This is a genomic window from Exiguobacterium sp. KKBO11, assembly GCF_001644945.1.
Lineage (GTDB): Bacteria > Bacillota > Bacilli > Exiguobacteriales > Exiguobacteriaceae > Exiguobacterium_A > Exiguobacterium_A abrahamii.
Genome location: NZ_LUCU01000011.1, coordinates 980,417 through 1,095,759, shown reverse-complemented (window position 1 = coordinate 1,095,759; position 115,343 = coordinate 980,417). Strand labels below are relative to the sequence as shown.

Sequence of the window (115,343 nt, the reverse complement as noted above, 5' to 3'; positions counted from 1 at the left end):
TTCCCAAGTACGTGCGCCAAAACGTTCAACCGTCCACGGTGTGCCATTCCGATATTGATCGTCTCCGACCCATTCGAGATGAGGTGTCCGACGATCGTGTCGAGCAATGGCACCATCGCGTCAAGTCCTTCAATCGAGAAGCGTTTTTGACCGACATATGTTTTGTGCAAGTATTTTTCGAAGAGGTCCGTTTCAGCTAAGCGTTTGAACAACTGTTTCTTTTGTTCAGCGTCTAGCGTCGCCGTCAAAGCACCTTGCTCGATTTTCTGTCGGAGCCATTTCTTTTCATCGAGATCGTCGACATGCTGGAACTCAACTGCGGCTGCTCCCGTGTACTGCGCTTTTAAATGTTCGATGCCTTCAAACGCGTCCTGTACACCAGTTGGTGGTTCAGGACAGACGAGTGAGACTGGCATTTTTCGAAGATCTGCCTCTGTCAATCCGTACTGACTCAATTCGAATAATCCTGTTTCTCGCGGATGGTCCTTCAGCGGATAGATATCCGCCGCAAGATGTCCTTTTGCACGAATTTGTTCCGCTAAACGATTCGCCGCAAGATATTTTTCGAAATCTCCTGTCTCGACTTGCATCGGTACGACTGGTTCCGTCACGGGTGCACCATGCTCTTCGAAATAAGCACGTGTCTCCTCATCAACGGATGTCTTGTCTTCTAAAAAACGCTCGTACAATTCAATGATGTAGCCAAGGTTTGGTCCATAGAATGCTTGTTGATCTTGCTCGTGGCCTGCCATGTACGGTTCCCCCCGTTTCTATATTTCTCCCCACACATCCAGTGGATACTCGATGTGTTTCCAGCCCTCTACCTGTTAGCGCTTTCAAAAGGAATTGCATGAATAAAACGCTGAACGTCATGAGAAGGAATGATCGTGTCATTCTTCCATGAAAGTGCCTTCGTTACTATATTACTACTCTTTTCCTGTGTGTGCATTTCGAATTCCCAAATTCTCACGCTTAAATGTATAAGTTTTTCTTATGAGCGCTTAGCCAGTTATTTATGATTCGTTAAAAAACCGGCGTATCCGAATTTAGATACGCCGGTTTCATCATAAGACTTTACTAAGGAACGATTGCGTCCGTTCGTGTTGTGGAGAATCAAACAATGCTTGTGGTACGTTCTCTTCGACGATATAGCCACCATCCATGAATAAGACGCGATCTCCGACCTCACGAGCAAATCCCATCTCATGGGTCACGACGACCATCGTCATGCCTTCAAGGGCAAGTTGTTTCATGACGGCAAGCACGTCACCGACCATTTCCGGGTCGAGCGCTGACGTCGGCTCATCAAATAACATGATTTTCGGATTCATTGCAAGCGCGCGGGCAATTGCGACCCGCTGTTTTTGCCCCCCAGATAATTCACCTGGATAATTATCCGCTTTTTCACGTAATCCGACTTTATCGAGTAGTTCAAGTGCCCGCTGTTTCGCCTGTTCTTTATCCGATTTACGCACTTTGATCGGTGCAAGCGTGACGTTTTCTAGCACGGTCTTATGCGGGAAGAGATTAAAATGTTGAAAGACCATCCCGACTTCTTCCCGGACCTTGTTGATATCGACCTTTGGACTCGTAATATCGAAATCATCGACGATGACGGTACCACCTGTAATCTCTTCCAATCGATTCAAACAGCGTAAAAACGTACTTTTCCCAGATCCCGACGGACCGATGACACAAACGACTTCTTTTTCGGCAATCGAGACGTTGATGTCTTTTAAGACTTCATTCGAACCGAATGATTTCTTTAGATTCTTTACTTCTATGATACTCATCGTAATGTAAACCTCCGTTCCAAGAACTTCGCCACTAAGGACAAGAGATAAATGATGACGAAGTACATCAATCCGACGACGGACCAGACGATGAATGGTTCAAACGTCGTTGACTGCTGCACTTGACCTTGTTGTGTCAAGTCAGCGATCCCGATAATCGACAACAACGATGTATCTTTTAAGCTGATGATCGATTGGTTCGTAATCGTTGGTAACATCCGCCGGAATGCTTGCGGTAAGATGATCTGTACCATCGTTTGACGCCCTGTCATCCCGAGTGAACGCGCAGCTTCTGTTTGTCCTTTATCAATCGACTGGATACCAGCTCGAATGATCTCCGCAAAATAAGCACCGGCATTGATTGCGACCGTCAGTATCCCTGCATACATCCGGTCCATCGATAACCATTCGAGCGAATTGAGTCCAAAATAGATGAAGAATAACTGAACGATGAACGGCGTTCCGCGAATGACATCGATATAGACGATCGCGATCCCGTTTAAGATTTTTGATGGTGATAACCGCATCAATGCGACGACTAAGCCAATCAGAAAGCCGACGATGACCGCGATGATGAAAATATACAATGTGACTTGAAGCCCTTCCAAGAAAAATGGAAATGCGGTTTTGACCACTTCCATTGGCTATCCCACTCCCTTATCGCCTTGCGACTTATTTCAGATACGTGTCAACGATTTTATCGTATTCACCGTTTTCTTTCAGATTCGCAAGCCCTTTGTTGATTTTCTTCATCAGATCCTCGTTCTCACCTTTTAAGACAGCAATTCCGTAGTTGTCCCCGTTGAGACGGTCTCCGACAAGTTTTAATCCAAGGTTTTGTTGTTTGTTGGCATATGAGATGACAGGATAATCTTCAATCAAAGCAGCAGCGTTACCGTTCTTCACTTCTTGGAACATCGCTGGACTGTCATTGAACTGTGTGACCGTGAATCCCAGTTTGTCTGCGTTATCCGTTGCATATTTCGCACCCGTCGTTCCCTTTTTGACGGCTACTTTTTTCCCTTTTAAATCGTTGACGGATTTAATACCATTCTCATCTTCTTTGACGACTAGAATAAGACCAGCTTTGAAGTATGGATCCGAGAATGTGACGACTTTCTTCCGTTCTGGCGTAATACTCATACCAGCAATGGCAACGTCCAATTGATTTGCTTGAAGTGCCGGAATGATGCCGCTAAAGTCCATCGCTTCAAATTGAATCTTGAAGTTCTGATCCTTCGCGATTGCTTTCATGAGATCGATGTCGATTCCTTTGTACGTATCCCCGTCTTTATATTCGAATGGTGGATACGTGACGTCAATGCCGACCTTGTACGTCTTTCCTTCAGACGACTCTTCTTCTTTCGAACCGATGCTACATGCACCAAGTACGAGAACACAGCTCATCAAGAGCGCTAGCAAGATACTCCCTTTTTTCATGTTTGTTTCCCCTCTCCTATGTGTTAAAGATTGTCTACTTCACTTAGTACTTTCCCTGAAGAGTACCCTCTTTAAAACGTATTTTACCAGAAAAATTCTAAAAAGATAAATATTTCTGAATTTTTATTCGTTGTAATCGTTTTCTATTCAGCAACAAAAAAGAAGGCAACCCCTTGCTGGGATTGCCTCCTTCAATCATTTATGCCGCCGAGAGGACTTGAACCTCCACGGTGTTGCCACCACTAGATTCTGAGTCTAGCGCGTCTACCAGTTCCGCCACGACGACGTTGATTTATGATATTAATATAGCGGGTAACGAACTGAGTTGTCAATCATTTCGCAAGATGTTGCGAACGAACTTCTCGACGACATCATCATACAATGCCGGATCCTCAAAATAGGCCATCGCGTGAGCGGCATTTGGAATGACGACGAGCTCTTTTTCCGTTGGACAAGCTTCATACAGCTCATATACCATGTCTGTCGGTACAAACGTATCCGCCCCACCATGGATGAACAAAATCGGTACCTGTGCTTTTTTGACTTGTTTCAACGATGATGCTTCACGGAACGTATAACCTGCCTTTAGCTTCGTCAATACGCTCGTCATGCCTAAGAACGGAAAGTGTGGTAGTCGGTACATCCGCTTCATCTGATACGCAAGGACAGCATTGACGGACGTATAGGCACAATCAGAAATGATCCCTTTGATTTGTGGTGGGAGTTGTTCGCCACTCGTCATCAATACGGTCGCCCCTCCCATCGACACCCCATGCAAGAACAGTTTCGCATCCTGTCCGATCCGTTCAATCAGATAGTTCGACCAACTGAGACAATCTTCCCGATCATGCCATCCGAATCCGATATAGTGACCGTCACTCATTCCGTGTCCACGATTATCGGGCATCATGATATGGAAACCGGCCTGATGGTACAGATAGGCGAATCCGGCTAAATCCGTTCCGACGCCTCCGTACCCGTGCACGAGAATGACGATCCGATCTGACGGAACAGGTGACGGAAGAAAATGCCCGCGTAACGTTAAACCGTCTTTCGCTTCAATCTCGATCCGCTCAAGCGGTTGCTCCTTGATCCACGTCTGACCAGGTTGCATCAATCGGACCATCTCGTCACTTAAATCTCGATTATTCGATAAGAATGGCTTTGGATTCGTGGCGATTGCCATCTCATAAAAATAATAACTCGCTGCTACTAATCCGGATCCGATGACTCCGATTCCAATTTTTGTTCTGCGACGCATCTGCCCCACTCCTTCTTTCCGTTATAGCTCGATCTTTAGTTGAGCAGCATGGTCATCCTCTTCATCCTGCAAGACTTGTTGACGTAATCGTTGTTCTTGTTGCTGACGCCGGTAGGCAAATTCTTGGACGAGCTCTGTACCCGTGAATCCATCTTCTACGAGTTCGCTCAATAATTCCGTTTCTGTCTCGACGACCTCCCCCGGACGTCGCATGACGAGAACATCTCCGACTTGTGCAATCAGCAATTCATCTTCTAGACGAAGTGCATCGTAAAATGGTTCAGGTAACGTCATTCGACGTGTCTCCGGATTGATATGGACGCGTTTATAAACGCCTAATGCTTGAAACTTACGACGTGCCATTGCGTGCTCTCCTTTTTAGTTGAACGTAAGATCGATTCGTGAATCTTTCCCTTGAATACGAACCGTCCCCGTCGCTCCATTGATTAACGTCAACTGTGGCGGTTGATGACCGATGTCAAGATCATATAAGACTGGTAAGCCCGTCTCATCCGCGAGATATTGATATACGTCTAGCCATGTCAGGTCTTCTATAATCCTTGCAGACGTACGGCCAAATAAAAAGCCAGCCGCATGGTCGAACCACCCAGCATACGCCATTTGTCGCAGCGTCCGGTGTACCTCTGCAGAATTCGCTTCAGACACCTCAAAGTACCAGAGTATCGGTTCTCCGTTGATCTCTTCACGCTGGAAACGCTGCACATCTCCATACGGTGTCCCAATCAGATGGCGAATCGTCTCCAGACACCCACCAAGTAACCGTCCAGTCACTTCTGTTCGCTCATCAAGTGCTTTCCATTCCGTCGCTTCCGTTAGCTGAAATAACGAACCTGTTGGACGTTCTTCATCAGTCCACTCGGGTTGATAACGATCGGAAGCCCATTGTGTGACGGTTCCTCCAGTTGGCGTCGCGAGCACCCGTCGCCAGGCACTTGTCGTCTCGTCCCATTCTTCACTCCGAAGCTCAACGAAATTCGGACCATGTGCTGTCGCGATTCCCGTCTGAAGCGTCAGACTGAGCAATAACGTACTGATATCAGAATAGCCAAGCAACCATTTTGTTTGGTAAGTAGCTAGCGTCAACTCGGGTAAAAGATCAATGGCGCGTTCCCCGCCAAATGGCGGGATGACGGTATCAATCGTCTCATCCGTCATCATGTGATTCAATTCTTCGGCGCGTTGTTTGACCGGTGCACTCTCAGCAAGTTGATGCGACCAAATCGTTTCGCCTAAACGGACGTTCATTTGCCGTGCTTGTACCTGTTCAACTGCTTGTTCGACCCATTCCTGTTGCTGTTCACGTAATCCGGAGGAGGGCGCCGTCACTCCGATCGTTTGACCTGTCCAACCTAAAAATGGATATTTCATGGTGACCCCCTATAATGTCATAGTGTGAAACTATCTTCTCGTCAAAATATGAGTTCATTATACCGTTCTTATGCCGCATTACCAACTTTTATCCTGTTCGAACGTTGTGATACGAACAAAAAACACGATTCCGTACAAGCGACCTGAATGAACAAGTCGCATCGACGAAACCGTGTTTGATTCCTTTATTAGCTTGATGCTGATAGTTCAGCGTATTCCTCTTGCGTGAACGCACGGGAGCGTGTCAAAAAACGTTTCCCTTCGACACCTTCAAGAGAGAACATTCCGCCTCGACCATCCACGACATCAATGATGAGTTGCGTATGTTTCCAGTACTCATATTGATCTTCATGAATATAAAACGGACAACCACCGATCTCTCCCAGTTTTTTATCCTGATCTCCTAGGAATAGATCACCCTGCGCAAAACACATCGGGGAACTGCCATCGCAACAACCACCAGATTGATGAAACATCAACGGACCGTGTTTTTCTCTCAACTGGTCGATTAACTCTAGACAAGCTGCTGTCGCCTGAACACGTTCCACCATTTGCATCCACGTCCTTTCCGACTTAGAAGAAACCGAGTTTATTCGGGTTGTAACTAACGAGTAGGTTTTTCGTCCGTTGGTAATGGTTGAGCATCATCTTATGGTTTTCACGTCCGATCCCTGACATTTTGTAACCACCAAACGCCGCGTGAGCTGGATATTGGTGATAACAGTTCGTCCAGACGCGTCCTGCTTCGATCGCACGCCCAAACCGATAAGCACGGTTCATATCACGTGTCCAGACGCCCGCACCAAGACCATATAACGTATCATTCGCAATTTCGAGTGCTTCTTCTTCCGTCTTGAATGTCGTGACCGATAGAACCGGTCCGAAAATTTCTTCTTGGAAGATTCTCATCTTATTGTGTCCTTTGAAGATCGTTGGTTGGATGTAATATCCTTCTGCGAGATCCCCTTCGAGCATGTTGCGCTCTCCACCGATGAGACATTCTGCGCCTTCTGACTTACCGATTTCAAGATATGAAAGAATTTTCTCCATCTGCTCGTTCGAAGCTTGAGCACCCATCATGACGTCCGAATCAAGGGGATTTCCGATCTTGATGGCTTTGACGCGCTCAAGAACACGTTCCATGAACGGTTCGTAAATCGATTCTTGAATCAAGGCACGCGACGGACACGTACAGACTTCTCCTTGGTTCAACGCGAACATCAGTAATCCTTCGATTGCTTTATCGAAGAAAGCATCATCTGCCTGCATGATATCCTCAAAGAAGATATTCGGTGATTTCCCACCGAGTTCGAGTGTGACTGGAATCAAATTTTGTGATGCGTACTGCATGATCAAACGTCCTGTCGTCGTCTCACCCGTAAAGGCGATTTTTGCGATTCGTTTGCTTGAAGCGAGCGGTTTCCCTGCTTCAAGACCAAAACCGTTGACGATGTTAAGAACACCCGGTGGGAGTAAATCCTCAATGAGCTCAACGAGTACCATGATGCTCGCTGGTGTTTGTTCTGCTGGTTTTAAGACGACGCAGTTCCCTGCCGCGAGTGCTGGCGCTAGTTTCCAGACAGCCATCAGGAGTGGGAAGTTCCATGGAATGATTTGACCAACGACGCCAAGTGGCTCATGGAAGTGATACGCGACCGTATCTTGATCGAGTTCGCCGACCGAACCTTCTTGGGCACGGATGACGCCGGCGAAATAACGGAAGTGATCGATTGCGAGCGGTAGATCGGCGTTGAGTGTCTCACGGACCGCTTTCCCGTTCTCAAGTGTCTCTGCATAAGCGAGCATCTCAAGGTTTTCTTCCATCCGATTCGCGATTTTATTTAAAATGTTTGAGCGTTCCGTTACAGACGTTTTCCCCCATGCTTCTTTTGCCGCGTGTGCTGCGTCAAGAGCCAGTTCGATATCTTCCTTACCGGAACGAGCGACTTGGCACAATACTTTACCAGTGACAGGTGTGACATTATCAAAATATTCTCCCCCGACAGGTGCAGTCCACTTTCCGTTGATGTAATTTTCATACCGTTCCTTGTACTGTACTTTTGACCCTTGCTTGTTCGGAATGTCATAAATCATGCATTATTTCCTCCCTCAACTAAAATGGTCAAGCAGTGAGACGGATGCTTGTATGCGCTTACATTTTAATATAGGCTAAAACAGCCCCCTCGATACCATCGTACCAAAATTATATGAAAAGTCAAAAAATTCCGGTAACTATTTATGATTTTTTTCGAGAAAAAAACATCTCCATTTTCGGGAGATGTTTTGCCGGTCAAGACCGTGTCGGGTCAATTCCGTCTTCTTGGTCAGACGGTGTATCGGAACTACCGAAATCACTTACTTTCGAGAATCCATCCGTATCACCGTCGATGTCTTTCCCGCGGGCTGTGACAGATGGATCCAGTACGTCTTCTTCGCTTGGTCGCGAATTCGGGTCGTTCTCGTTTTGTTCTGCTTCTTCTTTTGCATGCTCGATGCATAATAACGTTTCCGGAATGATATCAAGACGTTCAATCTCAATCTCTTTTCCACAGACCTTACAAATGCCATACGTTCCGTCCTCGATCGCTTTTAGGGCACGGTCCACATCCGAGAGCATATCCTCTTGCATGTCCGTGATTGCTTGATCGCGTTCCCGCAAGAACAATTCATCGCCGGAATCGGCAGGATGATTATCGTAACTCGACAATTCACCTTCATCGTAGTCGGTATCGCGTTGTTCGATGTTTGATGTCGTCTTTTCTTTTTCCTTTAATAACCGTTGCTTGAATTCTTCCGTCTGTTGTTTAGATAACATGATTGTTCGACTCCCCTTCGTTAGAACCTCTGTTAAGAATGTAGCCTATTCGAAGAAGAGTTAAACCATCACGAACACTTATAAGAACGAATTGATCCATGAAGATCACAGATGACCGTCATGCATTCATTCCCATCGTTAAAACAAATCTGATGTGATCGTCCGTTCTTGGATGTCGTGATGTCATCAATCCACAGTTGCGAAGCATCTGCCGAAGACAGCATCGCAATTTTGTCACGAATCATGAATAAATCAAACGGTAACAGATTCAAGGATTGAATCGTCAAACCATGTTTACGGAAGAGTGGATCAAGCTGATATTGCGAAAGACTATACAAACACTTCTCGGCCCCACCAATCAACAACTGAATCGAATGGGAGGGCTCATGACTATCGATGCGCTCCTTGTGCAGGATGATTCGTCCTCGAACACCAGACTCATTGAAAATTCGTTGCGTATCCTCTTGTGAAAGGCGTGGTCCACCTTCCTTCACCTTTAAGACGATGTGGGCGAATTCAGCAAAATCAGGTTTCCCGATTTCAAGAGCCGGGATATGACGGACTTCTTCGCGTTCAATGATTTCAATCAAGTCACGCTCGACTTGGACACTGACCGTATCTGTCGAAAAGACACGGACGTCGATCACGAATTGATCAAGTACCGCATTTACTTCGATCGTGTACGTCAAATCAAGGTTTTTTTCTTGTTCAACCAATAGTCGATTCAAGATGAGTTGATGCAATAAATGGACTGGCGTACGCGAAGAAAATTGACTCGAATAAATCAAATGTTTTGGTCCGGTTCCTTTTGTAGTTTTTGGTCGTGCTCCGTTTAATCTATATACGTTCACTTTATAATTCAACATATGATCACCTTCTCTTACCTGAAAAATCGGAATAGAGATGTTCCGTTCATATAGCGTACAATGTATTTTAATCGCTAAATATTCGTTTTCGAATATTCCAAATTTAATATACAAATTGTAATCAAATTGTGATAGAAGAATTTCAAAAACTGATCATTTCGATGAGGACGTCGCATTTAATTCGATATACAAAAACACCTTTCACATCCCGTGAAAGGTGTTGAGAACACTTATTCTTAAGCAATCGAATTGACTTGGTGTTGCATCGCTTCATAATGTTCGATGATTCGAGATCCAAGTGGATCCGTTGCCGATAATTGTAAATACGCGTTTAGCGCATCTTCGATTCCATGTTTCGTAATATATGCATTTAATTCTGAAGATTCTGAATCATTTGGATCGAAATAGGTTAGAGCTGCTGCGATCCCACGCGCTAATCCATCTGCTTCGATGCCACGCTCCATCAATTCCTTTGCTGGTTTGACGAGTCGGTCACTTGGACTCAGTTTACGAATCGGTGAACGAGCGACACGTATGATTTCATCATGAATCCGCGGGTTTTCAAAGCGTTTCATATTCTTTTGGATATACGCACTATGATCGACCGGATTAAAGCCGTACTTTTCAAGTAATAGCCATCCTGTTTCGTAAAGTGCTGTCTGGACACCACGACGGATGCGTGGATCCGTTAGACTTTCAGCGATCGTCTCTTTATGGAATAGTGCTCCGAGATAAGAAGCGATCGCATGTCCCGTGTTGACGGTGAACAGCTTCCGCTCGATGAACGGTTCGATGTTCTCGACATAGGTGACACCTTCGATCCGTGGATAGGCTTCCGGTAGTCCAGTCGTCTCAATCACCCATTCAAAGAATTCTTCCACTTCGACGTACAACGGGTCTTCGTGATGTTGAAGGGGTACGATCCGGTCAACCGCTGCATTCGGGAAATACCAGTTTTCCGCTACGGGGTGATGTTTCGACACCTCTGCTTGCAAGTGTTTTGACCCACCGATCATGTTCTCACACGCAATGACGTAGACAGGTGTCCGTTGATCACGTTGACGTAATCCTTCAGCGATCAAAGGAGCTACTTTCGACAACAAGCTCGGACCGACAGCTGTCGTAATCACGTCTGCATCGCGAATCGCTGCAATGACTTGATCCGGTTCAGACAAACTATTGAGCGCCGTTACGCCGTCGACCCGTTCACGTCCCCCTTGTTCAGAGGCATAACCGACCTCATAGGTATGGCGTGCTTTTAATGCATCGACGACCGTCGTATTGACATCTACGAAACAGACTTCGTAACCCGTCTTGACAAGTTGTAAGCCGATGAAACCACGTCCGATGTTACCGGCACCAAAATGGATGGCTTTCATGGTTACACCTCCGCTGTCAATAAGGCGATGATCTCTTCTTTTGATGTCGCTGCCACGATACGCTCGACGTTCTCCTCATCGGAGCAAATGACCGCGATATTCGAGAGCAACTCGAGATGTTCGTCCCCGACGCCAGCGATACCGATGACGAGTCGTGCTTGTTCCGTTCCGAACGTTACGCCTTGCGGTACTTGTAGAATCGATAGTCCTGTTTTCTTGACTTGTGATTTAGCCGACTCTGTTCCGTGGGGAATTGCGACATGATTACCGATATAGACCGTTGATAAAGCGTGACGCTCTTGCATTGAATCGATATAACCCGCTTCGACATATCCATGATCGACGAGGAGTTGACCGGCAGCCGTAATGGCTGCCGTCTCGTCTGCGAATTGTTGGTCCAGTAATACAAGTTCCGGTGAAAGGTTCATTGTCGTTGTCATGTTTATTCCTCCTTGAATATCTCTATCTTTATTTTTAAGAAATCTTATTTCTTGCTGTTTCGATCTCATGAACGAGTTGATCATAATATCCGGCATTTAAGAAATTATCGACTGATCGGTGTTCTGCCGTTGGTACCTGTTCCTTCGCCCGCTCCGTCAAATCACGATGCGTGATGATCAGTTCGGCGTTTGGCGGCAATTGACTGATCGACGTATTCGTTACCTTGATCGGTAAGCCCGCTTTATTGATCTTATTGCGAAGGACGGATGCTCCCATCGCACTCGATCCCATACCAGCGTCACAAGCGAAGATGATATGTTCGACTTCCGCAAGTGGTTTGGCATCAGCTGAAACGAGTGTCGAGGCAATCGATTGTTTTCCTTTCATCGCACTGACGTTCGCGCTTGCTTCTTCAAGGGATGTCTCTTTTGCTTTGCTTGTCTTCAGCAGAACAGTTGAGACAACGAAGGTCACAGATGCTGAAACAAGGACACCGGCGATCAATCCGACGTAAGAACCGCGGGATGCCATTGCAAGAACCGCAATGATACTACCTGGTGAAGCAGGTGCAACTAAACCGACATCAAATAGGACGAATGTGAGGATCCCACTCATACCACCTGCGATCATCGCAAGCAATAAGACCGGCTTCATCAAGACATACGGGAAGTAAATTTCGTGAATCCCACCGATGAACTGAATGAACGCGGCACCCGGTGCTGTTTTCTTTGCTGCACCAGAACCGAAGAACGAGTAAGCGAGTAACAATCCGAGACCCGGACCGGGGTTAGCTTCGAGTAAGAACAGAACTGATTTGCCCGCCTCGTTTACTTGATCGAGACCCAGTGGGCTTAAGATGCCGTGGTTGATGGCGTTGTTCAAGAATAAAATTTTCGCTGGTTCGATGAACAAACTCGCTAATGGTAGCAAGTGTGCACTGACGATCGCACCAACTGCTGCAGCCATGATGTCGTCAAGACCTGTCATGAGTGGTCCGAATACTTTGAATCCACCGAGCATCAACAAACCACCGATGATTCCGACCGAGAAATTGTTGACGAGCATTTCGAGACCTGGTTTGATTTTTCCTTCGATCAACTGATCGAACTTTTTGATGACGTATCCGCCAAGTGGTCCCATGATCATGGCACCGAGGAACATCGGAATCTCTGTTCCGACGATGACCCCCATCGTCGCGAGCGTCCCGACGACGCCCCCTCTGACGTCATGCATTAATTTTCCGCCTGTGTATCCGATCAGCAACGGTAAAAGATAGGTGATTGTCGGACCGACGAGTTCACCGAGTTCCTTATTTGGTGCCCATCCAGTTGGGATGAACAGTGCCGTGATGATCCCCCAGGCGATGAATGCACCGATGTTCGGCATGACCATACCGCTTAAAAAGCTTCCGAACCGTTGAACTTGTACACGGATGCCCCGTGCTCCATTTTGAGCTGTCGCCATTGCGTTAGCCTCCATTTCGTGTATGAGTTGATAAGATGATTGCTTTGCTATGACCTTATTGTAAGAGTACTGCAAGCGCTTACTCAATCTTTCCTAGTTCAGTCTTTGTCCAAGAAGTTGGACAGACTGAAAAGAAGCCTGCTTGACGTGAAAAAATCCCTGTCACTTCAGGAATGGAGTGACAGGGATTTTTCAAGTGTGACCTAGGAATTGATCAATGACCGTTCGAAACGTTCGATTCAAAAGCAGACGAATCGTCTGTTCCTCCCCGAACTCGAATTGATCCATTTGTTCGGGACTCTCGATGATCGCAGCACTGATCGAACTGAGTAATTCAAGCAGTTCGTTCGAGGTCTCTTCCGGTGCGACCAAGACGAGGAGCCGTTCGACGGATTGTAACTGTTGATCCATTCCGAGCAAGTCGATCGGTTCAGGCAATTCAAAGATGAGGAATCCCCCTCGTTGAATCGTCGCATCGCGTCCGTGAAACAGCGCAAGCCGCGTTCCCGGAATACCAAGACCTGACATCTCATGACGACGTAGCAATTGTCCAGAGAGCGAAACAGCTGACTTCGCCAATCCTTGCTCGACCATGCGTGTACTGATCTCAAACAAGAGCGATTCAATCCCATCGCCCACGCGCTCTAACCGTTCCATTCGGAATCCGTCCGATACTTGAATGGACGATGCAACGAGCCGATGCAATTGTTCAAGATCGAGCCATTCCGTTTTCGTCTTTCGCGGTGCCGGTTGAAAGGATTTAGGCAAGGCGAGAATTAATTTCCGGATCCGTTCGACCTCATCCTGAGGAAGCAACGGGTTGACGAGAAGATGTGGTGGGCGAATATCAGGCAACGGCACAGTCGACAAAACGAAGTCGTACGAGTCGATTGGTAACCGTTCGATGCCAAACAGGGACGAGTTATCGATGTGCTCGAGTTCAGCGAATTCTTGCCGTAACCGGTTCATCAATAACTTCGAAGAACCGAGTCCAGCAGAGCAAACGACTAGAACACGATATGGTAGTTTAGGTGTCGGTTTACTCAGGACAGCTCCGAAATGCATGACCCAAAATGCTAAATCTACGTCTTCAAATGTCGCATCGGTGAAGATAGACAGCGCTGCTTGTTTGACCGCATCGAACAAGCGCGGATATTCCCGTTCGATTTGTTTGATGACATAGGACGGATTGACGCTATTTTGACGTGTGTACGATTGAATATGCGAGACGAGTCCGCGTTCTAGCGCATGATCCTTCGTAAAGTTCGTTCCATATAGTAAGGAGACATGCTCAATCAATCGTTTTACACGAAGGCGCGTGACGAGTTCTTCCGTATCTCCTGCGTCCGATTGAAAGAAAGCACGCAATTCTTCTGATAACCATTGGCGTTCAGCAATCGACAACGTGTCAGGTAAACGCTCTTCGACGCGTTCCACCCATTTGAGGATTTCGACCGGATACGCTTTTAACTCGTAACGCATCGGAAACTGATCTTTGCGTAACGCTTGTAAAGCTAAGCTGAGTGTCGCACGCATGATTTGTCGGTCATTGAGACGCCCTTCTTTCGTCAATGGTGCTATGACCGCGTACGCTTGATTGATCATCTCAAGCCAGGATGTTCGATTCATGCGTAACAGATGAGGTAATTGCCCAGCGTCGCCTTGTAACAAGCGATAGAAAGCAAGAACATCCCATTGCGTAAAGATCAATGAAATCAGTAAACGGCGTTTGTTGATTTCTTCGCCGATGACTTCGGCACCAATACCTTTTTTTCGCTTGATTTCAAGGTCATATTGTAGAAACCATTCATCAATCCGCTCTAAATCCTGGCTAACCGTGCTCGGAGCCACATACATCGCATGGGCGATTGCCTGTAATTTGACCATCCCTTCTTCTTGTAGTAGCCGATACGCTAACTCGACTTGGCGATCTTCAGCGTTCGGTAATTGTTTATGTGACAACAAGAGTTGGTCCCGTAATGCATGTTTGGCTTCGTCTGTTCCTTCAATTAAGAGACCTCTGCCGCGGACATATGTCAAACGCAAGTCATGATCTTCTAAAGATTGGGCAAGACGATCGCGTTCACGTTGAATCGTTCGTTCCGATGTCTCGAGTGTTTCCGCGATCTCTTGTATTTGAACAGGTTCTTCGCGTGATAAGAGGAAAAATAAGATATCATGTTCCCGTGGTGTAAATTCAGTCATGCAGCCTCACTCTTTTCTGCCAAGATTCGAGGATGACATCATATGCAGTCGGATCAAGAACCCGATCGACTGGATGCACCGAACAATGTGTTTTCCATACGTGTCGATGGACGAGTTGCGTTTCTCCGACGATAAAAGATGCCTGATCAGGTAGTTCTGCGATCCGACATGTCTTAACGTCTGTCGTAATACCGCATTCAAGTAAGCGCTTTCTTAAAATCGTAGCACCCATGACACTACTCGCCATTCCACTCTCGCATACGAAATAGATGATTTCTGAATTCATCTGTCATACCTCCTCTTCATTTTATAAGAATAGCAGAAATATTTTCGGTGTTTCACCTTGAAACAAAATCAATAGTTATTTTTGAACTGGCAGCTTTCTATGCCAAACACAAAAAAGCCTGGATTTCTGATGATGTCAGAAATCCAGGCTATGTGATTTAGCCTGTTTGTTGCATTGCTTTTAAATATTGTCCGACGGCTTCCGCTACTTCACGACCTTCGCGAATCGCCCAGACGATCAATGATTGACCCCGTCTTGCGTCACCTGCGGCAAATACGCCTGGCCGGTTCGTCGCGTAACGCGTCGTCTTGATTTTCCCTCGTTCCGAGGCGACCGCTAAATGTTCGAGTACATTCTCTTCGACACCACTGAATCCGATGGCGATCCAGACTTGATCGACCGGGAAGTAACGATCGCTCCCTTCGATCTCCTCGAAGATCACTGCTCCCGATTCATTTTTTGTTTTCGTTGTCTGAATCGTCCAGACACCCGTGACTTGACCCGATTCACTTGTTGTGAATCGCTTGATCGCGATCAAGTATTCACGAGGATCCCGACCGAATTGTTGAAACGCTTCTGCGTACCCATAATCGATGGAGTAGAGTGACGGTGTATCCGGCCACATGTTTCCTGTTGCACGCGTCGTACCCGGTTGTTCATGTTTACCGAATTGGACGACGGAGCGACAACGTTGACGGAGTGCTGTTGCCACACAGTCCGCTCCGGTGTCGCCTCCACCGATGACGAGAATATCTTTATCTTTTGCGTCATGATCAGCAGACAACGGTTCTTGCGAGAGCACGTGACGTGTCACCCCTGTCAAATAATCCATCGCATAACCGACTCCACGCGTTGGCGCTTCCGTTAATTTGCGCGGTTCCGTCGCGCCGACACATAAGATCACCGCGTCATACTCCGCTTCAAGTGTCTCGAGAGTGATATCTGCACCGATCGTGACGTTCGTCCGGAAGTGGATCCCTTCTGCTTCAAGTAAATCAACACGGCGCTGTACGACCTCTTTATCAAGTTTCATGGCTGGTATACCGTATGTGAGTAATCCGCCAATCCGATCTTCCCGCTCGTAGACCGTCACTTGGTGACCGGCTTGATTCAGCTGATCGGCAGCCGCAAGACCGGCAGGACCAGATCCAACGATGGCAATCGAACGTGTCGATCGTATTGCTGGAATTCGGGGCACGACCCATCCTTTTTCAAAGCCGATGTCGATGATCGTCCGTTCGATATCTTTGATCGCGACCGCAGGTTCATGAATCGACAACGTACACGATCCTTCACATGGCGCTGGGCAGACACGACCCGTGAATTCTGGGAAATTGTTCGTCTCAAGAAGGCGATCGAGTGCCTCTTGAAAACGTCCTTCTTCTACGAGCAAGTTCCATTCTGGAATCAAGTTATAGACTGGACAACCAATCTTCACTTGATCAAATACTTCCCCTACATGGCAAAACGGGGTGCCACAATCCATACATCGACTTGCTTGTTGACTCGCTTCCGCTTCCGTCAAAGCCGTCTTATATTCCTTAAAGTCACCCACCCGTTCGCTTGGATGTCGTTCCGTCCCACCCGAACGAGCAACTGTCATGAATTGATCGCGTCGTTTCATCGTACCCCTCCTGTTCTGCGCCCTAGATGTGTCTCAAATGCGAGCAACATCGCTTCTTCGGTGTTGTGTCCTTGTTTTGCGAAATCAGCCATCAACGTCGTCACTTTCTCATACGTCGAAGGAATGACGCGGATGAACGAATGAATGACATGATCCCAGTTCGCTAGAATCGCATCGCCCTGCTCACTACCGGTCCGTGCAACGTGACGTTCGATGAACGTCTTCAGTCGAGCAATCTCTTCGACATGCGTGACGGGTCCCGTCAAAACGAGTTCGCGGTTGACGCGCTGTAAAAATTGCTCAGGATGACGCGGCAAGACATAGGCGACACCACCTGACATACCGGCAGCAAAGTTTTTTCCGACATCGCCAAGGACGACAACGGATCCACCGGTCATATACTCGAGTCCATGGTTGCCGATTCCTTCGACGACAGCGACTGCTCCACTGTTTCGAACCGCAAATCGCTCACCTGCCTGACCGTTGACATAGAGTTCTCCACTCGTCGCCCCGTAAAGTGCGACGTTACCAATGATCGACTGATCGGACGAGACGAACGAAATCGAACGTGGAGGATGAACGGCGATGATACCTCCGGACAATCCTTTCCCGACGTAATCATTCGCTTCTCCCGTGACATCAAGCGTTACTCCGCGTGGTAAATACGCGCCTAAACTTTGTCCGGCAGATCCATTCAGTTCGAGTTTCAATCGATCCGTCGGCAGACCAAGTGCCCCAAACCGTCTTGTCAGCATGGCACCGGTCTGTGTTCCAATCGCACGGTCTGTATTTTGAATCATTAAACGTAGTGTCTGAGGCTGACTGAAATCTGCCGCCTCCAAATACGGCGATATTTCACGAGCGTCAAAGGAACGCTCGACATGATGCTGTTGTTGTTCAGCCGGACCGTGTGTCACATGGACGAGGAGACGCGAAAAATCAAGACTCTTCGCTTTCCAATGCGTCCGTTGTCGCTCCGATGGTTCGAGTAAATCCGTACGCCCTACGAGATCTTGCAGCCGTCTTACACCGAGTTTCGCTAAATGTTCTCGTACTTCCTCAGCAATGAACGTCATGAAATGGACGACGTCATCGGCAGATCCCGTGAATTTCTTACGGAGCTCCGGATCTTGCGTCGCGACACCAACAGGACACGTATCGAGATGACAAGCACGCATCATGATACATCCGACGGCGATGAGCGGAGCTGTCGCAAACCCATACTCATTCGCTCCGAGCATCGCGGCGAGGATGACGTCGCGACCAGTCAATAGCTTTCCGTCGGTTTCAAGGACGACACGCTCGCGCAACCCGTTTAATGTCAACGTTTGATGCGTCTCAGCAAGACCAAGTTCCCATGGCAGTCCGGCATGTTGAATACTCGTCTTCGGCGAGGCACCTGTGCCGCCGTCATGACCACTGATGACGATAACATCGGCAAGTCCCTTCGCAACTCCAGCCGCGATCGTCCCAACGCCACCTTTGGCGACAAGTTTGACGCTAATCCGGGCTTGATCGTTCGCACGTTTTAAGTCATGAATTAACTGGGCCAAATCTTCAATCGAATAGATATCATGGTGTGGAGGTGGGGAAATCAATCCAACACCCGGTGTCGATGCACGCACCCGTGCAATCCACGGATAGACTTTTTCACCAGGCAATTGACCGCCTTCACCGGGTTTCGCACCTTGTGCCACTTTGATTTGTAATTCGTCCGCGTGAACGAGGTAATGACTCGTCACCCCAAAACGACCAGAGGCGATCTGTTTGATTCGGCTCATCCGGAAGTCACCATTTTCATCCCGTTCGTATCGTTCCTCCTCTTCACCGCCTTCACCACTATTACTCTTACCACCTAATCGGTTCATCGCAATCGCAAGCGTCTCGTGTGCTTCTTTTGATAACGATCCGTAGGACATCGCACCCGTCTTGAAGTATTTGACGATTTCGCTGACAGGCTCGACTTCCTCGATCGGGATCGCCGTCGTCTCCTTGAACGTCAACAGATGTCGTAGCACCGTTGCCGGTTCCTCCTGAATGCGTTGAGCGTACTTTTGATAAAGCCGGTAATCATTCGTACGGCATGCGTGTTGTAACAAATGAATCGTTGCTGGGTTAAAGGCATGATGTTCTCCCGCTTGACGGTACCGGAAGACACTACCGGACTCTAAATGAATCCGTTCATCTGCAATCTGTTGTGCTCGTCGGACTTCTTCTTCCATCAGTTCAAGCGTCATCCCGCTCAATTGAGAGACCGTACCCGTGAAATGCTGCTCGATGACGGAACGATCGATTCCGACCGCTTCAAAGATTTGCGCACCACAGTAGCTGAAGACCGTCGAAATGCCCATCTTCGACATGACTTTGACGACGCCTTCCGTGACTGCTTTTTGGTAACGTTTGTCTACATCCGTAAAACGATCCCCTACCGCTTCTTCAAGCGTCGCATATGCCAGGTACGGATAAATCGCATCCGCACCGTATCCGATCAACGTCGCGACATGGTGGACTTCACGAATCTCTCCCCCTTCAACGATCAAGCTGAGATTTGTACGTAATCCCTTACGGATCAGCGCATGATGAATCGCACTCGTCACTAAGAGGATTGGCATCGGCAAGGTGCCGGGGCGTACGAGACGATCCGATAACGTCAATAATTCATACCCGTTTTGTGCGGCGGTCACAGCCTCATCAACGATCATGTCGAGTGCTACTGCAAGCGAGTCGGTGAACGTCGTCGAAATCGTTTTTTGCTTAAGCCCACTTTGTTTAAGCGCATGGGATTCGTCTGGTCGCAGAATCGGGGTCTCTAAGCGAACACGACGACAGTTCGCGCGGTTCGGCGTCAGCAGTTCCCCTTGTCGACCAAGCCATGTCAGCGTCGAGGTGACGATCTCTTCGCGTAACGCGTCAATTGGTGGATTCGTGACTTGTGCGAACAGTTGCTTGAAATATCGGAACAAGGATTGAGGGCGTTCACTTAAGACCGCTAGCGGTATATCCGTCCCCATCGCACCTAAAGGATCCTTTTGTTCTTCGACGAGCGGGATCAAGTATTGATCGATATCTTCACGCGTATATCCGAAGTGTCGTTGTTTCGTTCCAAGTTCAACGAGTGTTTCCTTGAAGTCGTTACTTGAAAGGGAAACGACTTCTTGCGCGAGCCACTCCGCGTAGGGATGACGTGTCGCTAGCTCCCGTTTAATCTCTTCGTCTGCGATCAACTGACCGGACGCAAAGTCGAGTAAAAGCAGTTCACCCGGTGCTAATCGTTTTTTGTACAGGATGTCTTGTTCACGAAGAGGGAGTACTCCTGCTTCTGACGACAACATGAAGTGACCATCGCGTAACAATACATATCGCGCTGGACGTAAACCGTTTCGGTCAAGCGTCGCACCGATCTGTTTTCCGTTCGTAAAGACGATTGCAGACGGACCATCCCATGGCTCCATCATGCTACTGTGGTACTCATAATACGCGCGCTTCGCTGGTCTGATCTCAGCATGTTCGAATGGTTCCGGTACGAGCATCAGTGCTGTCTCAGCGAGTGAGAGTCCGGACAGATGAAGAAACTCAAACGCATTATCAAGCATCGACGAATCGCTACCTGTCTCATCTAGAATCGGTAACACTTCCTCTGCCCGATTACCATATGTCGTCTCAGCAAGTCGACGTTCTCGACCGCGCATCGCACGAATATTTCCTTGCAACGTATTGATTTCGCCGTTGTGAATCAAATAACGGTTCGGATGGGCACGTTTCCAACTTGGGAACGTATTCGTACTAAAACGCGAATGCACAATACCAAATCCTGATTGATAACGTTCGTCTCGTAAGTCATCGAAGTACGCACGCAATTGATCCGTCGTCACGAGTCCCTTATAAACGATTGTTTCACTCGAGCTACTCAGGACGTATTGTTCAAGACCGAGTTGCTCCGATTCACGTTCAAATGCGCGACGAATCAAAAAGAGTGTTCGTTCAAATGTCAATCCTTCCATCGCCTTTGCACCAATGAAACATTGACGAATGACTGGCTCAGTGCGGCGGGCACCCGACCCAAGCACTTCCGACTGGACGGGTACGGTACGCCATCCTAAGACGTCTTGTCCTTCCGTCAAAATGATTGACTCTAACGTTCGTTCGAGTCGCACCCGTTCTCGTTCCTCACGTGGTAAGAACATCATGAAAACGCCATAATCCCCTTTTTTAGGGAAGGAAATGTGACGAACCGTTTCACGAAATAAACGATCTGGTAATTGCGTTAAAATACCCGCCCCGTCTCCGGTCTTCGCATCGCTTCCTTGTCCACCACGGTGTTCCATTTGACAAAGCATGGCCAATGCATGTTCAACGATTTCATGACTCGCTCGTCCTGTTTGATGTGCGTAAACCCCGATCCCGCACGCATCATGTTCCATACGAGGGTCGTATAATCCCTGCTGTTCAGGGTATTGATGAAATGTCATAGTAGCACTCTCCTTGCCTTCTTAATTTTCTGTATATTCAGTTAAATTATACTTTACACCCTTTTATGTTTATTCGCTACTATGCATAATCTTCATTTTATTTAACCTTCGAAGGTAGAATTACCATATATCAACATTGATAACGCTTACATAAACTTGGATATTCATTCAATATTTTTTTTGGTTGAATTCTACACTTTGTGCGCGTATTACTTTGCCCGAACATATGATTCCGTGGTATTTTTAACTATGAAAAGAGTTATTGATCATGGAAATAAAGAGAGGAATAATACGATGAAAAAAACAATGCAATTTACGGGTCTCTTGATCGCAGGAAGCTCGATTTTATTAAGCGCATGTGGTCAGCAAGAGGAGAAGGCAACCGCATATGATAAGATTCAAAAAGAAGGAACGATCGTCGTCGCGACGGCTGGTACACTTTTTCCGACATCTTATCATGAAGAGAAAAACAATAAGTTGACTGGATTTGATGTCGAAGTCGTCAAAGAAGTAGCAAAACGTCTTGATTTGAAAGTGAAATTCAAAGAGATGTCATTCGATGGTATGTTGACAAGTGTTAATACGGGTCAAGTTGATCTTGCCGCTAACGACATTACGATCACCGATGATCGTAAAGAAAAATTCGCGTTCTCAAAACCATATAAATATACGTATGGTACGGCAATCGTCCGTAAAAGTGATTTGTCAGGCATCAAGTCTCTTGAAGACTTAAAAGGGAAAAAAGCTGCCGGAGAAGCTACAACGACGTATATGCAAATCGCTAAAAAATTCGGTGCAAAAGAAGTCACGTACGATAACGCGACGAACGATCAGTATCTACGCGATGTCTCAAATGGTCGAACAGACGTTATCTTGAATGATTACTACTTGCAAACACTCGCTGTCGATTTCTTCAAGGACTTCGATATTACGATTCATCCTGATATCGCTTATAATCCAAGTCAGGTTGGTTTAATCATGGATTTAGATAACAAGGAACTTCAATCCAACATTAACGAACAACTCGATAAAATGAAGGAAGATGGCACATTAAAGGAAATTTCGAAGCAATTCTATGCCGGAAAAGATGTCTCCCAAATGCCTGACGTCAAAACGACGATCGTCGATGTGAATTAACGATGTCTTCGATTGATTGGCGGTCCGTCTTCAATCCAGAATTGGCGGTCGAATCGTTTCCTTATATTTTGAGTGGACTGGGGCAGACGCTATGGATTTCCTTGCTCAGTATGGCCATTGGTCTCGGAATCGGGTTAATCCTTGCCCTTTGCCGTCTGTCTCACCTTCGACTTTTACGCATCGGAGCTAGCGCTTATATCTCGTTTATGCGTGGTGTTCCGATTCTCGTGTTGCTGTTCATGTTGTATTTCGGACTGCCGGTCATCAATATTCAACTTGACGCGTTAACAGCAGCCATCACCGGTTTTAGTTTGAACAGTGCTGCGTACATGGCGGAGATCATTCGCTCCTCCTTGTTATCGATTGATCGTGGACAAGAAGAGGCGGCAGCGTCACTCGGTTTATCTAGGTATCGGACGTTTGTCGGCATCATTTTGCCACAAGCGATCCGGATTGCCATCCCACCACTCTCAAACGTTCTGCTTGATCTAGTTAAAGCTTCATCGCTTGCTGCCATGATTACAGTTCCTGAGATTTTTCAAAAGGCAAAAATCGTCGGTGGGCGCGAATTCGATTATATGACCGTCTATTTTGTCGTTGCGTTCATTTACTGGGGAATCTGTTCCTGTATCGCAGTCATTCAAGAGGTTCTCGAACGTCGTTTTGCGCGGTATCTGTGATTCATTTATATACAGTTATACAAACAGGCGATGGACATGGTCCATCGCCTGTTTACTTTCTTTTTTTGATATACCATGTCGTCAACCTTCTCGATATATCGTCAAAAAGTGTTCTAATTGTCTTGGTTGTAATGGGCGATGGAAGAGATATCCTTGCAACGTATGACATCCCAATCGCTCGAGCAATACCGCCTCTTCTTCTAATTCAATCCCTTCAGCTACAATTGTCATATCTAATCGCTTTCCTAACTGAATGATCGTCTCGATCATTGCTCGTTTCTTCTCTGAATGAATGGCTTCTTGAACGATTTCTTTTGGAATCTTCAATTGATCGAACGGTAACTCCACTAACGATTGCATCGATGAGAATCCCGTTCCGAAGTCATCGAGCGCAATCCGGATCCCGTATAAATGAAGTGCGTTTAATGTCTCGATGATTTGCTCTGTTCCTTCAATGAAGATGTGTTCTGTCATCTCGATTTCGAGTAATGACGGAGGGAAGCCAGACTGTTTTAAGATCCCCAATACGCGATCCATAAAATCAGATTGACGTAATTCCCACGGTGAGACATTCACGGAAATCGTTAACGGCTCCTTTCCCTCTTCCAACCATGCTTTTCCTTGGAAACAAGCTTGACGCATGACCCAAACGCCTAATGTCTCAATGAAACGTGTCCGCTCCGCAAGTGGAATGAACTCATTTGGCGGAACGAGACCATATTCCGGATGATTCCAACGAATCAATGCTTCGACTCCTGTAATTTGACGCGTTTTTGCATTGACCTGAGGTTGAAATAAAATAAAAAAGTCGCGATCCAGCTCTGCATCGTATAAGTCGCGTGTTAATTGAAGCGCCCGTTTTCGTTCATTTTGTGTCGCTAAATCTGTAATTGCATACGTATTTTTCCGATTGGATTTAGCAGTGAACAAGGCAATCTCCGCATCATTAATGACATGGTCCGTCGTTTCGTCATTTACATAGGAAACACCGATACTTGCAGTGACGTTAATCTGTTTAAAGTCAATTTGAACGCGCTCTGATACACTCGATAAAATATCGTCACAAAGGCTTCGTGCATCGTAATGGTTTGGAGCATGCAGTAAAAAAGCACTTCCGCTCGCTTTCGCAATCGTACAATCCGGAAAGCGATTCATTAACCGACGACCAATGATGTGCAAAGTGCGGTCACCTGTCCGGTAACCAAAAGCATCATTGACGGTTTTAAAATCATCCAGATCAACAAGACAAATCATGTCGCCTTCTCGTTTTTTCTTGTCCACTTCTATGACAAAAGAAGAACGGTTCGACAAACCTGTCACAGTATCCGTAAATGCTTGTTCTTGTAAACGTGCTAAGTAGTCAATATTACGTTCAAGACGGGTGACGTATTGATTATGGATCAATAAACTGATGATCGTCGCAATTAAGATAAGTCCAATTCGTGCGATATGATCAGATGCAAACATCGTAACGTTTTCTAATGAAGGGGTTTGATACCAGATATAGAGTAAGGAGATCGTCGTGATGCTCGTTGCGTATAACAACATCGTCCGGTTAATAACAACGAGAGACGCTAAAATAAAAAGTAGTGCGCATGCCCAAACGGACTGAACACCTCGATCAATGAATGGATAATAAATATAAGGAATCAATAAAAAAATACTCGACATCATATGTGGCTTCAATCGATCCGACAATGTACTTTTACCGATGAAATATTGCACGATTCCAGCACTTGCAATGACGATTGCTCGCACCCAATCGTCTCCATCTAAACCGGAGCGACTGAATATATTCGCCACGATGTATAAAACGGCACCACAACTCGTCAACACAAAAATGATCATCCCGAACAACTGATAATTTGCTCGAATTTCTCGATGATATTGCAGACTATTGGAAGAACGTCGCTGTGTATTCACCGCCATCCCCTCTTTCTAGTTCCTGTCGTTTATTTTCCTTATCAGAACCAAAATAAAACCTGAATTTTCTAAAAATAATAAAATATTGGGAAGTCATGATTTTAAGTAGAATGGGAATAGAGAGGTATAGAAAGGAGTAATGATTATGTCACATTTACTATTCATCGAAGCGAACGATAGCACACATCAAAAAAAAGGCATTAGCTCTGAATTGAACGATGCCTTTTTGAACGCGTATCGTGAAACACATCCGGATGATACAGTTACGGTTTTAAATTTATTTGAAGAACGTCTTCCCTTCTTCGATTTGAAACTGGCGAGCGCGGCAGGTCGCCTCTTTAAAGGCGAGGAATTAACTGGAGAGGATGCGACACATGCACAGCGACTTCAGGAGTATTTAAACGGTTTCTTAGATGCCGATAAGGTCGTCTTCTCATTTCCGATGTGGAACTTGACGGTTCCGGCACCGCTGCACAATTATATGGATTATCTTGCTCAAGCTGGTCAAACATTTCGTTATACGGCCGAAGGTTCGATTGGACTTGTTGAAGACAAACAAGTCCTGTTGATTCATTCACGCGGTGGTGATTATTCGACAAAAGAGAAAGCATCGAGTGAGCACGCTGTTCGCTACATGCTCGATCTATTAGCATTCTTTGGAATTGATGATGTATCGACTGTCATTCTCGAAGGACATCAGCAATACCCGGAACGTGCCTCTGAATTAATCGAACAAGCACTGCAAGAGTGCCGACAATTCGGTCGTAAGTTTTAAGTGGGGAAGAATCTTCGCTGATACTAAAAGTGACCTAAGAAATGACCATCTTCTATTTGAAGACTCTCTTAAATACCTTGTCCGGTTATTTTTAGACCGACAAGGTATTTTTTGGCATCGATAAGCATATTTATAATTAAAGTACAAACAATAAATACTGTTCTTTCATACGAAGAATCATCTTTTTCCGAACGTCGTGTTCAAATGCATGAAACAGTGCATAGGCGACTGAGTACTGTTTTTGGAGTGTTGTATCTTTCTCACCTAGATGTTCATTATAATGAGCGAGTTGATAATAAAAATGACCGAAGAGAAATGTATGATTATGCATCAAGCATAACTCATATCCTTTTTTTGCGATGACAATACTTTCCTCAGACTTCCCTTGGTACTCAAGGATTTGAGAATGATTGAAGTAAATTTTCAATAGCGAATTTAGATGGATAGTGGACTGAAGAACTTCGATTTCATTTTCTAATTCCTGATACACGGATTCCGTTAAATGAAATAAGTCTTGCTCTGAATACATATTCGCAATCGCCATTTTGATTCGAATGAACAATTGAATGGACTGAGACCAGACTTCTTTTTCAATCAACAAGTTGCTGAGTAGGCTTGCCGCTGACCGAAAATCGATTCGATTTTGCTTTAGGTCAATGATCGTCTTGATGTAGCTTTTTAAAATGTCGATTTCGACAATGCTATCCTTTTCTTGCTGGTGAATTCGCTCTAACGCCTCTTTGTATTTCTCTTCTCGAAGCAAATCGGATAAGAATCGATCTAGTTGAAAGAACTTTTCCTCATCGGTATGTTCTTGAAACAACAAAGAGATGGGAACTTGCAACCTTACAGCAAGTTGTTGTAATAAATCAACAGTCGGAGAATTTAAGCCGTTTTCAATTTTACTAATTTCAGCTTGACTACATAAATCAGCACATAGTTCTTTTTGAGAATACCCCTTTTGAACACGAAATCGTTTTAAGTTTTCTCCAATTGGATTAGCATTAACCATTTTATCAAATCCTCCAAATATCTTAAAACGTCACATTGTGTTTTGAATCATGCTTCGTGTTTAACGGTAGACTCAAAAGTAAACAATAAATAATCTTTCTTTAAGTCAACGACTAATTGTTTCGTCGTTTGAAATTCAAATGCGTGTAACAATGTATAAGCTATCGTATATGTCTTTTGAAATAAAGCGTTACCGACAGCTTCTTGATAATTTCCTAATTGAAAATAAAAATGCCCTAACAGAAAAGTCTGTTGAGAATCTAAGCATAAATTAATTCCTTTTTGAATAAACACGTTCGCTTCTTCAAATAAATCTTGATATAAAAGAATTTGAGCATGATTAAAATAGATTTTTATCAAAGAAGTAATATATTGGGAAGTTTTAAGTTGCTCTAATAGCGTTTCAATATCGGAATAAGTACCTGTAGTTAAATGATATAACTCATGTTCAGCATATATATTTGCAATTGCCGTTTTAATCCGAATGAATAACGAAATGGATTCGTTCCAAACATCATACTCATTTAAAAGATTACTTAATAAGGACGTGGCTGTTCTAAAATCAAATCTATTTTGTTTCATCTCCACGATGATCTGAAAGTAAGCACTTAATATGATTAAATTCATATTCTCTTTGTGATCATACTTTGAAATGAATTGTGTGACTTGATCAAAATTCTCTTCTCGAAGTTGATCTGAAATAAATTTATCAAAAAAATCTATTTCTTCATTAGCTTGAGGATTCTCGAATAAAAGTGCAATCGGACTATTTAAACGAGCGGCAATTTTTTGCAATAATTCTACGGTTGGTGAATTTAAGCCGTTCTCGATTTTACTAATCTCAGCTTGACTACAAATACCCTCACATAGTGCTTGTTGAGTCAATTGCTTTTCGATACGCAATTGTTTGATTTTTTCACCGATTGATGAAGTTAAATCATCCATCTTTATCTTTCCTCACTCACTTTCATCTACAGGAAATAGCAATAGATCTGATAAATGTGTTTCAAGAATTTTTCGGTATGCGTGATTATTCGTCGCAGTGAAAAATGAGTAAGCAATTGTATACGCTTCTTTAATACTTTTCTCGGAAGCGTTTAACGCTTCTAAAAAGAAGCCCTTTTGATAATAAAAGTGACCAATGTATGTTAAATCTTCTAGCTCTTTGGTTTCTTTTATCGCGTGTTCAACTTCTTTTAACCCTTCCTCGAATCGCTTTAACCGATATAAGTTACGTAAGTAATTATATATGATTTTCATTTTAATTTTTTTATACTCGCGTGTACGGTAAGGTAGTTTTAATAGCGCTTCATAAATTTGATGAGAATGCGTGTAATCATCATGATTCGTATATAAAACAGCAATTGCCATCTGAATTCTGGTGTAGAGAAGAAATGACTTTTCAACTAAACTTTCTTCAATGACTAATTTTAATAACGCAGAAATACATGTTCTAAAATCGATGTTTCCTTTTTCATGTAATAACAGCTTTTGATGATATCGAATTAACACTTGAATTTCAAATTCAGTATTTGCTTTTGCATATTCTTCTAAATCCTTCTCCATAGCTGAGTAAGTTTTCTCTCTCATATGGCGCAACATTCTTTGGTCAATTTCATTTAATTTTTGTGAGACGATCTCATCTTCAAAAAACAATGAAATCGGGATGCGTAGTCTTCGACAAATCTGCTGTAACAAATCAATCGTTGGGGAATTTCGACCATTTTCGATTTTACTGATTTCAGCCTGACTACAAATTCCTTCACAAAGTGCTTTTTGTGTCATTCCTTGTTTTTTTCGTTCTTGCTTGATCTTATCACCAACAGAATGAATGACTGGATGCATAGAGGTCACTCCTCAAATCAAAAATATCGAACTCATGAAAAAAGTCTTCCGTTTCAAGTATATATCACTTGAGACGGAAGACGTGTCTATGCTTCCGGCGAGAATCGAACTCGCACTGCAGCATTACCATTGCTGAGGTCTGCCATTAACCTACGGAAGCTTGCAAAACCTGATTCTAGTATAACTTATAAAAAAAGACAAAACAAGAAGTCGATGCTTTTCAGCTCAACTTCTTGTCACTAATTTACAATGTAGTTTTCGTTAGCGAGTTATCATAGACGACTAAAACTGAATAATGTTCATCCGCTTTAGACGCAACGAATGTTGAAAATTTTAATGTAATGATGGCGTTCGATCCGACCCCATTATTTTCAAAAAATTCATTTAGTCTCTCCTCTAACTCCTCAGGCGATCGCCCGACGACTACTTTAGAATGCAACATGATCATCACTCCGTTTCGTTATGGTAGGTTCGAGTTTAGTAATTACCTGATCGTATAAATGTTAAACCTTTATTTTTTTCGACTTGCCCCACACTCTCTCTATCCGCTATGGTGAAATGGAGTCATTCAACTATTGAAGAACAGGAGTGAAGTCTGATGGAACAAATCAATTTTGATGAAACGATCGAGAAACGAAATACAGGATCCGTCAAGTGGGACGGGCTCCCTTCGCTATATGGATCAGATGAGCTAATTCCGATGTGGGTCGCCGACATGGACGTCCGTCCACCACACCATTTGACAGAACGATTGACTAGACGTGCTGCTACAGGTCATTTCGGTTACTCGATGTTTGAAGACGAAGCAAAACGAGCGATTCAACAATGGTTTCAAAAGCGATATGACGTCACAATCACTACTGATACCATTCTCTACTCGAGCGGTGTCGTTCCAGGACTTGCGCATACCGTCCTCGCATTGACTGAACCGAGTGATGAAATCATCATCCAGACACCGGTCTATCCTCCATTTCATCAAATCATTCAGTCTAATCAACGACAACTCATTGAAAATCCGCTTCTTTTAGACGGTGAGACGTATCAGACAGACTTTCCACTTCTCGAACGGCAAATGCGAACAGCACGTATGATGATTCTCTGTAGCCCGCATAATCCAAGTGGTAAGGTCTATCCGAGAGAAGAATTACAACAAATCGTCGAACTCGCGAAGCAACATGATGTTTATCTTGTATCCGATGAGATTCATGCGGACCTCGTCTATACAGGTTCCATGCACACGCCTATTCTCGGTTTGGATTATGAAAAACTCATTTTAGTGAGTGCCCCATCCAAAACGTTCAATATTCCGGGTCTATATGCGTCTTATTTGATCGTACCTGACATCTCGATTCGTCAACAGATCGAGCGTATCCAGCAACGTCATTTCGTTCATCCGAATGCATTGGCTTCGACTGCGATTTCGGCAGCGTATGGTGATGCTATGAGTGAACAATGGCTCTCACAATTACTTAAGTATTTAGAAGGAAATCGTGACCATGCCATCCGTCGGATTCGCCAAGAGATGCCAAAATTAGACGTTGTCATTCCAGAAGCAACTTTCCTGTTGTGGATCGACTTCAAAGCACTCGAACTAGATAGTAAAACACGATCAGATTGGCTCGTCAAGGAGGTAAAAATCGCTTTAACGCATGGTTCTTCGTTCGGGTCTGGTGGAGAAACATTTGAACGTTTAAATATCGGCTGTCCTCGTGCACAATTAAATCAGGCATTAGACCGTTTAAGCACCGCATATCAACGGTTTTGGACCAATTAATAAAACATAAATGATCCTAATTTATTGGGATCATTTATGTTTTATTTAATTATTCAGAATATTTCTAATTGATGAACTTCAACAGGGACTAAAACCGTCCCAATCCCTTAAGGCACTAGGCGTGGCGGCACTTTTCATGAAAATGAAGTGACTTGCAAAGTCGTTTTATCCCCTGTAAGGTGGGGAACATATCATTTGGCGAACAAGTCAATACATGCTTGATCGCTGAAAAAACTATTGCATTTGGAGGATTTAACTTTATGACGCAAGAATGGATTTCGATCATCCTGTATCTTGTTCTCATGTTGGCAATCGGTTATTTTGCCTACAAACGAACGACGAATACAGAAGATTACATGTTAGGCGGACGCGATCTCGGTCCAGGTGTCACAGCACTCTCTGCTGGTGCATCGGATATGAGTGGATGGATGCTCATGGGACTTCCCGGCGCCATGTATGCAACAGGTGTATCAGCCCTTTGGCTCGCACTCGGTTTATTGATTGGATGTTACGTAAACTATATCGTACTCGCACCACGTTTCCGTCTCTATACAGAAATGGCAAACGACTCAATTACGATCCCTGATTTCTTAGAGAATCGCTTTGAAGACAAATCACGCGTGCTTCGTACCGTATCAGCACTCGTTATCATCATCTTCTTCACATTTTACACATCAGCTGGAATCGTATCTGGCGGAAAATTATTCGTCAGCTCATTCGGATTTGATTACCACTATGGTATGCTCTTGACGATTGCGGTCGTAATCGCCTACACACTTTTCGGCGGTTTTCTCGCAGTTAGTTGGACCGATTTCGTCCAGGGCTGTATCATGTTCGTCGCACTCGTTCTCGTACCGATCGTCGCATTGACAGACGTTGGTGGAATCGATGGTGCGTACAATTACGCTGAAAACTTAGATCCTACACTGTTTGATCCACTTAAAGGAACGACGATTCTTGGAATCATTGGATTCCTTGCCTGGGGACTTGGATACTTCGGTCAACCCCATATCATCGTCCGCTTTATGGCGATTCGTTCCGTTAAAGATTTAAAAAGTGCCCGTCGCATCGGGATTGGTTGGATGTTCGTCTCTATCATCGGTGCGATGATGACTGGTCTTGTCGGAATCGCTTATTTCGAAGGACAAGGCAATGGACTCGGTGACCCGGAAACAGTCTTCATCCGTTTCTCGGATGTACTATTCCACCCGTATATCACAGGATTCTTAATGGCTGCGATTCTTGCAGCGATCATGTCGACGATTTCATCACAATTGCTCGTTACTTCGAGTGCGTTGACAGAAGATTTTTATAAGACGTTCTTGAAAAAAGACGCATCGGATAAAGAACTCGTCCTGACAGGTCGAATTGCCGTTCTTGTCGTTGCCGTCATCGCAAGTATTCTCGCGTGGAATCCGTCAGCGACGATTCTTGCACTAGTCGGTTATGCATGGGCTGGATTCGGTTCTGCCTTTGGTCCGATCATCTTGCTTTCTCTCTACTGGAAACGGATGACGAAACAAGGTGCACTGGCTGGTATTATCTCAGGTGCCTTGACTGTCATCATCTGGGTTCAACTCGGACTTAGTACGACGCTTTATGAAATGGTACCTGGATTCTTCACAAGCTTGATCTTTACGGTCGTTGTCAGCTTGATGACGAAACAACCTGTCAATGCCGTTCAGGAAACGTTTGAAGAGATGGAAGACGAATTAAAAGACGCAGTTCAATAATCAGCGAATAGCAAGTAAGACCTCTGCCGATGTTTCGGCAGAGGTCTTTTTTGACTTACAGTTCAATCACGCCATAATGCAACTTCGACGTCTTCCGCTTTGTTCGTTCGAACCCAAACTGTTCAAACAAGGGACTCTCATAATGTGCTTTTAAAACGATGCGCTGACGTGCCACACGCTTCGCCTCTACCATCGCTTCCTCGGATAAAGCTTCATAATTCGCAAGCGTCCGTAAAGCGTCGAGATGCGTCGATTCTTCGACGGTCTGTTCGAACATAGGATCAAAGTAGATGACATCAAAGGAATCATCCGGACATTCTTTCAAATAGGTGAGATGGTGTTTGACTTTCACTTCAATTCGTCGCATCGCTTGATTAATCGGTTCGTAGGATTCTTCCCACCGTTTTAATCCGTTCTTGACGACAAACGCTGTCTCAATGCGGCTTTCTAAGCCGGTGATACGCCCCCGCTCTCCGATGGCATGACTCATGACGATGGCATCTGCTCCAAGACCAAGTGTGCAGTCAAGCACACACATCCCTTCCGATAAGCGTCCGATCGCAACGAGAGGGTCGCCTCCTCCTGCATCAATTTGTTTGATGCGAAACACCGCACTTGAAGGATGGAAAAAGAACGATGTCGCCTCGCCTAGTGGATATAAATCAAGCCGTTGTTTATCGACGACAAGCACCGGTAATCCTGTCTCCTGTTGCAAGTGTTCTATGCTTTTTTTCTGGCGTTCGACGTAGATAAAATGTATCGTCTTATCCGCTAACAACTGCTTTACACGATGATGCACGTCGTCAGTCGGACGAAGACATGTCGTCAGTCCAATGGTTGGTCTCATAATGCGTTCCTCCATAAAAAAATAAGCTAGCCGGAGCTAGCTCATTTCTTTTTCTTCAATAATCCTTCGATATCTTCAATCAATGCTTTTTTCGAAATCAGGTCTTCTTGCTTTTCCTGTTCGACTTTTGCATCGACCGTCGTCCGCTTCATGAGTGCCTGAAGCGTCTCATCGATGCTTGACTTCAAATGATCGCGGTCTTCTTTATTAAGGGAAAGATCATGTTGAACTTCATCCCCTTGTTCATCTAATTGGCGTAAGCGTTCCGTCAATTGTTTCGCTTCACGATTCAAGTCCGAATACAATCGTTCGATTTGCTCTAGACGCAATTTGATTCCGTCACGTTCTGTGAACACGTTTTCCAGCCCCTTCCAGTATGCAGTTGTCTACATCATTACTTTACCATATTCCGAGGTAATTAAAACAATCACAAGATGATTACAGAATGACTTTTTTTAGATTTCTTCCTGCGAATCGATTCCAGTTAATTTTTGCAATTGCACAGAGGGTATCGCTATAATGTAAACGAAGCATCAATTGGGATGAGGGAGGATTTTGTGATGGAATTGAGACGTCGAACATTACGTCATGTCGATCAAGCTGAGTACGATCATTTCTTGAAGTATGGCGAGCAAGCATATGGACTGACTCCGCAAGAAATCAAAGGGTATGACCATGAGCTTGGAGAAGAGCGGGCTTTTGATTCCGTCGAGCACAGTTATCCTGAAGATTATTACTTTGATATCGTTGAAGCGGATACGATCGTGGGGCGGGTTTTGCTCTTAAAAATGGGTCACTACTTCCAACTCGACTTCATGGTGTTTGATCCCTATACGCGTCGGGGTCTAGCTACTCAAGCAGTTGCTGAAGCATTGACGTATTCTGGGGTACTAGATCGTCACGAAGTACGTGCGCGTGTCCTTGAACAATCACCGCACGCTTCGTTTGCAAAACGCATTTTAGAAGCGAATGATTTTACATCGACAGAGAACTATTACGTCAAAGGAAGACGTCGTCGATACTCGCTGCAACGAATGGGCTAAAGACCGTCCGAAAGACCATGAAACTCATGGTCTTTTTTAATGCCCTCATCGCTTCATCACCTTTGACAGTTGATCGATTTCAGCGTACAATTTTCATTTGTATGAACAGAAAGGAGTACATCTCATGAACGAATGGTTATGGATCCCTTCCATTTTCTTAACGATGGGATTATTGATTTTCAGTTATTATTTATTTGGTAAGACAGGATTGTTGATGTGGATTGCCATCGCAACAATCATTGCAAACATCCAAGTTACACAAACCGTCGATATTTTTGGTTTCGTCTTCACGTTAGGGAACGTCGTGTATGGCAGTTGTTATCTAGCGACAGATATTCTCAATGAAAAATACGGAAAACAGGTCGCTCGTAAAGGCGTCTATATGGGGTTCTTCTCCCTGATCACGACGACCGTTCTCATGCAGTTCAGTCTCTTGTATACACCACTTGCTGATAAGGCTGCACTCGAAACATCCGATTCCTTGCATTTATTGTTTGGACTCTTACCATGGATTGCTGTTGGTAGTCTTGCCGCTTATCTCGTCTCGCAACTATTCGATGTCTTTATCTATTCAAAGATCCGTCAGAAGACAGGCGACCGTAAGCTTTGGTTACGGACAACAGGGTCAACCGTATTAAGTCAATTGCTTGATACGTTGACGTTTTGTGCGATTGCCTTTCACGATATGCCCTTCTCCATCTGGTGGCAAATCTTCATTACGACGTATCTCGCGAAATTCGTTGTCGCTTGGTTCGCGACACCATTCATGTATTTAGCAAAACGTATCCACCCAACGAAACAATCGACAGACGCTGCTGCATGACCTAAAAAAAACTAGAAGACTTGACGAAATTGTCGGATAATGGGAGTGGAGGTGCCTACATGAAAATCAAACGGAATGAACCATTTCGATATACGCTGAAAAAACCAATAACAGGTGAATTTCATTTATTGAAAAATAACCAGCGTACTCCCAATGGACTGATGAAAATTCATAATATCTCACCGAACGGACTAGCAATCAGCACAGAACTAAAACTTCCACTTCACAAATCAATGAAAATCGTTGTTGAGTTCTCATTGATCGAGGGTCAAGAACCTTTATGCATCGAAGGTCAGTTATTGCATGAGAAGCCAGTGGGTCCCGAGAGACTGTATGGCATCCGCCTCAATCCGTCAACGACTGATCGCGATACGATCATCGCTCAGGTTAAACAAGTTGCTCAATTGGAACGATAATTTATAAGAAAATGATGCGTCTCACGCAACTTCTATAGGAAACAGCGCATTTATGCGCTTCAGAGACAAACAAGACCCGCTTTCCTGCTTGAATGAAGCAGGAAACCGGGTCTTGTGTCTCGCCTGAGGAAGCGGCGTGAAAAGGCGCGTCATTCTTTTTTTGAGTCAGCTCTCTGTTTTATGCCTAGATGAATTAACCTTCAAACGTACGGAAGACGACTGCTTCATAAGGTCGAAGCGTGAGTTCGTCGGTAACAACGGACCCATCATAGTTTCCGATGACCCGGTCTGACGTATCATGCGTAGACGGAATATTCACATCATGATCCGCAAACGAACAGTAGACATACCAGGTCTCCCCTTCAAGCGTTCGTGAGTAGGCGTATACTTCTGGATGATCTTCGAGTAAGAGTTCATAGCGACCATAGACGACGAGCTCATGGTCATGTCGTAGACGAATCAACTGTTGATAGTAATAAAAGATGGATTGCTCATCTGCAAGCGCCTGTTCGACGTTGATTTCCGGATAGTTCGGATTGACCTTCAACCATGGTGTTCCCGTTGAGAAACCAGCGTTTTCCGACGCATCCCACTGCATCGGTGTCCGCGCATTGTCGCGTCCTTTGATATGGATGGAACGTAGTAGTTCAGCCGGTGATGCCCCTTGTTCCGTACGTTCTTTCCACATGTTCCGAATTTCGATATCTTCATAGTCCGCGATGTCTTCAAAAGCGACGTTCGTCATGCCGATTTCCTCGCCTTGATAGATATATGGCGTCCCTTTTAACAAATGCAATAATGTAGCAAGCATTTTAGCTGACTCGACGCGGTACGTCGTGTCATTTCCGAATCGACTGACGACGCGGGGTTGATCGTGGTTGTTCCAATAGAGCGAGTTCCAGCCCGTCTCATGTAAGGCCGTCTGCCATTTGGTGAAGTTTTGCTTGAGTTTAAGTAAATCAAACGGAATGACGTCCCATTTCCCATTCGGACCTGAATCGAGATCCATATGTTCGAACGTAAAGACCATGTTGACCTCTTTACGTGCCGGATCCGTGTAAAGAATGGCATCATCCGTCGTCGCTCCTGGCATCTCACCGACTGTCAGGACATCGTATTTACCGAAGGAAGCTTCGTTCATCTCGTGTAAAAATTCATGGACACGTGGTCCATTGATATAATGTTCTCCACCATCTCCATACAGTGCTCCTGGATGGACCGTCGCATCTGGTAAGCCGGGTGTCTTCGAAATCAAGTTGATGACATCCATTCGGAAACCATCAATCCCTCGATCCAACCAACGACGAATCATCCCGTACACATCGTGACGCATCTGCTCATTTTCCCAGTTCAAGTCAGGCTGCTTCTTCGAGAATAAGTGTAAGTAATACTCATTCGTTGTTTCATCATATTCCCAGGCAGGTCCAGAGAAAATCGATCCCCAGTTGTTTGGTAGCGAACCGTCTGGATTTGCCGGGCGCCACATATAATAATCCCGATATGGATTGTCCTTGCTTTGACGCGACTCCGCGAACCACTGATGTTCATCTGACGAATGATTGATGACTAGGTCCATGACGATTTTGATATCTCGTGCATGTGCCTCATCTAGAAGACGATCAAAATCATCCATCGTCCCGAATTCCTTCATGATGGCTTCATAATCACGGATATCATAGCCATTATCATCGTTCGGTGAATCATAGACAGGACTTAGCCAAATGACGTCGATACCAAGCGTCTTCAAATAATCCAACTTCTCGATGATTCCGTTCAAGTCACCGATTCCATCCCCATTCGAATCATTATAACTACGTGGGTAAATTTGATAAACGACACTATCATGCCACCATTTACGTTCCATCCTCAACACTCTCCTCTTTTATGTACGTAACGTGCTACATATTGAGCAAACGATTGCATCAATTTGTAAAAGCGCTTTCAATTATCACAACGTCATCTTAACATGTCCATGAGAGGTGCTCAAGCAAGAACCTTAACATATTTGATATCATGAAATATGAAATACAGGTGTTTACTACATCTAAGATGATGGGAAAGAAAGGTATGAGAAAGGAGTGTGGACAAATGTATCGTCGATATTTGCTCTTCCTTGTCTGGGCGATTGCTATTGTCTTCATCTTATTATTTGGAAATAATCGTGTCTTCCCAGAAGGTTTCTTGATTTCGTTTTTACGTTTCGACCAAAGTCAATTTGATACATCCGCGTTAAGTTTATTTGCCTTACTCGGTATTTATCCGTTCGCATTCTTTTTACTATTTCTAGATGAGAAACGATTCATGCGACCCGGACCGCTCGTCGCAAGTATTGGATCCTTCTTCTTAGGTGCCTTCGTGTTGATGCCTTATGTCGCTCTCGCTATTCCTAGGAAAACGTTTCTTCCTTTTCGTCGTCGCGGGTGGATTCCGACCGTCGTCGCCTTACTTAGCGTCGTGACGACATTATTGCTTTGGATTGCTCTTGCTCGATCTGATTGGAGTATATTCCGCATCTACTTTGAGACCAATCAATTCGTTCGAACGATGACCGTCGATTTGTTATTATTCTACATTCTGCAAGTCTATCTGCTCCGGCGCATTCGTGTTCGGAATGCACAATCATTAGAGTGGCAAGACGTGATTCCGCTCTTTGGCTTATTTCGTTATCTATTCGCAAGACATTTACCGACATCCTCAAAATCTTAATTTATGGTACAATGAAATTTGGATTTTTCGAAAAGGAGATGTCATCCGATGGAACAATATCATGCACTTTGCGAACACATTTTGGAACACGGAACAAAAAAGGAAGACCGGACGGGAACGGGAACACTCAGCGTGTTTGGTCACCAAATGCGCTTCTCCCTTCAAGATGGTTTTCCTCTCATTACGACGAAAAAGTTACATATGAAGTCGATCATCCATGAGTTGATTTGGTTCATCTCGGGTGATACGAATATTCGTTATCTACAGGAAAATGGTGTGCGAATTTGGAACGAATGGGCCGATGAGAACGGAGATCTAGGTCCTGTTTACGGGGCACAATGGCGCTCTTTTCCACGTCCAGATGGCACGACGGTCGATCAGCTGGCACAAGTCATTGAACAGATCAAAACGAATCCGGATTCTCGTCGTTTGATCGTCAGTGCTTGGAATCCTGGACAAGTCGATGAGATGGCTTTACCGCCCTGTCATCTCTTGTTCCAATTTTATGTCGCTGACGGAAAACTATCATGCCAATTGTATCAACGTTCAGCTGATGTTTTCTTAGGCGTACCATTCAATATTGCATCTTATGCGTTACTGACACATATGATTGCTCATGTGTGTGGACTTGAAGTCGGAGACTTCGTTCATACGCTCGGTGACGCTCATATCTATTCGAACCATGTGGAACAAGTCAATCTTCAGTTGACGCGTACCCCGAAAAAATTACCGACGCTGCGCTTCGCTCGAACAGTCGATCGTATCGAAGACTTCCGCTTCGAAGACATCATTATTGAAGGCTATGATCCTGATCCGCACATTAAAGGTGTGGTAGCCGTATGATCACACATATCGTAGCGTATACGAAAAATCATGTCATTGGTCGTGACAATGCGATGCCTTGGCATCTTCCAGCTGATTTGGCTCACTTCAAGCGTACGACGATTGGCAAACCGATCATCATGGGACGAAAGACGTTCGAATCCATCGGACGACCGTTGCCCGGTCGAGAGAACATCGTCATTACGCGCGATCAGACGTTTGCAGCCGAAGGTGTAACGGTATGGCATGATCTATCTGCTTTACAACCATACGTCGATTCAGAAGAAGAAGTCTTTTTGATTGGTGGTGGAGAGTTGTTTGCTCAAACGCTTCCTCTTGCTCGCCGCCTGTATGTCACTGAAATTGATACGGTTCTTTCTGGAGATGTACATTATCCCGAAATCCCATCTTCATTTCAGATTACTTCCGAAACACATTATGATGCGGTCGAGGGAAACGATTATCCGTTCATCATTCGTCGATATGATCAGTAACTAAAAAACAGCCACATTGCTCCGTATGACGGACAAATGTGGCTGTTTTTTTTAAGGAATTTGCATGATCCATTCAGCAATCCATTCCTCCATATCAGAATCGAACTGTGAGGTCATGATATAGTCTGTCGCACCGCATGATAGCGCATTGGCTAAACGATCGTCTTCTTGATTTGTCACGATCAAAACATCAATGATCGATTCCCGTTGTTGTCTCCACTCCTCTAATCGTACAAAGTTCTCGCTTGCTAACTGATCGAGTGAAAGAATCGCCAATTGTATTGGCGACGTCCGTTGATCGTCTAGCGAAATCACCTCAATATGGTATTTCGGATGATCCGGCATATCAAGCGTATGTACCTGTTTAAGGAATCCTTGCTCGACACGGATATAGACCGGTATTTTTTCGATCGATATCGCTGTTGAGTAGGACACCACTTGATTACGGCCGTTACGTTTCGCTTGATACAGAGCTTCATCTGCCTCTGCTGTTGCTTGCGCCAGGGATGTGTGGAGATCAAAAGCAAAGGAGAGACCAATCGAAACTGTTACTTTTAATCCGTTCGCAAAAATATGGCGCTCGACACGCTCGCGAATTTTATTCATACTCGCAACTGCTTGCGGTACTGTTTCTGCTGAAAACAATAAGATGAATTCCTCACCACCGAAACGAATGAATTCATCATCGAGACGAGCGGCTTGTTGAACGACGGTAGCTAGTTCGGAGAGGACCAAATCCCCTGTTGGATGTCCATGTAAATCATTGATCCGCTTAAAATGATCGATATCAAAAATCGCTAACCCAAATGTCCGCTGTTCACGTTCGAGACGTGCTACGCGACGATCATAGGCACTTTGGAGGTATTTCCGGTTATAAGCTCCCGTCAGTTCATCGACTAAGATCGTCGAAGATACGACCCTTAATTTTCGTAATAGTCTCGCTAGACGAACATGTCGTTCTTCATTCGTCACTGTCTCATCCCAGTAGTCATCAGCTCCCATCTCATAGCTGACTTGACGAATGTCAGACCGGTTCGGACCTACGATGATGACGGGAACGAATGCTGACTCCATTTGTTTGATCAGTTTTTGAGTCAACTCTAAGGATTCCGCGATAGATGCATGGTCGATGATGACAGCATCCATAGCAATATCATGTGATATCGACAACGTGTCTTCCACCGAACTGAAGAATCGTGACATATAGCGCTCCTGTTCGAGCGATTTCTTCCATTTAATATTCTCAAGAAAACGTCTTGTCACAGTGACGACCAATTCTTTTCGAATCCGATTGGCGCGTGAGCGTTCAGACAACTGATCGACGATTGGCCGCAGTAATTCTTTAACGATCGGCTGAGTGATGACCGCATTCATTTGTTCCCACGTCGCTTTTTCCCGACTCACTTGATCGGCAAGTCCTTTAAACAGTTCCTCTCTCCCGAGCCCTTCAAGCCAGCTTGCTAATGCGAGTAATTCTGTCCGTGGCACGGTCGGCATCCGAAGTAACGTCTCCACCATGATGATCGTCTGTTGCAGTTGTTTTTCTATCTGTTTTCGACTCCGTTCCATCCAATCCCCTCTCTTTCCATACATCCGAAGAACCGTCCTCGGATAAAGAGAAAGCGAGGGAATTCCCCCGCTTTTTCAACTCACGCTTTTAAGTTCGGACGGACCATATCTGCTGGTACGATCCATTGATCATATTGTTCTTCTGTTAGTAGACCAGTCGCAAGTGCTGCTTCTTTTAAGGTTGACCCGGATTGATGCGCTGCTTTTGCAATTTTCGCCGCATTCTCATATCCAATGTGCGGGTTGAGTGCAGTGACAAGCATCAACGAACGTTCGACGTTCTCAGCGATGACGGATTGTTCTGGTTCAATTCCGATCGCACAGTGGTCATTGAACGAATGCAAGGCGTCTGTCAGTAAACGAACTGATTGTATGAAGTTATACATAATGACCGGCTTGAAGACGTTTAGTTCGAAGTTTCCTTGACTTGCAGCAAAACCAATCGTCGCATCGTTTCCAAGGACTTGTGCAGCGACCATCGTCAACGCTTCACTTTGAGTCGGATTGACTTTCCCAGGCATGATTGAGCTTCCCGGCTCATTTTCTGGAATCGTGATTTCGCCGATCCCTGCTCGTGGACCTGATGCGAGCCAGCGAACGTCGTTTGCGATCTTCATCGCGTCCATCGCTAACGCTTTGACCGCACCATGCGTAAAGACGAGTTGATCGTGGCTTGTTAGGGCGTGGAATTTGTTTTCCGCACTCGTGAATTCATATCCCGTTTCTTCACTCATCTTTTGCGCAGCCAAATCACCGAAGTCCGGATGTGCGTTGATGCCCGTTCCAACAGCCGTACCGCCGATTGCTAATTCCGTTAACGGATCAAGCGTCCGTTCGATCATTTGCTTCGAAAGTGCAAGCATCCGGACCCAACCGCTGATTTCTTGACCGAGTGTGATCGGTGTAGCATCTTGCAAGTGTGTCCGTCCGATCTTGACGATATCTGCAAACGCGTTCGCTTTTTCGTCAAGTGTCGCATGCAAAGCATCGATTGCTGGGAATAGTGATTCCAACAAGACTGTCTTCGCCGCTAAATGCATCGCTGTCGGATATGTATCATTTGAACTTTGTGATTTGTTGACGTCATCATTCGGATGAATCGTCGTCTCACTGCCTTGTTCTTTCAACTTGCGTGTCGCGACCCGAGCGATCACTTCGTTGACGTTCATATTTGACTGTGTACCTGAACCCGTTTGCCAAACGACAAGCGGAAACTCATCATCGAATTTCCCCGCGATGATCTCGTCACATACTTCAGCGATGACACCTGCTTTTTCTGCCTCAAGCACGCCCAAGTCGCGGTTCGCAAGCGCCGCTCCTTTTTTCAGGACTGCAAAGGCACGAATGACTTCAATCGGCATTTTTTCCGTTCCGATCTTAAAGTTTTCTAGACTACGTTGTGTTTGTGCGCCCCATTCCTGCGCTTCTGGTACACGAATTTCCCCCATCGTGTCACGTTCTACACGGTATTCCATAAACAAATTCCCCCTTTTGATTATTTCTCTTTTAGTTTAACGCAAAAGTAGACAGAATGGGAATGAGAGAGACAGTTTTGGGGAATAGTTTATTATCGAAAAAGGAGTGAAGATTTCATGTGGTTGATTAACTTAACGATTGTACTGCTTTTGATTTTAGCAAACGGTATTTTTGCGATGACCGAACTCGCTTTGCTTTCCTCAAAACGGTCGAAATTAGAGAAAGCAGCGAATGATGGCAAAAAGTCAGCCCATGTTGCGTTAGAGTTACTTGATCGACCAACCGATCTGTTATCGACTGTTCAAGTCGGCATCACGTTAATCGGCATCGTCAATGGTGCCTTTGGTGGTGCCGCTCTCTCAGGACCGGTCATCAAGTGGCTTGCTCAATTCGCGTGGCTCGCCCCTTATGCCAGTACGATCGGCTATATTCTCGTCGTAACGATCATCACCTATATTTCACTCGTCATCGGTGAACTCGTTCCTAAGCGTGTCGCCCTTGTCAGTCCAGAACGGGTCACGATGTGGCTTGCCCCACCGATGCGTTTTTTCTCGATTGTGCTTCGACCATTCATTTGGGTTCTAAGTAAGTCGACGAGTTCCATCTTCCGTTTGATTGGTCTGGATCGACTGCAAACAGAAGACGAGACGGAAGATGAAGTCCGGCAATTACTGATTCGTGGTACGCAAGAGGGAACCTTCAATCGGTCTGAAGCGGAGCAAGTCTCTCGTGTGTTTGATTTTCATGATTTGTACGCGTACGAACTGATGGAGCCGCGTACCGTTACCGAATGGATTGACTTAGCGGATGACTCCGATACGATCTTACAAGAGCTCCGGCAAGCGCGACATCGAAACTTACCGGTTGGTCATGGTGACTTGGATCACTTCGTCGGTTTCATCGATGCGAAAGAGGTGCTATCAACGGAACGACCTGTTCAAGAACTTGAACGACTGATTCAATCACCACTGATCGTTCCCCGTCAATTAAAAGCAACCGTCTTGCTTGAACGGATGCGCAAAGAGACGGTATCAATCGCATTTGTTCTCGATGAATACGGTGGTTTCCTCGGCATGATCACCTTATTCGACATCCTCGAAGCATTCGTTGGCGAAATTTCAAGCGTTGAGGAAGAACCGGAACTCGTCATGCGAAAGGATGGCTCATTCCTAGCGGATGGTCTATTGCACATCGATGATTTAAAGCGGACGCTCGGTTATACAGAAGACTTACCCGGTGAACAGTTGAACGCCTATCATACGGTTGCTGGTTTGATTCTATATACGTTAGGTGATGTCCCCTCCCGTGGGAGTACTGTCGAAATTGGACCGTACCGGTTTGAAGTCGTTGATTTAGACGGACGACGCGTCGACCAAATTCTGATCGAGCGAATCGAACATGAACAAACACCCCTACCGTGAGGATAGGGGTGTTTGTCGTCAATCATGCTTCGTATAATCGTAACGCCTCTCGTGCGACACGATCTGCTTTGTTCTCCGACCGTGGAATCCACTTCACGAAAGCGAGTGGTAAGAGTTGATAACGCGCAAAGGCAGGATCAAAAATCGTCTGCGTTCGTTTGTTCTTGACGAATTCGCGTTCGACTGCGAGTGCAACGGCTTCTGAATCCGTCCGAAACGAAATGACGCTCTCGCCTTGTGCAATCAGTTCGTGCGCCCACTCGACGGCTTTCGCAAAAGCAATAAATTCTGCTTCATGATTATTGATCGCTTGAATTTGATACATTTTTTCCGTGACTTCGCCCTCGGAATTTTTACTGAAAAGCCCAACCGCCGCTTCATCATTTGAAGGACGGACCGTACCGTCAAAATAAAGTTCAACCATGTTCAATTGCCGCCTCGATTCCTTTTCGTATCGCTTGTTCATCTAGCCCTTTCCCAATGAAGACAAGCGTCGTCTTTGGTTGTTCGCTAAATGGTTCTCTGATTGCTGTGCCATAAATCATGCCAGTACCTTGTAAAATGACCTTTCGATCCGTATCTGCAAAATGAATGATTCCTTTATAGCGATAGAGATCTTCCGCATACGCTTCTAACACCTCACGTAGGACCATTCCAAATCGATTTCGGTTCAAGGGTCGTTCCTCGACAATCGTCAATGCCGTGAAATCCTCAACCGATTGATGAATCTGATCCGTTTGTTGACTGAGTCGTACTTGCTCTTCTTTTGGAAAATGGAACGTTTCAAACAGTCGGTCCGATTCAAGTTGAGCCTGTTCCGTTTCAATGATAGCTGCAGAAGGATTTCGTTCGCGAAGTAAAGCGGACAACGTTTCGCGCTTTGACTCGTCGATCAAATCCATTTTATTCAAGATCAGGACGTCAGCAAAGCCGATTTGTTTCACATTTTCTTGGAACGTCAGTTGACGTTCCAAGTGATACGCATCGATGACCGTAACGACACTTGAAATCTGATAGGACTGTTCAACAGCCGGCTCAAAGTAGAATGTCTGTAGAATCGGCCCTGGATCAGCAACGCCTGTCGTCTCAATCAATAATCGATCAAACGATAACTCCCCATCTCGACGGCGTTTTGCGATCCGTAGCAACGCATCCCGTAAATCACCGCGAATCGAACAACAAATGCAACCATTCGTCAATTCGATCATCTCTTCGTCACTTCGTTCAATCAATGCTTCATCAATATGAACAGAACCTACTTCATTGACGAGCAAGGCAAACTTTTCTGTCGGTTGAGAAACGAGATGATTGAGTAGCGTAGTTTTACCGGCACCTAAAAAACCAGTAATGACGGTCGTACGTATTTTGTCTTGCATGATTTCACTCCTTAGCGTCCTTGTTGCTGACGCCATTTTTCTTTTCGTGCATCGAGTAGATCAATCGCATGAAGATACCAAGCATCTGTCGTTTGCGGCGTAACACTTGATCCCCACTCGCGTTTACCATGGTGTGATAATACCATATGCATGAGACGGTGATAAACAGCACGAGGTAATCGGATATCTTCTTCTCGAAGTGTTTGTTCGAGAACAAAACAACCATACGGCATATGACCCATCAATACACCGTCCGGATCAAGCGCAATACCCGCCAGTTCTTCCTCTTCTTCTGTTACGTGCAACAGTCTTGAAAAACGATCTGTCGATGCACCCGCATGCGTATACTCCCATAGCTTTCCGATGTCGTGCAATAAAATACCGAGCAACAACTCATTCGGATTCGGTCGTTGATCTAACAGAGCAATCCCTTTTGCCGCTTGATAGAGGGCATCAAAACTGTCATCCCAAGAAAATTGACGTATCTCTCGTTCAGCTGCTTGGAAGAGTTCATTTTTATGATCGGCTTCTGCTTCTTGAATACATTTGAGTAGCGTCAAGTATGGTTGTTCACTATCACAAATTCCTCGACCAATCGTCATCATACAAGCAGTATGTTTCAGCAACCCACCGATATAGGCATGGTGATGAAACAGCGCAGCCGGTCGTGTTGAAAAATCCGCCCAGTACTGTCGCAGAATCGAGAGCGCGATTTCTTGGTAAGGAGAATCAAGTTGACCGACTAGTCCAAGCAACTGATCACGATACGTTTCAAGCGATTCATCTGCTGGTAATTGTGGTAGAAACTGCGTCGGTGAGGCGTCATGAATCGGAGTGACGCGCTGAACGGTCAATGACTTGTTTCCGGATTGCGGCGGATATTCCTCTACCTTTGCCTCGACCCGAACGATTCGTGTTTCGAGATATGGACGAAGTGCTTCTTCTGCCGTTCCTTGATTGATCCACTGTTTCCCCTTACAAGATCCAGCGGGCGAATTGAACGTGAACTGCAGCCACTCTCGTCCGGTTTGACCTGTGCGGATTTCACCCGAGGCAACGAGTAACACTTCTTCGATTCGTTCACCCGAAACAAGCGTCTCTATCGAAAGTCCAATCGGTTGATTCGATTGATGGATGGAAAAAGTATCATTTCCATAAGAAGGCATCGTCACTTCCGGAAGTGCTTTGAATAATTGAATCACGTCATCTCACTCCTTTTTCTTCACTCATATCATAGCAGACACGATTTCATCACGACTACTAGTAAACAGATATTGTAAGCGTTTTCTAAATGAATTATGATGAAACTGGAAGTCCATTTTATGCTTAAGGAGGAGAAACGATGATTCGACCACTTACTCAACTATACAGTGAAGCTGTTGGCACACTCGATCAATGGACGGTATCCGAAATCGTGACCCGCGATCAAATTCGGCAAGCTGTCCAGTTGTACGATCCATATCAAATGCATACGTCGTATGCTTTGGAACATTTGTTGATTCATGAATTGCGTGAGGCTTGTCATTATGTCCAAGAACAAGGGCTAACGTTGGCTGATGCGCAAACAGAGCTTCTCATCCTCTCTGCTTTCCAAAGTGATGCCGGCTATCAAGCAGAGGAAATTCAAGATATGTCTCCCACTGCAATCAAACGGCACTTATCTTCGCTAGACGCCGCCTTCAACCGACTATTACATCAACTATTCTTACATCAATCGCAACCAGACATCCTCTGTCAGCGATTCATGACGATCCTTTCAGGTGCGGTCGCCACAAAATGTGCAATCCGTGCTAAACGCCTCAAGGAAGCGACACTTGTTCATCCATAAAAAAAATCCTGACTCATGTGAGTCAGGATTTTTCATTCAACGACCTGGCATTCCAGCTCCTTGATTGGTTTTGTATGAAAATGCGGCGTTCCGCTTCGTCATATTCTATAGTCATCATGCCAAACTATTCAAGGTCTGTCAATTCTTTTCTAAAAAAAAGTGGACCGATTTTCGATTGAAAATCAGTCCGAATGGAAGAGTGAATAATTACCATGGCAATGCTTGATTTCATCATACAATGCAATGGAAGCGTTTACAACCCCTTTTCGTTAAATTTTTTCAAGAAAATATTCGTTTGCGAGTGGCAAGTGGATGACTTCGATTCCACTTTGTCGCATGAGATTCAATCCGTCCCCATATTCATAACCTGTCGAATAAACGACACGATCTATTTTAGAAGCGATGAGCGCTAAACTACACGCATGACACGGACTATGTGTGACATAAGCTGTTGCATGACGAGCGCTCGTCGAATCAGCTGCTAGCTTACCGAGCGCGTTGATTTCAGCATGAATCTCATGTTGCTTCGACCATTCATGGTGTTCTTCCTGATTTTCGCACCGATAAAAGAGAATCCCGTTTCGTTCAATCAATTCTTCAACAATCGGGTGGTCAGGACGCGATGTATAGAGAATACCATCTTGCTTTAAGTAAATTTCGTTGCAATTCACATGCTGACTAGGTGTTCCGTTTATTCCAATTGAAATCGGCTTTTCATCTTTGACGATGACACAGGCAACGGATTTTGAGGCACATTTTGAATGACGGTCTGCCATCATCCGTGCGAATAATAACCATGTCGTATCCCATTTCAACTGCTTCTCTTCATTATTCATTCAAACTCTCCTTTCATGAAGGAAAGGAACACGAAATGTCGTGTTCCTTAGTATGGTCGATTCGGTAATTCTCTGCTTTTTGAGGCGACTTCGATGACTTTTTGTTTCAATTCATTCTCCATTCGCTCTAGTTCATGCTCTGCGTCGCGGCGCTTTTGTTTTCCTTCTTGTTGAATGCGTAATGTCTCATCCAGTGTCTCGATCAAGTTTTGGTGCGCCACTTTTAACGATTCAACGGATACGATACCTTTTTCGTTTTCTTCCGCAATTTCAATCGACGATTCCTTCAGCAACTTCGAATTTTGCTCAAGTAACTGGTTCGTCGTATTGGTGACATCCTTCTGCATTTCAAGCGCTGCTTTTTGACGCGACAGACTCAAAGATAGGACAACTTGGTTCTTCCAAAGTGGAATCGTATTGACGACTGCTGATTCAATTTTTTCCGCTAGAATTTGGTTATTTTGTTGAATGACACGAATTTGCGGTGCCATCTGCAAGCTAATCGTTCGGGATAATTTTAAATCATGGATTTTCTTTTCAAAACGATCCGTCAATTGAATCAAGTCATTCAATTCCTGTAACTTCGTTTGATCCCGCGATACCTCGACTTCCGTTCGTAACGGTTCGATTTCATGTTGACGAACGTGAGCGATTTTCGTCTCGCCAGCTGCAATATAGACGTTTAATTCTTCGAAATAACGCTTGTTCTTTTGATACATTTGATCGAGTAACGTGATGTCCTTCATCAATCCAAATTTTGATCGATCAAGATTGTGTACGACTTCTTCGAGATAAGCGCTCATTTTCTCGTATTGCAAGAAATACGTTTCCGCTTTTTTCTTCGCCCGACCGATGACCGGCACGTTCGACCAGAAGCTCTTTTTTTCTTGAAGCGTATCTGGATCCATTTGGCGGACACGCTGCATTAAGTCACTCAGCAATTTCCCTGCTTCCCCGCCGTCCTTCATCTTCACCTCACTTAAGACTTGATCAGAGAATTGTGATAGTTCACGCTGGACTGGCGCCCCGAATTGCATGACGGCATCCGTTTTTTGTAGATCGATCACCTGCAGTAGACGTTCAATCTTTTGTCGTTGTTCTGCCGGAACATCCGAAGGAATCATTTCTTCGACAGGGCGAGCCGGCATTTTGGGCGGTGTCTCCGCTACGTTTAAGTCGACCGACGGATCAGAAATTGTCGGTTGATCTTGCTCATCAGGCCATTGTTGCCATGTATCTTTATCAGAATGGGTCATGTCGGTAACTCTCCTCCTGTTTTCGTTGTTCAGTCTCTTGCGTCAACACCTTTTCAATCGTCAAGAGTTCCCGTTCTAAATCAACGGTATCCCCTTCAAGCAACAAGGTTTGTTGTTGCTTTAATTTTTGTCCAATCATTTTCAAGTTCGAAATCAATTGATTTTTCGTATCCAATTGAACTTGAGCGCCACGGCGTTCCAAATCGGCATATTTTTCTGAAATCGACAATAAGGAATCCAGATAGAACGTAAAGAAGTCCCGAACTTTTTTGACGTCGCGTGGACTTTCATATAACTCCTCGAACAAGACATGTGCTTCCCGTGAGACGATCCGCATCTCACTTCTGATTTCACCATCTCGAATCGAGGGAACGATTTGATCGTACGTCTGGATTTTTGTGAATCCTTCTTCGATCGTCCGTTGCAATACTTGAAGTTCTAAATCATCCGTCTCTTCAAATCGGCGTGTCGCCCGTTCCGGTTTTAAAATGACACTTCCGACGAACTCATCTTCGTCATCAAGTAGTAATTTCTTTTTCACATTTTTCCGCTTGATTTCGGTCGATTTCCGTTCTGTCCGATATCGTCGACCTGGTTTTGTTCGATAACCGCTCCAAATGAACCACAAACCAAGAGCGATGAAGATTCCCGAGAAGTTGAACGTATCGGCCAATTGTAGAAATACGAACATCATACCGATGGAACCAAATATCCACCATGAAGACTTCATGTCATCCCCTCTTCCTTCGTACTGATTCTTCTATCAGGTTTACGTGTCTTTATTTTAACATTACGTAACGTCTAACAAAAAGTTTCCCGTTTTTCCGAAATGTTACGCCTCGTGTATTTATATTTCAACATACTTTTAAAAATATCGCATCAGACCGAAGAATGAACTATCCGTTCTTTCTTTCGCATGATTCTTTTGACAACAAATAAGGTAGTCGACAAAATTGTCGACTACCTTAAAAAAGTGATCAATTATCCGAATAATGGCCATACAAGGATGATCAAAATCGCGATCGGACTCAAGTAACAAACACTCACACGCCACACAGGTACGATTTTTTTCATGAATGGACTCGTCACGAGTTCCTGTTCGACAAGAGTACGATCGAGCTTGTACCCAGCAAAAATCGAAATCAGTAAAGCACCAATCGGCATTAAAATATTCGAGACAAGGAAATCAACGCTGTCAAAGAACGTTTTCCCCATGAATTGAGCATCACTCAACATCCCGAACGAGAGTGCGGACGGAATTCCGACGATCGCAATCGCAAGTGTCGCAAGCCATGTCGTCCGCTTTTTATCACGCGATGTCGCATTCTCCTTACGATCCGTTAATGAAGCAACAACGACCTCAAGCATAGCGATCGATGACGTGATCGATGCGAAAGCAAATAGAAGGAAGAACAGTGTCAAGAACAACGAGCCAAACTGGATCTGACTGAAAACAGTCGGCAATACGATGAAAAGCAATGCCGGTCCTTCTGCAGGGTCAAGACCCGAAGCAAAAACAGCTGGGAAAATCGCGAATCCAGCTAATAATGAGACGGCGACATTCATCGCGACGATCCATGCGGCGGAACGATTAATCTCGCCACGTTCCTTCATGTAGGAAGCATACGTCAGCATCGCCGATACACCGAGCGATAAGGAGAAGAACGCTTGGCCAAGCGCACTCAGGACAGAAGTTCGGTTGAGGACCGAAAAATCAGGCTGTATGAAGAATTTAACACCTTCCATTGCACCATCAAGTGTCAATGATCGAACGACAAGGATGATGAAGCACACGAATAATAATGGCATCATGATTTTACTCATTTTTTCAATACCGGATTGAACACCACGTAAGACGATCCAACATGTCAAAGCGAGGAAAATCAATTGCCCTGAAATGACATATAACGGTGAGGCGGAAATCGTTCCGAACAATTCACCAAGCGCACCACTGTCCATCGTCGTCAGGCGACCTGTGAAACCAAGAATGGTATAAATCAAGACCCATCCTCCGATGACGCTGTAGAAAGAAAGCAACAAGAAACAAGCGATGACACCAAGTACACCAATGAATGTGAACTTCTTATGACCAAGTGCCGAGAACGCTTGAAGTGCTGTTTTTCCACTCGTACGACCGATTAAAAACTCGGCAATTAAAACGGGCAGTCCAAGTAATAAGGTAAACACGAGGAACAAGAGTAAAAACGCGCCTCCTCCGTTCGTTCCAGTCGTGTACGGGAATTTCCAGATGGCCCCCAGACCAATGGCGGATCCCGCTGCTGCTAAAATAAATCCAACTTTTGAAGCCCATGCGTTTCCTTTCATGGTGCTCCACCTCCTTTTCAAAATACTTTTTCATTGTACAGAAAGAATCATTGAAAGTCATCCTTTATCAAATATTTTCTTTAAAGCGTCAAAGCATAACCGCATATATGTACTGAAAGATAAAAAAGAAGGTCGTTTTTTATGACGACCTTCTTTTCATTCATTACTTTATATTATTGTGTGCCTCCATACATGCGCAGATACTCCGGCAATACTTTAACTGTAACCGGCGTATGGATGGCTTTCTCACCATCTGTATCGATGACTTTTGCGTCTTTTGTTTTCAACTGAAACCCACTCGTCAAGATATGTGTAAAGGAAGGATCATTGGCAAGACCAATTTTTTGAAGGATCACATCTCGAATGGTTGTCAAGTTTACTTCATCGACGATCACTAAATCAAGTTTGCCGTCATTATAGGCTCCATCTGATAAGTTCGTCTCGATTCCACCGAGCGATTCTCCGTTTGCTGCAAGAATGAGAACCGCTTCGCCGGTCATGTGACGGCCTTCATCTAAAATCAGTTCATATTCGAAGGGTTGTGCTTCTAGACTTGAGCGAATCGTCGATAGATAATATCCCATCTTCCCGAGGCGTGCTTTTTCTTCTGTATCGATGCCAATCGATGCCTCTGCGACAAGACCGACACCAAGGAAATTCAAGAAATAGCTATTTTCGACTTGTCCGAGATCGACCTGAACAACGTGTTGCATCGCGATCGCTTCTGCAGCAAGCCGAGGAGCCATCGGTAAGCCAAGCGTTCGAGCGAAGTCGTTACAGGTCCCTCCAGGAATGATACCGAGTATCGGGCGATCATCCAGTTTTGCGACCCCGTTGATTGTCTCGAACACCGTTCCATCTCCACCGATGACGACGACCGCATCAAATGCGGACGAATCTTCCGCAAATTGCATCGCATCTCCAGCTTGCTTTGTATTCTTGATGACGATTTCATCGAATAATGTACTTAATGGTTCGATGACTTCTCCAAGTAACCCGGTGCCGTTCGTCCCAGCTGTCGGGTTACTGATCAGTAAAAGTTTCATTGAATGACGCCTTCCTTCTTCAGGTAATCACGAGCGACCTCATTCGCCGTCTTTCCGCCGTATGCGACAGCTTCATTCATTTTTGACATCTCTTCATCTGAAATTTTACCTGACAATTGCTCAAGTGCTTGTTTTACTTCTGGATACTCCTCGATCGTCTCTTGTCGCAGAAGAGGAGCTCCTTCATATGGAGGGAATAGTTGCTGATCGTCTTTTAAGACGACCATGTCGTATTTCGCAATCTCCGGATCTGTCGAGTAAGCATCAATGACATCGATCTCACCTGACTCAATTGCTTTATAGCGCAATTTTGGTTCCATCGTGACGACTTTCTGGAAATTAACATCATATTTATCTTGAATCCCTTTATACCCATCCTGTCGATCCTTAAATTCTAACGTGAATCCAGCTGTCAACTGATTCGCGACCTGTTTTAAATCAGAGATCGTCTTCAAATCGTAACGGTCTGCTAATTTCTTTGGAACAGCTACAGCATAGGTATTGTTATAGTTCATCGGTGGTAGCAAGGCTAAATCTTGTTTTTCAAGACCGGCTTTTGCCTGTTCATACACTTCTTTTGCATCATTCGACTTCGGTTTTTCATTCGTCAAACTAGCGAGCACCGTTCCTGTAAACTCTGGATACGCATCAATATCACCTGATTCGAGTGCCTTATAGACGAAGGTCGTCTTCCCGAAGTTCGGTTTGACTTGTACCGTCAAATCCGTTTCATCTTCAATGACAATCTTATACATGTTCATTAAAATTTCCGGTTCTACACCTAGTTTTCCAGCGACGACGAGATCTGGTCGTTCACTACGACCGAAGGCAAAAGGTGCGACGACGATCGCAACCATTAAGACAACTGCCGTTACGAGACGTGCTGTTTGTCGTTTACGAGTCGCTACTTCCGTTTGACGTAATAAGCCATCAAATAAAAGCGCGAGCAGTGCTGCCGGAATCGCACCGAGCAATAATAGATAGTTATCGTTACGGTCAATCCCGAGGAGAATGATCGAGCCTAATCCTCCAGCACCAATCAAGGCAGCAATCGTCGCTGTACCAATGATCAGTACCATCGCGGTCCGAATCCCGGCCATCATGACAGGTAAAGCTAGTGGGAGCTCGACTTTCCAAAGGCTCTGCATCGGAGTCATCCCACATGCGCGTGCCGCTTCCTTAATTGAAGGATCGACTTCGGCAAGCCCTGTATAAGTGTTTCGAACGATCGGTAATAAAGAATACAAGACAAGTGCAATGATCGACGGTACTGTACCAATCCCGACAAGTGGTATCATCAAACCGAGTAATGCGAGTGATGGAATCGTTTGGATGACTGAGGTCACACCAATCGACCACTCACTCAGACGTTTGTTACGTGATAAGTAAATCCCAAGCGGAATAGCGATTACACAGGCAATGAGCAAGGAGATAACAGATAATTGGATATGTTCGATCAACGCTTGAAGCAATTCAGTCTTCCGGTCTTGATACGTTTCGATCAATCCATTCATTCGACACTCCCCCTGACTTGACGCATGAATTCTTGAACGAACGGATCGTTACTTGCTAATACCTCTTCCTTTGTACCTATGAAAGCAATCTCTCCAGCGTTCATCAGACAGATACGACTGCCTAGTTTCAACGCTTCGTTCATATCGTGCGTGACGAACAAAATTGTTTTACCAAGCTCTTCGTTTAGATGCAACAAATCATTTTGTAGTTGTTCACGTGAAATGGGATCAAGCGCAGAAAATGGTTCGTCCATCAAGATGACGTCTTGTTCTGCTGCGAGTGCCCGCATAACCCCAACACGTTGTTGTTGTCCACCAGAGAGTTCACTTGGATATTTTTTCTTAAGTGAGGTATTTAACCCAGTCAACCGAAATAATTCATCGACCCGTTGTACTACTTTCTCCTTATTCCACTTCAATAACTCAGGCACGACGCTGACGTTCTCCTCAATCGTCATATGTGGAAAGAGGGCAATCTGTTGTAAGACATAGCCAATTCGCCGACGGAGTTCATGTTCATTGATCGACATGATCGGTTCACCATCGATCCAAATTTGTCCTTCCGTTGATCAATCAATCGATTGACCATTTTCATCGTCGTTGTTTTACCGCACCCTGAAGGGCCAATCAAACAAAAAATCTCGCCTTGTTCAACCGTAAAGTTCACGTGTTGCACTGCCTTTGTTCCGTCTGCATACGTTTTGCCGACATCCTTGAATTCAATCACGAACCATCCCTCGTTTCCCGGTTTATTATCTTTGTAAAATTCCCCTTTCTTAGACATTCTAAAACCTATTCCGTTCACTCTTTCCCCTGTTTTCTAAATCCAACATCGAACAGATCGTTATTATATTCTTCATCAAAACAAAAAAGACGATGGAAACTATCCATCGCCTAACCATATACGTCTCTTATTCGAACGTCACCGTGACTTGACGGCGACCCCATTCTAAAGCTTCTTGTTTTGAACCGACAAGAAGATCCATGATTTTCCCGCGAATCGCACCACCTGTATCAAGCGCAATCGCATCGCCGAAACCTTCTACATGTACCTTAGTTCCAAGCGGTACGACCGATGGATCGACAGCAACGATGCGACGTCCTTCGTATGTAATCGTATTCGTGACGTCATAACCCGATGCCGTTAAGGCACGACCATTATACAAACGGCTTCCATTGTTTTCTGGATTCGTCGTATATGCTGTCGTCTCAAATGTTTCCGTACGTTTTGTGGAACGGTCAGCGTTTGCTTGTGTTCGACTTTGTTTCTTTACCTGTTGTGCTTCCTTTTTGGCTTCTTGTGCTGCTTTTGCTTTTTGCTCTGCTTTTGCTTTTTGCTTAGCCAAGGCTTTTAGACGCGCTTGTTTTTTCGCCTCTGCTTGTTCACGCTTTTCTTGAGCAGCTTGGCGTTTCATCTCTAATGGATTTTGTACGATCGTCTTCTCCGTACCGATCCCGATTTGTGCTGCCGATGCTTCATGATGCGGCAAAAGAATAAATATGAATCCCGTTAAACAAAGGGATAAAAGGAATGATGTTCGTTTCATGTTGATGCCAACCTTTCTCGCCGTTTTACGACCCGCACAACGTATCATGGTGACAAATAGTTTGAAAAGCGAACACTATAAATTGAAATATATCTGTCAAAAAGTAACGAAATGGTTACACGCTTACAAAAAACGCTCTCAATCGTTGTGTATCAACGTTTTTATATTTTGTAACCGTTCTGTTACGAATTAGTCTTTGTTACTCTTTTGTAATAAATGTATCTTTTCGATGTTTTCAGTCATTTTGTCCAATTCTTCAAAAATTAAAAGAATGTATGATTTCATTATTATTCAGTTCACTGGATGAACATAAAAAAGCACACCAATTATATGGTGTGCTTTCATACATTATTTTGTTTTACGTTCTAACAATTCAATCTCTGACTTTAATAAGACTTGTTTTTCGAACTCTAAGCCGAGTGCCTCAAAGTTTTTCGTGTGGGATACATCACCAACGACCGTATTTGTCAATACAGCCGTTACTTCTGCTACCCAGCCTTCTTTCGTTTTTACCATATCTCCAACGATATAATCGAATAACTCTTCTGTTTCTTCCATTTGACTCATCTCCTGACACGTTCAATTACAGTTAATCATATAAAATAACGACCGAAAAAGCTAGTCACGCGTCAATTGAGCCAAGAACTGGCGCAAGATTTTAGCGGTTAATCCCCAAATCAGATAATCCCCGTGCTCATAAAAATGCTCCGTGACTGTATACGTACGATCCAGGTATGCTTCTCGATTCGCCATGCGTTCGGTCGGCACTTCCTTACCAGGGCGAATCCGCCACTCCATATCTCCTTTAATCGGCTTCGAAGTCATTAATTCCGTTAATGACACGAGAAACACATGATCGACTTCGGCCGGAGAAGGATTAAAGTCTGTCGCATGGAGAATGCCAAGATACGGGTAAATGATCGACCGGTTCGGTGTCACGAGTGGTTCTAGCGTTCCAATCACTTCGATCTCAGAAGCACTGACATTTAATTCTTCGACCGTTTCACGGATAGCCGCTGCTTTCGGTAATTCACCGCCATCGATCCGACCACCCGGAAAAGCGATTTCACCTGGTTGCGAACGTAATGTCTTGGCTCGTACTTGAAATAACAAATAGACTTCGCCATCCTGCTCAACTAACGGAACGAGTACGGCTGCCGCATGACGAGGTAAACGTTCTTCAGAATCTACGTAATGCTTTCGGATATCGGCTAAGTTCACCTGTTTCATCGCCCTTCTTGTGCAACGTGTTGGTACGCCTCTTCCAGATGGCGCATACGGACGATGAGATCCGCATTCTTAGCAATCCGGTCCGATAAAATCGATCCTGCTACCGTCTTGTAATAGGCGTTTAAGGCATGTCGTTTCGTCAGATGTGCCTCGTTCTGACGGATGTATTCCTTAAAATTCGCAATCAATCGTTCTGTCGTAAAAAGTTGTTCGTTCACAAGTTTCATCCTTTCACACGTCAAGCGTGTCATCAATAGTTTAATGGTAACGAGTTTTGGCTAAGATGTAAATTAAGGGGGGTTATCCGTGAATAAAAAATTAGATGTCCTCATTATCGGTGCCGGACCAACCGGTTTAACACTCGCACTCGCACTCTCGCGCTATGGATTATCCTTTCGCATCGTCGAACGTGCAAGCGGACCATCCGTCGTCTCAAAAGCGATTGGGATTCAAGCGCGTTCTCTGGAGTTGTTCGCAAGGCTTGGTGTTGCAGAAGACTTGATGGAGAATGCGATTAAAATCAATCAAGGAAACCTCTATGTCAATGGCGCATGGCAGGCAAAACTTGATTTTACGGATTTGAACACACCCTTTCCGTTCGTCACGCTGTTACCTCAAAGTGAGACGGAACGGATTCTTGAAGCACGACTCGCCACATATGGACACGTAGTCGAGCGCGAAACAGAATTAACAGGGTTTGCTCAATTTCCAACGTTCGTTACTGCATCCTTACAACATAAAGGAGAAACAGAGACGGTCGATGCTTCCTTCATTATCGGAGCAGATGGCGCGAACAGCTTCGTCCGTCGAGAGCTCGGACTCCCATTCAGTGGAAAGTCGTTCAAAGAATCGTGGGCACTGGCTGACATCGAGGTCGACTGGCCGCTCTCTTCTGAGGAGGTTCATATCTTCTTCTCTGATCATGGCGTCATCGAGTCTTTCCCACTTCAGTCGAACTTGTTCCGGATTACCGGCAATCTAACGAGCGGACCTGTTCCGACCGACCATAAAGCGATTGACGATTTTTTACAAAATCGAGCCAAAGTACCGTTTGAGCTCAAAAAAGTCCATTGGTATTCCATGTTTCGCGTCCATAACCGGATTATCGAGAAATTCGGACACCACCGGATTTATTTGATCGGGGATGCAGCACACATCAATTCACCCGTCGGTGGTCAAGGAATGAATACCGGAATTGCTGATGCGATGAACCTCGCTTGGAAACTATGGTGTGTCCATCAGTTTAAGGCGAGTTTTCCGTTACTTGATTCTTATAGCGTCGAACGTCGAGAAGCGGCACAAGGGATCTTACGATCAACCAATCTTGCGACGGAACTTTTGCAAATCAATATTCCTTTTTTATTGCCCTTGCAGGAAAAAGTCATTCGAAATAGTCTCAAGATCGCACCCTTACATCATTTCGTGACGAACCGAATTGCACAGCTTAACAGCCACTACCCAGCGAGTTCGACCTTCGTCACACAAGGACACTTTAGTCCATTGACACCAAAACCAGGTGAACCGATGCCTTACAGTGAAGTCGTTCACCCGCGGACGAAAAAGAACGAACTATTGTTACGTCGTGCCGATCGGAATTTCTTATTACTACTGTTCTTACCAAAAAATGCAACCGATGATCTTCTTGAGCCATTCAAGGAACTCGCCTATACCTATCCCGATCTATTTGAGACAGTACCGATCCATCAATCCCTTAAAGAGGATGGTGTCGTCGATCAAGGCGGTGAACTGGCACGACGCTTTGGCATCAAGCAATCCGGATTATATTTAATTCGCCCTGACGGTTATATCGCGTATCGCCAACAAGGTTTGAAAAGTAAATCGTTCGCCCGCTATGTTGAACGTTTACTTTATGCGCGTTAACTCGGTATGATAGTAAATGAGGTGAAGGCAAAGATGGATATACAGCTAGTTCGAACGGTTTTAATCATTCTTTTAGTCATTGCATTTCTCGTCATCGTCAGCAGACGAACGAAGGAAAACCTTCGATGGTCACTAATCGGGGAAGCATTTGGTGAAAAAGGAGAAGATTTATTAAAGGACGCTGCGCGACTCGAAGCAGCTGACTTAGAGATTCGAGTCGAACGCGGCGTCAAAACTTCGTTTTTATTCCGACGTTTCAGTAAAGACTTGGATGATCGCGTAGCGGTGTATGTCTTGAAAGAAGACTTGGATCAAGCTGAAGACATTCTTGCGTCTCGACCAAGACGATGAATTCAAACGAAAAGGCAGTGAAGCGAGCGCTTCACTGCCTTTGTTCATTCCTGTTGCTGCGCGAGATAAAACGCAACTTGTTTTCGTTCTTGCTCTTGAACAGGGGAGGATTTCTTTGAGACGATGAACGCCCGCACATCTTTAAAGCTGTGCCCCGTCGGGAATTTAATTCGTTCCGTCCGCATCTGTGGTGCATTCGGAAAAAGTGTAATGCCATGAATCGGAATGATGATCCCTTGTTCTTTTAGCGTTTTTCGAACCGCTTGAACGATTTGTTTCGACTGATGGATGGGATGAGGTGCAAACACTTTTCTTCCATGCTCAGAATCCATGACATGACAAGATTCCTCCGTCATCCATTCTACGACCGCATCGTTTTGTAACACGAGGAACAATCCTTTTGGTCCGATCAGCGCAAAAGGAATGACAATCGTGTCAGAAAGACGAATCCGATCAAACAACATCCAATCAAAACGACAAACATGACGGATTTCATTACAGAGTGCATCCGTCTCACTCGTCGTCGTACTCACTTGTTTACTTGCAAAAAAACGACGGCGCGGTGGTTCAGGAACAGAAGCAGTCATGACTTGTAACATGGTTCATCATCCTTTGTAGTATGTATTATTAGTTATCTTAACACCGTTTTCGTTCAGAAGACGATTCTTTCAAAAAGAAGGAAATAAAAAAGACACTTCTGATCTGACAGAAATGTCTTTTTTGATGCGTCAATCTTGGTGCGGACGTCCGAAAACGGCCTTCTCTAGATTCGAAATACGACGTAACATATCATAGTTCGATGAACTTGATACTTGTGGTTCCGCTTGTTCGACGCGGCGTTCTTCACGTCTTACCGGTTGTGCTGGTGCTTGTTTTAACGCCTCGTTCTCTTTCTTGAGACGTTCGATCTCACGTTCGAATCCTTCATAATCTTTAATGATTTGATCCAAGTATCCATCGACATCTTCGATGACATAGCCACGGAGGCCGGTTTTGAATTCCTTTTTGTAAATATCGTCCGCTGTCAACAATGGCTTATACATCCTATTCACTCCCACTGATCATTGTATTGTAATTCTTGTTCGAGCCAAGATAAATCATCTTGTGTAATTAAAAACAACTGATAATCGGATTGTTCCATTTCTATTCTAGCACGCTCTACTAAAAATTTCGCCGATCCTCCATGTTCTTCATCAAATACCGACAATAATCCTTGGCTTTTTTGAATCATGAACTCGGTTTTATTCCGTAACTGCGATGGATCCGTATACGGTTTCTGACTGATTGCTTCGACGAAGTCCGCTTGTTCAAGAATGGAAAGGTACTGCGCTTGAACGGGCTCTTTCCAGCGTGCTTCCTGTTCCAAGAACGGCAAAAGAATACCGAGACGAATATGGGGATACTCTTCCTTTAATTCAAGTACGACCTCGCATGCCCAGATTTCGCAACCCGGTGAGGCATTCGTGATAAACCACTCTGTGCCTCGATCCTCAATCAAGCGAATCATCCGCTCTCGATAGGCTGCCTTTAAGACCCTGATACCAGGGTGTTTTTGATCAAAGATACCTAGTTCATTGGGTTTGTATCCTGTGATGGCGACAACTTTCACGCGTCACACTTCCTTTTCAACCGACGTCCTCGATGATCCAACTCTGCCAAGATTCGTTCTTTTTTAGTAATCAACCAATGATGTCGCTCGACGTGTTGTCGTGCTCGTTCCGTATAATCATAAGCAAGCACTGGATCTTTTGCAATGTGCTCTGCCCACTTCGCAAGCTCAACATACCCTAAATAACTGTCGCTCTTCAAGAAACAATCTCGAGCTTGTTCATGGTTCTTCATTTTTTTATGCAAATATCCTTGGCGCAACCATCCTTCTGCTGATAGTTCTTTGACTTGTTGAAAATGAGCGTGTGATCCTTCATGAATTCCGAGATCTGCCAGCCAAATCGCGATGTTTTCTTGAATTGGGGAAGGCGCCTCCGCTCGATGTGTGACGAGTCGGTTGCACGCATCATACAGTCCGACAAGCGTCAGACAATCATCCAGATGATGTTGCAAGACCCCTGTCATGATATCCGGATGCTGGTGTTCGACGTACTGGAAGTAATGCATCGGTGCCAAAAATCCAGGTAGATCCCCTTCCCGTTCAAATCCGATTCGCTCTTCCATCGCAGTCAATCGATAGGAATCATACATTCCTTTAAAGATTCGCCGCGCAACATGAAGTAAATCGAGATGGCCGACTTTCGGCAAACGAGGAACACGTTCCCGAACGAAGACATGACGTGTCTTGATTTGCGGCCAATCAAAGCTTTTCCCGTTATAGGTCACAAAGCGGACATCATCTCCGATATCGTGCAGGAAGTGATGGTAAAAGGCAGCTTCAAAGTGCGGATGCGGTAAGAAATATTGTCGCATCAGCAATCCGCCCTGCTCAAAGCGCGCGAACCCGAGTAAAAAGATCGTCGTTCCGGTTCCTCGTAATCCTGTCGTCTCTGTATCAAAGAAAATGACCTGCTCGAGCGGGACATCTAACGCAAGCGGCGGATGCGGCAATTGTAAGGACTCATACACTTCAGCAAAGCTTCGGTCTCCATGTCGATCTGTTAATGCATATCGCTTGTCGATCCTGACAATCCACTCTTCTTCGAACGTCAAGATATCGGCCCCACGATCAATCCAGGCTTGCTGTTCATCAGTCCATCCGATTGGTGTCTTCAGCGTCTCCACTTCAGGAGCGGAAGACACTTGATCCTCCGTTGCGGCGTCTGATGTAGATTTCAGCATACGTCTAAGACGATTTTTCATGATAGTTCCTTCTCCATTTCTGCTAACAACTGAATCGTTCGTTCTTTCTCATCTGATACGCCAACCATACCGATACAAGCAGGACAACCGTCCTGACAAGGGCATGTGACGATCGAATCACGGGCGGCACGCAACATGACACCGCGTTGCTTATAAATCGACTCCGCGAGACCGACACCCCCTGGATAACGATCATATAGATAAACAGTTGGCTGTTGCGTGTGTGTCGCCTTGACTTGCGGCACGACGAAGACATCACTGGCATCACACATCAAATAAAGCGGTGCGACACGTCTGAGACTATTCGCGACCCCTTCTAACACTTGTTCGAGCTCTGTCGAAGAGCGTGCGTGATCGGGTAAAGTGAACCAAACACCTGTTGTATGAATTTCTCGTTCCGGTAAGTGAATCGGACCAGACCCGATGTTCTCATGCGTACCGAACTTAATCTTCTTAAACATCGTTGCCATTCCGCGGACGCTGACATCGCCGCGCGCAACACTATATTCTCCCTCTGCATACTGTTCATCTTCTTCGAGCACGGAAAGGTCGACTGAAAAATTAGCATCCGTATAATAATCAACGTCCACGGCACGGACGAACGCTTTTTTCTCTTCAAAATCCAAATGCTCAACTTGGTATTGATCGGCTCCGTGAAGATAAATGGCCTCGTCATGTAACAATGTCATCGCACTAAACGTATCCATTTCACCGATGACTCGATTCGGTACCTCGGTCTGATCGACGATGATGACGTTCTCTTGATCACTCGACCGAAGCGATATTCCATGAGCCGGAAACGCATCGTTCATCCAATAAAAGCGATCGCCACGTTCGTGCAGGACACGCTCTTCGACTAAGTATTCGAGGATATCTTCCGTCTCGAGAGTCCCAAATGATTCTCCTTTCGTAAAAGGCAGTTCAAACGCTGCACATTTGACGTGATCGACGGCAATGATCAGATTATCCGGATCAAGTCGGGCTGCTTCCGGGGATTGATTCAAGAATAACTCTGGTCGTTCTGCGACATATTGATCGAGCATACCGGAAGAAGCGACGAGAATGATTAGTGCATCATCTTGTCGACGTCCCGCACGCCCTGCCTGTTGCCAGAGCGAAGCAATCGTTCCCGGATAACCATTCATGATACAGACTTGCAGTTGCCCGATGTCGACACCAAGTTCGAGAGCATTCGTCGAGACGATACCGGTGATCTCTCCTTGACGTAACCGTCGTTCGATATCCCGTCGCTCACTCGGCAAATAACCGCCCCGGTACCCTTCGATGGATCGAGGACCGAGTTCATGAGGATAGATGCTTCGTAGATACGTCAGCAAGACTTCAACGCGAACGCGTGACCTTGCAAAGACGATCGTTTGGAACTTTTTCTTGATGAAGCGCATCGCCAGTTGTTTCGTCTCAAGCGTCGCTGAACGTCGAATGCCGAGTTGTGCGTTGACGATGGGTGGTTGATAGACGAGAAAATGTTTACGTCCTGTTGGCGCACCGTTATCATCAATCAAACCGACTGTTTTTTCTGTCAGTCGTTCTGCTAGTTCCTGCGGATTGGCGATCGTTGCACTCGTCATGATGAAGACGGGATCACTACCATAATACCGACAAATCCGTCGCAGGCGACGAATGACATTGGCGACATGGCTACCAAACACACCACGATATGTGTGTAATTCATCAATGACGATATACTTCAAGTTCTCGAACAGTTCGATCCATTTCGTATGGTGTGGTAGGATGCCGGAATGTAGCATATCCGGATTCGTGATGACGATATTACCAGCTTTTCGTACTTTTGTTCGAATCGTCGGTGACGTATCTCCATCATAGGTAAAACATCGGATCGGCGCCTCTAATTGATCGATCAGTTCAAGTAATTCACTATTTTGATCCTGTGCGAGGGCCTTTGTCGGATAGAGATATAATGCCCGCGCGTTCGGATGCTCTAACAAATGCGATAAGACCGGTAAGTTAAAACAATAGGTCTTTCCGGAGGCAGTCGGTGTGACGATGACCGTCGACTCTCCCGCTTGTACACGTTCAAATGCTAACCCTTGGTGACGGTACAATTGCGTGATCCCACGTGTTCGAAGAGCTTGTCGTAAACGCTCCGGTAGTCGTTCTGGAAAATCGACATACCGCCCAGCTGTCGCTTCCATCGTTTTCATATACGTAATCCGCTCCATGAACGAGCGGTCCTGTTTCAATTCTTCGAGAAATGCAACGAGCGTTTGTTTCGCTTGCATGCCTTCACTTCCTTCCACTTCTCATTATACAAAAAAAGAGGCAAGACCAAAGAACGAACTACTCGTCTTTGGTCTTGTCTACTTTACAAGTGACGCTCCTTTATTAATCTTCAGAGTCATCTCCATTGTTATTCGGATTGTTGGTATTGTTGTTTCGTTCCGTCGAACCATTCGAATTGTTTTGCGCGTTTGCTCCATCATTCGAATTCGGTGCATCTGTTGCTGGTTCGTCCGTCGTCGGTTCATCCGTTGCAGGTTCATCCGTCGTCGGCTCGTCCGTCGTCGGTTCGTCCGTTGTCGGTTCGTCCGTTGCAGGTTCATCCGTCGTCGGCTCGTCCGTCGTCGGTTCATCTGTCGATGGTTCGTCCGTTGCAGGTTCATCCGTCGTCGGTTCATCTGTCGATGGTTCGTCCGTTGCAGGTTCATCCGTCGATGGTTCATCCGTCGTCGGTTCTTCTGCTTCAGGATCGGTAACCGTTACCGTCGTCGAGACCGGACCAGATTCCTCTCCAGACGCTTTCGCTACGACTTGGAACGTTGACCGTCCTGGTTTCAAACCATTGATGGCAATTCGATTCGTCGTGCTCGTACCAATCGTTGATGTTTCACCGTCAGCATCTGTCATCGTCACTTCAAACGATACATCGTCATACCCATTGGCACGAAGCGCAGCATCATTATAGTTCCAAGTCAGTTCACCGCTCTTTGTGTCTTCATCGTAAGATGCTTGTAATCCAGTCGGAGCGGGTACTGTCTTTTTTTCAACGACAGGTTCCTTCGTCCCTTTCACGTACAATTCGTTTCCGATACTGAGGACAGAACTAGGTTGTTCAAATGGTGCTGGCGTACGATCACGTGTCTTCGTGATGAAGTCTTTCCAGATTTGCTGTGCCATCGTACTGTTGTACGGACCGCTAAGTCCGGCTCCATTGTTGTTTCCGGATTTCGTCGTCCCTGTCCAGACACTGATTGAGACATCCGACGTATATCCTGCGAACCAGACATCTTTATAGGCATTCGTCGTTCCTGTCTTACCGGCTGCATCAAATGACAATCCAGCACTCGGGAACGTACCACCTGGTTTTAAGACGTCACGCAACATGTCCGTCAACATATACGCTGTATAGTCTTCCATTGCCTTTTTCGATTTGATCGGTGATTTGATTTTCGATCCATCACTATACTCAATCGATTTGATGACGTGCGGCTTGATATAATCGCCACCATTACCGAGTGTGGCATACGCTCCTGCCATCTGTGTCGTATTGAAACCGTGTTTCATCCCACCAATCGCATACGCAGGCGAAATCGACTCATCGTCTTTCATCTTCAAGCCGGATTTTTCAGCGAACGCCTCGACTGAATCACCGCCGATTTCTTGATACGTTTGGATGGCCGGTGTATTTGCCGAGATTTTTAACCAGTGGCGGATCGTATTCGTGCCACGGTATCCATCATAATAGTTTCCAATCTCTTTGCCGTTGACTTCTGTTGGTTTATCCGTCAATTGTTTTGCAGTCGACCACTTATCATTTTCGATCGCTGGTCCGTAAGCGAAGAATGGTTTTGCGGACGATCCTGGTTGATGCGGCTCATTCGCAAAGTTTCGTCGCGCCGTGCCTTTACCTGGATTTTTACCATCAACGACCGCAAGGATTTCTCCGGTTTGCGTGTTGACCGCTGTTGCAGCTGTTTCCGCATATTCCGGTAACTGAACGATTTGGTCTTTCTTGATCGCTTCATTCATGTAGTCATGCATTGGTTTATCGATCGATGTATAGATCTTCAACCCTTGACCATAAATGTCTTTTCCTTCTAAACCAAAATCATCTTCTAACTCTTTTGATACCATATCGAAGATGACGCTGTCATACGATTCATCCTTCGTCGACTTCGGCGCTGGATTGATTAATTTTGAGATCGGTTGTTTGACCGCTTTGTCTCGTTGCGCTTGTGAGATGACGCCTGTCGTCAACATCGCATCAAGAACTTGTGTCTGACGCCATTTCGTCAGTTTTGGATCTCCTTTAATTGGATCGTATGCGGTCGGACGTTGTGGAAGTCCTGCGAGCATCGCAGCTTCCGCATAATTCAACTTATCAACTGATTTGTTGAAATAAGCTTTTGAAGCCGTCTGAATCCCAAACGAGTTTTGACCATAGTAGTTTTTGTTCAAGTACATCTCTAAAATTTGATCTTTTGTATAGTCCTGCTCTAACCGGATTGCGAGCCATTGTTCTTGGACTTTCCGCGTGACCGTTTTATCGAAGCTAAGGAATGATTGTTTGACGACCTGTTGTGTGATCGTCGACGCTCCTTCCGATCCAAAACCATCCGTCACGTTCGCGATGATGGCTCCGCCAAGACGACGGAAATCGATTCCGTTGTGCTGATAGAAACGACGGTCCTCAATCGAGATGAATGCGTCTTTGACGACTTCCGGTACTTCATCGATTGACACGTATTCTCGACTCGTTCCGCCTTTCGTAATCTCTTCCTTATTGCTCGCATAGATTTTCAATGGCAAAGCATCTCGAAGTTCTGTCTCATCGAGCTCAGGTGCCGTAGCAATCGCGTAAGCGGCAAATCCGCCTCCGACCAACATCATGACGATGAATAATCCGGTAGCAATCAGCAATAATTTTTTCCAAAGTGGACCTTTCCCACCGGAACCTCCACCTGACTTTTTCTTTTGGGGACGTTTCGTCCGTTTCATCTTTTTCTCAGATGACTTCGTCTCTTCACGACGTGCGACACGACTTCTTTCCATATGCTATCCTTCTCCTTCAATCAAAAAGTGTCTGAATTGAAATATAGTTCGTCCACTGCCTTTAAATAATCGATGGCAGGGTACGCGCCAGTCTCGACTTTGATACCGTCTCGTTCAATGACCGTCAGCGGAATTGATTTTCGTCCACTTTCTAGTTGATCCCACCAGGGGAACACGTGCTCGACTGAAAGCACATATTGCACATTATACAGACTGAAACGAATGATGACAAAACAAATTCCTCCATGTTCGACACATTGACGCATGTGTGCGATTTGATGGGGGTGAAAATTTTTTATCGGGAAGGACGTTTTATTCGTCGTCTCCTTCGCTTCGAAATCAATATATTTTCCGCAATAAACACCGTTATAGTCCGTCGTCGACGGTTGCTTGAAATAGGCTTCCTTGACGACCGCTGCCGACCGTTTCGGATAATCAACTTGGACGATTTGTAACGGAGTGGGTTTCTTGTGAATGATTGCCCGATTATGGGTCAGGTAAAACGTATTACTTTCATTCAATAATTTTTCGAGCGTCATCCCTCGATTCGAAAAGGTGGAATCGGTTGATCGCGCCTTCTTGATTCGGGTTCCATGCGACTCGAGTGGCTTTTGAAATTTTTTCCCGTTCGGGTAATTCAAAACGATTCCCCTCCTATCGCGTTTATTGTACCATGATATGTGATTGTACCGTATCGGCCGAGAGGAGTAGTTAAAAACCAATGACAATTGAACCGTTATTACAAGAGATTGAACGTATTTATCAAGAAGGACGTGCCGGAACCGAATATGACTTCAATCGAGACGTCGTACCGTTCGTTGAACGAGCGGATCAACTGATTGCACAGTGGCAAACGAATGCCCAAGATAGTCCTTACTTACGACCTAGCATGGTCGAAAGCGCCGTTGATCAACTGAAGCAAATTTCCGTCCAAGCATTTCAGCCGAAAACGAGTCTGAAGCGCTTCAATGAAACGATTAAATCCGTTCGTTATATCGATCGCTTGATGAATGGTGAAGAATAACGATTAAAAAACAGGAATTATCTTCCTTAAGTCGAACACCTAATCATACGAAGGAATGTTTCTACGGTTTCACTTACCAGGCTATAGCTTTTCATCCGCCTAGCGTGTAAAGTGGCATCAAGAGCATTTCTTTCGAAAAGACTGTGTAATTATTGTGCAATTGGAGGAGATTCATTTGAACAAACGGGTACAATCGAACGTCAAAGGCGTTGACGTCAAAGGATTTCCTAAGAATTCAACCCCTGCCCCGAAGAAATACATCATGTTCGTCGACGAAACTGGGACACCGAAAGGGAATACACAATTCAACTTAACGGGTGTCTTGATGGAATATAAATATGCCATCGATTCGGATGAGACCGGTGAACCAAGTCCGCTTCGTCAACGTTTGATGGATTTTAAGGCAAAAGTTTTTGAAGATCCACATATTCCCCTTCATTTGAAGGAGATTTTAAAAGCTGAGCATCCGTATGGTAAAGAAGATGGCATCACGATCGATATGTTACGTCATTTCTGGATCGCCTTGCCGGAATTTTTAGTTGATATCGATTGTACGATCGTCAGCGTCGAAGTCGATAAACAGAAGCTACAAGACTTCTTCTCGACACCAAAGGATCCGTATGTCGTTGCCTTTGCTCATCTGATGAAGTCGTTTTATTCCTTCCTTGATGAGACAGAAGCAACGAGTGCGCGTGTCGTTCTTGAAAGCCGTGATGATTATCAAAACTTGCTCATTCAAAAGGCGTTCTTCGATATCTTCAATTCGGGAACGGTCCATCTCGACGTCGAAAAAAGCCGTCAAAAAATCAAAGGCTTCATCTTTGCTGAAAAAGACAGCGACCTCTACCAATCTGGTCTTGAGATTGCCGACTTGGTCTGCTTACCTTTATCTCGCGTCCGTCGTGGTGTCATCGAGGTAAAACCACGGTTTGTCCATTATGGGGACGAAAACCGGATTTTTAAAGCCATCAAAGATAAGATTTACATTCGACGCGATAGTCCGGACCAAGATTTCCGAAACTGGGGATTCAAAAAAGTACCGATCACGAAAAAGCGTCGTGAATGGTCTGATACTCCTTGGAATGGTTAATGACTCAAAAAAAGTGGATCCCTAGGGGTCCACTTTTTTAGGGTCTAGCTATTCCTTTTGTTCGCTTTTTCCCTTCTCGACACATATCGAGTAACGGGCACGCTTCACAGTTCGGACGTTGTGCCTTGCAGTGATAACGTCCAAAGAAGATGAATTGGTGATGGAGCTTTGACCAACGCTCCCGTTTGAAACGACGCATCAGTGTCGCTTCGACCTGCGTGACATTATCCTTCCAGCGACAGATCCCGAGGCGTTTTGAGACACGTTCGACATGTGTATCGACCGCAAATGCCGGTACATCAAAGGCAACAGACAAGACGACGTTCGCTGTCTTACGTCCAACGCCAGGTAAGGCTTCGAGCCCGGCCCGTTCCGGCGGGACTTCTCCGTCGTGTTGCGCAAGGAGTTGTGCCGCAAGCGCCTTGATGTTTTTGGCTTTATTTCGGTACAATCCAAGTCGTTTGATTTTGTCCTCGATTTCCTCGACGGGTGCCACAGCAAGCGAAGCAGGATCCGGATACGCTGCGAACAACCCAGGCGTCACCTGATTGACCAGTACGTCGGTCGCTTGTGCACTGAGTGCGACCGCTACGACCAGTTCAAATGGGTTGCGATGAATCAACTCACAAAATGCATCTGGAAACATCTCTTCTAACGTTGCTTCAATCCGATCGATTTCTGCCTTTCGTAACATCTCCTTAACCTCCCCGCCCTGCGAGATCCTCAAGCGTCTTGATCCCTTCACGTTCCCACGTCCGCAAAATTTGATTGATATAGGTCATTTTGCGGACATTATGATAGACCGCTTCTCGAAGTGCGGCAAGCACCAGCTCTTCTGAAATGTTCTCGATCGTCAACCACTGAATGATCTGCTCCATCTGAAACGGTGACATCATCCCGAGTTCCCGCTCGAATTGTTGGAAGACGGACGGGTTGATCGTATCAAAGTTCGGTGCTTCCTGTTCCGGTGGTGCCATCAGCTTTTCGTAAAGCGGAACAAGCGAATAACGTTCAGACCCGTTGACGTTCTCCATTGCCAGTAATCCTTTTTGTAATAAACCGAGTGTCGTCTCGATCGTTTCCGTCTCGGATAGTCCAAGTCGATTACTTAACTCTTCCGGTGACGGCATCTCCATGCCTTCTGCCCGGCAAGCAAACAATTGACCAATCAACGTGAACTCGACGAAACTGATGCCTAACCGTTTTGCCTCGGTGAACAATCGTTTCGGTAAGACGACCGTCCCTTCCTCGAATAATTGCACTAAATTATGATTCATCGTATTTCCTCGATTCTCTAGTCTAAACAAGAAATCGACCCGTCGAGACGATGGGTCGATGTTTTTCCTTACTGCTTATGGATAGAGGCGGTTCAGCAAACGTGGGAACGGAATTGTTTCCCGAACGTGCTCGACACCTGTGATCCAAGCGACTGTCCGCTCTAAACCAAGACCAAAGCCACTGTGTGGAACAGAACCGTATTGGCGTGTTTCGAGATACCATTTATAAGCACCTGTCTCGTCAAGACCATGCTTCTTCATCTCTGCGAGGAGTTTTTCATGATCTTCTTCACGTTGTGAGCCACCGACGATTTCCCCGTATCCTTCAGGGGCAATCAAATCATCACACAAGACGAAGTCTGGGTTTTCCGGATCTTCTTTCATGTAGAACGGTTTGATTGCTTTTGGCCAGTGCGTGATGAAGACAGGACGTGCGAAGCTGTTTGCGATTGCTGTCTCGTGTGGTGCACCAAAGTCATCGCCGAATTCGATATCGTCGAATCCTTGCTCCTTGAGCATGTCGATTGCTTCCGTGTACTTGACGCGCGGGAACGGTGCTTTAATGTTTTCAAGGACCGTCAAGTCACGTCCAAGCAACTCAAGTTCCGCACGACAGTTCTTCAGTGCCGATTGCACAAGGTGCGAAACATAGTTTTCTTGGACTTCGAGGTTCATCTCGTGATCGTGGAATGCCATTTCCGGCTCCATCATCCAGAATTCGATCAAGTGACGACGTGTTTTTGATTTTTCAGCACGGAACGTTGGACCGAACGAGAAGACCTTTCCAAGTGCCATTGCTGCCGCTTCCATGTAAAGCTGACCCGATTGTGAAAGGTACGCATCTTCATCGAAATATTTCGTGTGGAACAATTCTGTTGTTCCTTCTGGTGCGCTACCTGTCAAGATTGGCGGATCCACTTTAATGAATCCTTCTTGGTTAAAGAATTCGTACGTTGCACGAATCAATTCGTTCCGAACGACCATGACCGCATGCTGACGCTTTGAACGCAACCAGAGGTGACGGTTATCCATCAAGAAGTCCGTTCCGTGTGCTTTTGGTGTGATCGGATAATCGATCGCTTCATGGATGACTTCGATTTTTGAAATTTCCATTTCATGACCGATCGCTGTCCGACCGCCATCTGATTTGATGACACCTGTCACCCAGAGTGATGATTCCTGCGTTAAGCCTTTTGCTTGCTTGAATAAGTCTTCGCCGACTGTTTCTTTGACGACGACACCCTGCATGAATCCAGAGCCATCCCGAAGTTGGAGGAAGGCGATTTTACCGCTTGAGCGTTTGTTTGCTAACCAACACCCGATCGTCACTTCTTCTCCTACATATTTGTTTACATCCCGAATCATTGCTTTCAACAGTCAACATCCTCTCTCTATTAAACGGCTGTATGTGCCGTGATGAATCCTTCAATCCGGTCGAGTGCCTCTAGGACACGTGCCGGATCCGTCGCGTAAGATAGGCGGACATAGTCCGGTGCACCAAATCCTGAACCTGGAATCAAGGCGACCTTCGCTTCAGATAAAACAGCTGTACACCAGTCATCGACATTATCGAATCCACACATCTCGGCAGCTTGCTTTGCATGTGGGAACAAGTAGAATGCCCCTTCTGGCTTCAGACACGTCAATCCTTTGATTTCAATGAGTCGTGCATAGATTTTCTCAAGTCGTTCCTCAAAGATGACACGCATCGCTTCGACCGGTGCATCGCCTTCTGCATACGCAGCAACCGATGCTGCTTGCGCAATCGATGTCGGGTTCGACGTCGAATGGCTCGCTAAGTTCGTCATCGCTGAGATGATCTCTTTCGGTCCGATTGCATACCCGATCCGCCAGCCTGTCATCGCATGGGACTTCGAGACACCATTGATGATGACCGTCCGTTCGCGCATCTCTGGCAAGGACGCGATCGAAATATGTGTCGCACCGTTATAGAGCAACTTTTCATAAATCTCGTCACTGATGACGAGTAGATCGTGCTTGATCGCAACATCTGCTACCATCTCGAGCTCTTCTTTCGAATAGACCATTCCTGTCGGATTCGATGGTGAATTCAAGACGAGTGCTTTCGTTTTTGGGGTAATGTGTTGCTCGAGCAATTCCCGTGTCACTTTGAAGCGAGACGATTCGTCCGTTTCTAAAATGACCGGTACGCCGTCACTGAGTTTAATTTGCTCTGGATAACTGACCCAGTATGGTGCTGGGACGATGACTTCATCGCCTGGATCGAGAATCGCTTGGAACAACGTTGATAGTGCATGCTTTGCTCCTGAAGCGACCATGACTTCTGAGCGTTCGTATGGCATCCATAAGTCACGGCGTGTCTTTTCGATGATTGCATCCTTCAAGGCAACCGTTCCGCCAGACGGCGTATACTTCGTATCGCCCGCTTCTGCTGCCTCGAATGCTGCTTGGATGATGAATTCCGGTGTATTGAAGTCGGGCTCTCCCGCACCTAAACCGATGATGTCTTGACCTTCTTCACGTAGTGCCTTGGCTTTCGCTGTGATGGCTAGCGTCGTAGATGGTGTCAATTGTCGTACGCGTTTCGATAACATGTCGCCCACTCCCTTTACTTGATTCGTAATCGTTTGATGAAAGAACCTTCTTGATACGTGTAATACGAATAATCATAGCCTGTCGTCGTCTTTGAAACGATCTCGATGACGGCACGATCCTCAAAGCCGTACTTAGCAGACACGATGTCTCCTAGTTCCGGATGATCCGCGATGACCGTTTTGATGGCAATACCATCAGCAACTGGTCGTGTCTCAATCGTTCCTTTTTTCGGAACGAACGCCCGTACCGCCTGTCCATTCTGCTTCATCGTAAAAACGACATATTGACGTTTCCCGTTAAAGACAGATTCGAACCGGACATCCGTCGGTTTGAGTTCTTTTTTCAGACGCGCCTCTGCTTGTTCGGCGACGCTCTGTTCCCGGTCTTTTGCCTCAGCGATCGTCACCTGATAAACGGCGGTGCCAAGTACAGTCAAAAGGATGAGTGCACTTAGCAGACCAAGCGTGATTTTCCACTTCATGTGCGGTAGATGGTAAAGACCATCTGCTCCTTGTCTTTTTCATCGAGAGCAAGACCGAACATTAAATCTTCCGTTTTCAGTGTCCGATTCAACAAGTCGACGATTTTATACGTATCGTCATGGCGGTTCACTTTGACGGTCGCAAGTGTTTCAATTTTTGAATCCATCTGTATGTCCTCCCTCATTTTTCTCTATCTATTATAATGCGATAGGGTTTATCTGAATAGACTTAATCGCCATCATTCAAGAACAATTCTAGTTCTGCCGTCAGTTCATCAAGTGGTTTTGATAAAACAGGTACTTTCGGCAGACTCGTGACGAACCGTTTTCCATAACGCGTCGTCTCAATCCGGCGATCAAGTACGAAGACGACACCTCGGTCGTTCGTCGTCCGGATCAAGCGACCAAAGCCTTGCTTAAAGCGAATGATCGCTTGCGGTAAGCTGTATTCGAAAAATGATGATTTCCCGAGTTTTTCGATCCGTTCCGAGCGTGCCTGGACGATCGGTTGATCCGGTGGCGCGAACGGTAGTCGGACGATGACGAGACAACTGAGATCATCTCCTGGGATATCGACCCCTTCCCAAAAGCTAGCCGTCCCGAACAAGATACAGGCGTCGAGTTGCTTGAACTGTTTCATCAGTCGTTGCCGTGAACCTTGCGTGACCCCTTGCGAGAGTAACGTAAACCGGTCAGGTAACAGCGGTTTCGTCGCTTCATGCGTCAGTCTTAGCAAGTCATTTGAGGTAAACAAGACGAGCATCCGTCCTTCCGTCACCTCTGCGATTTGTAAGATGGCTTCCGCAATCGTCTCTGCGAATTCCGGCAATGGTACATCCTGTAGGAGCGGGAGATCCGTCGGAATCATCAATCGCACGTTATCGGCATATCCGAACGGCGACGGAACGACGAAACGACGTGTCTCAAACGCATCGAGCCCTAAACGGTTCTCAATGAACTGGAACTTGTTCGAGACTGTCAGCGTCGCAGACGTCAGGATACACGTCCGTTTCGAAAAGACATCGCGTCGCAGTCGCTCTGAAATGTCGATTGGTTGTGTGTAGACCCGTGTTAGTTTCCGGTTCTTAACAGACGTCTCGATCCAAGATACCGTCTCATCGTGCGGGGCAAGCATCGTCTCAAAGATGGCGAGTTCCGCTTCTTCGATTTGTGACGTGATCGCTTTTAAATCCGCGACGAGTGAGCGTTCGCGATAACTCATCTGCTCCCGGTGTTCATGGAACAGTTTATGAATCGCCCGGATTGCTTGACGCAAACGCCGCAACACCAATTCAACCCGCTTGGCACTTTCCTGGACGGCACGCATCGAACGGTCGAGTCGCTTGAAGCGAATGCTGACCATTCCTTCCCGTCGTGCTTTGCGAGAAGCCAGTTCAAGCCCGTACGCTTGAATGATCATCAATAGACCGTCTGCTTCTTCGAGTAACGTCGTCAGTGCCTCATCGACTGTCTCACTATGGGCTTCGACCATCTCGGCGATGTCCCATTCTTCCGACAGATCGAGCAAGCGGTGTAATAATTTTTTATCGGACGAATACCCGAGTTGTCGGAACAGACGATCAAACGTATGTCCATCAAAGACAAGACCAAAATGATGGCTCGCGACTTCTTCGATTTGGTGTGCCTCGTCAAGAATCAACGGACTTCCTTTCGGCAAGACCCCTGCTTCGAACTGCAGGTCACTAAACAACAAGGCATGGTTCGTGACGATGACCGTCGCATCCTTTGCTTGGCGAATCGCATGTTGGAAGAAGTCCCGGCTGTACCACGGGTCAAATCGTCCGAGCTGCGATTGGCTATCAGACTGGATCAACTGTTTAATGCCGATATTGCCTTGCGCTGCACCGCCTGGTAAGCTGACTTCCTCTAAATCTCCCGTTTCCGTCTCCGTCAACCAGACGAGCAGAATCGCTTTTGCGAGCGTGAAGTTATAAGCATCCTCTTGATCATTCAAGAAAAATTCGAATTTCCGTAAATCAATATAGTTACTTCGTCCCTTAAGCAATGCAATCTGGACCGGCGCATCGAACAGTTGACGCAAGAGCGGTAAATCACGCGCGAACAGTTGCTCCTGCAATTGAATCGTGTGCGTACTGACGACGATCGGGACTTCATGTTCGAGCGCGTAATGCGCTGCCGGAACAAGATAACCGAGCGATTTCCCGGTTCCCGTTCCCGCTTCGACGAGTAACGGCGTTTCTTGATCGAGCGATTGATAGACATGACGCATCATCTCGAGCTGCCCACGTCGCTCTTCGTATCCTTCGAATAGACGAGGGAACGTCACGGCATTCAATTCATCCACGAATGGTCCGAACGGTTCAAGAACGGGCGGATGCGTTAAGCGTTCGATCGTCTGACGCTTTTTCAAAGCGATTTTTCGAAAACGATCAAACTGTGAATCCTCCTCGATGCCGACTAAACGAATCGCATGGTCGATTTCCTCTTCGATGGCACTGAACAGGCGTGGTGATAAACGTCTTAAGTGCTTCAATGTCTCAAGCGGCAACGTATGTAGTCGTTTGAGTAGTTCAAGCAACAATTCAGCCGTCGCCGAAGCGTCACTCCCTGCCCGGTGCGCTTCTTGATGGGCAAGGTGTAATGACTCTGACAGATGCGACAGCGCGTGGCTTTCTGCTGTCGGAAGTAAGATTCGTGCGAGTTCGACCGTATCGATGACAGGACCTGTGTACGGCAAGTATCCTTCCTCTTCTAACGCATCGTTTAAGAAGTTTAAATCGAACTGCACATTATGTGCGACGAAGACACCACCATCGAGCAATGATAAGACACGCGGTGCGATGACATCGAATGTCTCGGCCTCTTTGACATCCTCATCCGTGATGCCCGTCAACTGGGAAATGAACGGAGGAATCGGTTGGGTCGGACGCACGAACGCAGACAATTGTTCTGTCAACTGTCCATCTTCAATGACCGCCATGCCGATCTCAATCATCTCATCGCCAGCCTTTATGGAATGACCTGTCGTTTCCAGGTCGACTACGACGTACTTTTTCTTCAACACTGATCCTCCACCTTTTATCCATCCTCTCCATGACCGGATGGCATTTCATTCTTCATCTTAACAAAAAAAGAGACCCGCTGACATGATCGGGTCTCTAAAATTTCATAAGATCGTGTGGGCGATTTCTTGAGACAACATTTGTTTGATGTCGTTCTGTTCATTTAGAACAGCCACTTTTGGAACATGTGTCGCGATTTCTTCCGTCGATAGTTGTGCGTACGCCATGATGATGACCTCATCTCCGACTTGGAAATGGCGAGCTGCCGCACCGTTCAAACAGATGACACCTGAACCACGAGCACCTTTAATCGCATACGTTTCAATCCGTGCACCGTTCTGATTGTTCGTCACTTGGACTTTTTCATTTTCAAGAATCCCGACAGCATCGAGTAAATCTTCATCGATCGTAATCGAACCAACATAGTGTAAGTTTGCCTCGGTGACCCGAGCTTTGTGTAGTTTAGCGTGCATGAATGTGCGTAACATCGTCATGCTCCTCTCGTATATAGTAAATTATCGATCAAGCGTGCCGATGCAAACTGCACGGCGACAGCTAAGAGAATCGTAGTCGTTTGTTCCGTAACGGGTCGTAGTGAGGGGTAGTCGACGGCTTCGACGTAATCGATCGTCGTCCCTTCGAATTGAAGTGCTTCGCGCGTCCGATCGAGAACCGTTTCAACAGGCACCCCTTGATCGAGTGCTTGTTTCGCTTGTTGCAACGCCTGCTGGATGCCCGGTGCTTGCGCCCGCTCTGTTTCCGATAGATAGACATTGCGTGACGATTTTGCTAGACCATCCGCTTCGCGAATGATCGGGCAACGGACGATCTCAACCGGAACAAAGTAATCAGCGACATACGCTTCAATCAATGCGAGCTGTTGTGCATCCTTTAAACCGAAATATGCACGGGTTGGACGGACGACGTTCAATAGTTTGCTGACGACCGTCAACACACCATCAAAATGTCCTGGTCGTGATGCGCCGCATAAGACATCATCACCGGAGCGGACCGTAACACGAGCCATATCCAGCGGATACATCGTCTCGTTCGTCGGATAGAACAGATAATCGACCCCTTCTGCCTCCGCAATCTTCTGATCGCGTTCCGCGTCTCGTGGATAACGATCCAAATCTTCGTTTGGTCCGAATTGTGTCGGGTTGACGAAAATACTCAAGACGACGACATCGTTCTCTTGTCGTGCTTGTTTGAGCAAGGAGGCATGCCCTTCATGCAAGAATCCCATCGTCGGTACAAAACCGATTGAACCGGCTCCCGCTAAACGTTCGCGTAACGTCTGGACGTCCTGGATGATTTTCATTCTTTAGTCCCTCCATAAAGCGCACCAATCAGTTCTTCGTCCATCTGGAACGAGTGTGCTAGTTCAGGGAAGGCACCGGCTTTGACGTCTTTGACGTAAGCAGCAATCGCTTCCGTTCCTGAAGTATTCCAATCCGTGTAGGCTTTGACGAACTTCGGTAAACGACCGACACCATACGTCAAGATGTCATGATAGACAAGTACTTGACCGGCGACGTCTGCACCGGCACCGATTCCGATGACCGGAATCGAGAGGAGCTCTTGAATGCGTTTCGCGAGCGGATGCGGCACACATTCGAGGACGAGCATCTTTGCTCCGGCACGCTCTGCTTCCAAACTGTCTGCAATCAGTTGTTCGGCTGCTTCTAATGATTTCCCTTGGACTTTGAATCCTTCAAGGACACCAACGGATTGTGGTGTTAATCCGAGATGCGCGACGCAAGGCATCCCAGCGTCCGTCAAACGACGAATCGTCTTTAAGATCTCCCCTGCCCCTTCCAGCTTCAAGGCATCTGCCTGCGATTCTTGGAAGATACGCGCCGCTGATTCAAGCGTGCGATCAAATGAACCATGATAACTTGCGAACGGCATATCGACGATCATGAACGTCTGTGGTGCGCCGCGGCGTACCGCGCGCGCATGATGAACCATGTCGTCGACCGTGACAGCAATCGTTGAATCATAGCCGAGGATGACGTTCCCGAGGGAATCGCCGACGAGCAACATATCGACTCCTGCTGCTTCCGATAGTTTTGCTGAAGGATAATCATACGCCGTCAACATGACGAGCTTCTCTCCAGCTTGTTGTTTTTTGAGTAATGGACCCATTGTGTGCATCGTGTTCTCTCCTTACGTGTGTAGGGAGGACAAAAGGAAAACGCCTTCTTCTCCAAAATAAATGCATGCGGAAAAGAAGGCGGAATAATTGAATATCGTCCTTCTGTCCCTGTCCGTTAAGATCAAGGCAGTTGAAACAGCTAAAACTGGCACCTGTCAATTCGGTATGGTTCCGGCAAGCGGATACCATCCGTGGCTTTATTATACATGACGGGAAAAGCTCTCTGCAAACCGTCTGATTCAAACCTTTATTCTTTTTCCCAGTAAATCAGCTCTGCCGAATGGAAACGGGTCTCCCCCGTTTCCGTCTCAATCCGAATCGTGCCCGTCTCGTCAATACCGAGCAATGTTCCGGAAGCGGTCATCTGACGTGTCCGTAGCGTCACTCGTTCATGTAAGCGATCTGCGAGTGTTTCCCACTCCGAGACGAAAGATCCGAATCCTAGCTCGAGCCACTGCGTGTATAGTCGTTCAAATCGATTCAAGAAAGTCGCGACGACCTCCGCACGTCGGAAAGTTCTTCCTGATTCTCGGACGAGCGAGGTAGCACGGTCCTCGATCCCTTCCGGAAACTGCTCGTGATGCACATTGATGCCGATGCCAATGATGACTGAACTGATCCGATCCGCCTCGGTCTGCATTTCCGTCAAAATGCCTGCCACCTTACGACCGTTGATCAAGATGTCGTTCGGCCATTTAATCGTAACTGGAACATCGAATGTCCGGAGAGACTGTGCAAGTGCAATACCTGCTACGAGCGTTAATTGACCTGCTTGGTGCATCGGTACATCTGGTCGGACGAGTAGACTCATCGCGATGCCCTCATTTTTCGCCTCATGCCACGTTCTCCCTAGCTGTCCGCGTCCATTCGTCTGGTGATCGCATACGACGAGTGTTCCTTCCTGCGCTTGCTGTTGCGCTTGCTCATGTGCAATCCGCTGCGTCGTGTCCAGTTCTTCGAAATGAAGGATGTGGCGACCAAGACGTGCTGTCGTTAACCATTGTTCAATCGCAATCGGTGTCAGCAAATCGCCTTCATCGACTAATTGATAACCTTGCTTTTTATTCGAGATGATCTGGTATCCTTCTTCCTTCAAGGTTTGTATATGTTTCCAAATAGCGGTACGTGAAATATTTAACGTCTCTGCTAATTCCTGTCCGGAGTACCACGTCCGCTGACGAAGTGCGATCAAGATTTGTTCTCGGACTGAGTGCGCCATCGCTCTACCTCCTTCAATAATGTTACGCGGTCGTTTGGGCAAGCGCGGGTGACGACACTGTATTCCAAATGCAAAAGTGCTTCTTTGATCTGTTGTTTTTGGAGACCGAGGCGGATCATGTCTTTTCCGTCTACAGCGAGCTCTTTACGACTGCGAATCGGTAAGTCTGATCGCTCTGGATAATCCGTTCCTGTCATTTCCCGAAGGATCATCAGTTCTTCGTCCGACAATTGATAACGATCCCAGTCTTGTAACGGTCGGTGTAACAGAGGTATTAAACGCGTTGCGAGCTGCACTTGATGTTTCGATCGTTTCCAGCGTGTCAATTGATCTTTCGCGAGACCGGCATCGAGTACGAGTGTCCAGACAGCATCCTTTGAAACACCCTGAAACGACTGCTGCGCGAGTCCTGTGACGATTTCTGAAGTCATGCCGGGGAGGTAGCGTTCGATTCCAGTCCGGAGCATCGCCTGTAACGCCCGCTGTTTTCCAGGACCAAGTAAGAGTTTCTCGAACTCGATCGCAATCCGCTCAATCGCAACGGCCGCTAGGTGCGGAGCGAGTTCGACAATCGCTTGTTCAGTTGCCTCGTCAAGCGAGAAATCCAGTTGGCTCATGAAGCGGAACGCCCGCATCATTCGAAGCGCATCTTCATTAAAACGTTCGGCTGGTTCGCCGACAGTCCGGATGATCCGCTCTTCGATGTCACGCGCTCCTCCGAACAGATCGACACGTCCTGATGGTCTGAGTGCCATCGCGTTGATCGTAAAGTCTCGCCGGGTCAAATCCTCTTCCAAACTAACACCAAGCGTTACCGCATCCGGTCGCCGGCGATCGCTGTACGTTTCTTCCGAGCGGAACGTCGTGATCTCGTACGGCACGTGGTTGAGAACGACCGTCACGGTTCCGTGCTCGAGTCCTGTCGGAATGACGACAGGGAATAAGTCGATGATTTGTTCCGGTAACATCGAGCTCGCTAAATCATAGTCTCCTGGTGTCCGGTCGAGTAACATGTCGCGAACGGCGCCACCGACGATATAGGCTTCACCACCCGCTTGTTCGATCGTCTGAATGATATGATGTGCGCCTTCAAGCAAGTTCATGACGCGCACACACCCGTTCATAGACTTGTTCATAACGACGGACGATCTCATTCGAATCAAAACGACGACGCGTATCACGAATGCCCTCTTCTGCCATCCGTTCCCGTAACATCGGGTCATCCGCGAGTTCACCGATTCGTGCCGCAGCCATTTTGACGTCGTAAGTCGGAACGATATATCCGGTTAATCCGTCCTGGATGACTTCCGGTAAGCCACCTGCTGTCGAGACGACACTCGGGACACCAATTGCCATCGCCTCAAGGACGACGAGTCCGAACGCTTCTTTTTCAGACAACAGGACATGAATATCACTAATGGCCAGCAATTGCGCGACGTGTTCCTGTTTACCTGCAAAGATCACTTTGTCGTAAATGCCGAGTTCCTTTGCGCGACGTCTCGTTTGTCCCATCTCTGGACCATCCCCGACGAGCAACAGACGCATCTTCCGGTCTTTCGCTGCAATGGCGAACGCCGCAAGCGTATCATCGATTCGTTTGACCGGTCGGAAGTTCGAGATGTGAATGACGACGACTTCGTCCGCTTCGATGCCGTAATGCCGCTTCAAGCGTTCATCCCGCATCGGATAATAGACACTCTCATCAATCGAGTTCGCAATGACATCGATGTCGTAGTGTGCGTTGAGCGTCGCATTCGTCTCAAGCGCTAGACTCTCGGATACGGCCGTGACCGCGTCTGATCGTTCGATGCCGTACCGGATGGCCGGTTGCATCTCTAAATCTTGCCCGATGACGGTGATGTCCGTTCCGTGTAACGTCGTCACGACGGCGACACCTTTTTTCTTTGCCATGTTTCGTCCGAGATCTGCACAGACCGCGTGCGGAACGGCATAATGAGCATGGATGACATCGAGATCGAATAAATCAATGATTTCTGCGACTTTTGACGCTAACGTAATGTCGTATGGTGGATATTTAAAAACGGAATACTGGTTGACTTCAACCAAGTGGACCGTGATGTTTGGCCGATATTCCGTCAGGCGAAACGGCATGCTCGACGTAATGAAGTGGACGTCATGTCCACGATCCGCTAATTTCATACCGAGCTCCGTCGCGACGACCCCACTCCCGCCGACGGATGGATAACAAAGAATCCCAATTGCTTTTTTCATGATAAAACCACACTCTCTTTATGACTTCTATTCGTCTCTATTCTAAGCAATATCAATCGGAATGACCATACTGATCACTTTTCGACTGATTTTCATAGGAAAAGCTAGTCTTTTTCCGACCGTGCCGTTACCCTAGAGAAAGAGTCTTGATTTGAAAGGAGCATACGGAAATGGCACCTCCATTCCAATTTCCGATTCGGATCCAGAACATTTTCTGGATTTTGATCGGATCATTCATCTTTGCTTTTGGTATTTATCATTTTAACGTTCAAAATGAGTTAGCAGAAGGCGGTTTTACTGGGATTACCTTGATCTTAAAAGGACTGTTCGGATGGTCTCCATCGATCACGAACTTAGTATTGAATGTCCCACTTTTTTTCGTCAGTTATAAAATTCTTGGTCGGACGACCTTCGTCTACACGTTGGTCGGTACATTCAGTTTTTCCTTCTGGTATGGATTAATTGCCAAATATTCACCACTCGTCATCGACCTGCGCGACGATATGGTGCTTGCTGCGCTTTTTGCCGGTGTCTTCATCGGCGTTGGTCTTGGTATCATCTTCAACAATGGTGGTACGACAGGTGGCGTCGATATCATCGCGCGTTTGACGAAACGCTACTTCGGTTGGTCGATCGGTCGAACTTTCTTGATTTTCGATTTCTTCGTCATCGTCGCATCCTTGACGTATCTCGACTACAAACAAGCGATGTATACGTTACTTGCCGTTTACGTCGGCGCCCGCGTCATCGATTGGATGCAGGAGGGCACTTATGCTGGTAAAGCAGCGATGATCATCAGTGATCACCGGACGGAAATCGCCGACGGTATTCATGCGACGATGAATCGTGGCACGACCCGTCTGATCGCAAAAGGCGGTTACTCCGGACGGGATCTCGAAGTACTGTACGTCGTCGTCGCTCGCAATGAGATCAATCGCTTGAAGACGCTCGTTAAAAGTGTCGACCAGCACGCCTTCATCACGTTGCATGACGTCTATGAAGTAACAGGAGAAGGTTTCACGTTCGACGAAAATCGGGTCCCAATCAAAGAAACGTAAAAAACACGGATCGCTCAAACGAGCAATCCGTGTTTTTCGTTTTAGTCATCACTTGACGGGTTGAAGACGAGCAGTGCGAGACGAAGGAACTCGGCAACAGCAACGAGTGTTGCTGCCACGTACGTCCAAGCCGCTGCGTTCAAGACACGACGTGAACCACGTTCTTCTTCGGCATCAATGATGCCATGCTCCGTCAACTGCGCCATCGCTCGATTTGAGGCATCAAACTCGACCGGTAACGTGACGAGTTGGAAGATGACGGCACCAAGCATCAAGACGACACCAAGCATCGCAAGACCACTGAAACCAGCGAACAGACCGATCAACAACAGTGGAAACGATAAGTTCGATGTGATCGACGCGACAGGTGCGATCCGGTGACGGACACGCATCATGTTGTAATCCGTCGCATCTTGAATGACGTGACCGATTTCGTGCGCTGCAATCGAAACGGCTGAGACCGTCGAACCGTAATAGACGTCTTCCGACAAACGAACGACTTTGTTCGTCGGGTCATAATGATCGGACATCGTTCCACCGATCGGCTCGAGACGGACGTTCGTGATTCCGTTCTGCTTCATGATGAAGTCTGCGACCTGCGCTCCCGTCACCCCACTCTGAATCGGAACATCTTGATATTTTTTATAGGTGCTCCGCACCCGCATCTGAGCCCAGATCGGGACGATGATGATGATCGCGAGATAGATCAAATAGTTTGCCACGAGACATCGTTCCTTTCTTTTTTTGATTATAGGTCTATTTTATGTTCAAGTGATCTTATTGTCAATTGAATCGCGCGCGACAAGCAGATATCCCATCAAAAGACATAATCCGGTCAACCAGAAGGAGCCGTAGCCGATCCACTGGATATGCTCCGCAAGCGCTGGGTAACGCGGCCATTGTCCGAGGACGTAATCGACGACATCGTTGTGAATGACCCAGATGGCGACGAGGACAAGCTCCTTGACGCGAAACGTCATCAGCGGACTGTATAATAACGCCTGGAACGCCATCGCTCCGTGCGACACCATCAACATCAGTGCCATTGCTGTTAAGATTGGATCCTCCGTTCCGAGTTGATTCAACATCAACGCATTCATGACGACTGCCCAGACCCCATATTTGATCAATGTCACGAACGCGAGCGCTTCAAATAGTCGGGAACGTCGTCCGAAAATCCAGAGAAAGACGATGATCGTAAAGAACAGGGATGCTGTCGGGCTATCCGGAATAAATGGGTAGTAATACCACTTCGATGTCGCAAGTTGTGGTTCATACCAGTAGTAACCGTATAATGTGCCTGCTAAGTTGATCAACCCGACAATCCAGAGTACGGCTTTATGTCGGAGTAATGTCAAAATACCTTGCAATCGTTTCACCTCATCATCGACAAAAGCCGGAGGATTGCTCCCCCGGCTTTTGGCTTATTTATTGTTTTCGCCGCCTTCACCGTATGAAGCGATGAATTTCGCGAGTTCTTTACGATCCGCATCTGATCCTTTGTACTGACCAGCAGGCATCGAACCGATCCCTTTATCTGCGATTTCATAAATCTCTTCTTCTGTCTTCTTCGTACCGACGAGTGCCGGAGCTGCTGCTCCACCCTCGAGGTTTTTACCATGACAGTTGACACATGACTGGTTCGAATAAATTTCGTATCCTTTTGCCGCTGTATCAATTTCTGGTCCTTCGTTCATCGTCAACTCACCTTGTTTATGGATTGTATCCCAGTGAGTCGTTTGAACAGATTCCCAAGTCAAGAAGACGATCGAGACGACTGCGAGGAGCATCATGCTGACTGCGATCGGACGTTTCGCAGGACGACGTTCAAGACCTTGGTCGAGCCATGGCGCGACGAGAAGTGCTGTGAACGCAAGACCTGGGAGAATGACCGTTCCCATCAAGATGTATGGACCTGCAGCGAATTGGTATTTCAAGAGCTGATAGAGGAATAGGAAGTACCAGTCCGGAAGTGGAATGTACGACGTATTCGTCGGATCGGCAATGTTTTGAAGTGGTGCTGCTTCTACGATTGTCAGTGTCATGAAGCCGATCAAGAAGACCGCTCCAACCATCCATTCGCGAAGTAAGAAGTTTGGCCAGAACGCTTCCGTTCGACCTGGATATTCCGAGTAGTCTTTCGACTTGTTCGGCATCCGGTTGTTGATCGACACCCGTGAATCGGTGACGAATTTCATTCCTTTACCACGATGCATCGTGTTCTCCCCCTTTTTTGTTGTCTAGATGATAGTCGGTTTAAAGTGGTCCAGAGATCCCTTGTTTACGGATCATCATGAAGTGGGCCCCGAGCAAGACGAACAATGCTGCAGGAAGGAAGAAGACGTGAATCGCAAAGAATCGAGCGATTGTACTTGCGCCGACGATTTCTCCACCCGCAAGGAGGGTCTTCGCGATACCACCGATGACCGGAATACTTTCAGCAATCTGAATCGTAACTTTTGTCGCGAACAACGCTTTCATGTCCCAAGGCAATAGGTATCCTGTCAGACCGAGAGCTAAGACGACGAAGAACAAGAGAACTCCGACGACCCAGTTCAATTCACGTGGTTTCTTGTATGAACCAGTGAAGAAGACACGTAATGTATGTAGGAACAACATTACGATAACGACCGACGCACCCCAGTGGTGCATACCACGAACGATTTGTCCGTGTGCGACTTCATTTTGAAGATAGTAGACGGACGCGTGTGCGTTGATGATGTCCGGTACATAATACATCGTCAAGAACATCCCCGAAAGAATCTGGATGACGATCGTAAAGAACGTCAATCCGCCAAAACAATAAACGAAAGCTGAAAAGTTATGTGCCGGGTTGACGTGCTCCGGTACTTCATGGTCGGCGATATCTCGCCAGAGCGGCGTAATGTCAACGCGCTCATCGATCCAATCATAGATTTTTTGCATCATCGCTTACGCACCTCTTTCGACTGGTTTACCAAGGTAGAGGAAACCATCTTTCTGCTGCATTTCATAACCATCGAGTGGTTTCGTCGGAGGCGTTCCTGGAACGTTGACGCCATCCTTCGTGTACCGACCGAAGTGACATGGGCAATAGAATTGCTCCGGGTGCGTCGGATCTGAACCGAAGCTGACTTGGCAACCTAAGTGTTTACAAATTGGTGAGAGGGCTAAAATTTCTCCCTTATCATCTTTGAACACCCAAGCTGACAACGTTTCTTCGAACTCATACCATGCATCTTGCGTTTGTTTCTTGAAGTCGACCCGTTTTGGTTCTGTCGTGATATCCGACAACTTCATTACTTTTACTTTATCGCCTGCTCCTGATTTCTTCAGGACTGGATCAACTGCGAAGTTGACCATCGGCATGACCATTGTCGCAGCCATGAAACCGCCGACGCCTGTCAATGTATACGTCAAGAACTGACGACGTGTTACGTTAGACCCGTTTTGAGCCATCTCGATCCCCCCTTGTGATGTACGCTGTGCCCCAAGACGACAGTACTTCACACAAATTTCTCACATGGTAATAGTATCTTAATAAAATCATTGCGTCAACCGCTTCATAGCGCGGTCCAACGGTTTCCTAACTGTTCGAGAACTTGTCCTACGAAATTCCCGACCATCTGACCTTGTTGGTCACGACTCATCGTCTCAAGAGCTAGACGTGGCACGTAGATAATCTCTTCGGCGGCAGTCTCCTTCCACCTTAAATCAGCAGTGATGAAGGTGATGAAACGGAATTGCCCGGAAGCAGCCGCTTGACGCCATCCTTCCAACTGTTCGATCGACGGTGCATCGATATAGGTCAGAGCAGGAACGAGCAACGCCCGTCCGGATAGCTGGCGTTCGACTTCGGACGCCACCGTCAATGTCATGTCTGCGCATTCCGCGTAAGCATGCATCGCCTCATCGAAACCGACCGGAAGCAAAGGCACGATCAGCGTATCGATGAACGCTTGCTCGCTTCGTGTCCGCTGTACGTCGGATGGTTTGAAACGCAAGTCATTTCCCCCTTTCTTCGTACTTACAATTCGTCACATTTAATGTATCATATCCGCATTTCCTCCTACTCTCTTAATGTGAACGTTTTATGAAATTCCACTCTATTTTTCTTCATATTTTGCACAAATCTTCACATACGAAAGGACCCTACTACCTCTGCTGGGCAATAGAGTCCTTCTGTTAAGGAAGTTGACTTCGAACGAGCCGTAACTGTTCGGAAAGAGAGTGGAATCGATGTTGATCGCGTGCATCCAGCGCTTCATCAATCAAGCGGACTAAACGTTCTTCTTCCTGCCGATTGACCGTGACCGCGATGAAATGTGTCGCTTCATCCGCTAAGCGCGGTTCAACAGCAACTTCTGGGCGAAACGGATTTTCTTCTAGTAAAGACAAATACTCGTCATCCATCATCATACCTTGGAAGTTCAACTCGATATAGATATCTTCCGAGGTCAGGCGGATGTCATGATACGCTTTTTCTGGATCTAACGTCGTGACATCCCCTTTTTTGAAGAGAAACGGTTCTGCGTCGAATCCGTATGTCGTCATGATGATTGCCTTCGGAGCGAAGGTCGCATTTTGAACGAAGTGTACTTGCTCGAGTTTTGCCTCATTGCGCAGCCAATAATCGATGATCCATTTCGCTTCCCGTCGCTTTAACGTGTAATAGGTCAAGATGCGGCGTAAGAATCGCTGCTTTCTCTCTATCATCTCAATCCTACTCCCTTCTCCCGTGAAGTCATCCATCCATTCGTTCAACATAATCGACGAGTTCGTTATCTTCTGGTGTCAACTTAGCAGCGCGGCGGAGAAGACGTTGTCCCTCTTCACGCCGTCCTTCCTCGACGAGTGCGAATCCATACTCTTTCAAGAAGAGCGCATCTTCCGTGAATGCACCTTCGACTATCGCATAATTCTCCATCGCTTGCGTGTATTCCTCTAAGGCATACAAAGCGCGTGCCCGGTACCATGTTAGAATCGGAGCCGTGACGTGTTCTTCGATGGCAGAGATCGTCTCGATCATCGCTTCGTGGTCCTCGTCTTCAGCAAGTAACGAAAGCAAACGTTCCGCTGCGACGATTGATTCCGGATTCAAGGCAAGCGCCTCACGTAGCGCTTGGACGCTTCCAGCGCGATCGCCGAGTTTTAGAAGGAACAAGGCTTCCATCGTCCGCAACTCATCATTGTAATCGTCGCGCTCCATTCCTTGTTTGATGACGTTCAGTGCTTCTTTTGTCAAACCAAGTTCGGCTTGGCTTTCCGCATATGGTACGTACGCCGACGTATAGTCAGGATCCTGTGCAATCAATTGCTGGAATGTCTCGACCGCTTTTTGATGTTGACCGACACGGTGAGCCGTCATCGCAAGACCAAACAGCGTATGCAGGTCGGAGCGTTCTGCGACAGCACGTTCGTACAGTGGAATCGCATCTTCAAATTGTCCTGTCATCGCGAGTGATTCCGCGTAAAGGGCATCGAGCGGCAATTCAGCACGTAACTCTGGTCGCTCCGCGATTTCGGCGAATAACGGTACCGCCTGATCAAACGCACCGAGCGTCATGTAGAGTTCGGCTAAACCGTATGCCAGTAACGGTTCGTCCGGTGCAAGGTTACGCGCTTCCTTCAGCTTCGCTAACGCTACTTCGTCAAGACCTTGTGACTGATAGAGGTCCGCAAGTAAAACAAGAGACCGGGGACCATATTCCATGTCCGACGTATCGACCTGCTCGAGGACGGAGATCGCTTCTTCTTCGCGATCCAAATCGATATAACACTCTGCTAGTAACAAGGCTACTCCCGCGTTACCCGCATATTCGACGTAAAGTGGCGCCAAAAGATCGACCGCCCGGTCAGACAATCCGAGTTCGATATAGAGATCGGCAACGGCGAGGCGGTCCTCATCCGTTCCTGTCTTTTCGAGTTTTTCTAATGCTGCTAACGCTTCCGAGGTGTGACCATGTTCTAATTCTTCGATGATGCCATTCAATAGTTGTTCATTCAAGGCAAGCGCCCCACTTTCTGTCATCCGCCTATTGCTTACTCAGATTGGTCGGATTGAAGTTTCTTTAAATCATCATAGAACGTTGGATAGCTGACTTCAACTACTTCGCGTCCATGAACCATAATTTCCGGATTGATCGTCGCCGCGATCGTCAACATCATCGCGAGTCGGTGATCACCTGCACTGTCGACTTCCGCTGCTTGCAAAGGTGTCGGTCCTTCGATGATCATGCCGTCATCCGTCGCCTCGATGTTCGCTCCAAGACGCTGTAATGCCGTCACGACCGTGTCGATCCGGTCCGTTTCCTTGACACGTAGCTCTTCCGCATCGCGAATGATCGTTCGTCCTTCCGCTTGCGTCGCAAGCAAAGCGAGTAGCGGGATCTCATCAATCAAGGATGGAATCTGATCACCTTCGACGGTGATCGCTTGTAACGATGTCGTCTCGACGGTCACATCTGCCGTCTCCTCTCCACCGTCTTCTGAGCGATGATTGATTTCGACACTTGCACCCATCTGTCGTAACGTCTGTAAAAAACCAATCCGTGTCGGATTCATCAAGACGTGAGTCGTCGTAATGCGACTATCCTGCCCGATTGCTGCCGCCGTCCACCAAAACGCTGCTGACGATGGATCGCCTGGAATGTCGAGTGACGTTGCTTGTAAGCGTACAGGACCTTGAACACGAATATGCCGACCATCCTCGCGTTCATCGATCGCTACGTCAACGCCGAACTGCGGCAACATCCGTTCCGTATGGTCCCGTGACAGGATCGGCTCGATGACAGTCGTCTCACCCGTCGCATGCAGACCTGCGAGCAACACGGCACTTTTCACTTGTGCACTTGCAACCGGCAACGTATACGTCGTTCCGACAAGCGGCGTTCCTGTGATGTGAAGAGGTGCCGTCTCACCTGTGATGTTTGCTCCAAATAATGCAAGCGGTTCCGTAATCCGTTTCATCGGACGTCTGCGTAAGGAAGCGTCGCCATCGAGCGCGTACGTCGCTTGACCGCCTGCTAGGATACCGCTCAAGAGACGAATCGTCGTCCCCGAGTTTCCGCAATCGATCGTTGCTTCTTGGAATGTATCCGTTCCGGTGATCCGAATTTCCTCTGGTGTTCGATCGATCTGTGCACCAAGTGCCTGCATCGCTTCTAGTGAAGCAAGACAATCGGCCCCTTCAAGTGCGTTTATGACACGTGTCGTTCCCTCGGCGATTCCACCGAACAGGAAAGCACGGTGCGTCATAGATTTATCGCCTGGTACTTGTACTGTTCCTCTTAAGCCCATTCTAAACACCTCACTGTTTGATTGAATGCTCGACGCAATCGTTCTTCGCTGATCGCTTCTAAAATGAAGCGTCCTTCTTTTTCAAGGACGAATCGAATCGTTGCTTGGTGGTTCTTCTTGTCGCGACGCATCAGTTCAAGGTAGGTCTTAAACGATTGTCGATCCGGCAATTCCGTTCCAAGACGGTGGAGCAATTGTCCGAGTTGCTTCGCCTGTTCGTCATTTCCTTCCAAGAACTTGACGAAGACAAGTCCGATCCCTACTGCCTCGCCATGCGCAAGACCAGGACTCGCATATTCAACGGCATGACCGAATGTATGTCCATAATTCAAAAATGCACGCATCCCTTGCTCCGTCTCATCTTGTTCGACGATATCCCGTTTCACATTAATACCTCGTGCGAGCCAGTCTTCTAAATCGAGTCCTTTGACAGCATCCAGCGAAACATCGAGTAACGAATCTGCAAATGATGGTCGCGAAAGGAACCCATGCTTGACTAACTCAAAGAAGCCACTTCGCCATTCCCGGTCTGGTAATGTCTGAAGGAGCGTTAAATCATACACGACACCACTTGGCTGATAAAATGCACCGACTAAGTTTTTACCAAGGGAGAGGTTGAGACCAACCTTTCCACCAACACTTGAATCGTGCGCTAACAGTGTCGTCGGAATTTGAATGAACGGAATGCCGCGCAAAAAGGATGCCGCGACGAATCCCGCTAAATCACCAATCATTCCACCACCGAACGCAAGGATAAGGCTATGACGTGTCATCCCATACCGAACCCCTTCTTCGAGTAGAGCGCCATAAACGGCAAGCGACTTACTATTCTCACCAGGCGCAACGGTGCTGATGTGAACATCGATCGACGCCGATACATCCGCTAACGCATCCTGCAATCGATCCATCTGCAAGTGATGTACCGTTTCATCCGTGATGACCCAGATGCGGTCCGCCTCGTTCAGCGCTGAAAGATGCGATAACCGGGCTAATGCCCCATTTCCGACAAGTACTGGATATGACGTTTTCAACCGGATATCAAATTCGATCAAAACGTCCGAACCTCCTCTTTGTAGGCGGCGACGGCAGCTTGAAGACGATCGAGTGTCGATGTCCCGAACATTTCAAGGATAGCAACCGCAATCTCAAACGCGACGACGGCTTCTAAAACAACCGATGCGGCTGGAACGGCACAGGCATCACTTCGCTCGATTTGTGCCGTGAATGCTTCCTTCGTCTCGATATCGACCGATTGCAGTGGACGATAGAGCGTCGGAATCGGCTTCATTGCTACTTGGACGCGAATCGGCATGCCTGTAGACATCCCGCCTTCGATTCCACCTAGATGGTTCGTACGTCGATGATATCCGGATGCATCATGAACGATTTCATCTTGGACGGTACTCCCCTTGCGACGACCAAGTTCATACCCGTCACCAAAACCGACTGATTTCATCGCATTGACGCTAATGACAGCTTGCGCAATTCGGCTGTCGAGCTTTAGATCGTTTTGTGTAAAGGACCCGACGCCTGGCATCATGCCTGTCACGACGACTTCGATTTCACCGCCGAGTGTATCTCCTTCTTTTTTGGCCGCATCGATTTCCTCCATCATCCGTTGTCCTGCTTGTTCGTCAGCACATCGAACGGGTGAAGCATCAATCGTTTCCTGATGTTCCACAGGATCCTTCCACGGTGCATCGATTCCACCAATCGACCGTACGTGCGAGAACACTTCAATCCCGAGCTCATTCAGTAATTGTTTAGCGAAGGCGCCGACTGCAACACGTGCTGCCGTCTCACGAGCTGAAGAACGTTCTAGTACATCGCGTAAATCGCGATGACCGTACTTCAATCCACCAACGAGATCCGCATGTCCGGGACGTGGACGCGTCAACGTCCGCGGGCGCTCCAACTGTTCTTCGAGTGGTTCCGCTTGCATGACTTGTGTCCAGTGCGTATGATCCTTATTCTCGATGAACAAACTGATCGGCGATCCCGTCGTGTATCCATGACGAATCCCGCCACGTGCATCGATTTGATCCTGTTCGATTTGCATGCGTCGTCCGCGTCCGTATCCGCCTTGGCGACGTGTCATTTCACGCTGGATGGCTTCGAAATCAATCGTGAGTCCTGCTGGCATCCCATCGATGATGACGGTCAACCCTTTTCCGTGTGATTCTCCTGCTGTCATGTAACGCATTCGCTTCATCCCTTCCTGTTCAACCGATTTTTTCGTAAAAGAAGCTTTGTTTCATCTTTAATCCAAACCGTTCGGGTTGGAAAATTTGTTCCGTTCCACCAACGAATAGGATTCCGCCTGGTTTTAAGGCCTCGACGAACGAACGATAGACGTGTGCTTTTGCTTCTTCTGTAAAATAAATCAGTACGTTGCGGCAGATGATTAAATCAAACCCCGTATCGTACCGGTCTCCTAACAGATTATGTTTACTGAAACGAACGAGTCGTTTGATTTCTGGAACGACTTCGAACGTTTGCTCTTGCTCGATGAAGTATTTCTTTTTACGCGCTTCGACGACTTCATTCAATGCAGAAGCTCCGTATCGACCAAGCTTGGCTTTTTCAAGGACGAGTTCATCCAAATCTGTTGCTTGAATCGTAAAGGCGGATGGATCGAGCCGTTCACTTAAAATCATCGCAAGGGAGTACGGTTCTTCTCCGGTCGAACAAGCTGCGCTCCACGTCCGGATTCGTCCATGTGCTCGCGACTCTAGGATCGGTAAGATATCTTGTTCCAATTGTTGCCAACGAATCGGATTACGGAAAAACTCACTGACATTGATCGTCATTCGGTCTAAAAACTCGTCGTATAACGATGTGTCCTTATCCATTGCCTGCATATAAGAAGCAAATGTACTATATCCTTTTTTGTCACGTAACGCCGTCAATCGCCGTTTCATCTGTGCTTCTTTATACTGACCGAGATCAATCCCTGATTTGGTCTTGAATCGTTGAATAAAAAGTTCATAATCTTCCAATTGGCACACCTCGCTCACTCTCGATATCGAATGGTCATTTCCATGACCGGTTCAACTTATTTTCTATAGTAGCATAAAGCTATAGGCATTCCAAAAAGCAATTAGACAATTGGGTCATTCCGTTTTACAAGAACACGACAAAAGGGATTCGATCAAATCGAATCCCTTCCCCGTTGTCTTTCTATTCATGTATTACGCGTTGACTGGTTGTCCTTGAAACCAGAGGGCAAGCTCACGCTCCGCACTCTCGACACTATCCGAACCATGGATGACGTTCTCACTCATCGTGTTCGCGAAATCACCACGAATCGTTCCAGGTGCTGCTTCAAGTGGTTTTGTTTTCCCGATCATCAAACGCGAGACGGCAACGACGTCTGTGCCTTCGACGCGAAGTGCAACGACAGGACCCGATGTGAGGAAAGTGACCAACTCTCCAAAGAACGGTTTCTCCGCATGCTCTTCGTAATGTGCTTTTGCTAGCTCTTCTGTGACGTTCATCATTTTCATTTCACGAATGATGAATCCTTTGCGTTCGATCCGTCCAATGATTTCCCCAATCAATCCACGTTCTACGCCATCCGGTTTGACCATCAAAAATGTCTGTTCCATCTCTAGTTCCCCCTATGAAATGCTTTTAGAAAAGCGCTTACATAGTCAGTTTACTGGCTTTTGAGAAGAACAGCAAGAAATTTTTGACAATCTTCATCCTTTTCGTTTTCCAACGTAGCGTGCGACTTCTTCAAGCGATCGTTTAGCAGAGGATTTAGGTAATGGTTCGAGACGTTTGATGGCACGGTGGATATAATGATCGACTGTTTGTTGCGTTCGTTCAAGAGCTCCTGAAGTTTGAAGAAACGATAATAAGGGTGCGACTTCTTCATGTGTTGGCATACTCTCGATTTTTGAAAGACGTTCATAAAAGACAGCATCTTCTGCACCATAAAAGACAGGTAACGTTTTGTGTCCATGACGCAAATCCTCTGCTACTGGCTTACCAAGTTCTGTGCGATTCGCTGTGAAATCAAGCAAATCGTCAGCAATTTGAAAAGCAAGTCCGATATCTCGTCCAAACAACCGTAACGCTTTCGTATCGGCTGCAGAACAGTTCGCAACAATTGCACCAAGGTGACAACTCGCTTCGATGAGAATAGCTGTTTTTCGTTCAATCCGTTTGATGTAGCGTTTAATTGACTGTTCCCAATCATATTGGTCATAGATTTGTTCAATCTCACCTTCACAAATTTCACGCATCGTATGGACCATCACCTGGACAAGTTCCGGCTTTCCGACTTCACCGATCAACCGAATCGCCTCACCGAACAGATAATTCCCGGAATATAGCGCTACTTCTTCATCGAAATATTGCATGACGGTCGGTTTTCCTCGTCGTAGTTCTGCATCATCAATGACATCGTCATGGACGAGTGATGCCATATGGACGAGCTCAAGACTTGCCGCCACACGAATCAGCTCATCCCGATCTGCCTCACCGAATTTAGACGCTAACAATACGAATGCCGGTCGAATCCGTTTTCCACCAGCCTTCAACAGTTGCTTTCCAGCCGCATCGATCGTTGGTTCCTCAGAAGCGATATGACTGATCAGAAAACGATCGACTAAATTAACTTCCTTCGTGACATCACGGTATATGGAATGCAGTGACATCTCACCACTTCTTCCCAAGGTGCATCGCAGCAGCCCCACCCGCGAATGCTTTGACTTCCACTTGCATGAAGCCTGCCTGTTCGAAGAGTTGTTTCAGTTCGACGCGGTCGAGGAACACTTCCGTCGATTCTTGTAGCCAGTTGTATTGATCGTATGATTTCGCAATCAATCGCCCGACTTGTGGCATGATTTTTCCGAAATACAATGAATATGCTTCGCGGAAAATCGGTGCAGTCGGTTGACTCGTCTCGAGACAGACGACCGTTCCACCTGGTTTTAAGACACGATGCATCTCTTTGATGACCTGTAGATAATCCGGTACGTTTCGTAGACCAAAGCCAATCGTCACATAATCGAACGAGTTATCACCGAACGGTAGATCCATCGCATTTCCGTGAATCAATTCGATGTTTTTCATATCGAGCGCTTCTACCTTCTCCACGCCGACTCTTAGCATGTTTTCTGAAAAATCAAGTCCTTTGATGACACCTGTCGGACCGGCTGCTTTCGCTAGTTGAATCGTCCAGTCCGCTGTTCCACAACAAAGATCGAGACATTTAGCGCCAGGGAAGACTTGCATCCGGCGCATCGTCTCGCGTCTCCATAACTTATGCAATCGGAAGCTGATGACTGAATTCATTTGATCATAGTTCGTTGATATCGATTGGAACACTTCATATACTTTTTTTTCTTTATCTTTTGCCTGCACACCGCTCACCCTTTCCAAGATCTCATGCTACCGCCATCTGCTCGAGATGCGATAACAGTAATTTCTGTGCGACCAGATCCAATTGTTCTGCCTGTTGTTGAATGATCTGTCGCCCCTGTCGTGTCAGCCATTCTCGTTTCGTGATTGCCGCGAGTCCTTGCATTAATCCGAACTCTGCTGTTAACCACAAGAGAACCCGTTCTTCCGTCGATGCATAATTCATTTCGTGAAGGGCACACTTTGCTTCGTTGACCCGTTGAATCGTCCGTCCGAGTGAAACGAGAATCTCTTTTGGTAACCCAGCTAGCTGTTCGAAAAAGTAGCTCGAGAATAAATCCCCTGCTAATACAAGCAACTGTCGCTCCTTCGAACCGCGTAGCGTTTCATTGACACGCTCATGCAGACGTAGCGCTACTTGTGCGAAATGAATCGCTTTGACGAGTGCTTCCGTATCCAGCGTGTCATGTTGAGCGACATCAATCAACCAACTGATCTGTTCACGATCGATGGAAGGGAAATCCACATGTCGAGCCAATCGTGTCGTTTGTTTAGTGGTGAGTGCAGTGATGATTTCATCCACGCGCAGCTCATGTTGTTCCATGCTTTTACCCCCCGATCTCCAGTGCCATCTCGTTGATGGACGTTCTTCTTTTTTAATATACCATAATCGGCGGGCTTTCACGCTTCTGAATGTCCACAAAAAAGCCGCCCGAGAAAATCTCGGGCGACTATGTAGCCGGATTACTTCACAGCATCTTTCAATGCTTTACCTGGTTTGAAGGCAGGTACTTTGCTTGCTGGAATCTCGATATCTTCTTTCGTACGTGGGTTGCGACCTTTACGGGCTGCACGCTCACGGACTTCGAAGTTACCAAATCCAATCAATTGGACTTTCTCTCCAGACTGAAGTGTCTCAGTGATCGATTCGAATGTTGATTCAACAACTTTCGTCACGTCTTTTTTTGTAAGACCTGATTTTTCGACGACTGCTTGAATGAGTTCAGTTTTGTTCATTACTTTCACCCCCTCCCAATCACTTCTTCGAGGGTAATCATACCCCATAAACGTTGCTATTACAACATTTTCGTGTAAATAACGTTCAATTTTCAGATTCTTCGCTCGATTCCTCTGAAAACACAGGTTCGCCTTTTTCGTTTATCGTGTAGCTTTGGGAATAGGCAGGAACAAAAGGCTGATCTTCATAGAGCAAATACCGAATATCCTGACCGACTTTCGGCTTTTTCTTCGCAGTTTGAACAGCTTTCTTCAACTCAGGTAAATAGTTGATGAAGAGGCGTCCTTGACCATCGACATAGATCGACAACTTTTCATCTGAGTACGGACTTGGGACAGTCGGTTCTTTTTTGATGAATAATTTTTTATAGTCAAGCGTAAACTGGTTTTTTCCGAAAGATCCTTTAAACGGATACTTTTCGTTCTTCTTCCGATACGCATCAATCCGGACTTGGAGCTTCTGTAACTCTTCTGCAACAAGTAAATCCATCAACTTAACAGTAGGTTTCGTGTCGACATCGACTAACAGATAGATGAATGTTCCGCCACCTTCAAAACTGTTCGATGGTGGATCACTCATGTAACGCGGAATGAGCCGCCCTAATTCGATTTGATAACGCTCCATGAGCGGAGTATCTGCTTCCATCGTCTTGATTGGCAAAACACCCGTGTCTTTTTGATACGCATCGACAGCATCCTGTACGGTACGTAACTGTTGCGGATACGGTACGCGGTTCGACGGTTTCTGACTGTCTGGAAACAGACAACCCGATAACAACGTCACCGGAATGAGCATGAGGATCACGAACCACTTCTTCATGCGCTTGGCCCCGCCATGACGATGAACACCATGATGATCGACGCAACGATGAAACATACGAATGCCAAAGTCGATACGAGAACCTGCCATATCCCTTTCAACTTCGTCCGACTGACCGTGACCAGCAAGACACTGATCGCAAAGAGTCCAATGCCAGCGAACGAGATCCACATTTTTATTAATCCTGGACTCAAGGTTTCCACCCCACTCCGTTAATCTTTCGTCGTGAAGAGATGCTCGATCTCATTTTTCTGTGGTCGTTGCATCAACTTTTTGACTTCTTCTTCCGGTGTATGACCGTCAAAGAGAACATGGTAGAGGGCGGAAGTGATTGGGAGCTCGCACTGCTTTGTCTCCGCCAAATCATACGCCGCTTGGGTCGCACGAACACCTTCGACGACCATTCCCATGTTTTCTAGCACCGTCTCTAATTTTTCACCGCGACCGATGGCATTCCCCGCACGCCAATTTCGACTATGAACCGATGTACAAGTAACGATCAAGTCACCCATTCCCGTCAATCCAGTGAACGTCATTGGGTTAGCTCCAAGCATCGTACCAAGACGAGCCATCTCGACCATTCCACGCGTAATCAACGCTGCTTTGGCATTGTCCCCGTAACCGAGACCATCCGTCATACCTGCGGCAAGCGCAATGATATTTTTGAGCGCCCCACCGAGTTCAGCTCCAATGATATCCGCATTCAGATAGACACGGAAGTTTTCATTCGTAAACAGCTCTTGTACACGACCAGCCTCTTCTAAATCATCCGATGCGATGGTCACTGTCGTTGGTTTACGTAACGCGACCTCTTCGGCATGCGAAGGACCGGTCAAGACACAAACCGCTTTGCGTTTCGCAGGATCGACCTCTTCTTCGATTAATTCTGACAACCGAAGATGCGTCTTTGGCTCGATTCCTTTTGATGCATGAATCAAAACGACTGGTTCCGTCAACAATTCATTCAATTGTCGGGAAACCGAACGAATCGCAGAGGACGGTGTGACGATCAAGATATGCGTTGCGCCTTCGACCGCCACTTTAAGATCCGTCGTCGCCTTCAATGATTGTGGTAACATGACACCTGGCAAAAATTGCGCGTTTTCATGATGTTCATTGATGCGGTCGACATTTGTTTGTTCACGACCGTAAAGCATGACTTCCTGATCATTATCGGCTAAGACGAGCGAGAGCGCTGTTCCCCAGCTCCCCGCTCCGATGACAGCGATTTTGGTCATACTGACTCACCTCATTATTGTTTTTGACGAGCTAAAATCCGGATTGGTGTACCTGTAAAATCAAATGCTTCCCGAATCCGATTCTCAAGATATCGTTTATAAGAGAAGTGCAGCAATTCTGGATCATTGACGAACAAGACGAACGTTGGCGGACGTGACGCGACTTGAGTCGCATAGTTGATCCGAAGACGAACCCCTTTATCCGTCGGCGCCGGGTTCATCGCGACAGCGTCAACGATGACATCGTTCAAGACGCTTGTCTGAATCCGTTGTGCATGACTGTGCGCTGCTTGTTGAATGACCGGTAATAACGTCTGCAAACGACGTTTTGTTTTCGCTGAGACGAAGACGATTGGTGCATAGTCAAGGAAACGGAATTCTTCCCGAATCTCTTCTTGCATCTTTTTCATCGTCTTATCATCTTTTTCGACAGCATCCCATTTATTGACGACAATGATGACCGCGCGACCTGCTTCGTGAGCATATCCTGCCACTTTTTTATCTTGCTCGATGATACCTTCTTCACCATCAAGCACGACACAGACGACATCTGCCCGTTCGATTGCTTTTTGAGCACGCATGACGCTGAAGCGTTCTGTTGATTCATAGACTTTCCCGCGTTTTCGCATCCCCGCCGTATCGATGATGACGTATTCTTGCTCGTCCCGCGTAAACGGTGTATCAATCGCATCACGCGTCGTACCGGCAATGTTTGAAACGATGACACGTTCTTCACCGAGAATCGAATTCGTCATACTTGATTTTCCGACGTTCGGACGACCAATCAAGGCAAACTTGATTGTATTTTCGTCATATTCTAATTCTTCTTTATCTGGTGCAAGTTCAAGGACACGATCGAGTAAGTCACCGAGACCAAGACCATGTGTACCAGAAATCGGGAACAAGTCTCCGAATCCAAGGGAGTAAAATTCATACATTAAATCACGCATTTCAAAGTTATCGACTTTGTTGACAGCTACGACGACTGGTTTGTTCGAACGGAATAACATGTTCGCGACTTCCTCATCCGCTGCTGTGATTCCTTCGCGTCCGTTCACCATGAAAATGATGACATCCGCTTCATCAATGGCGAGCTCCGCCTGATGACGCATCATTTGAAGTAGGGGCTCATCCCCGACTTCGATTCCACCTGTATCAATCAAATGAAAATGACGATTCAGCCATTCTCCAGTTCCGTAAATACGGTCGCGGGTAACGCCTGGCTTGTCTTCTACGATTGAAACCCGATCTCCAATCACCCGGTTAAAAATCGTCGACTTTCCGATATTTGGGCGACCTACGATCGCCACGACTGGAATTGCCATCCCAACACCTTCTTTCTCTTCTCTCGCTTCATAGCCGTTCTATTGTATCAAATCAAACTGTCATATACCATAACAAACCGCATATAAAAAGCGGACACGCTTGTGTCCGCTTTGTGTCATTGCTTATTCTTTCTTATCAGAATCGTCCTCAGTCAAGTCAGCGACTGAAAATCCTTCTGATTGATTCGTATAATCCGAGTAATCGTCAGCGGATGATTCTTCCTCTTCAAGGACACGTGTTGATAGCGAAATCTTATGCTCATCAAGACGCACTTCGAGGACTTTTGCCTCGATTTCCTGTCCTTCTTCGAGTACTTCCGAAGGTGAACCGATGTGACGGTTCGCGATTTGCGAAATGTGCAAAAGTCCTTCTACTTGCGGCGCAAGTTCGATGAAGGCACCGAACTGGACGAGACGACGCACACGTCCTTTGACGATATCGCCAGCTTCGATCTTCCCTTCCATCTGTTGCCATGGACCAGGTTGTGTTTCCTTGATCGATAACTTGACTTTTTCCGTATCACGGTCGACACCAAGTACTTTGACTTCGACTTTTTGACCTTCCGTGACGATATCCGAAGGACGTTCGACACGGTGGTGTGCCATCTCCGAGATATGAACGAGACCGTCAACGCCACCGATATCAACGAAAGCACCAAAGTCCGTTAAACGTTGGACTGTACCTTCGAGGATTTGACCTACTTCTAAATTTTCGAGTGTCTCTTTTTTCTTCGCGTTCAATTCGCCTTCAACTACGGCTTTGTGCGAGAGAATGACACGGTTCTTCTCTTGATCGAGTTCAACGACCTTGACTTCGATCGAACGACCGATGTAATCCGAGAAATCCTCGACATAATGCCGTTCGACGAGTGACGCCGGAATGAATCCGCGGACACCGATATCAACGACGAGTCCACCTTTGACGATGTCCTTGACGACAACTTCAAAGATCTCACCTGATTTATACTTCTCTTCTACTTGCTCCCACGCTTTGAGCGCGTCGATTTCTCGTTTCGAGACGACGACCTCTTCATCCGTGATTTTCTTGACCTTCACTTGTAGTTCATCTCCGACGTTCAGCACGCCGCGAATATCATCGAGATGAAGACTCGATACTTCGCTGATCGGTAAGATGGCTTCTGTTTTATATCCGATATCAATGAGTGCTTGCTTGTCTTCAATTTTCACGACCATTCCGGTAACTACCTGGTCCCGATGAATTTCAAAATCAGGCATATCTTTCATTTCTTCGACCATTCCAAAACAACCTCCTCACGATGAGTACAAGAAACGCCTGACAGATGTCAATGCGTTTATCCTGCTTCTAACTTCTTACAATTCTGACTATTTGTCAAGGTATTAAGCGTGATTGAAGTAGACGGATTTGATTTCGTCCATGATTCGATCAGAAATCGATTTCGCTGCGCCGCGTTGGTCACGTAAATCCGAAATATCAACCGGTTTTCCGATCGCGACGTGCATCCGTTTGAACGGACGGTATGATCCGATGATGGCAATCGGTAAAATCTGCGCAGTCGATCGTAAGGCGAAGAAACCGACACCCGGTTGTGCTGATGTGAATTCACCTGGTGCGGAACGTGTTCCTTCTGGGAAAATACCGACCGTCTCATCTGAATTCAATAGTTCAATCGTCCGTTTCAAAGCTTGACGATCTCCTTGACCGCGACCGACAGGATATGTTCCTGCCGCAAGCATCAACTGTTTTAAGGCAGGAATTTTAAACAATTCTTCTTTTGCCATGTAACGCACCGCACGTTCCGGTGGGATCGCACTGACGAGGAAGACCGGATCCCAGTTTGAACTATGATTGGCACAGACGAGTAAAGAACCGTCTTTCGGAATGTTCTCTTGCCCCGTCACTTTCACTCGGAAGACTGTCTTGGCAATGACCCAAACGACAAATCGTGCAATCCGGTAAATGGTATCTTGACGTTTCATTTTAGGACACCCTCTGCTAGTTCCATCAATCGGACAACGACTTCATCAATCGTCATCTCTGTCGTATCGAGATAAAGCGCATCGTCAGCTTGGCGTAATGGTGAGACTTCACGCTCACTGTCGCGCTTATCACGCAGTGCGATCTCTTCTTGAAGAATCGTGATGTCACTGTCCATCCCACGCGCGATATTTTCGCGGTGTCGTCGAGCTGCACGCTCTTCCACAGATGCCGTCAAAAAGACTTTTAATTCTGCATCCGGCAATACGACTGTGCCGATATCACGTCCATCCATGACGATCCCGCCGCGCTCAGCTAATTTCCGCTGTGCCGTGACGAGTGCAGCCCGAACTTCTTTTTGACGAGCGACGAACGAGACATTATTCGTGATTTCGATGGAACGAATTGCATCCGTCACTTCGCGATCACCAATAAAGACACGTTGCCCGTTTTCGCCTGGTGTTAAACGAATATCAAGCGATTTCATTAATTCTCCGAGCACTTCACCATTGTTGAGGTCAAGCGATTGTTCAAGCGCTGCCAGCGTCACGGCCCGGTACATGGCACCTGTATCGATGTATACATAGTCAAGGCGCGCTGCCAATTGTTTTGCGATCGTACTTTTCCCAGCACCCGCTGGTCCATCTAAAGCGATTTGAATCTTTTTCATCATCCATCCTGTCCTTCCATCTTCCCTATGATTGATAGGGATTCATTCTTCCGAACGTTATCATAGCAAAAAAATGCGGTCAGGTGAATGGATTCATGCCCCTTCTTGAACTTTTCATTTGCATTTGATAACAGTGACGCAATACAAGTTCGCGACTTCTGTCGGGAATCATAGTAAATTGGAATGCTAATTCATATCGTTCTTCACGCCGATCAATTCGAACGAGTTCAGCGATGACATCTAACGTACTCGATATGCCCTCACCTGTAGGCAAAATGAATGTCATTTCCACCTCTTCCTCTTTTTGAACCGGTAATTGATCCGACAAGATCATCATCCCTCCAGCCGATAGATCGAGCGTCACAGTCGTAAACGGCTCGAAATGTGTTTTATGAGGGTGTACAGCGACATCGAGTATTTGCGGTACTCGGACGAACTGACGTCGTTGGATGCGTTCGATTTGATCATCCTTCGGTCGTTTCAAAGCATATCGTTGACCGCGAAGTGGATCATTTTGTCGTTCAACGACGACCGTATCAAATCCAAATAATTTGCCTTTCTCCTTAAAGAAATAAAATGAAACTTCTTCTTGCTCTGACAAGATGAATGTTTTGAGTGTCGCGACCTCACTCGGTGCTTCAATCCAAATCAATCGATTCGTCACGGCCGTCACCTTTGAGCGACCTTGTCGATCCTCACTATTCGAAAGCATTACCAAATCCCCAATTTCCATCATACTACTTCGCTCCTACTCTCTATTCGATGCCATCTGAATGTTGTTTTTTTCGTTTGAATCGCCGATTTAAACGATTGGCACCTCGTACTTGAAATAATCCAATCGTCCATAGGATGACCATGAAGACGATTGGCAAAAAAGATATACCACCATTTTCCAATATTAACAAATTAAATAAGATATGCGCAAATACCGGAAGCGCAATCGAGAGGGACAACCAGCGATAAGGATGAGGCGAGAATTTCGCCATGCCCATGAAGAATCCCATGATGACCGCAAACAAAGCATGACCAGATACTGGTAAGAGTGCCCGGAACAGCATATGTTCGACTGTTCCATTCACCATCAGATATAAAATATTCTCAAGCGTTGCGAACCCAAGTGAACAGGCTACCGCGTAGATGATCCCGTCGTAATAATCATTAAACCGTTGATGGATATAGACCGTATAAAAGACGACAAACCATTTGGCGAATTCTTCCGTGACAGCTGTTCGAATCAACTGTACCTCTTCACGCCCACCAAACTCTGTCTGGACGATATAGTCGATGAACATCAAGGGAAAGACAAGTAAAATACCGAAAATGAAACTTCGAAGAATATATCCGACTGGCTCCGATTCATGTTCGTGACGTAGATAAAAATAAGTTAGGAGTGCGATGCCTGGGGCAACTCCGGAGAAAACGATTTGAACCACGCTTCCTCTCCCCCTTTCTTCCTCATTTATAAGAATAAAGGTTTCTTGGAAAAAAGAAAACGTCCTCGTTGTTTCAAGAGGGAAAAAGGTTACAATATGGGAGAACGAATTGAATCCGCTATAGAAAGTAGGTGAAGGTCTTCTGTCTGTAGACAAGGACCCTTTAGCATGAAATCATTATTACTCATTCATACGGGTGGAACGATTGCCATGGCACAGGATCATTCTGGTCATGTCTTACCAAATGATATCAATCCACTCGACGCTTCACTCCCGCGAGCAACAGATATCGCCAACATCACGACGCGTCACTTCGCCAATTTGCCTTCTCCTCATATGACACCTGACATCATGTTGCGTCTAGCCCATTTCATCGAGAGTGAGCTAACAAAGGAACATTACGACGGCGTCGTCATCACCCACGGAACGGACACACTGGAAGAGACGGCTTATTTTTTGCATTTGACGCTTGGTGCACCCGTTCCGATCGTTTTGACAGGAGCCATGCGTTCTTCTAATGAGGTCGGATCTGATGGTGAGTTTAATCTGATTACGGCACTTCGTGTCGCTGTCAGTGAAGCTGCGCGCGGAAAAGGTGTCCTCGTCGTCTTCAATGGGGAAATTCATTCGGCATTCAACGTCACAAAAACGCATACGTCATCCGTCGATACGTTCAAATCCGTTCATTTCGGAAATCTTGGGATGGTAACGAAGGATCATGTCTACTTATTCAATACACCGCTTTTAAAACAAACACATATGGTGACTTCGCTCTCAAAACGGGTCGCCGTTCTCAAAGTCTATGCCGGTATGGAACCCGACTTATTACTTGCTGTGAAACAGCTCGGTTATGATGGACTCGTCCTTGAAGTCCTTGGTCAAGGAAATGTACCACCAAGTATCGTGGATGCCATCGCTGAATTGATTACCGTTATGCCGATCGTCATCGTCAGCCGTTGCTTCAACGGAATCGTTCAAGACGTTTACGGATATACGGGTGGCGGACAACAATTAAAAGAACTCGGCGTCATTTTCTCGAATGGACTGAATTCACAAAAAGCGCGGCTTAAACTGATGGTCGAACTCGAAATCAATGCCTCACAACTAGAACTCGAAGAATCATTCCGCGTTGAATAAATGAAAAAAACCTCTTGATCCGGAAATTTATCTTCCAAATCAAGAGGTTTTGTTTAGGCCTGTATCGATGCACCACGTAACCGTTCAACGAGATGGTTCGCAATGTTCGCACCATGAAAACGTCCATTTTCAATGAATATTTTATTGGCGTCATATCCTGCTGCCACGACACCTGCGATATAGATTCCCGGGACATTCGATTCCATCGTCTCTTCGTCGTGACTTGGAATTCCTGTCTTGCGATCAATCGTAATGCCCGTGTCAGCGAACAATCCGACATCAGGTGTGTAACCTGTCATCGCAAATACAAAATCAGCACGGACGGTCCGTTTCTCTCCATCTATTTGATAGACCACCTCTTGCTCCGTAATTTCTTCGATCGTTGCATCAAAGATCATCTTAACCTTTTCCGAACGAACGAGAGATTCGAAGTTCGGCAACACCCATGGTTTAATGGATGGACTATACACCGGCCCACGGTAAAGGACGGTCACACGTGCTCCCGCTTTTTCAAGTTCGATCGCTGCATCGACGCTTGAGTTTTTCCCACCGATGACGACGACATCTTGATCAAAATACGGATGTCCTTCCGTAAAGTAGTGCGAGACATGAGGTAATTCCTCTCCAGGGACGTCCATCCGATTCGGTAAACCATAATAGCCTGTCGCAAGCACGACGGAGCGAGCTTCTCGGCTTCTTTTTTCCCCGGAACGCTCCGAATGGATAGTGAAATGATCCGCTTGACGTTCAATCCGCTCGACGGTCTCAAACGGTCGAATCGTCAACTGTTTTCGTTTGACGACTTCTCGATAATAGACGAGAGCGTCGAGACGTCGCGGTTTTAATTCTTTATTGATGAACGGTACACCACCAATTTCTAACTTCTCACTACTTGAAAAGAACGTTTGATGCGTCGGATAACGATAGATCGCTTCGACGATATTTCCCTTTTCGAGCACTTCGACGTCTAGTCCCCGATCTTGCATTTCGATCGCAGCAGATAACCCACACGGTCCTGCACCGATTACGATACAATCTAACATTCGAATATCTCCTCTTCCGGTTGCTTTTTTTATATCTTAGCAAATCTCTACCATAGACGAAAGAAATTGCAATGCAAAACGCCCGCTCTTCGTAAAGAAGAAGCGGACGTTCATCCTAGTATTAGACCCAGCCACGGAAACGAGATGCTTCCGCCATCTTCCGGACACCGACCATATAGGCGGCAAGTCGCATGTCGACATTTCGCGTCTGCGCTGTCTGATAGACTTGGTTGAACGAGTTCACGAGTACTTTTTCAAGTTTCTCGTGTACCTCCTCTTCCGTCCAGTAATATCCTTGGTTGTTCTGTACCCATTCGAAGTAAGAAACCGTTACGCCGCCACTCGAAGCAAGAACATCCGGAACGATCAGGATGTCACGTTCAGCGAGAATTTTCGTCGCTTCGTTCGTCGTCGGACCGTTAGCCGCTTCAACGACGATCGCTGCTTTGATATCGTGCGCATTGTCTTCTGTGATTTGATTCTCGATTGCTGCCGGAACAAGAATATCACATTCAAGCTCAAGCAACTCTTTATTCGAGATCGTATTTTTGAACAATGTCGTCACGGTACCGAAAGAATCACGACGGTCGAGTAGATATGGAATATCGAGACCGTTCGGATCATGAAGTGCTCCGTATGCATCGCTGATCGCGATGACTTTTGCACCTAAGTCATACATGAATTTCGATAAGAAACTTCCGGCGTTGCCGAATCCTTGAACGACGACACGTGCGCCTTCAAGCGAGATGCCTTTCTTCGCTGCCGCTTCCCGGATCATGATCGCGACACCTTTCGCCGTTGCTGTCTCACGACCGTGTGAGCCACCGAGGACGAGTGGTTTCCCTGTAATGAAACCAGGCGAGTTGAATTCATCGATTCGACTGTATTCGTCCATCATCCACGCCATGATTTGTGAGTTCGTAAAAACATCAGGTGCTGGAATATCCTTCGTCGGTCCAACGATTTGACTAATAGCACGGACATATCCACGGCTGAGACGTTCGATTTCACGGAAGCTCATCTCACGTGGATCACAGATGATTCCGCCTTTACCGCCGCCGTATGGTAAGTCAACGATACCAGCTTTCAGACTCATCCAGACGGATAATGCTTTGACTTCGACTTCCGTCACGTTCGGGTGGAAACGAATTCCACCTTTCGTCGGTCCAACGGCATCGTTATGTTGCGCACGATATCCTGTGAAGATTTTCGTCGAACCATCATCCATCCGTACCGGAATCCGGACTGTCAACATCCGGAGTGGTTCTTTAAGTAATTCGTACATCTCGTCTGGATAACCAAGTTTCCCTAGTGCCTCCTTGACGATTTCTTGTGTTGCTTCCAGTACGTTCTTGCGGTGATTCGCATGTTGTTGGTCAGTGATCATTCCAACGTTCCTCCCCATAAGTGGCATCCCCTATGCCGTTTCCTTGTTCGGATAAAGTATACTCTTTTCTCGAACGTAATGAAAGGGGTTACGCCTATATTTGTAAGCGCTTTCTCACTTCTTTTCCTAGGATATCATTGATTTGTTTGTTTTGTCTGACGATGTCGTTCAATCGCAAGTTCCATGAAATATTCGACCAATTCCGGATATTCGATTCCCACCGCTCGTGCACCGTCCGGGAATAAACTTGTCGAAGTCATTCCAGGAAGTGTATTCGTCTCCAAGATGACTGGATTTCCGGATTCCGGAACGAGAAAATCAGATCGCGAGTATCCTGCACAGCCAAGTACTTGATGCGCTTTAACAGCCCATTCTTGAAGTTTTTCTGTCGTTGCTTCATCCAGTTCAGCAGGACAAATATGCTCCGAACCACCGATGGCATATTTGGATTCATAGTCATAAAAGGCGTTCTTCGGAATGATCTCGATGACCGGCAATGCTTTTTCTGCACCTTTATGACCGACGACCGGCACTGTCACTTCACGCCCTTTAATGAACTGTTCGACAAGTACTGCATCGTCCGCTTCAAAGGCTTTAGCGATTCCTTCACGTAACATCGTCTCGTCTTGAGCAATCGTCAATCCGTTTGATGAGCCTTCTTGTGCTGGTTTGACGACACAAGGAAATTGACCATTCCACTCTGCGATTTTTGCTTCAATATCATCTCCACGCTCTAACAGCACATCACGAGCGATCGTAATGCCTGCTTTATCAAAGTGAACTTTCGAACGTGCCTTATCCATCGCTAGCGCTGACGCTAACACACCTGAACCTGTATATGGAATGTCTGCCAGTTCAAGCAATGCTTGTACGCGTCCATCTTCACCAATTTTCCCGTGAAGAGCGATGACAGCCACATCTACATCCAGCTGGAAGAGTTCATGCGCTTGATCAGGGTGGAAGTCAACAGCCGTGACCTCATGCCCTTTACTGTTTAATGCTTCCATGATCGACTTTCCACTGTTTAATGAAACCTCCCGTTCTCCTGAAGTCCCACCGTATAATACTGCCACTTTCATCCTACTTCACTCCTTCTTCTTACGTTCAATGATTATCATACCATCCTTCTGACGATGAAAAAATACAAAATGGTGCCACTTCCAGCAGAAGACAAAAAGGTGCGGCATCCCCCTGTGAGGGAATGGCGCACCTGATGTTTTACATATTAAACTGTTCAGCTATCGTTGCGACGGCATGTTCCGCCTGAATCGTTTTCCCATACTCCGCCATGACGAGTGGACTTTTCGGGCTCGGTTCACCGTATTCAGATAAAATCGTCGTCACCGTTCGCTCGAGCGCCTCGTTCATTCGTTCTTGGAAATAGAGATAATAGCTTCCCTCGAAGAAGTAGAGGCTACCACCTGTCTCTGTACGAGGCATATGCCGCAATAATCCATGACTCGCTTGAATGACGTCTTCTAGCGAGTGTAGAGCATATAAGACGTGATGGACGATATCGACTGTCATGCGGATTTCGACTTGATCGAATTCCTCGTTCATCTCTTCTGGCAAATCTCCTTCGCGGCGCACATCAACGAGCATCCCGTCATTCGGGAAGAATGTGACGAAAAATTCGAGTGTTCCTGCTGCCTGAAAACCATAATTCGATTCGGCTTCTTCTAATAAGTTGCGCAATAAAGCTTGTCCCTTCCCGACAGCCAACGTTTCTGGTCGGACGTCGTGAAGCGATAACTCTTGCTTTGTGATGAAGACACGAAGGTGTCCTTGTTTCATTTGTTCAAACCTCATAATAGACTCCTCCAGTCAAAACCGGAAACACAGATGTCTCCGTTCGTTATGAACCATACTATACACCAGTTGTCGGAGTGAGTCGACTTAACCAACTTTTCCAAGATTGATCGTCTGCACCAAGTAAATGTGGACCATATCGTTCCGGGAGCTGATCGACCGCATAACCACCAAGACCAATCTCAAGATCCGGAAAATCAGACATCAAACGTGCTAACGCTTCATCAAGTAACGGTAAATGATCCGATAACGTGCAGGAAAGAATAACGGCTTTCGGTTGCAACTGATGCGTGACCGTCACCAAGTCCTGAACCGGTATACCGGAACCGAGGAAAATGACATCAAATCCAGATTGACGTAAGTAAAGCGTGAAGAACAGTAGCCCGAGTTCGTGTTCTTCTTCAGGAGCGCAGACACAGACGATTCGCGGTAAAAATGGATTGATCGGCATCTGTAACGACAGTGTCGAGAGACGGGCTCTTAGAAATGCCGTCGCAAAATGCTCATGTGCAATCGTAATCTCTCCCGATTCCCACTTCACTCCAATCTCATGTAAGAGCGGACCGACGATGTCCTGAATGACTTTATCGAAGCTAAACATCGAGAATGCTTTATTCATGATGTCGTGCGCATGTCGTTCTTCAAAGTTCGTCAATGCCTGGAACAACTGATCTCGCAGTTCGACTCCATAATCGTGCGGTACCTCAGCCCGATTAACAGGCATCTCATACAATTGGATTGCTTTAGAGACAGACAATCCCTCTTTTTGTTTATCGACGATCCAGCGTAATTTCGCGACGTCGTTATCACTATAAATTCGATGTCCGGATTCACTTCGATCCGGATCGAGCACCTGATATCTCCGCTCCCAAGCACGAATGGTCGTCGGGTTGAGTCCCACTAACGCAGCGACTGCTTTGATATTATATTTCCCACGATCCATGCATCGTGCCTCCTTCCCCTTCCTTTCTAGTATACGCTGAAAGGAAAAAAATCTCCGTTCACAATGTGCCCTTACATCATGAAACCGATGGAGACGAAGGCGATGATGATCGTGATCATGAGTACCGTAAGCGTGATCGCTAGCGGATTTTTTCGAAACGGTTGTTTCAATCGCTCGTTACGAACGTGTTCGATACGCGAAGAACGCGGTGGCAATAACTGATCCTCTTCGTTCTGATGCAACCGTCGTTGATCTTGTTTACTCAATGTTTATCACCTTTTCTTGAAAAATATAACGATATTGTCTAGTTTACACCGAATCTAGTGATGAAAAAAAGACTTGTTCTAAACGCATTTTCCAATCTACCGGTTGATGGGTCTTTCTCTTCACCGGATTTTCCCATTCAATCGTTCCGCACACATCACAACACCGTGGTTGTAAGATTGCCTCCTCATCAAAATGATGCAACAACATCGTACGGCGACATTCGTTCCGATGAATGTAGTCCATCATCAGGTTGACCTCTTGTCTTTTTAATTGTTTACGTTCCGTTTGCCACTGGATGATTCGTTCCTTCGACCAACCGTTCTCAAGTTGCGATTTTAGTAATCGATATGCCGGATCTTCCGGATTAAGACGAAGACGACTTTCCATCTTGGCATAGGATTCGCCTTGATTCATCCCTTGTTGCAATTGATCGATCCACAAGACGGGTGCATATTGCGTGTCAATCAAGTACGTTTGTAGTTGTTCATCTTGAGCAGCGTAGAGTAAAATCGCCGTTGCCCTTTTACCGTCTCGACCGGCGCGTCCGACTTCCTGCATATAGGCTTCGATCGTCGCAGGCATCGTATAGTGAATGACCGTACGCACGTTGCCTTTATCGACACCCATTCCGAACGCACTCGTACACACGAGACAATCAATCTCATCATGAAGAAACTGTTGTTGAACAAGCTGGCGATCTTCTATCGTCAACCCAGCATGATAATAGGTCGCGCCGTCAATGATTCCAGCAATTCGTTCCGCTTCTTTACGGGTCGTTGTATAGATGACGCATGGGCGAACGATGCGTTCCATCCACCGATCAACTGCCGCATCTTTTTCTTCTCGATCAACGCGATCGACAACATATTGGATTTCTGGTCGGTTGACAGAACGACGGATGATTTGTGGTTCGCGCATACGCAGTTGTGTTCGAATATCTTGCTCAACAGCACGAGTCGCTGTTGCGGTTAAGGCGAGACATGGTGGAAGACCTAGTTCTTGTCGAATTTGACCAAGTCTTGCATACTCCGGTCGAAATTCGTGTCCCCATTGTGAGATACAATGCGCTTCATCGACGACGAAGAGCACAATATTGACCTGTTTTAGCCGAGCCCGAATCTGTGGCAGCGCGAGTTGTTCCGGTGATAAGTAAAGATATCGTAGATGTTCGAGTACAGATAAGATCTGCTCCTTCTCTTCTCGTGTCTCGACAGATGTTAATTTAGCGACAGATCGCTCTCCTCTGCGCTTGATTTGCATGACCTGGTCTTCAATCAATGAGAGTAACGGAGACAAAATCAACGTCAGCCCTTCATTTTGTACATAAGAAGGAAATTGATAACAGACAGACTTTCCTCCACCTGTCGGCAAAATTGCTAGTGTATCTGTTCCGTTTAGAATGGAATCGATGATTTGGCGTTGCCCTGGTCGAAATGCTTCGTAACCAAAATGACGATGCAATAACGCTTCCATTAAATCCCCTCCCATTTACTACGTGCTAACACAAGTCGAATTTGAAAATAAGATATATCGGATTGCATCTCACTCTTGATTCGCTTCAGCGCGTAGGTTCCGAGTCGCTGTGCAATCTGTCGTATCTCTTCTTGCTGAGATGGCGTAACAAAATGATTCAGCGGAAAAGAAGGAGCATACATCGCAATCTCAACGAGGTGATCTTCCATCGTACTATTTTTTAGCCGTCTTCGAATCGCAACCTCTTCAACGGTTAATCCCTGTTGTAATAACTCCCATGTCGTTTGCGCAGACTGGGTCATTTTTGTCGCGAGTAGATCAACACCTATTTGCTTTAGTAGTGGTGTTTTTTCTAAGTCATCGATGCACTGTCGCCAAGCGATCGTAAATTCGTATTGGACAGTCTCCACATCCATTTTCATCATTTGAGCTAATTGCGGATAAGACCATCCTGCTTGCACGCCAGACAAGCGGTAACTGATTAATGTCGCATCTCGTTCTGATAAGCGCTCAAGGAGAAACGTCAACTCTTGGTGTATATGATGTAACCATTCTGTTCGATTCGAGATGGTCGGAAGAACACTTTTTACCCATTCGCGAACGACGGTTTCCTGTTGCACAGGTATGAACGGCTGTTTTGCTTCCAAGCAAACCATCGTTTGAACCAAAAGGCTGAGTCGTTTCCACATCATCTCAGCATAACCACGAAGTTCACCACCTAGTTGATCAATGATCGCACGATCCGTTTGATCTATCAGTCGTGCGCCTTCGTGCGTCAGTCGCAATGTCTCCTGCCGCTCAATCCAATTCTTCTGCGCGAGTTCAGCCAAGATTGTTTCGAATCGTTGTTTACTGACTAATACAGTACCGAATACCGACTCTAAATCATAAAAATGGGCATCTTGCAGAGAAGTCGCTGATTTCTTTCCTTGAAAAACATGATAAAGACTCCGGTCTGATCGTTCATTTCGAAGGCGCTGAATCGATTCCAGAAAAATACGCTCGAGTAAAGAAATTTCCATATGTCACGCTCCCTCCTGTTGTATGTCGTTTGCCAATCAAAGATGATATTCCATTCCTGTTTCATCGTTACGTTTTAGAGAGGCCGTTTGCGGGCATGTGATGATATATACATTTTCTGCTGTCACTTGTGCTTCGTCATTGAAATGCAACGATGAGTCCGATACAATGACATATAGATGAGAACAGCGTGTTTCAATAATGTTTTCGTATAGAGAGGAGACCGTTCAATGGCTAAATTTACGATTGTCGACAAAGATACTTGCATCGCTTGTGGTGCTTGTGGAGCAGCGGCACCAGATATCTATGATTATGATGATGAGGGTTTGGCGTATGTCATTCTTGATGATAACAATGGTACTGCCGAAATTCCAGAAGCATTATTCGACGATATGATTGATGCATTCGAAGGTTGCCCAACGGATTCAATCAAAGTAGCAGATGAATCGTTCGATGGCGATGCGTTAAAATTCGAATAAGTGAATAAAAAAAGATGTTTCCTCGCGAAGCATCTTTTTTTATTGGACTTTTTCTCATTCGATATAACGATTATCTAAAAAAACCGGATGTCGCCAATTGGCAACATCCGGTCTATGATTAGTAAAAATTTAGCGTTTTCCTTTGATATACGGTACACCGACAGCTTTTGGTGCATCCGCACGACCAACGACACCAGCAAGTGCTAAGATCGTCAATAAATACGGTGCAATCAACAGATAAACTTGTGGAATTTGATCCAGTAACGGCAATTGCTGACCGATGATCGAAATCGCTTGAGCGAACCCGAAGAAGAGGGCTGCCCCCATGGCACCGAGCGGGTTCCATTTTCCGAAGATCATCGCCGCAATCGCGAGGAAGCCTTGACCGAGAATCGTCGTCACACTGAAGTTCAATGAAATCGACGTCGCGTATACAGCACCAGCAAGACCACCGAAACCACCAGAGATCATGACGCCGATGAAACGCATCTTCGTGACATTGATTCCCATCGTGTCCGCTGCCATTGGGTGTTCTCCGACAGAACGTAAGCGAAGACCGAATGGTGTCTTGAAGATGATGTACCATGCGACGAACGCGAGAACAATCGCGATATACGATGTGTAGTAGACGTTTGCGAAGAACATCTTCAAGACTGGAATATCAGACAAGAATGGTACATTCTCTTTCGAGATCCGGTTTGGAATCGAATCTGTCTGTCCTTTACTGTAAAGCGCACGGACAAGGAAGATCGCAAGACCGACTGCGAGCAAGTTGATCGCTACTCCAAGAACCGTTTGGTCTGCTCGGAAGAGGATTGCTGGAATCGCAAGGAACAGCGAGAAGACCGCTCCGACGACGATTGCAATGAGCATCGCAAGCCAAGGACTCGCAGCACCCAAGCCCATTTTTGATAGAGTCAATGCCGTAACGACGCCTGTGAAGGCACCCATGACCATTAATCCTTCTAACGCGATGTTGACGACACCAGAACGCTCACTGAAAATACCGCCAAGTGCTGCAATGATCAACGGAGCCGAATAGGCGAGTGCGATTGGCACGATGATATAAAGTACTTCAAGAAAGCCCATTATTGACCGGCTCCTTTCGCTTTTTTGGATTCTTTCTTAACCGTGAACTTCTCGATGACGAGACGAATCGCGTATCCAGAAGCAACGAAGATGATGATGAATGCGATGATGATTTTGATCAGTTCCGGTGGAATACCAATCTGTTGCATCGACAGACCACCGATGTTAAGTCCCGCAAACAGTAACGCCGCGAGAACGACACCGATCGGGTTATTCGCACCTAACAAGGCAACCGCAATTCCGTCGAATCCTACCCCAGTGAAGGATGCATTCAATGTCATGTTTTGGAACGTCCCAAGACCTTCCATCGCTCCAGCGAGACCTGCAAAGACACCAGAGATAACGAACGATAGGATGATGTTCCGGTTAACGCCCATACCTGCATACTCTGCAGCATTCTTGTTGAATCCAACTGCTCGGAGTTCATAACCAAGCGTTGTTTTCCACAAAATGAACCAGAAGACGAGGG

The 115,343-nt window shown here is 46.3% G+C and carries 116 protein-coding genes, 2 tRNA genes and 1 pseudogene (2 of these 119 running past the window's edge); 20 read left to right on the top strand and 99 right to left on the bottom strand.

All coding sequences use genetic code 11. The features are described 5' to 3' along the window. The 19 genes from AYO36_RS05650 to gltB form a co-directional block, all read right to left on the bottom strand. On the bottom strand, window positions 1-752 hold the 5' portion of the coding sequence (locus AYO36_RS05650) for a 2-oxoglutarate dehydrogenase E1 component (protein ID WP_064299712.1). 2,089 nt of this gene lie to the left of the window's left edge; the window shows 752 of its 2,841 coding nt (coding positions 1-752); it begins with the start codon at window positions 750-752; its stop codon lies off the left edge, out of view. Window positions 753-1,064: 312 nt separating this feature from the next. Then, entirely contained in the window at window positions 1,065-1,793 is a 729-nt protein-coding gene (locus AYO36_RS05645; protein WP_023468549.1) for an amino acid ABC transporter ATP-binding protein, read from the bottom strand. Next, window positions 1,790-2,434 (bottom strand): amino acid ABC transporter permease, encoded by a 645-nt coding sequence (locus AYO36_RS05640; protein ID WP_023468550.1) that lies wholly within the window; start codon window positions 2,432-2,434, stop codon window positions 1,790-1,792. The genes AYO36_RS05645 and AYO36_RS05640 overlap by 4 nt, the downstream gene beginning before the upstream one ends. Window positions 2,435-2,465: 31 nt before the next feature. Next, window positions 2,466-3,233 (bottom strand): transporter substrate-binding domain-containing protein, encoded by a 768-nt coding sequence (locus AYO36_RS05635; RefSeq protein ID WP_023468551.1) that lies wholly within the window; start codon window positions 3,231-3,233, stop codon window positions 2,466-2,468. A gap of 202 nt (window positions 3,234-3,435) precedes the next feature. Further along, a tRNA-Leu gene (locus tag AYO36_RS05630) sits at window positions 3,436-3,519 on the bottom strand. Window positions 3,520-3,561: 42 nt separating this feature from the next. Next, on the bottom strand, window positions 3,562-4,494 hold the full coding sequence (locus AYO36_RS05625; protein WP_064299711.1) for an alpha/beta hydrolase: 933 nt from the start codon (window positions 4,492-4,494) through the stop codon (window positions 3,562-3,564). A gap of 21 nt (window positions 4,495-4,515) precedes the next feature. Beyond that, a complete protein-coding gene (locus tag AYO36_RS05620) occupies window positions 4,516-4,857 on the bottom strand; it encodes a hypothetical protein (RefSeq protein ID WP_050678281.1) in 342 nt (113 codons plus the stop codon). Window positions 4,858-4,872: 15 nt separating this feature from the next. Continuing rightward, complete coding sequence (locus AYO36_RS05615) at window positions 4,873-5,883, bottom strand: S66 family peptidase (RefSeq protein ID WP_064299710.1); 1,011 nt, start codon at window positions 5,881-5,883, stop codon at window positions 4,873-4,875. A 188-nt stretch (window positions 5,884-6,071) separates the two neighbouring features. Continuing rightward, window positions 6,072-6,434 carry a DUF779 domain-containing protein gene (locus AYO36_RS05610; RefSeq protein ID WP_023468555.1) on the bottom strand — a complete coding sequence of 121 codons (363 nt, stop codon included), beginning with the start codon at window positions 6,432-6,434 and terminating at the stop codon, window positions 6,072-6,074. 22 nt (window positions 6,435-6,456) lie between these two features. Then, window positions 6,457-7,977: an aldehyde dehydrogenase gene (gene adh / locus AYO36_RS05605; protein WP_023468556.1), complete on the bottom strand. Its 1,521-nt coding sequence runs from the start codon at window positions 7,975-7,977 to the stop codon at window positions 6,457-6,459. 196 nt (window positions 7,978-8,173) lie between these two features. After that, the gene (locus AYO36_RS05600) at window positions 8,174-8,698 is read right to left on the bottom strand and encodes a TraR/DksA C4-type zinc finger protein (RefSeq protein ID WP_023468557.1); all 525 of its coding nucleotides are present in this window, start codon (window positions 8,696-8,698) and stop codon (window positions 8,174-8,176) included. A 68-nt stretch (window positions 8,699-8,766) separates the two neighbouring features. Further along, window positions 8,767-9,564: a hypothetical protein gene (locus tag AYO36_RS05595; RefSeq protein ID WP_050678284.1), complete on the bottom strand. Its 798-nt coding sequence runs from the start codon at window positions 9,562-9,564 to the stop codon at window positions 8,767-8,769. Window positions 9,565-9,800: 236 nt separating this feature from the next. Continuing rightward, on the bottom strand, window positions 9,801-10,943 hold the full coding sequence (locus AYO36_RS05590; RefSeq protein ID WP_064299709.1) for a mannitol-1-phosphate 5-dehydrogenase: 1,143 nt from the start codon (window positions 10,941-10,943) through the stop codon (window positions 9,801-9,803). Between the two features lie 2 nt (window positions 10,944-10,945). Beyond that, window positions 10,946-11,383 carry a PTS mannitol transporter subunit IIA gene (locus tag AYO36_RS05585; protein ID WP_231884652.1) on the bottom strand — a complete coding sequence of 146 codons (438 nt, stop codon included), beginning with the start codon at window positions 11,381-11,383 and terminating at the stop codon, window positions 10,946-10,948. Window positions 11,384-11,417: 34 nt separating this feature from the next. After that, the gene (locus tag AYO36_RS05580; protein WP_064299708.1) at window positions 11,418-12,848 is read right to left on the bottom strand and encodes a PTS mannitol transporter subunit IIBC; all 1,431 of its coding nucleotides are present in this window, start codon (window positions 12,846-12,848) and stop codon (window positions 11,418-11,420) included. 192 nt (window positions 12,849-13,040) lie between these two features. Continuing rightward, complete coding sequence (locus AYO36_RS05575; RefSeq protein WP_064299707.1) at window positions 13,041-15,053, bottom strand: BglG family transcription antiterminator; 2,013 nt, start codon at window positions 15,051-15,053, stop codon at window positions 13,041-13,043. Then, a complete protein-coding gene (locus tag AYO36_RS05570; protein ID WP_050678288.1) occupies window positions 15,046-15,339 on the bottom strand; it encodes a PTS sugar transporter subunit IIB in 294 nt (97 codons plus the stop codon). The genes AYO36_RS05575 and AYO36_RS05570 overlap by 8 nt, the downstream gene beginning before the upstream one ends. Window positions 15,340-15,496: 157 nt before the next feature. Further along, on the bottom strand, window positions 15,497-16,963 hold the full coding sequence (locus tag AYO36_RS05565) for a glutamate synthase subunit beta (RefSeq protein ID WP_064299706.1): 1,467 nt from the start codon (window positions 16,961-16,963) through the stop codon (window positions 15,497-15,499). Further along, window positions 16,960-21,432, bottom strand: coding sequence for a glutamate synthase large subunit (gene gltB, locus AYO36_RS05560; RefSeq protein ID WP_064299705.1), 4,473 nt, complete (start codon window positions 21,430-21,432; stop codon window positions 16,960-16,962). Before gltB ends, AYO36_RS05565 begins: the two co-directional genes overlap by 4 nt. A gap of 294 nt (window positions 21,433-21,726) precedes the next feature. On the opposite strand from gltB, the gene AYO36_RS05555 reads away from it, so the two are divergent. Together AYO36_RS05555 and AYO36_RS05550 are read left to right on the top strand one after the other, a co-directional pair. Further along, window positions 21,727-22,569 (top strand): transporter substrate-binding domain-containing protein, encoded by an 843-nt coding sequence (locus AYO36_RS05555; protein ID WP_064299704.1) that lies wholly within the window; start codon window positions 21,727-21,729, stop codon window positions 22,567-22,569. A 2-nt stretch (window positions 22,570-22,571) separates the two neighbouring features. Beyond that, on the top strand, window positions 22,572-23,249 hold the full coding sequence (locus AYO36_RS05550; protein ID WP_064299703.1) for an amino acid ABC transporter permease: 678 nt from the start codon (window positions 22,572-22,574) through the stop codon (window positions 23,247-23,249). An 81-nt stretch (window positions 23,250-23,330) separates the two neighbouring features. Here the strand turns inward: AYO36_RS05550 and AYO36_RS05545 are convergent, their stop codons facing one another. Next, window positions 23,331-25,172: a putative bifunctional diguanylate cyclase/phosphodiesterase gene (locus AYO36_RS05545; protein ID WP_369815313.1), complete on the bottom strand. Its 1,842-nt coding sequence runs from the start codon at window positions 25,170-25,172 to the stop codon at window positions 23,331-23,333. Between the two features lie 145 nt (window positions 25,173-25,317). On the opposite strand from AYO36_RS05545, the gene AYO36_RS05540 reads away from it, so the two are divergent. Further along, complete coding sequence (locus AYO36_RS05540) at window positions 25,318-25,947, top strand: FMN-dependent NADH-azoreductase (RefSeq protein ID WP_064299701.1); 630 nt, start codon at window positions 25,318-25,320, stop codon at window positions 25,945-25,947. A 136-nt stretch (window positions 25,948-26,083) separates the two neighbouring features. Here the strand turns inward: AYO36_RS05540 and AYO36_RS05535 are convergent, their stop codons facing one another. The 4 genes from AYO36_RS05535 to AYO36_RS05520 all read right to left on the bottom strand — a co-directional run bounded on the left by AYO36_RS05535 (window position 26,084) and on the right by AYO36_RS05520 (window position 28,963). After that, complete coding sequence (locus AYO36_RS05535; protein ID WP_064299700.1) at window positions 26,084-26,959, bottom strand: helix-turn-helix domain-containing protein; 876 nt, start codon at window positions 26,957-26,959, stop codon at window positions 26,084-26,086. Window positions 26,960-27,006: 47 nt separating this feature from the next. After that, window positions 27,007-27,903 (bottom strand): helix-turn-helix domain-containing protein, encoded by an 897-nt coding sequence (locus AYO36_RS05530; RefSeq protein WP_064299699.1) that lies wholly within the window; start codon window positions 27,901-27,903, stop codon window positions 27,007-27,009. Window positions 27,904-27,915: 12 nt separating this feature from the next. Next, window positions 27,916-28,803, bottom strand: coding sequence for a helix-turn-helix domain-containing protein (locus AYO36_RS05525; RefSeq protein WP_064299698.1), 888 nt, complete (start codon window positions 28,801-28,803; stop codon window positions 27,916-27,918). Window positions 28,804-28,892: 89 nt separating this feature from the next. Then, a tRNA-Thr gene (locus AYO36_RS05520) sits at window positions 28,893-28,963 on the bottom strand. A gap of 438 nt (window positions 28,964-29,401) precedes the next feature. On the opposite strand from AYO36_RS05520, the gene AYO36_RS05515 reads away from it, so the two are divergent. Beyond that, on the top strand, window positions 29,402-30,577 hold the full coding sequence (locus AYO36_RS05515) for a MalY/PatB family protein (RefSeq protein ID WP_082874167.1): 1,176 nt from the start codon (window positions 29,402-29,404) through the stop codon (window positions 30,575-30,577). Between the two features lie 260 nt (window positions 30,578-30,837). Beyond that, window positions 30,838-32,310: a sodium/proline symporter PutP gene (gene putP, locus AYO36_RS05510; RefSeq protein WP_064299697.1), complete on the top strand. Its 1,473-nt coding sequence runs from the start codon at window positions 30,838-30,840 to the stop codon at window positions 32,308-32,310. Window positions 32,311-32,365: 55 nt separating this feature from the next. On the opposite strand, the gene AYO36_RS05505 is transcribed toward putP, so the two are convergent. Together AYO36_RS05505 and AYO36_RS05500 are read right to left on the bottom strand one after the other, a co-directional pair. After that, complete coding sequence (locus AYO36_RS05505) at window positions 32,366-33,157, bottom strand: class I SAM-dependent methyltransferase (protein ID WP_231884651.1); 792 nt, start codon at window positions 33,155-33,157, stop codon at window positions 32,366-32,368. Window positions 33,158-33,198: 41 nt separating this feature from the next. After that, entirely contained in the window at window positions 33,199-33,513 is a 315-nt protein-coding gene (locus AYO36_RS05500; RefSeq protein WP_023468579.1) for a hypothetical protein, read from the bottom strand. A 204-nt stretch (window positions 33,514-33,717) separates the two neighbouring features. Between AYO36_RS05500 and AYO36_RS05495 the strand changes: the two genes are divergently transcribed. From AYO36_RS05495 to AYO36_RS05485, 3 genes are all read left to right on the top strand, one after another. Continuing rightward, on the top strand, window positions 33,718-34,200 hold the full coding sequence (locus tag AYO36_RS05495; RefSeq protein ID WP_064299696.1) for a GNAT family N-acetyltransferase: 483 nt from the start codon (window positions 33,718-33,720) through the stop codon (window positions 34,198-34,200). Window positions 34,201-34,324: 124 nt separating this feature from the next. Next, the gene (locus AYO36_RS05490; protein WP_064299695.1) at window positions 34,325-35,023 is read left to right on the top strand and encodes a queuosine precursor transporter; all 699 of its coding nucleotides are present in this window, start codon (window positions 34,325-34,327) and stop codon (window positions 35,021-35,023) included. Window positions 35,024-35,082: 59 nt separating this feature from the next. Further along, a complete protein-coding gene (locus AYO36_RS05485) occupies window positions 35,083-35,439 on the top strand; it encodes a PilZ domain-containing protein (protein ID WP_029341957.1) in 357 nt (118 codons plus the stop codon). Between the two features lie 193 nt (window positions 35,440-35,632). On the opposite strand, the gene AYO36_RS05480 is transcribed toward AYO36_RS05485, so the two are convergent. Continuing rightward, window positions 35,633-37,303, bottom strand: coding sequence for a glycoside hydrolase family 13 protein (locus AYO36_RS05480; protein ID WP_064299694.1), 1,671 nt, complete (start codon window positions 37,301-37,303; stop codon window positions 35,633-35,635). Window positions 37,304-37,527: 224 nt separating this feature from the next. Between AYO36_RS05480 and AYO36_RS05475 the strand changes: the two genes are divergently transcribed. Genes AYO36_RS05475 through AYO36_RS05465 form a run of 3 tightly spaced genes read left to right on the top strand, consistent with a single transcriptional unit; the run spans window position 37,528 to window position 39,461 of the window. Continuing rightward, window positions 37,528-38,145 (top strand): hypothetical protein, encoded by a 618-nt coding sequence (locus AYO36_RS05475; RefSeq protein ID WP_064299693.1) that lies wholly within the window; start codon window positions 37,528-37,530, stop codon window positions 38,143-38,145. 48 nt (window positions 38,146-38,193) lie between these two features. Next, on the top strand, window positions 38,194-38,988 hold the full coding sequence (locus tag AYO36_RS05470; RefSeq protein WP_029341960.1) for a thymidylate synthase: 795 nt from the start codon (window positions 38,194-38,196) through the stop codon (window positions 38,986-38,988). After that, window positions 38,985-39,461: a dihydrofolate reductase gene (locus AYO36_RS05465; protein ID WP_064299692.1), complete on the top strand. Its 477-nt coding sequence runs from the start codon at window positions 38,985-38,987 to the stop codon at window positions 39,459-39,461. The genes AYO36_RS05470 and AYO36_RS05465 overlap by 4 nt, the downstream gene beginning before the upstream one ends. Before the next feature lie 51 nt (window positions 39,462-39,512). On the opposite strand, the gene AYO36_RS05460 is transcribed toward AYO36_RS05465, so the two are convergent. Beyond that, on the bottom strand, window positions 39,513-41,030 hold the full coding sequence (locus tag AYO36_RS05460; protein ID WP_064299691.1) for a GGDEF domain-containing protein: 1,518 nt from the start codon (window positions 41,028-41,030) through the stop codon (window positions 39,513-39,515). An 80-nt stretch (window positions 41,031-41,110) separates the two neighbouring features. Then, on the bottom strand, window positions 41,111-42,505 hold the full coding sequence (gene fumC / locus AYO36_RS05455; RefSeq protein ID WP_035396940.1) for a class II fumarate hydratase: 1,395 nt from the start codon (window positions 42,503-42,505) through the stop codon (window positions 41,111-41,113). A gap of 117 nt (window positions 42,506-42,622) precedes the next feature. Here fumC and AYO36_RS05450 point away from each other — a divergent pair, with 117 nt between their 5' ends. After that, window positions 42,623-43,927 carry a hemolysin family protein gene (locus AYO36_RS05450; protein WP_055968472.1) on the top strand — a complete coding sequence of 435 codons (1,305 nt, stop codon included), beginning with the start codon at window positions 42,623-42,625 and terminating at the stop codon, window positions 43,925-43,927. A gap of 22 nt (window positions 43,928-43,949) precedes the next feature. Here AYO36_RS05450 and AYO36_RS05445 read toward each other — a convergent pair whose 3' ends face one another. The 3 genes from AYO36_RS05445 to AYO36_RS05435 are packed head-to-tail and all read right to left on the bottom strand — an operon-like array spanning window position 43,950 to window position 46,505. After that, entirely contained in the window at window positions 43,950-44,351 is a 402-nt protein-coding gene (locus AYO36_RS05445) for a reverse transcriptase-like protein (protein WP_064299690.1), read from the bottom strand. Then, window positions 44,344-45,303, bottom strand: coding sequence for a CobW family GTP-binding protein (locus tag AYO36_RS05440; RefSeq protein WP_023468590.1), 960 nt, complete (start codon window positions 45,301-45,303; stop codon window positions 44,344-44,346). Before AYO36_RS05440 ends, AYO36_RS05445 begins: the two co-directional genes overlap by 8 nt. Window positions 45,304-45,314: 11 nt before the next feature. Beyond that, window positions 45,315-46,505, bottom strand: a complete 1,191-nt coding sequence (locus AYO36_RS05435) for an HD domain-containing protein (protein ID WP_064299689.1) — start codon at window positions 46,503-46,505, stop codon at window positions 45,315-45,317. A gap of 140 nt (window positions 46,506-46,645) precedes the next feature. Here AYO36_RS05435 and AYO36_RS05430 point away from each other — a divergent pair, with 140 nt between their 5' ends. Further along, complete coding sequence (locus tag AYO36_RS05430) at window positions 46,646-47,131, top strand: hypothetical protein (protein ID WP_064299688.1); 486 nt, start codon at window positions 46,646-46,648, stop codon at window positions 47,129-47,131. 269 nt (window positions 47,132-47,400) lie between these two features. Here the strand turns inward: AYO36_RS05430 and AYO36_RS05425 are convergent, their stop codons facing one another. The 11 genes and pseudogenes from AYO36_RS05425 to yvfG all read right to left on the bottom strand — a co-directional run bounded on the left by AYO36_RS05425 (window position 47,401) and on the right by yvfG (window position 57,112). Beyond that, on the bottom strand, window positions 47,401-47,967 hold the full coding sequence (locus AYO36_RS05425) for a deoxycytidylate deaminase (protein WP_064299687.1): 567 nt from the start codon (window positions 47,965-47,967) through the stop codon (window positions 47,401-47,403). Window positions 47,968-48,014: 47 nt separating this feature from the next. After that, window positions 48,015-49,223 carry a toxic anion resistance protein gene (locus AYO36_RS05420; RefSeq protein WP_023468594.1) on the bottom strand — a complete coding sequence of 403 codons (1,209 nt, stop codon included), beginning with the start codon at window positions 49,221-49,223 and terminating at the stop codon, window positions 48,015-48,017. After that, window positions 49,210-49,953, bottom strand: coding sequence for a 5-bromo-4-chloroindolyl phosphate hydrolysis family protein (locus AYO36_RS05415; RefSeq protein ID WP_050677413.1), 744 nt, complete (start codon window positions 49,951-49,953; stop codon window positions 49,210-49,212). The genes AYO36_RS05420 and AYO36_RS05415 overlap by 14 nt, the downstream gene beginning before the upstream one ends. A 251-nt stretch (window positions 49,954-50,204) precedes the next feature. Then, window positions 50,205-51,548, bottom strand: coding sequence for a sodium-dependent transporter (locus AYO36_RS05410; RefSeq protein ID WP_058705457.1), 1,344 nt, complete (start codon window positions 51,546-51,548; stop codon window positions 50,205-50,207). A 173-nt stretch (window positions 51,549-51,721) separates the two neighbouring features. Further along, entirely contained in the window at window positions 51,722-52,594 is an 873-nt protein-coding gene (locus AYO36_RS05405; protein ID WP_035396868.1) for a diacylglycerol/lipid kinase family protein, read from the bottom strand. After that, window positions 52,591-54,108: an ABC transporter permease/substrate-binding protein gene (locus AYO36_RS05400; protein WP_064299686.1), complete on the bottom strand. Its 1,518-nt coding sequence runs from the start codon at window positions 54,106-54,108 to the stop codon at window positions 52,591-52,593. Before AYO36_RS05400 ends, AYO36_RS05405 begins: the two co-directional genes overlap by 4 nt. Beyond that, window positions 54,105-54,892 (bottom strand): annotated as a pseudogene (locus AYO36_RS05395) (ABC transporter ATP-binding protein). The gene AYO36_RS05400 and the pseudogene AYO36_RS05395 overlap by 4 nt, the downstream one beginning before the upstream one ends. 127 nt (window positions 54,893-55,019) lie before the next feature. Continuing rightward, window positions 55,020-55,655: a 3D domain-containing protein gene (locus AYO36_RS05390; RefSeq protein WP_064299685.1), complete on the bottom strand. Its 636-nt coding sequence runs from the start codon at window positions 55,653-55,655 to the stop codon at window positions 55,020-55,022. 348 nt (window positions 55,656-56,003) lie between these two features. Continuing rightward, window positions 56,004-56,213 (bottom strand): hypothetical protein, encoded by a 210-nt coding sequence (locus AYO36_RS05385; RefSeq protein ID WP_023468601.1) that lies wholly within the window; start codon window positions 56,211-56,213, stop codon window positions 56,004-56,006. A 60-nt stretch (window positions 56,214-56,273) separates the two neighbouring features. Further along, the gene (locus AYO36_RS05380; protein WP_058704911.1) at window positions 56,274-56,885 is read right to left on the bottom strand and encodes an NUDIX hydrolase; all 612 of its coding nucleotides are present in this window, start codon (window positions 56,883-56,885) and stop codon (window positions 56,274-56,276) included. Then, the gene (gene yvfG / locus AYO36_RS05375) at window positions 56,882-57,112 is read right to left on the bottom strand and encodes a protein YvfG (protein ID WP_217448908.1); all 231 of its coding nucleotides are present in this window, start codon (window positions 57,110-57,112) and stop codon (window positions 56,882-56,884) included. The genes AYO36_RS05380 and yvfG overlap by 4 nt, the downstream gene beginning before the upstream one ends. A 79-nt stretch (window positions 57,113-57,191) precedes the next feature. Between yvfG and AYO36_RS05370 the strand changes: the two genes are divergently transcribed. Both AYO36_RS05370 and AYO36_RS05365 read left to right on the top strand, forming a co-directional pair. After that, a complete protein-coding gene (locus tag AYO36_RS05370; protein ID WP_050677419.1) occupies window positions 57,192-58,766 on the top strand; it encodes an FAD-dependent monooxygenase in 1,575 nt (524 codons plus the stop codon). A gap of 33 nt (window positions 58,767-58,799) precedes the next feature. Continuing rightward, complete coding sequence (locus AYO36_RS05365; protein ID WP_023468605.1) at window positions 58,800-59,117, top strand: hypothetical protein; 318 nt, start codon at window positions 58,800-58,802, stop codon at window positions 59,115-59,117. 44 nt (window positions 59,118-59,161) lie between these two features. Here AYO36_RS05365 and AYO36_RS05360 read toward each other — a convergent pair whose 3' ends face one another. From AYO36_RS05360 to recU, 7 genes are all read right to left on the bottom strand, one after another. Further along, window positions 59,162-59,716: a nuclease-related domain-containing protein gene (locus tag AYO36_RS05360; RefSeq protein ID WP_064299684.1), complete on the bottom strand. Its 555-nt coding sequence runs from the start codon at window positions 59,714-59,716 to the stop codon at window positions 59,162-59,164. A gap of 129 nt (window positions 59,717-59,845) precedes the next feature. Further along, window positions 59,846-60,160: a cell division regulator GpsB gene (gene gpsB, locus AYO36_RS05355; RefSeq protein ID WP_050677422.1), complete on the bottom strand. Its 315-nt coding sequence runs from the start codon at window positions 60,158-60,160 to the stop codon at window positions 59,846-59,848. Between the two features lie 5 nt (window positions 60,161-60,165). Then, window positions 60,166-60,726, bottom strand: a complete 561-nt coding sequence (locus AYO36_RS05350; protein ID WP_023468608.1) for an SLOG family protein — start codon at window positions 60,724-60,726, stop codon at window positions 60,166-60,168. After that, the gene (locus AYO36_RS05345; RefSeq protein ID WP_064299683.1) at window positions 60,723-61,928 is read right to left on the bottom strand and encodes a ribonuclease H-like domain-containing protein; all 1,206 of its coding nucleotides are present in this window, start codon (window positions 61,926-61,928) and stop codon (window positions 60,723-60,725) included. The genes AYO36_RS05350 and AYO36_RS05345 overlap by 4 nt, the downstream gene beginning before the upstream one ends. After that, window positions 61,925-64,189 (bottom strand): DEAD/DEAH box helicase, encoded by a 2,265-nt coding sequence (locus AYO36_RS05340; protein ID WP_064299682.1) that lies wholly within the window; start codon window positions 64,187-64,189, stop codon window positions 61,925-61,927. Before AYO36_RS05340 ends, AYO36_RS05345 begins: the two co-directional genes overlap by 4 nt. 103 nt (window positions 64,190-64,292) lie before the next feature. Beyond that, window positions 64,293-66,959, bottom strand: coding sequence for a PBP1A family penicillin-binding protein (locus AYO36_RS05335; protein ID WP_064299681.1), 2,667 nt, complete (start codon window positions 66,957-66,959; stop codon window positions 64,293-64,295). Window positions 66,960-66,979: 20 nt separating this feature from the next. Next, window positions 66,980-67,606, bottom strand: a complete 627-nt coding sequence (gene recU / locus AYO36_RS05330) for a Holliday junction resolvase RecU (protein WP_064299919.1) — start codon at window positions 67,604-67,606, stop codon at window positions 66,980-66,982. 74 nt (window positions 67,607-67,680) lie between these two features. Here recU and AYO36_RS05325 point away from each other — a divergent pair, with 74 nt between their 5' ends. Next, complete coding sequence (locus tag AYO36_RS05325; protein ID WP_023468613.1) at window positions 67,681-67,983, top strand: DUF1798 family protein; 303 nt, start codon at window positions 67,681-67,683, stop codon at window positions 67,981-67,983. Between the two features lie 175 nt (window positions 67,984-68,158). Then, complete coding sequence (locus AYO36_RS05320) at window positions 68,159-69,073, top strand: DUF3800 domain-containing protein (RefSeq protein WP_023468614.1); 915 nt, start codon at window positions 68,159-68,161, stop codon at window positions 69,071-69,073. 37 nt (window positions 69,074-69,110) lie between these two features. On the opposite strand, the gene nth is transcribed toward AYO36_RS05320, so the two are convergent. From nth to bshA, 13 genes are all read right to left on the bottom strand, one after another. Further along, complete coding sequence (nth, locus tag AYO36_RS05315; protein WP_064299680.1) at window positions 69,111-69,767, bottom strand: endonuclease III; 657 nt, start codon at window positions 69,765-69,767, stop codon at window positions 69,111-69,113. Window positions 69,768-69,771: 4 nt separating this feature from the next. Next, window positions 69,772-70,350, bottom strand: a complete 579-nt coding sequence (locus tag AYO36_RS05310; protein ID WP_023468616.1) for a DnaD domain-containing protein — start codon at window positions 70,348-70,350, stop codon at window positions 69,772-69,774. A gap of 75 nt (window positions 70,351-70,425) precedes the next feature. After that, complete coding sequence (asnS, locus tag AYO36_RS05305; protein WP_174316766.1) at window positions 70,426-71,715, bottom strand: asparagine--tRNA ligase; 1,290 nt, start codon at window positions 71,713-71,715, stop codon at window positions 70,426-70,428. Between the two features lie 29 nt (window positions 71,716-71,744). Further along, on the bottom strand, window positions 71,745-72,926 hold the full coding sequence (locus AYO36_RS05300) for a pyridoxal phosphate-dependent aminotransferase (RefSeq protein ID WP_058704903.1): 1,182 nt from the start codon (window positions 72,924-72,926) through the stop codon (window positions 71,745-71,747). A gap of 14 nt (window positions 72,927-72,940) precedes the next feature. Beyond that, window positions 72,941-73,408 carry a hypothetical protein gene (locus tag AYO36_RS05295; RefSeq protein WP_023468619.1) on the bottom strand — a complete coding sequence of 156 codons (468 nt, stop codon included), beginning with the start codon at window positions 73,406-73,408 and terminating at the stop codon, window positions 72,941-72,943. Next, on the bottom strand, window positions 73,405-73,575 hold the full coding sequence (locus AYO36_RS16580; protein ID WP_012370646.1) for a YpmA family protein: 171 nt from the start codon (window positions 73,573-73,575) through the stop codon (window positions 73,405-73,407). The genes AYO36_RS05295 and AYO36_RS16580 overlap by 4 nt, the downstream gene beginning before the upstream one ends. A 62-nt stretch (window positions 73,576-73,637) precedes the next feature. After that, window positions 73,638-76,454 carry an ATP-dependent DNA helicase DinG gene (gene dinG, locus AYO36_RS05290; protein WP_231884650.1) on the bottom strand — a complete coding sequence of 939 codons (2,817 nt, stop codon included), beginning with the start codon at window positions 76,452-76,454 and terminating at the stop codon, window positions 73,638-73,640. Window positions 76,455-76,556: 102 nt separating this feature from the next. After that, window positions 76,557-76,940: an aspartate 1-decarboxylase gene (gene panD / locus AYO36_RS05285; RefSeq protein WP_029341994.1), complete on the bottom strand. Its 384-nt coding sequence runs from the start codon at window positions 76,938-76,940 to the stop codon at window positions 76,557-76,559. Window positions 76,941-76,942: 2 nt separating this feature from the next. Next, complete coding sequence (gene panC / locus AYO36_RS05280) at window positions 76,943-77,773, bottom strand: pantoate--beta-alanine ligase (RefSeq protein WP_064299679.1); 831 nt, start codon at window positions 77,771-77,773, stop codon at window positions 76,943-76,945. Then, entirely contained in the window at window positions 77,770-78,609 is an 840-nt protein-coding gene (gene panB / locus AYO36_RS05275; protein WP_050677432.1) for a 3-methyl-2-oxobutanoate hydroxymethyltransferase, read from the bottom strand. The genes panC and panB overlap by 4 nt, the downstream gene beginning before the upstream one ends. A 248-nt stretch (window positions 78,610-78,857) precedes the next feature. After that, window positions 78,858-79,829 (bottom strand): biotin--[acetyl-CoA-carboxylase] ligase, encoded by a 972-nt coding sequence (locus AYO36_RS05270; RefSeq protein WP_064299678.1) that lies wholly within the window; start codon window positions 79,827-79,829, stop codon window positions 78,858-78,860. Then, entirely contained in the window at window positions 79,799-80,932 is a 1,134-nt protein-coding gene (locus AYO36_RS05265; protein WP_231884649.1) for a CCA tRNA nucleotidyltransferase, read from the bottom strand. Before AYO36_RS05265 ends, AYO36_RS05270 begins: the two co-directional genes overlap by 31 nt. Next, window positions 80,919-82,061 (bottom strand): N-acetyl-alpha-D-glucosaminyl L-malate synthase BshA, encoded by a 1,143-nt coding sequence (gene bshA / locus AYO36_RS05260; RefSeq protein ID WP_050677434.1) that lies wholly within the window; start codon window positions 82,059-82,061, stop codon window positions 80,919-80,921. Before bshA ends, AYO36_RS05265 begins: the two co-directional genes overlap by 14 nt. 170 nt (window positions 82,062-82,231) lie before the next feature. Between bshA and AYO36_RS05255 the strand changes: the two genes are divergently transcribed. Then, on the top strand, window positions 82,232-83,119 hold the full coding sequence (locus AYO36_RS05255) for a YitT family protein (RefSeq protein WP_064299676.1): 888 nt from the start codon (window positions 82,232-82,234) through the stop codon (window positions 83,117-83,119). 41 nt (window positions 83,120-83,160) lie between these two features. Here AYO36_RS05255 and AYO36_RS05250 read toward each other — a convergent pair whose 3' ends face one another. The 26 genes from AYO36_RS05250 to prsW form a co-directional block, all read right to left on the bottom strand. After that, a complete protein-coding gene (locus AYO36_RS05250) occupies window positions 83,161-83,841 on the bottom strand; it encodes a zinc metallopeptidase (RefSeq protein ID WP_023468628.1) in 681 nt (226 codons plus the stop codon). Window positions 83,842-83,886: 45 nt separating this feature from the next. Further along, window positions 83,887-84,489 (bottom strand): DUF1405 domain-containing protein, encoded by a 603-nt coding sequence (locus tag AYO36_RS05245; RefSeq protein WP_064299675.1) that lies wholly within the window; start codon window positions 84,487-84,489, stop codon window positions 83,887-83,889. Between the two features lie 54 nt (window positions 84,490-84,543). After that, on the bottom strand, window positions 84,544-85,335 hold the full coding sequence (locus tag AYO36_RS05240; RefSeq protein ID WP_058704896.1) for a menaquinol-cytochrome c reductase cytochrome b/c subunit: 792 nt from the start codon (window positions 85,333-85,335) through the stop codon (window positions 84,544-84,546). Between the two features lie 40 nt (window positions 85,336-85,375). Further along, window positions 85,376-86,047, bottom strand: coding sequence for a menaquinol-cytochrome c reductase cytochrome b subunit (gene qcrB / locus AYO36_RS05235; RefSeq protein ID WP_012370658.1), 672 nt, complete (start codon window positions 86,045-86,047; stop codon window positions 85,376-85,378). Between the two features lie 3 nt (window positions 86,048-86,050). Continuing rightward, on the bottom strand, window positions 86,051-86,557 hold the full coding sequence (locus AYO36_RS05230; RefSeq protein WP_023468631.1) for a ubiquinol-cytochrome c reductase iron-sulfur subunit: 507 nt from the start codon (window positions 86,555-86,557) through the stop codon (window positions 86,051-86,053). Window positions 86,558-86,661: 104 nt separating this feature from the next. Next, on the bottom strand, window positions 86,662-87,102 hold the full coding sequence (locus AYO36_RS05225) for a DUF2487 family protein (protein ID WP_064299674.1): 441 nt from the start codon (window positions 87,100-87,102) through the stop codon (window positions 86,662-86,664). Window positions 87,103-87,283: 181 nt separating this feature from the next. After that, window positions 87,284-87,814 (bottom strand): ReoY family proteolytic degradation factor, encoded by a 531-nt coding sequence (locus AYO36_RS05220; RefSeq protein ID WP_029342003.1) that lies wholly within the window; start codon window positions 87,812-87,814, stop codon window positions 87,284-87,286. A gap of 28 nt (window positions 87,815-87,842) precedes the next feature. After that, window positions 87,843-89,129, bottom strand: a complete 1,287-nt coding sequence (locus AYO36_RS05215) for a tetratricopeptide repeat protein (protein ID WP_231884648.1) — start codon at window positions 89,127-89,129, stop codon at window positions 87,843-87,845. Window positions 89,130-89,140: 11 nt separating this feature from the next. After that, the gene (gene aroA / locus AYO36_RS05210; protein WP_064299673.1) at window positions 89,141-90,397 is read right to left on the bottom strand and encodes a 3-phosphoshikimate 1-carboxyvinyltransferase; all 1,257 of its coding nucleotides are present in this window, start codon (window positions 90,395-90,397) and stop codon (window positions 89,141-89,143) included. Continuing rightward, window positions 90,388-91,449: a 3-dehydroquinate synthase gene (gene aroB / locus AYO36_RS05205; RefSeq protein ID WP_064299672.1), complete on the bottom strand. Its 1,062-nt coding sequence runs from the start codon at window positions 91,447-91,449 to the stop codon at window positions 90,388-90,390. Before aroB ends, aroA begins: the two co-directional genes overlap by 10 nt. Continuing rightward, window positions 91,446-92,600 (bottom strand): chorismate synthase, encoded by a 1,155-nt coding sequence (gene aroC / locus AYO36_RS05200; protein WP_064299671.1) that lies wholly within the window; start codon window positions 92,598-92,600, stop codon window positions 91,446-91,448. The genes aroB and aroC overlap by 4 nt, the downstream gene beginning before the upstream one ends. Window positions 92,601-92,619: 19 nt before the next feature. Further along, window positions 92,620-93,396, bottom strand: a complete 777-nt coding sequence (locus AYO36_RS05195) for a CheR family methyltransferase (RefSeq protein WP_023468638.1) — start codon at window positions 93,394-93,396, stop codon at window positions 92,620-92,622. A gap of 192 nt (window positions 93,397-93,588) precedes the next feature. Further along, a complete protein-coding gene (gene ndk, locus AYO36_RS05190; RefSeq protein ID WP_058704890.1) occupies window positions 93,589-94,005 on the bottom strand; it encodes a nucleoside-diphosphate kinase in 417 nt (138 codons plus the stop codon). Between the two features lie 93 nt (window positions 94,006-94,098). Further along, window positions 94,099-95,061, bottom strand: coding sequence for a polyprenyl synthetase family protein (locus tag AYO36_RS05185; RefSeq protein ID WP_023468640.1), 963 nt, complete (start codon window positions 95,059-95,061; stop codon window positions 94,099-94,101). Window position 95,062: 1 nt separating this feature from the next. After that, entirely contained in the window at window positions 95,063-95,770 is a 708-nt protein-coding gene (locus AYO36_RS05180) for a demethylmenaquinone methyltransferase (protein ID WP_050677440.1), read from the bottom strand. Window positions 95,771-95,792: 22 nt separating this feature from the next. Further along, a complete protein-coding gene (locus AYO36_RS05175; protein WP_023468642.1) occupies window positions 95,793-96,371 on the bottom strand; it encodes a heptaprenyl diphosphate synthase component 1 in 579 nt (192 codons plus the stop codon). Window positions 96,372-96,511: 140 nt separating this feature from the next. Further along, the gene (locus AYO36_RS05170; RefSeq protein WP_012370671.1) at window positions 96,512-96,784 is read right to left on the bottom strand and encodes an HU family DNA-binding protein; all 273 of its coding nucleotides are present in this window, start codon (window positions 96,782-96,784) and stop codon (window positions 96,512-96,514) included. Window positions 96,785-96,869: 85 nt separating this feature from the next. Next, window positions 96,870-97,604: a hypothetical protein gene (locus AYO36_RS05165; RefSeq protein ID WP_029342012.1), complete on the bottom strand. Its 735-nt coding sequence runs from the start codon at window positions 97,602-97,604 to the stop codon at window positions 96,870-96,872. Then, the gene (locus AYO36_RS16640) at window positions 97,601-97,777 is read right to left on the bottom strand and encodes a DUF2768 domain-containing protein (protein WP_034786022.1); all 177 of its coding nucleotides are present in this window, start codon (window positions 97,775-97,777) and stop codon (window positions 97,601-97,603) included. Before AYO36_RS16640 ends, AYO36_RS05165 begins: the two co-directional genes overlap by 4 nt. Before the next feature lie 39 nt (window positions 97,778-97,816). Further along, the gene (locus AYO36_RS05160; RefSeq protein ID WP_050677441.1) at window positions 97,817-98,842 is read right to left on the bottom strand and encodes an NAD(P)H-dependent glycerol-3-phosphate dehydrogenase; all 1,026 of its coding nucleotides are present in this window, start codon (window positions 98,840-98,842) and stop codon (window positions 97,817-97,819) included. A 14-nt stretch (window positions 98,843-98,856) separates the two neighbouring features. Further along, window positions 98,857-100,167, bottom strand: coding sequence for a ribosome biogenesis GTPase Der (gene der, locus AYO36_RS05155; RefSeq protein ID WP_064299670.1), 1,311 nt, complete (start codon window positions 100,165-100,167; stop codon window positions 98,857-98,859). 123 nt (window positions 100,168-100,290) lie between these two features. Further along, entirely contained in the window at window positions 100,291-101,424 is a 1,134-nt protein-coding gene (gene rpsA / locus AYO36_RS05150) for a 30S ribosomal protein S1 (RefSeq protein ID WP_050677442.1), read from the bottom strand. Between the two features lie 102 nt (window positions 101,425-101,526). Then, entirely contained in the window at window positions 101,527-102,126 is a 600-nt protein-coding gene (locus AYO36_RS05145; protein ID WP_050677443.1) for a lysophospholipid acyltransferase family protein, read from the bottom strand. Further along, window positions 102,123-102,797, bottom strand: a complete 675-nt coding sequence (gene cmk / locus AYO36_RS05140; protein WP_064299669.1) for a (d)CMP kinase — start codon at window positions 102,795-102,797, stop codon at window positions 102,123-102,125. The genes AYO36_RS05145 and cmk overlap by 4 nt, the downstream gene beginning before the upstream one ends. Window positions 102,798-102,873: 76 nt before the next feature. After that, window positions 102,874-103,530, bottom strand: coding sequence for a flagellar brake protein (locus AYO36_RS05135; protein ID WP_050677445.1), 657 nt, complete (start codon window positions 103,528-103,530; stop codon window positions 102,874-102,876). Window positions 103,531-103,549: 19 nt separating this feature from the next. Next, window positions 103,550-104,227, bottom strand: coding sequence for a glutamic-type intramembrane protease PrsW (prsW, locus tag AYO36_RS05130; protein WP_023468651.1), 678 nt, complete (start codon window positions 104,225-104,227; stop codon window positions 103,550-103,552). A gap of 168 nt (window positions 104,228-104,395) precedes the next feature. On the opposite strand from prsW, the gene AYO36_RS05125 reads away from it, so the two are divergent. After that, window positions 104,396-105,364, top strand: a complete 969-nt coding sequence (locus AYO36_RS05125) for an asparaginase (RefSeq protein WP_047393882.1) — start codon at window positions 104,396-104,398, stop codon at window positions 105,362-105,364. Window positions 105,365-105,417: 53 nt separating this feature from the next. On the opposite strand, the gene AYO36_RS05120 is transcribed toward AYO36_RS05125, so the two are convergent. The 8 genes from AYO36_RS05120 to AYO36_RS05085 form a co-directional block, all read right to left on the bottom strand. After that, window positions 105,418-106,407, bottom strand: coding sequence for a YpdA family putative bacillithiol disulfide reductase (locus tag AYO36_RS05120; protein WP_050677446.1), 990 nt, complete (start codon window positions 106,405-106,407; stop codon window positions 105,418-105,420). A 121-nt stretch (window positions 106,408-106,528) separates the two neighbouring features. Continuing rightward, window positions 106,529-107,794, bottom strand: coding sequence for a Glu/Leu/Phe/Val family dehydrogenase (locus AYO36_RS05115; RefSeq protein WP_023468654.1), 1,266 nt, complete (start codon window positions 107,792-107,794; stop codon window positions 106,529-106,531). 134 nt (window positions 107,795-107,928) lie between these two features. Continuing rightward, on the bottom strand, window positions 107,929-108,873 hold the full coding sequence (locus AYO36_RS05110) for a D-alanine--D-alanine ligase (protein WP_050677447.1): 945 nt from the start codon (window positions 108,871-108,873) through the stop codon (window positions 107,929-107,931). A 139-nt stretch (window positions 108,874-109,012) separates the two neighbouring features. Continuing rightward, complete coding sequence (locus AYO36_RS05105; protein ID WP_029342022.1) at window positions 109,013-109,603, bottom strand: adaptor protein MecA; 591 nt, start codon at window positions 109,601-109,603, stop codon at window positions 109,013-109,015. A gap of 58 nt (window positions 109,604-109,661) precedes the next feature. Beyond that, on the bottom strand, window positions 109,662-110,546 hold the full coding sequence (locus tag AYO36_RS05100) for a MerR family transcriptional regulator (protein ID WP_023468657.1): 885 nt from the start codon (window positions 110,544-110,546) through the stop codon (window positions 109,662-109,664). 71 nt (window positions 110,547-110,617) lie between these two features. Continuing rightward, complete coding sequence (locus tag AYO36_RS05095) at window positions 110,618-110,812, bottom strand: hypothetical protein (RefSeq protein ID WP_050677448.1); 195 nt, start codon at window positions 110,810-110,812, stop codon at window positions 110,618-110,620. Window positions 110,813-110,855: 43 nt separating this feature from the next. Next, the gene (locus AYO36_RS05090; RefSeq protein ID WP_064299668.1) at window positions 110,856-112,286 is read right to left on the bottom strand and encodes a RecQ family ATP-dependent DNA helicase; all 1,431 of its coding nucleotides are present in this window, start codon (window positions 112,284-112,286) and stop codon (window positions 110,856-110,858) included. Further along, a complete protein-coding gene (locus AYO36_RS05085) occupies window positions 112,286-113,308 on the bottom strand; it encodes a YpbB family protein (RefSeq protein WP_064299667.1) in 1,023 nt (340 codons plus the stop codon). The genes AYO36_RS05090 and AYO36_RS05085 overlap by 1 nt, the downstream gene beginning before the upstream one ends. A gap of 228 nt (window positions 113,309-113,536) precedes the next feature. Here AYO36_RS05085 and AYO36_RS05080 point away from each other — a divergent pair, with 228 nt between their 5' ends. Beyond that, window positions 113,537-113,785, top strand: a complete 249-nt coding sequence (locus tag AYO36_RS05080; RefSeq protein ID WP_023468661.1) for a ferredoxin — start codon at window positions 113,537-113,539, stop codon at window positions 113,783-113,785. Between the two features lie 129 nt (window positions 113,786-113,914). On the opposite strand, the gene AYO36_RS05075 is transcribed toward AYO36_RS05080, so the two are convergent. Further along, entirely contained in the window at window positions 113,915-114,874 is a 960-nt protein-coding gene (locus tag AYO36_RS05075) for an ABC transporter permease (RefSeq protein WP_023468662.1), read from the bottom strand. Further along, window positions 114,874-115,343 carry the final stretch of an ABC transporter permease gene (locus tag AYO36_RS05070; protein ID WP_023468663.1) on the bottom strand. Its footprint extends 601 nt past the window's final position, so the window shows 470 of its 1,071 coding nt (coding positions 602-1,071); the start codon falls outside the window, past its right edge; its stop codon occupies window positions 114,874-114,876. The genes AYO36_RS05075 and AYO36_RS05070 overlap by 1 nt, the downstream gene beginning before the upstream one ends.

Excerpts from the sequence above, each read along its gene's own strand:
- AYO36_RS05645 (WP_023468549.1), bottom strand. The coding sequence starts at position 1,793 with ATGAGTATCATAGAAGTAAAGAATCTAAAGAAATCATTCGGTTCGAAT.
- AYO36_RS05640 (WP_023468550.1), bottom strand. The coding sequence starts at position 2,434 with ATGGAAGTGGTCAAAACCGCATTTCCATTTTTCTTGGAAGGGCTTCAA.
- AYO36_RS05635 (WP_023468551.1), bottom strand. The coding sequence starts at position 3,233 with ATGAAAAAAGGGAGTATCTTGCTAGCGCTCTTGATGAGCTGTGTTCTC.
- AYO36_RS05625 (WP_064299711.1), bottom strand. The coding sequence starts at position 4,494 with ATGCGTCGCAGAACAAAAATTGGAATCGGAGTCATCGGATCCGGATTA.
- AYO36_RS05620 (WP_050678281.1), bottom strand. The coding sequence starts at position 4,857 with ATGGCACGTCGTAAGTTTCAAGCATTAGGCGTTTATAAACGCGTCCAT.
- AYO36_RS05615 (WP_064299710.1), bottom strand. The coding sequence starts at position 5,883 with ATGAAATATCCATTTTTAGGTTGGACAGGTCAAACGATCGGAGTGACG.
- AYO36_RS05610 (WP_023468555.1), bottom strand. The coding sequence starts at position 6,434 with ATGGTGGAACGTGTTCAGGCGACAGCAGCTTGTCTAGAGTTAATCGAC.
- adh (WP_023468556.1), bottom strand. The coding sequence starts at position 7,977 with ATGATTTATGACATTCCGAACAAGCAAGGGTCAAAAGTACAGTACAAG.
- AYO36_RS05600 (WP_023468557.1), bottom strand. The coding sequence starts at position 8,698 with ATGTTATCTAAACAACAGACGGAAGAATTCAAGCAACGGTTATTAAAG.
- AYO36_RS05595 (WP_050678284.1), bottom strand. The coding sequence starts at position 9,564 with ATGTTGAATTATAAAGTGAACGTATATAGATTAAACGGAGCACGACCA.
- AYO36_RS05590 (WP_064299709.1), bottom strand. The coding sequence starts at position 10,943 with ATGAAAGCCATCCATTTTGGTGCCGGTAACATCGGACGTGGTTTCATC.
- AYO36_RS05585 (WP_231884652.1), bottom strand. The coding sequence starts at position 11,383 with ATGACAACGACAATGAACCTTTCACCGGAACTTGTATTACTGGACCAA.
- AYO36_RS05580 (WP_064299708.1), bottom strand. The coding sequence starts at position 12,848 with ATGGCGACAGCTCAAAATGGAGCACGGGGCATCCGTGTACAAGTTCAA.
- AYO36_RS05575 (WP_064299707.1), bottom strand. The coding sequence starts at position 15,053 with ATGACTGAATTTACACCACGGGAACATGATATCTTATTTTTCCTCTTA.
- AYO36_RS05570 (WP_050678288.1), bottom strand. The coding sequence starts at position 15,339 with ATGAATTCAGAAATCATCTATTTCGTATGCGAGAGTGGAATGGCGAGT.
- AYO36_RS05565 (WP_064299706.1), bottom strand. The coding sequence starts at position 16,963 with ATGAAACGACGCGATCAATTCATGACAGTTGCTCGTTCGGGTGGGACG.
- gltB (WP_064299705.1), bottom strand. The coding sequence starts at position 21,432 with ATGACATTTCATCAATACCCTGAACAGCAGGGATTATACGACCCTCGT.
- AYO36_RS05555 (WP_064299704.1), top strand. The coding sequence starts at position 21,727 with ATGAAAAAAACAATGCAATTTACGGGTCTCTTGATCGCAGGAAGCTCG.
- AYO36_RS05550 (WP_064299703.1), top strand. The coding sequence starts at position 22,572 with ATGTCTTCGATTGATTGGCGGTCCGTCTTCAATCCAGAATTGGCGGTC.
- AYO36_RS05540 (WP_064299701.1), top strand. The coding sequence starts at position 25,318 with ATGTCACATTTACTATTCATCGAAGCGAACGATAGCACACATCAAAAA.
- AYO36_RS05535 (WP_064299700.1), bottom strand. The coding sequence starts at position 26,959 with ATGGTTAATGCTAATCCAATTGGAGAAAACTTAAAACGATTTCGTGTT.
- AYO36_RS05530 (WP_064299699.1), bottom strand. The coding sequence starts at position 27,903 with ATGGATGATTTAACTTCATCAATCGGTGAAAAAATCAAACAATTGCGT.
- AYO36_RS05525 (WP_064299698.1), bottom strand. The coding sequence starts at position 28,803 with ATGCATCCAGTCATTCATTCTGTTGGTGATAAGATCAAGCAAGAACGA.
- AYO36_RS05515 (WP_082874167.1), top strand. The coding sequence starts at position 29,402 with ATGGAACAAATCAATTTTGATGAAACGATCGAGAAACGAAATACAGGA.
- putP (WP_064299697.1), top strand. The coding sequence starts at position 30,838 with ATGACGCAAGAATGGATTTCGATCATCCTGTATCTTGTTCTCATGTTG.
- AYO36_RS05505 (WP_231884651.1), bottom strand. The coding sequence starts at position 33,157 with ATGAGACCAACCATTGGACTGACGACATGTCTTCGTCCGACTGACGAC.
- AYO36_RS05495 (WP_064299696.1), top strand. The coding sequence starts at position 33,718 with ATGGAATTGAGACGTCGAACATTACGTCATGTCGATCAAGCTGAGTAC.
- AYO36_RS05490 (WP_064299695.1), top strand. The coding sequence starts at position 34,325 with ATGAACGAATGGTTATGGATCCCTTCCATTTTCTTAACGATGGGATTA.
- AYO36_RS05485 (WP_029341957.1), top strand. The coding sequence starts at position 35,083 with ATGAAAATCAAACGGAATGAACCATTTCGATATACGCTGAAAAAACCA.
- AYO36_RS05480 (WP_064299694.1), bottom strand. The coding sequence starts at position 37,303 with ATGGAACGTAAATGGTGGCATGATAGTGTCGTTTATCAAATTTACCCA.
- AYO36_RS05475 (WP_064299693.1), top strand. The coding sequence starts at position 37,528 with ATGTATCGTCGATATTTGCTCTTCCTTGTCTGGGCGATTGCTATTGTC.
- AYO36_RS05470 (WP_029341960.1), top strand. The coding sequence starts at position 38,194 with ATGGAACAATATCATGCACTTTGCGAACACATTTTGGAACACGGAACA.
- AYO36_RS05465 (WP_064299692.1), top strand. The coding sequence starts at position 38,985 with ATGATCACACATATCGTAGCGTATACGAAAAATCATGTCATTGGTCGT.
- AYO36_RS05460 (WP_064299691.1), bottom strand. The coding sequence starts at position 41,030 with ATGGAACGGAGTCGAAAACAGATAGAAAAACAACTGCAACAGACGATC.
- fumC (WP_035396940.1), bottom strand. The coding sequence starts at position 42,505 with ATGGAATACCGTGTAGAACGTGACACGATGGGGGAAATTCGTGTACCA.
- AYO36_RS05450 (WP_055968472.1), top strand. The coding sequence starts at position 42,623 with ATGTGGTTGATTAACTTAACGATTGTACTGCTTTTGATTTTAGCAAAC.
- AYO36_RS05445 (WP_064299690.1), bottom strand. The coding sequence starts at position 44,351 with ATGGTTGAACTTTATTTTGACGGTACGGTCCGTCCTTCAAATGATGAA.
- AYO36_RS05440 (WP_023468590.1), bottom strand. The coding sequence starts at position 45,303 with ATGCAAGACAAAATACGTACGACCGTCATTACTGGTTTTTTAGGTGCC.
- AYO36_RS05430 (WP_064299688.1), top strand. The coding sequence starts at position 46,646 with ATGATTCGACCACTTACTCAACTATACAGTGAAGCTGTTGGCACACTC.
- AYO36_RS05425 (WP_064299687.1), bottom strand. The coding sequence starts at position 47,967 with ATGAATAATGAAGAGAAGCAGTTGAAATGGGATACGACATGGTTATTA.
- AYO36_RS05420 (WP_023468594.1), bottom strand. The coding sequence starts at position 49,223 with ATGACCCATTCTGATAAAGATACATGGCAACAATGGCCTGATGAGCAA.
- AYO36_RS05415 (WP_050677413.1), bottom strand. The coding sequence starts at position 49,953 with ATGAAGTCTTCATGGTGGATATTTGGTTCCATCGGTATGATGTTCGTA.
- AYO36_RS05410 (WP_058705457.1), bottom strand. The coding sequence starts at position 51,548 with ATGAAAGGAAACGCATGGGCTTCAAAAGTTGGATTTATTTTAGCAGCA.
- AYO36_RS05405 (WP_035396868.1), bottom strand. The coding sequence starts at position 52,594 with ATGAAACTTTTACTGATCAGTAACCCGACAGCTGGGACGAACGGCACC.
- AYO36_RS05400 (WP_064299686.1), bottom strand. The coding sequence starts at position 54,108 with ATGAATGGATTGATCGAAACGTATCAAGACCGGAAGACTGAATTGCTT.
- AYO36_RS05390 (WP_064299685.1), bottom strand. The coding sequence starts at position 55,655 with ATGAAACGAACATCATTCCTTTTATCCCTTTGTTTAACGGGATTCATA.
- AYO36_RS05385 (WP_023468601.1), bottom strand. The coding sequence starts at position 56,213 with ATGGAAGAAACAGAAGAGTTATTCGATTATATCGTTGGAGATATGGTA.
- AYO36_RS05380 (WP_058704911.1), bottom strand. The coding sequence starts at position 56,885 with ATGAAACAGGTGAACTTAGCCGATATCCGAAAGCATTACGTAGATTCT.
- yvfG (WP_217448908.1), bottom strand. The coding sequence starts at position 57,112 with ATGAAACTTGTGAACGAACAACTTTTTACGACAGAACGATTGATTGCG.
- AYO36_RS05365 (WP_023468605.1), top strand. The coding sequence starts at position 58,800 with ATGGATATACAGCTAGTTCGAACGGTTTTAATCATTCTTTTAGTCATT.
- AYO36_RS05360 (WP_064299684.1), bottom strand. The coding sequence starts at position 59,716 with ATGTTACAAGTCATGACTGCTTCTGTTCCTGAACCACCGCGCCGTCGT.
- gpsB (WP_050677422.1), bottom strand. The coding sequence starts at position 60,160 with ATGTATAAGCCATTGTTGACAGCGGACGATATTTACAAAAAGGAATTC.
- AYO36_RS05345 (WP_064299683.1), bottom strand. The coding sequence starts at position 61,928 with ATGAAAAATCGTCTTAGACGTATGCTGAAATCTACATCAGACGCCGCA.
- AYO36_RS05340 (WP_064299682.1), bottom strand. The coding sequence starts at position 64,189 with ATGCAAGCGAAACAAACGCTCGTTGCATTTCTCGAAGAATTGAAACAG.
- AYO36_RS05335 (WP_064299681.1), bottom strand. The coding sequence starts at position 66,959 with ATGGAAAGAAGTCGTGTCGCACGTCGTGAAGAGACGAAGTCATCTGAG.
- AYO36_RS05325 (WP_023468613.1), top strand. The coding sequence starts at position 67,681 with ATGACAATTGAACCGTTATTACAAGAGATTGAACGTATTTATCAAGAA.
- nth (WP_064299680.1), bottom strand. The coding sequence starts at position 69,767 with ATGTTACGAAAGGCAGAAATCGATCGGATTGAAGCAACGTTAGAAGAG.
- AYO36_RS05310 (WP_023468616.1), bottom strand. The coding sequence starts at position 70,350 with ATGAATCATAATTTAGTGCAATTATTCGAGGAAGGGACGGTCGTCTTA.
- asnS (WP_174316766.1), bottom strand. The coding sequence starts at position 71,715 with ATGATTCGGGATGTAAACAAATATGTAGGAGAAGAAGTGACGATCGGG.
- AYO36_RS05300 (WP_058704903.1), bottom strand. The coding sequence starts at position 72,926 with ATGTTATCGAAACGCGTACGACAATTGACACCATCTACGACGCTAGCC.
- AYO36_RS05295 (WP_023468619.1), bottom strand. The coding sequence starts at position 73,408 with ATGAAGTGGAAAATCACGCTTGGTCTGCTAAGTGCACTCATCCTTTTG.
- AYO36_RS16580 (WP_012370646.1), bottom strand. The coding sequence starts at position 73,575 with ATGGATTCAAAAATTGAAACACTTGCGACCGTCAAAGTGAACCGCCAT.
- panD (WP_029341994.1), bottom strand. The coding sequence starts at position 76,940 with ATGTTACGCACATTCATGCACGCTAAACTACACAAAGCTCGGGTCACC.
- panC (WP_064299679.1), bottom strand. The coding sequence starts at position 77,773 with ATGAAAATCATCCAGGACGTCCAGACGTTACGCGAACGTTTAGCGGGA.
- panB (WP_050677432.1), bottom strand. The coding sequence starts at position 78,609 with ATGCACACAATGGGTCCATTACTCAAAAAACAACAAGCTGGAGAGAAG.
- AYO36_RS05270 (WP_064299678.1), bottom strand. The coding sequence starts at position 79,829 with ATGGCGCACTCAGTCCGAGAACAAATCTTGATCGCACTTCGTCAGCGG.
- AYO36_RS05265 (WP_231884649.1), bottom strand. The coding sequence starts at position 80,932 with ATGAACTTGCTTGAAGGCGCACATCATATCATTCAGACGATCGAACAA.
- bshA (WP_050677434.1), bottom strand. The coding sequence starts at position 82,061 with ATGAAAAAAGCAATTGGGATTCTTTGTTATCCATCCGTCGGCGGGAGT.
- AYO36_RS05255 (WP_064299676.1), top strand. The coding sequence starts at position 82,232 with ATGGCACCTCCATTCCAATTTCCGATTCGGATCCAGAACATTTTCTGG.
- AYO36_RS05240 (WP_058704896.1), bottom strand. The coding sequence starts at position 85,335 with ATGCATCGTGGTAAAGGAATGAAATTCGTCACCGATTCACGGGTGTCG.
- qcrB (WP_012370658.1), bottom strand. The coding sequence starts at position 86,047 with ATGATGCAAAAAATCTATGATTGGATCGATGAGCGCGTTGACATTACG.
- AYO36_RS05230 (WP_023468631.1), bottom strand. The coding sequence starts at position 86,557 with ATGGCTCAAAACGGGTCTAACGTAACACGTCGTCAGTTCTTGACGTAT.
- AYO36_RS05220 (WP_029342003.1), bottom strand. The coding sequence starts at position 87,814 with ATGATAGAGAGAAAGCAGCGATTCTTACGCCGCATCTTGACCTATTAC.
- AYO36_RS05215 (WP_231884648.1), bottom strand. The coding sequence starts at position 89,129 with ATGACAGAAAGTGGGGCGCTTGCCTTGAATGAACAACTATTGAATGGC.
- aroA (WP_064299673.1), bottom strand. The coding sequence starts at position 90,397 with ATGGGCTTAAGAGGAACAGTACAAGTACCAGGCGATAAATCTATGACG.
- aroC (WP_064299671.1), bottom strand. The coding sequence starts at position 92,600 with ATGCGTTACATGACAGCAGGAGAATCACACGGAAAAGGGTTGACCGTC.
- ndk (WP_058704890.1), bottom strand. The coding sequence starts at position 94,005 with ATGGAACAGACATTTTTGATGGTCAAACCGGATGGCGTAGAACGTGGA.
- AYO36_RS05185 (WP_023468640.1), bottom strand. The coding sequence starts at position 95,061 with ATGTCACTGCATTCCATATACCGTGATGTCACGAAGGAAGTTAATTTA.
- AYO36_RS05175 (WP_023468642.1), bottom strand. The coding sequence starts at position 96,371 with ATGGAACAACATGAGCTGCGCGTGGATGAAATCATCACTGCACTCACC.
- AYO36_RS05170 (WP_012370671.1), bottom strand. The coding sequence starts at position 96,784 with ATGAACAAAACTGAACTCATTCAAGCAGTCGTCGAAAAATCAGGTCTT.
- AYO36_RS05165 (WP_029342012.1), bottom strand. The coding sequence starts at position 97,604 with ATGAAGAAGTGGTTCGTGATCCTCATGCTCATTCCGGTGACGTTGTTA.
- AYO36_RS16640 (WP_034786022.1), bottom strand. The coding sequence starts at position 97,777 with ATGTGGATCTCGTTCGCTGGCATTGGACTCTTTGCGATCAGTGTCTTG.
- AYO36_RS05160 (WP_050677441.1), bottom strand. The coding sequence starts at position 98,842 with ATGACCAAAATCGCTGTCATCGGAGCGGGGAGCTGGGGAACAGCGCTC.
- der (WP_064299670.1), bottom strand. The coding sequence starts at position 100,167 with ATGGCAATTCCAGTCGTGGCGATCGTAGGTCGCCCAAATATCGGAAAG.
- rpsA (WP_050677442.1), bottom strand. The coding sequence starts at position 101,424 with ATGGTCGAAGAAATGAAAGATATGCCTGATTTTGAAATTCATCGGGAC.
- AYO36_RS05145 (WP_050677443.1), bottom strand. The coding sequence starts at position 102,126 with ATGAAACGTCAAGATACCATTTACCGGATTGCACGATTTGTCGTTTGG.
- cmk (WP_064299669.1), bottom strand. The coding sequence starts at position 102,797 with ATGATGAAAAAGATTCAAATCGCTTTAGATGGACCAGCGGGTGCTGGG.
- AYO36_RS05135 (WP_050677445.1), bottom strand. The coding sequence starts at position 103,530 with ATGATGGAAATTGGGGATTTGGTAATGCTTTCGAATAGTGAGGATCGA.
- AYO36_RS05125 (WP_047393882.1), top strand. The coding sequence starts at position 104,396 with ATGAAATCATTATTACTCATTCATACGGGTGGAACGATTGCCATGGCA.
- AYO36_RS05120 (WP_050677446.1), bottom strand. The coding sequence starts at position 106,407 with ATGTTAGATTGTATCGTAATCGGTGCAGGACCGTGTGGGTTATCTGCT.
- AYO36_RS05115 (WP_023468654.1), bottom strand. The coding sequence starts at position 107,794 with ATGATCACTGACCAACAACATGCGAATCACCGCAAGAACGTACTGGAA.
- AYO36_RS05110 (WP_050677447.1), bottom strand. The coding sequence starts at position 108,873 with ATGAAAGTGGCAGTATTATACGGTGGGACTTCAGGAGAACGGGAGGTT.
- AYO36_RS05105 (WP_029342022.1), bottom strand. The coding sequence starts at position 109,603 with ATGAGGTTTGAACAAATGAAACAAGGACACCTTCGTGTCTTCATCACA.
- AYO36_RS05100 (WP_023468657.1), bottom strand. The coding sequence starts at position 110,546 with ATGGATCGTGGGAAATATAATATCAAAGCAGTCGCTGCGTTAGTGGGA.
- AYO36_RS05090 (WP_064299668.1), bottom strand. The coding sequence starts at position 112,286 with ATGGAAGCGTTATTGCATCGTCATTTTGGTTACGAAGCATTTCGACCA.
- AYO36_RS05085 (WP_064299667.1), bottom strand. The coding sequence starts at position 113,308 with ATGGAAATTTCTTTACTCGAGCGTATTTTTCTGGAATCGATTCAGCGC.
- AYO36_RS05080 (WP_023468661.1), top strand. The coding sequence starts at position 113,537 with ATGGCTAAATTTACGATTGTCGACAAAGATACTTGCATCGCTTGTGGT.
- AYO36_RS05075 (WP_023468662.1), bottom strand. The coding sequence starts at position 114,874 with ATGGGCTTTCTTGAAGTACTTTATATCATCGTGCCAATCGCACTCGCC.